This is a genomic window from Rhodanobacter thiooxydans, assembly GCF_021545845.1.
Classification (GTDB): Bacteria; Pseudomonadota; Gammaproteobacteria; order Xanthomonadales; family Rhodanobacteraceae; genus Rhodanobacter.
In genome coordinates this window covers 1,417,536-1,530,987 of record NZ_CP088923.1, presented here as the reverse complement: position 1 = coordinate 1,530,987, position 113,452 = coordinate 1,417,536, and the positions used below count along the sequence as shown (strand labels likewise).

General features: G+C 66.7%; 109 protein-coding genes, 5 tRNA genes and 2 pseudogenes (2 of these 116 only partly in view). 42 read left to right on the top strand and 74 right to left on the bottom strand.

Annotation, left to right across the window (positions count from 1 at the left end; genetic code table 11):
- The 3 genes from pheS to rpmI all read right to left on the bottom strand — a co-directional run.
- Positions 1–972: the 5' portion of a phenylalanine--tRNA ligase subunit alpha gene (pheS, locus tag LRK53_RS06760; RefSeq protein WP_027493823.1), read on the bottom strand. 39 nt of this gene lie to the left of the window's left edge; only the first 972 of its 1,011 coding nucleotides appear in the window; its start codon is at positions 970–972; its stop codon lies off the left edge, out of view.
- Between the two features lie 140 nt (positions 973–1,112).
- The gene (gene rplT / locus LRK53_RS06755; RefSeq protein ID WP_027493824.1) at positions 1,113–1,472 is read right to left on the bottom strand and encodes a 50S ribosomal protein L20; all 360 of its coding nucleotides are present in this window, start codon (positions 1,470–1,472) and stop codon (positions 1,113–1,115) included.
- An 11-nt stretch (positions 1,473–1,483) separates the two neighbouring features.
- Positions 1,484–1,681: a 50S ribosomal protein L35 gene (gene rpmI / locus LRK53_RS06750; RefSeq protein WP_007512063.1), complete on the bottom strand. Its 198-nt coding sequence runs from the start codon at positions 1,679–1,681 to the stop codon at positions 1,484–1,486.
- 329 nt (positions 1,682–2,010) lie between these two features.
- Between rpmI and LRK53_RS06745 the strand changes: the two genes are divergently transcribed.
- Together LRK53_RS06745 and LRK53_RS06740 are read left to right on the top strand one after the other, a co-directional pair.
- A complete protein-coding gene (locus LRK53_RS06745; protein ID WP_235642338.1) occupies positions 2,011–2,535 on the top strand; it encodes a winged helix-turn-helix domain-containing protein in 525 nt (174 codons plus the stop codon).
- Entirely contained in the window at positions 2,486–3,076 is a 591-nt protein-coding gene (locus LRK53_RS06740) for an IS630 family transposase (protein WP_338109854.1), read from the top strand. Before LRK53_RS06745 ends, LRK53_RS06740 begins: the two co-directional genes overlap by 50 nt.
- Before the next feature lie 62 nt (positions 3,077–3,138).
- On the opposite strand, the gene infC is transcribed toward LRK53_RS06740, so the two are convergent.
- Entirely contained in the window at positions 3,139–3,663 is a 525-nt protein-coding gene (gene infC, locus LRK53_RS06735) for a translation initiation factor IF-3 (protein WP_304412458.1), read from the bottom strand.
- Positions 3,664–3,707: 44 nt separating this feature from the next.
- Complete coding sequence (gene thrS, locus LRK53_RS06730) at positions 3,708–5,609, bottom strand: threonine--tRNA ligase (RefSeq protein WP_027493687.1); 1,902 nt, start codon at positions 5,607–5,609, stop codon at positions 3,708–3,710.
- A 251-nt stretch (positions 5,610–5,860) separates the two neighbouring features.
- Between thrS and LRK53_RS06725 the strand changes: the two genes are divergently transcribed.
- A complete protein-coding gene (locus LRK53_RS06725) occupies positions 5,861–6,868 on the top strand; it encodes an NAD-dependent epimerase (protein WP_235642580.1) in 1,008 nt (335 codons plus the stop codon).
- Positions 6,869–6,982: 114 nt separating this feature from the next.
- Here LRK53_RS06725 and LRK53_RS06720 read toward each other — a convergent pair whose 3' ends face one another.
- From LRK53_RS06720 to map, 3 genes are all read right to left on the bottom strand, one after another.
- Positions 6,983–7,432 (bottom strand): CopD family protein, encoded by a 450-nt coding sequence (locus LRK53_RS06720; RefSeq protein WP_235642579.1) that lies wholly within the window; start codon positions 7,430–7,432, stop codon positions 6,983–6,985.
- 60 nt (positions 7,433–7,492) lie between these two features.
- The gene (glnD, locus tag LRK53_RS06715) at positions 7,493–10,126 is read right to left on the bottom strand and encodes a [protein-PII] uridylyltransferase (protein ID WP_027493686.1); all 2,634 of its coding nucleotides are present in this window, start codon (positions 10,124–10,126) and stop codon (positions 7,493–7,495) included.
- A 123-nt stretch (positions 10,127–10,249) separates the two neighbouring features.
- Positions 10,250–11,014 carry a type I methionyl aminopeptidase gene (gene map, locus LRK53_RS06710; protein WP_027493685.1) on the bottom strand — a complete coding sequence of 255 codons (765 nt, stop codon included), beginning with the start codon at positions 11,012–11,014 and terminating at the stop codon, positions 10,250–10,252.
- A gap of 315 nt (positions 11,015–11,329) precedes the next feature.
- Here map and rpsB point away from each other — a divergent pair, with 315 nt between their 5' ends.
- The 16 genes from rpsB to dnaE all read left to right on the top strand — a co-directional run bounded on the left by rpsB (position 11,330) and on the right by dnaE (position 30,231).
- Positions 11,330–12,202 carry a 30S ribosomal protein S2 gene (gene rpsB / locus LRK53_RS06705; RefSeq protein ID WP_027493684.1) on the top strand — a complete coding sequence of 291 codons (873 nt, stop codon included), beginning with the start codon at positions 11,330–11,332 and terminating at the stop codon, positions 12,200–12,202.
- A gap of 100 nt (positions 12,203–12,302) precedes the next feature.
- Positions 12,303–13,184 (top strand): translation elongation factor Ts, encoded by an 882-nt coding sequence (tsf, locus tag LRK53_RS06700; protein ID WP_027493683.1) that lies wholly within the window; start codon positions 12,303–12,305, stop codon positions 13,182–13,184.
- A gap of 212 nt (positions 13,185–13,396) precedes the next feature.
- Positions 13,397–14,119 (top strand): UMP kinase, encoded by a 723-nt coding sequence (gene pyrH / locus LRK53_RS06695; RefSeq protein ID WP_027493682.1) that lies wholly within the window; start codon positions 13,397–13,399, stop codon positions 14,117–14,119.
- Between the two features lie 72 nt (positions 14,120–14,191).
- On the top strand, positions 14,192–14,749 hold the full coding sequence (frr, locus tag LRK53_RS06690) for a ribosome recycling factor (RefSeq protein WP_027493681.1): 558 nt from the start codon (positions 14,192–14,194) through the stop codon (positions 14,747–14,749).
- A 25-nt stretch (positions 14,750–14,774) separates the two neighbouring features.
- A complete protein-coding gene (gene uppS / locus LRK53_RS06685; RefSeq protein WP_027493680.1) occupies positions 14,775–15,515 on the top strand; it encodes a polyprenyl diphosphate synthase in 741 nt (246 codons plus the stop codon).
- Positions 15,516–15,524: 9 nt separating this feature from the next.
- On the top strand, positions 15,525–16,349 hold the full coding sequence (locus tag LRK53_RS06680) for a phosphatidate cytidylyltransferase (RefSeq protein ID WP_027493679.1): 825 nt from the start codon (positions 15,525–15,527) through the stop codon (positions 16,347–16,349).
- Positions 16,346–17,521: a 1-deoxy-D-xylulose-5-phosphate reductoisomerase gene (locus LRK53_RS06675; protein WP_027493678.1), complete on the top strand. Its 1,176-nt coding sequence runs from the start codon at positions 16,346–16,348 to the stop codon at positions 17,519–17,521. Before LRK53_RS06680 ends, LRK53_RS06675 begins: the two co-directional genes overlap by 4 nt.
- Positions 17,522–17,557: 36 nt before the next feature.
- Entirely contained in the window at positions 17,558–18,904 is a 1,347-nt protein-coding gene (rseP, locus tag LRK53_RS06670; protein WP_027493677.1) for an RIP metalloprotease RseP, read from the top strand.
- A gap of 191 nt (positions 18,905–19,095) precedes the next feature.
- Entirely contained in the window at positions 19,096–21,516 is a 2,421-nt protein-coding gene (gene bamA / locus LRK53_RS06665) for an outer membrane protein assembly factor BamA (protein ID WP_027493676.1), read from the top strand.
- Positions 21,517–21,634: 118 nt separating this feature from the next.
- Entirely contained in the window at positions 21,635–22,663 is a 1,029-nt protein-coding gene (gene lpxD, locus LRK53_RS06660; protein WP_235642578.1) for a UDP-3-O-(3-hydroxymyristoyl)glucosamine N-acyltransferase, read from the top strand.
- Positions 22,656–23,129 (top strand): 3-hydroxyacyl-ACP dehydratase FabZ, encoded by a 474-nt coding sequence (gene fabZ / locus LRK53_RS06655; protein WP_027493674.1) that lies wholly within the window; start codon positions 22,656–22,658, stop codon positions 23,127–23,129. The genes lpxD and fabZ overlap by 8 nt, the downstream gene beginning before the upstream one ends.
- Positions 23,126–23,899: an acyl-ACP--UDP-N-acetylglucosamine O-acyltransferase gene (gene lpxA, locus LRK53_RS06650; protein WP_027493673.1), complete on the top strand. Its 774-nt coding sequence runs from the start codon at positions 23,126–23,128 to the stop codon at positions 23,897–23,899. Before fabZ ends, lpxA begins: the two co-directional genes overlap by 4 nt.
- 135 nt (positions 23,900–24,034) lie before the next feature.
- Positions 24,035–25,270 (top strand): lipid-A-disaccharide synthase, encoded by a 1,236-nt coding sequence (lpxB, locus tag LRK53_RS06645; RefSeq protein WP_235642577.1) that lies wholly within the window; start codon positions 24,035–24,037, stop codon positions 25,268–25,270.
- Positions 25,263–25,916, top strand: coding sequence for a ribonuclease HII (gene rnhB, locus LRK53_RS06640; RefSeq protein ID WP_027493671.1), 654 nt, complete (start codon positions 25,263–25,265; stop codon positions 25,914–25,916). Before lpxB ends, rnhB begins: the two co-directional genes overlap by 8 nt.
- Positions 25,917–26,129: 213 nt before the next feature.
- Positions 26,130–26,333 carry a hypothetical protein gene (locus LRK53_RS06635; RefSeq protein WP_027493670.1) on the top strand — a complete coding sequence of 68 codons (204 nt, stop codon included), beginning with the start codon at positions 26,130–26,132 and terminating at the stop codon, positions 26,331–26,333.
- A 202-nt stretch (positions 26,334–26,535) separates the two neighbouring features.
- Positions 26,536–30,231 (top strand): DNA polymerase III subunit alpha, encoded by a 3,696-nt coding sequence (gene dnaE / locus LRK53_RS06630; RefSeq protein WP_027493669.1) that lies wholly within the window; start codon positions 26,536–26,538, stop codon positions 30,229–30,231.
- Between the two features lie 393 nt (positions 30,232–30,624).
- On the opposite strand, the gene LRK53_RS06625 is transcribed toward dnaE, so the two are convergent.
- Positions 30,625–30,999, bottom strand: coding sequence for a YajD family HNH nuclease (locus LRK53_RS06625; RefSeq protein WP_027493668.1), 375 nt, complete (start codon positions 30,997–30,999; stop codon positions 30,625–30,627).
- A gap of 158 nt (positions 31,000–31,157) precedes the next feature.
- Between LRK53_RS06625 and LRK53_RS06620 the strand changes: the two genes are divergently transcribed.
- From LRK53_RS06620 to LRK53_RS06600, 5 genes are all read left to right on the top strand, one after another.
- Entirely contained in the window at positions 31,158–32,114 is a 957-nt protein-coding gene (locus LRK53_RS06620; RefSeq protein ID WP_027493667.1) for an acetyl-CoA carboxylase carboxyltransferase subunit alpha, read from the top strand.
- Between the two features lie 154 nt (positions 32,115–32,268).
- Complete coding sequence (locus LRK53_RS06615; RefSeq protein ID WP_235642576.1) at positions 32,269–33,003, top strand: NYN domain-containing protein; 735 nt, start codon at positions 32,269–32,271, stop codon at positions 33,001–33,003.
- A complete protein-coding gene (gene tilS, locus LRK53_RS06610; protein WP_027493666.1) occupies positions 33,000–34,304 on the top strand; it encodes a tRNA lysidine(34) synthetase TilS in 1,305 nt (434 codons plus the stop codon). The genes LRK53_RS06615 and tilS overlap by 4 nt, the downstream gene beginning before the upstream one ends.
- A 75-nt stretch (positions 34,305–34,379) precedes the next feature.
- Positions 34,380–34,637, top strand: coding sequence for an exodeoxyribonuclease VII small subunit (locus LRK53_RS06605; RefSeq protein WP_027493665.1), 258 nt, complete (start codon positions 34,380–34,382; stop codon positions 34,635–34,637).
- A complete protein-coding gene (locus tag LRK53_RS06600) occupies positions 34,621–35,520 on the top strand; it encodes a polyprenyl synthetase family protein (RefSeq protein WP_027493664.1) in 900 nt (299 codons plus the stop codon). The genes LRK53_RS06605 and LRK53_RS06600 overlap by 17 nt, the downstream gene beginning before the upstream one ends.
- A gap of 61 nt (positions 35,521–35,581) precedes the next feature.
- Here LRK53_RS06600 and LRK53_RS06595 read toward each other — a convergent pair whose 3' ends face one another.
- Positions 35,582–36,019: a DUF4870 domain-containing protein gene (locus LRK53_RS06595; protein WP_037090322.1), complete on the bottom strand. Its 438-nt coding sequence runs from the start codon at positions 36,017–36,019 to the stop codon at positions 35,582–35,584.
- A 430-nt stretch (positions 36,020–36,449) separates the two neighbouring features.
- On the opposite strand from LRK53_RS06595, the gene LRK53_RS06590 reads away from it, so the two are divergent.
- A complete protein-coding gene (locus LRK53_RS06590) occupies positions 36,450–37,361 on the top strand; it encodes an IS110 family RNA-guided transposase (protein WP_235642183.1) in 912 nt (303 codons plus the stop codon).
- 79 nt (positions 37,362–37,440) lie between these two features.
- A pseudogene (locus tag LRK53_RS06585) lies at positions 37,441–37,821 on the top strand (REP-associated tyrosine transposase); the annotation flags it as partial.
- A gap of 156 nt (positions 37,822–37,977) precedes the next feature.
- Here the strand turns inward: LRK53_RS06585 and pmbA are convergent.
- Positions 37,978–39,345 (bottom strand): metalloprotease PmbA, encoded by a 1,368-nt coding sequence (gene pmbA / locus LRK53_RS06580; RefSeq protein WP_027493662.1) that lies wholly within the window; start codon positions 39,343–39,345, stop codon positions 37,978–37,980.
- A gap of 100 nt (positions 39,346–39,445) precedes the next feature.
- Between pmbA and LRK53_RS06575 the strand changes: the two genes are divergently transcribed.
- Both LRK53_RS06575 and yjgA read left to right on the top strand, forming a co-directional pair.
- A complete protein-coding gene (locus tag LRK53_RS06575) occupies positions 39,446–39,697 on the top strand; it encodes a DUF1653 domain-containing protein (RefSeq protein WP_027493661.1) in 252 nt (83 codons plus the stop codon).
- A 28-nt stretch (positions 39,698–39,725) separates the two neighbouring features.
- Positions 39,726–40,283, top strand: a complete 558-nt coding sequence (gene yjgA, locus LRK53_RS06570; protein WP_027493660.1) for a ribosome biogenesis factor YjgA — start codon at positions 39,726–39,728, stop codon at positions 40,281–40,283.
- Positions 40,284–41,008: 725 nt separating this feature from the next.
- Here yjgA and tldD read toward each other — a convergent pair.
- The 3 genes from tldD to LRK53_RS06555 form a co-directional block, all read right to left on the bottom strand.
- Positions 41,009–42,448 (bottom strand): metalloprotease TldD, encoded by a 1,440-nt coding sequence (gene tldD, locus LRK53_RS06565; protein WP_027493659.1) that lies wholly within the window; start codon positions 42,446–42,448, stop codon positions 41,009–41,011.
- A 157-nt stretch (positions 42,449–42,605) separates the two neighbouring features.
- Positions 42,606–42,845 (bottom strand): hypothetical protein, encoded by a 240-nt coding sequence (locus tag LRK53_RS06560; protein WP_185754694.1) that lies wholly within the window; start codon positions 42,843–42,845, stop codon positions 42,606–42,608.
- Positions 42,846–42,847: 2 nt separating this feature from the next.
- On the bottom strand, positions 42,848–45,103 hold the full coding sequence (locus LRK53_RS06555; RefSeq protein WP_027493657.1) for a tetratricopeptide repeat protein: 2,256 nt from the start codon (positions 45,101–45,103) through the stop codon (positions 42,848–42,850).
- 169 nt (positions 45,104–45,272) lie between these two features.
- Between LRK53_RS06555 and LRK53_RS06550 the strand changes: the two genes are divergently transcribed.
- The gene (locus LRK53_RS06550) at positions 45,273–45,923 is read left to right on the top strand and encodes a hypothetical protein (protein WP_235642575.1); all 651 of its coding nucleotides are present in this window, start codon (positions 45,273–45,275) and stop codon (positions 45,921–45,923) included.
- A gap of 67 nt (positions 45,924–45,990) precedes the next feature.
- Here LRK53_RS06550 and LRK53_RS06545 read toward each other — a convergent pair whose 3' ends face one another.
- On the bottom strand, positions 45,991–49,929 hold the full coding sequence (locus tag LRK53_RS06545) for a YhdP family protein (RefSeq protein WP_027493656.1): 3,939 nt from the start codon (positions 49,927–49,929) through the stop codon (positions 45,991–45,993).
- A 36-nt stretch (positions 49,930–49,965) separates the two neighbouring features.
- A complete protein-coding gene (gene rng, locus LRK53_RS06540; RefSeq protein WP_235642574.1) occupies positions 49,966–51,453 on the bottom strand; it encodes a ribonuclease G in 1,488 nt (495 codons plus the stop codon).
- A gap of 158 nt (positions 51,454–51,611) precedes the next feature.
- On the opposite strand from rng, the gene LRK53_RS06535 reads away from it, so the two are divergent.
- Together LRK53_RS06535 and LRK53_RS06530 are read left to right on the top strand one after the other, a co-directional pair.
- Entirely contained in the window at positions 51,612–52,331 is a 720-nt protein-coding gene (locus tag LRK53_RS06535; protein WP_027493655.1) for a Dph6-related ATP pyrophosphatase, read from the top strand.
- On the top strand, positions 52,315–52,836 hold the full coding sequence (locus tag LRK53_RS06530) for a mismatch-specific DNA-glycosylase (RefSeq protein ID WP_027493654.1): 522 nt from the start codon (positions 52,315–52,317) through the stop codon (positions 52,834–52,836). The genes LRK53_RS06535 and LRK53_RS06530 overlap by 17 nt, the downstream gene beginning before the upstream one ends.
- A 136-nt stretch (positions 52,837–52,972) precedes the next feature.
- Here LRK53_RS06530 and LRK53_RS06525 read toward each other — a convergent pair whose 3' ends face one another.
- Complete coding sequence (locus tag LRK53_RS06525; RefSeq protein ID WP_027493653.1) at positions 52,973–54,265, bottom strand: cytochrome c; 1,293 nt, start codon at positions 54,263–54,265, stop codon at positions 52,973–52,975.
- Complete coding sequence (locus LRK53_RS06520) at positions 54,262–55,020, bottom strand: c-type cytochrome (RefSeq protein WP_027493652.1); 759 nt, start codon at positions 55,018–55,020, stop codon at positions 54,262–54,264. Before LRK53_RS06520 ends, LRK53_RS06525 begins: the two co-directional genes overlap by 4 nt.
- 94 nt (positions 55,021–55,114) lie before the next feature.
- Between LRK53_RS06520 and LRK53_RS06515 the strand changes: the two genes are divergently transcribed.
- Both LRK53_RS06515 and LRK53_RS06510 read left to right on the top strand, forming a co-directional pair.
- Entirely contained in the window at positions 55,115–55,738 is a 624-nt protein-coding gene (locus tag LRK53_RS06515) for an amidase family protein (RefSeq protein ID WP_235642573.1), read from the top strand.
- A complete protein-coding gene (locus tag LRK53_RS06510; RefSeq protein WP_235642572.1) occupies positions 55,714–56,385 on the top strand; it encodes an amidase family protein in 672 nt (223 codons plus the stop codon). The genes LRK53_RS06515 and LRK53_RS06510 overlap by 25 nt, the downstream gene beginning before the upstream one ends.
- 58 nt (positions 56,386–56,443) lie before the next feature.
- Here the strand turns inward: LRK53_RS06510 and LRK53_RS06505 are convergent, their stop codons facing one another.
- The 47 genes from LRK53_RS06505 to LRK53_RS06275 all read right to left on the bottom strand — a co-directional run bounded on the left by LRK53_RS06505 (position 56,444) and on the right by LRK53_RS06275 (position 93,162).
- Positions 56,444–57,814 carry a class II 3-deoxy-7-phosphoheptulonate synthase gene (locus LRK53_RS06505; RefSeq protein ID WP_235642571.1) on the bottom strand — a complete coding sequence of 457 codons (1,371 nt, stop codon included), beginning with the start codon at positions 57,812–57,814 and terminating at the stop codon, positions 56,444–56,446.
- A gap of 29 nt (positions 57,815–57,843) precedes the next feature.
- Positions 57,844–58,347 (bottom strand): disulfide bond formation protein B, encoded by a 504-nt coding sequence (locus tag LRK53_RS06500; RefSeq protein ID WP_027493650.1) that lies wholly within the window; start codon positions 58,345–58,347, stop codon positions 57,844–57,846.
- A gap of 177 nt (positions 58,348–58,524) precedes the next feature.
- Positions 58,525–58,908, bottom strand: a complete 384-nt coding sequence (gene rplQ, locus LRK53_RS06495; protein ID WP_027493649.1) for a 50S ribosomal protein L17 — start codon at positions 58,906–58,908, stop codon at positions 58,525–58,527.
- A gap of 299 nt (positions 58,909–59,207) precedes the next feature.
- On the bottom strand, positions 59,208–60,206 hold the full coding sequence (locus LRK53_RS06490; protein WP_235642570.1) for a DNA-directed RNA polymerase subunit alpha: 999 nt from the start codon (positions 60,204–60,206) through the stop codon (positions 59,208–59,210).
- Between the two features lie 17 nt (positions 60,207–60,223).
- Positions 60,224–60,850 (bottom strand): 30S ribosomal protein S4, encoded by a 627-nt coding sequence (gene rpsD, locus LRK53_RS06485; RefSeq protein ID WP_027493647.1) that lies wholly within the window; start codon positions 60,848–60,850, stop codon positions 60,224–60,226.
- A 75-nt stretch (positions 60,851–60,925) separates the two neighbouring features.
- Positions 60,926–61,312, bottom strand: coding sequence for a 30S ribosomal protein S11 (rpsK, locus tag LRK53_RS06480; RefSeq protein WP_007513384.1), 387 nt, complete (start codon positions 61,310–61,312; stop codon positions 60,926–60,928).
- Positions 61,313–61,328: 16 nt separating this feature from the next.
- Positions 61,329–61,685, bottom strand: coding sequence for a 30S ribosomal protein S13 (gene rpsM, locus LRK53_RS06475; protein WP_008435464.1), 357 nt, complete (start codon positions 61,683–61,685; stop codon positions 61,329–61,331).
- A 137-nt stretch (positions 61,686–61,822) separates the two neighbouring features.
- Entirely contained in the window at positions 61,823–63,145 is a 1,323-nt protein-coding gene (secY, locus tag LRK53_RS06470) for a preprotein translocase subunit SecY (protein ID WP_027493646.1), read from the bottom strand.
- Between the two features lie 4 nt (positions 63,146–63,149).
- On the bottom strand, positions 63,150–63,581 hold the full coding sequence (gene rplO, locus LRK53_RS06465) for a 50S ribosomal protein L15 (RefSeq protein ID WP_027493645.1): 432 nt from the start codon (positions 63,579–63,581) through the stop codon (positions 63,150–63,152).
- Between the two features lie 64 nt (positions 63,582–63,645).
- Complete coding sequence (gene rpmD / locus LRK53_RS06460; protein WP_027493644.1) at positions 63,646–63,843, bottom strand: 50S ribosomal protein L30; 198 nt, start codon at positions 63,841–63,843, stop codon at positions 63,646–63,648.
- Positions 63,836–64,345, bottom strand: coding sequence for a 30S ribosomal protein S5 (gene rpsE / locus LRK53_RS06455; RefSeq protein ID WP_027493643.1), 510 nt, complete (start codon positions 64,343–64,345; stop codon positions 63,836–63,838). The genes rpmD and rpsE overlap by 8 nt, the downstream gene beginning before the upstream one ends.
- A gap of 108 nt (positions 64,346–64,453) precedes the next feature.
- Entirely contained in the window at positions 64,454–64,813 is a 360-nt protein-coding gene (rplR, locus tag LRK53_RS06450) for a 50S ribosomal protein L18 (protein ID WP_185754691.1), read from the bottom strand.
- Between the two features lie 97 nt (positions 64,814–64,910).
- On the bottom strand, positions 64,911–65,438 hold the full coding sequence (gene rplF / locus LRK53_RS06445) for a 50S ribosomal protein L6 (protein ID WP_027493641.1): 528 nt from the start codon (positions 65,436–65,438) through the stop codon (positions 64,911–64,913).
- Positions 65,439–65,449: 11 nt separating this feature from the next.
- On the bottom strand, positions 65,450–65,845 hold the full coding sequence (gene rpsH / locus LRK53_RS06440) for a 30S ribosomal protein S8 (RefSeq protein WP_027493640.1): 396 nt from the start codon (positions 65,843–65,845) through the stop codon (positions 65,450–65,452).
- 219 nt (positions 65,846–66,064) lie between these two features.
- Complete coding sequence (gene rpsN, locus LRK53_RS06435) at positions 66,065–66,370, bottom strand: 30S ribosomal protein S14 (RefSeq protein ID WP_027493639.1); 306 nt, start codon at positions 66,368–66,370, stop codon at positions 66,065–66,067.
- A gap of 18 nt (positions 66,371–66,388) precedes the next feature.
- Entirely contained in the window at positions 66,389–66,931 is a 543-nt protein-coding gene (gene rplE, locus LRK53_RS06430) for a 50S ribosomal protein L5 (protein WP_185754695.1), read from the bottom strand.
- Between the two features lie 9 nt (positions 66,932–66,940).
- Positions 66,941–67,255 carry a 50S ribosomal protein L24 gene (gene rplX, locus LRK53_RS06425; RefSeq protein WP_007513361.1) on the bottom strand — a complete coding sequence of 105 codons (315 nt, stop codon included), beginning with the start codon at positions 67,253–67,255 and terminating at the stop codon, positions 66,941–66,943.
- 14 nt (positions 67,256–67,269) lie between these two features.
- Positions 67,270–67,638 (bottom strand): 50S ribosomal protein L14, encoded by a 369-nt coding sequence (rplN, locus tag LRK53_RS06420; protein ID WP_007513359.1) that lies wholly within the window; start codon positions 67,636–67,638, stop codon positions 67,270–67,272.
- A 15-nt stretch (positions 67,639–67,653) separates the two neighbouring features.
- On the bottom strand, positions 67,654–67,914 hold the full coding sequence (rpsQ, locus tag LRK53_RS06415) for a 30S ribosomal protein S17 (RefSeq protein ID WP_027493638.1): 261 nt from the start codon (positions 67,912–67,914) through the stop codon (positions 67,654–67,656).
- Positions 67,915–67,926: 12 nt separating this feature from the next.
- Positions 67,927–68,112, bottom strand: coding sequence for a 50S ribosomal protein L29 (gene rpmC, locus LRK53_RS06410; RefSeq protein ID WP_027493637.1), 186 nt, complete (start codon positions 68,110–68,112; stop codon positions 67,927–67,929).
- Positions 68,112–68,525 carry a 50S ribosomal protein L16 gene (gene rplP, locus LRK53_RS06405; protein WP_027493636.1) on the bottom strand — a complete coding sequence of 138 codons (414 nt, stop codon included), beginning with the start codon at positions 68,523–68,525 and terminating at the stop codon, positions 68,112–68,114. The genes rpmC and rplP overlap by 1 nt, the downstream gene beginning before the upstream one ends.
- 11 nt (positions 68,526–68,536) lie before the next feature.
- Positions 68,537–69,292: a 30S ribosomal protein S3 gene (gene rpsC, locus LRK53_RS06400; RefSeq protein ID WP_027493635.1), complete on the bottom strand. Its 756-nt coding sequence runs from the start codon at positions 69,290–69,292 to the stop codon at positions 68,537–68,539.
- A gap of 16 nt (positions 69,293–69,308) precedes the next feature.
- The gene (rplV, locus tag LRK53_RS06395) at positions 69,309–69,644 is read right to left on the bottom strand and encodes a 50S ribosomal protein L22 (protein ID WP_008435486.1); all 336 of its coding nucleotides are present in this window, start codon (positions 69,642–69,644) and stop codon (positions 69,309–69,311) included.
- Positions 69,644–69,916: a 30S ribosomal protein S19 gene (rpsS, locus tag LRK53_RS06390; RefSeq protein WP_007513347.1), complete on the bottom strand. Its 273-nt coding sequence runs from the start codon at positions 69,914–69,916 to the stop codon at positions 69,644–69,646. Before rpsS ends, rplV begins: the two co-directional genes overlap by 1 nt.
- A 12-nt stretch (positions 69,917–69,928) precedes the next feature.
- Positions 69,929–70,753, bottom strand: coding sequence for a 50S ribosomal protein L2 (gene rplB, locus LRK53_RS06385; protein ID WP_008435487.1), 825 nt, complete (start codon positions 70,751–70,753; stop codon positions 69,929–69,931).
- A 17-nt stretch (positions 70,754–70,770) separates the two neighbouring features.
- A complete protein-coding gene (gene rplW, locus LRK53_RS06380; protein WP_027493634.1) occupies positions 70,771–71,064 on the bottom strand; it encodes a 50S ribosomal protein L23 in 294 nt (97 codons plus the stop codon).
- Positions 71,061–71,663 carry a 50S ribosomal protein L4 gene (gene rplD / locus LRK53_RS06375; RefSeq protein WP_027493633.1) on the bottom strand — a complete coding sequence of 201 codons (603 nt, stop codon included), beginning with the start codon at positions 71,661–71,663 and terminating at the stop codon, positions 71,061–71,063. Before rplD ends, rplW begins: the two co-directional genes overlap by 4 nt.
- 11 nt (positions 71,664–71,674) lie before the next feature.
- Positions 71,675–72,316, bottom strand: a complete 642-nt coding sequence (gene rplC / locus LRK53_RS06370; protein WP_027493632.1) for a 50S ribosomal protein L3 — start codon at positions 72,314–72,316, stop codon at positions 71,675–71,677.
- A gap of 20 nt (positions 72,317–72,336) precedes the next feature.
- Positions 72,337–72,648, bottom strand: a complete 312-nt coding sequence (gene rpsJ / locus LRK53_RS06365; protein WP_007082173.1) for a 30S ribosomal protein S10 — start codon at positions 72,646–72,648, stop codon at positions 72,337–72,339.
- A 520-nt stretch (positions 72,649–73,168) separates the two neighbouring features.
- Positions 73,169–74,359, bottom strand: coding sequence for an elongation factor Tu (gene tuf, locus LRK53_RS06360; RefSeq protein WP_235642569.1), 1,191 nt, complete (start codon positions 74,357–74,359; stop codon positions 73,169–73,171).
- A gap of 121 nt (positions 74,360–74,480) precedes the next feature.
- Entirely contained in the window at positions 74,481–76,610 is a 2,130-nt protein-coding gene (fusA, locus tag LRK53_RS06355) for an elongation factor G (RefSeq protein WP_027491696.1), read from the bottom strand.
- 183 nt (positions 76,611–76,793) lie between these two features.
- Complete coding sequence (gene rpsG / locus LRK53_RS06350; RefSeq protein WP_027491697.1) at positions 76,794–77,261, bottom strand: 30S ribosomal protein S7; 468 nt, start codon at positions 77,259–77,261, stop codon at positions 76,794–76,796.
- A 69-nt stretch (positions 77,262–77,330) separates the two neighbouring features.
- Positions 77,331–77,705 (bottom strand): 30S ribosomal protein S12, encoded by a 375-nt coding sequence (gene rpsL, locus LRK53_RS06345; RefSeq protein ID WP_007083021.1) that lies wholly within the window; start codon positions 77,703–77,705, stop codon positions 77,331–77,333.
- Positions 77,706–77,882: 177 nt separating this feature from the next.
- A complete protein-coding gene (rpoC, locus tag LRK53_RS06340) occupies positions 77,883–82,097 on the bottom strand; it encodes a DNA-directed RNA polymerase subunit beta' (RefSeq protein ID WP_027491698.1) in 4,215 nt (1,404 codons plus the stop codon).
- A 134-nt stretch (positions 82,098–82,231) separates the two neighbouring features.
- Positions 82,232–86,395, bottom strand: coding sequence for a DNA-directed RNA polymerase subunit beta (rpoB, locus tag LRK53_RS06335; RefSeq protein ID WP_235642653.1), 4,164 nt, complete (start codon positions 86,393–86,395; stop codon positions 82,232–82,234).
- A gap of 225 nt (positions 86,396–86,620) precedes the next feature.
- A complete protein-coding gene (gene rplL / locus LRK53_RS06330; RefSeq protein ID WP_007514537.1) occupies positions 86,621–86,992 on the bottom strand; it encodes a 50S ribosomal protein L7/L12 in 372 nt (123 codons plus the stop codon).
- Positions 86,993–87,036: 44 nt separating this feature from the next.
- Positions 87,037–87,570 (bottom strand): 50S ribosomal protein L10, encoded by a 534-nt coding sequence (rplJ, locus tag LRK53_RS06325; RefSeq protein WP_007514535.1) that lies wholly within the window; start codon positions 87,568–87,570, stop codon positions 87,037–87,039.
- 349 nt (positions 87,571–87,919) lie between these two features.
- Positions 87,920–88,627, bottom strand: a complete 708-nt coding sequence (gene rplA, locus LRK53_RS06320) for a 50S ribosomal protein L1 (RefSeq protein ID WP_027491700.1) — start codon at positions 88,625–88,627, stop codon at positions 87,920–87,922.
- 3 nt (positions 88,628–88,630) lie between these two features.
- Complete coding sequence (rplK, locus tag LRK53_RS06315; RefSeq protein WP_027491701.1) at positions 88,631–89,059, bottom strand: 50S ribosomal protein L11; 429 nt, start codon at positions 89,057–89,059, stop codon at positions 88,631–88,633.
- Between the two features lie 477 nt (positions 89,060–89,536).
- Complete coding sequence (gene nusG / locus LRK53_RS06310) at positions 89,537–90,097, bottom strand: transcription termination/antitermination protein NusG (RefSeq protein ID WP_007514530.1); 561 nt, start codon at positions 90,095–90,097, stop codon at positions 89,537–89,539.
- Between the two features lie 7 nt (positions 90,098–90,104).
- Entirely contained in the window at positions 90,105–90,500 is a 396-nt protein-coding gene (gene secE, locus LRK53_RS06305; protein ID WP_027491702.1) for a preprotein translocase subunit SecE, read from the bottom strand.
- Between the two features lie 81 nt (positions 90,501–90,581).
- A tRNA-Trp gene (locus tag LRK53_RS06300) sits at positions 90,582–90,657 on the bottom strand.
- A gap of 101 nt (positions 90,658–90,758) precedes the next feature.
- Complete coding sequence (gene tuf, locus LRK53_RS06295; protein WP_235642568.1) at positions 90,759–91,949, bottom strand: elongation factor Tu; 1,191 nt, start codon at positions 91,947–91,949, stop codon at positions 90,759–90,761.
- A gap of 76 nt (positions 91,950–92,025) precedes the next feature.
- Positions 92,026–92,101, bottom strand: a tRNA-Thr gene (locus tag LRK53_RS06290).
- A 112-nt stretch (positions 92,102–92,213) separates the two neighbouring features.
- A tRNA-Gly gene (locus tag LRK53_RS06285) sits at positions 92,214–92,287 on the bottom strand.
- A 137-nt stretch (positions 92,288–92,424) separates the two neighbouring features.
- Positions 92,425–92,510: transfer RNA gene (locus LRK53_RS06280), tRNA-Tyr, on the bottom strand.
- A gap of 163 nt (positions 92,511–92,673) precedes the next feature.
- Positions 92,674–93,162, bottom strand: a complete 489-nt coding sequence (locus tag LRK53_RS06275) for an acyl-CoA thioesterase (protein ID WP_027493505.1) — start codon at positions 93,160–93,162, stop codon at positions 92,674–92,676.
- A 167-nt stretch (positions 93,163–93,329) separates the two neighbouring features.
- Between LRK53_RS06275 and LRK53_RS06270 the strand changes: the two genes are divergently transcribed.
- Positions 93,330–95,618: a SpoIIE family protein phosphatase gene (locus LRK53_RS06270; protein WP_235642567.1), complete on the top strand. Its 2,289-nt coding sequence runs from the start codon at positions 93,330–93,332 to the stop codon at positions 95,616–95,618.
- Entirely contained in the window at positions 95,612–96,004 is a 393-nt protein-coding gene (locus LRK53_RS06265; protein WP_027493506.1) for an STAS domain-containing protein, read from the top strand. The genes LRK53_RS06270 and LRK53_RS06265 overlap by 7 nt, the downstream gene beginning before the upstream one ends.
- Positions 96,005–96,270: 266 nt before the next feature.
- Here LRK53_RS06265 and ychF read toward each other — a convergent pair whose 3' ends face one another.
- From ychF to LRK53_RS06225, 8 genes are all read right to left on the bottom strand, one after another.
- Complete coding sequence (ychF, locus tag LRK53_RS06260) at positions 96,271–97,359, bottom strand: redox-regulated ATPase YchF (RefSeq protein ID WP_027493507.1); 1,089 nt, start codon at positions 97,357–97,359, stop codon at positions 96,271–96,273.
- Between the two features lie 115 nt (positions 97,360–97,474).
- On the bottom strand, positions 97,475–98,059 hold the full coding sequence (gene pth, locus LRK53_RS06255; protein ID WP_027493508.1) for an aminoacyl-tRNA hydrolase: 585 nt from the start codon (positions 98,057–98,059) through the stop codon (positions 97,475–97,477).
- Positions 98,060–98,113: 54 nt separating this feature from the next.
- The gene (locus LRK53_RS06250) at positions 98,114–98,785 is read right to left on the bottom strand and encodes a 50S ribosomal protein L25/general stress protein Ctc (RefSeq protein ID WP_027493509.1); all 672 of its coding nucleotides are present in this window, start codon (positions 98,783–98,785) and stop codon (positions 98,114–98,116) included.
- A gap of 163 nt (positions 98,786–98,948) precedes the next feature.
- Positions 98,949–99,890, bottom strand: a complete 942-nt coding sequence (locus LRK53_RS06245) for a ribose-phosphate diphosphokinase (RefSeq protein ID WP_185754685.1) — start codon at positions 99,888–99,890, stop codon at positions 98,949–98,951.
- A 50-nt stretch (positions 99,891–99,940) separates the two neighbouring features.
- A tRNA-Gln gene (locus LRK53_RS06240) sits at positions 99,941–100,017 on the bottom strand.
- A gap of 48 nt (positions 100,018–100,065) precedes the next feature.
- The gene (ispE, locus tag LRK53_RS06235) at positions 100,066–101,448 is read right to left on the bottom strand and encodes a 4-(cytidine 5'-diphospho)-2-C-methyl-D-erythritol kinase (protein ID WP_027493511.1); all 1,383 of its coding nucleotides are present in this window, start codon (positions 101,446–101,448) and stop codon (positions 100,066–100,068) included.
- A gap of 51 nt (positions 101,449–101,499) precedes the next feature.
- Entirely contained in the window at positions 101,500–102,111 is a 612-nt protein-coding gene (gene lolB / locus LRK53_RS06230; protein WP_027493512.1) for a lipoprotein insertase outer membrane protein LolB, read from the bottom strand.
- Positions 102,108–103,865: a tetratricopeptide repeat protein gene (locus tag LRK53_RS06225; RefSeq protein ID WP_235642566.1), complete on the bottom strand. Its 1,758-nt coding sequence runs from the start codon at positions 103,863–103,865 to the stop codon at positions 102,108–102,110. The genes lolB and LRK53_RS06225 overlap by 4 nt, the downstream gene beginning before the upstream one ends.
- Positions 103,866–103,949: 84 nt before the next feature.
- Here LRK53_RS06225 and hemA point away from each other — a divergent pair, with 84 nt between their 5' ends.
- The 3 genes from hemA to ppk2 all read left to right on the top strand — a co-directional run bounded on the left by hemA (position 103,950) and on the right by ppk2 (position 107,563).
- Positions 103,950–105,218: a glutamyl-tRNA reductase gene (gene hemA / locus LRK53_RS06220; RefSeq protein WP_027493514.1), complete on the top strand. Its 1,269-nt coding sequence runs from the start codon at positions 103,950–103,952 to the stop codon at positions 105,216–105,218.
- 89 nt (positions 105,219–105,307) lie between these two features.
- Positions 105,308–106,387 carry a peptide chain release factor 1 gene (gene prfA / locus LRK53_RS06215; RefSeq protein WP_027493515.1) on the top strand — a complete coding sequence of 360 codons (1,080 nt, stop codon included), beginning with the start codon at positions 105,308–105,310 and terminating at the stop codon, positions 106,385–106,387.
- A 411-nt stretch (positions 106,388–106,798) separates the two neighbouring features.
- Positions 106,799–107,563, top strand: coding sequence for a polyphosphate kinase 2 (gene ppk2, locus LRK53_RS06210; protein ID WP_027493516.1), 765 nt, complete (start codon positions 106,799–106,801; stop codon positions 107,561–107,563).
- Positions 107,564–107,565: 2 nt separating this feature from the next.
- Here ppk2 and LRK53_RS06205 read toward each other — a convergent pair whose 3' ends face one another.
- Positions 107,566–109,494: a sigma-54-dependent Fis family transcriptional regulator gene (locus LRK53_RS06205; protein WP_235642565.1), complete on the bottom strand. Its 1,929-nt coding sequence runs from the start codon at positions 109,492–109,494 to the stop codon at positions 107,566–107,568.
- Positions 109,495–109,732: 238 nt separating this feature from the next.
- Here LRK53_RS06205 and adh point away from each other — a divergent pair, with 238 nt between their 5' ends.
- From adh to LRK53_RS06185, 4 genes and pseudogenes are all read left to right on the top strand, one after another.
- On the top strand, positions 109,733–111,253 hold the full coding sequence (gene adh, locus LRK53_RS06200; protein ID WP_027493517.1) for an aldehyde dehydrogenase: 1,521 nt from the start codon (positions 109,733–109,735) through the stop codon (positions 111,251–111,253).
- A 276-nt stretch (positions 111,254–111,529) separates the two neighbouring features.
- Positions 111,530–112,126: a porin gene (locus tag LRK53_RS06195; protein ID WP_081666658.1), complete on the top strand. Its 597-nt coding sequence runs from the start codon at positions 111,530–111,532 to the stop codon at positions 112,124–112,126.
- Positions 112,098–112,190, top strand: a pseudogene (locus LRK53_RS19480) (PQQ-binding-like beta-propeller repeat protein); the annotation flags it as partial. The gene LRK53_RS06195 and the pseudogene LRK53_RS19480, both read left to right, overlap by 29 nt.
- 124 nt (positions 112,191–112,314) lie before the next feature.
- Positions 112,315–113,452, top strand: partial view of a TonB-dependent receptor family protein gene (locus tag LRK53_RS06185; protein WP_235642564.1) — the 5' portion only. The gene runs 287 nt beyond the window's last position; 1,138 of the gene's 1,425 nt are visible here — the first part of the coding sequence; it begins with the start codon at positions 112,315–112,317; the stop codon falls past the right edge of the window.

The following is a 113,452-nucleotide window of genomic DNA, read 5'->3' as shown; positions in this document are numbered from 1 at the left end:
GAACGCGCGCAGGTCGGAAACGTCGTAGCGCAGCATCGCGAAGCGCTCCACGCCGAGGCCGAACGCGAAGCCGGTGTAGCGCTCCGGGTCGATGCCGCAGTTCTTCAGCACGTTCGGATGCACCATGCCGCAGCCGAGCACCTCCAGCCAGCGGGTGGAGCCGTCCTCGGCGTCCCAGCGAATGTCCACCTCGGCCGACGGCTCGGTGAACGGGAAGTAGCTGGGGCGGAAGCGCATCTCGAAGTCGCGCTCGAAGAACGCACGGATGAACTCGGCCAGGGTGCCCTTGAGGTCGGCGAAACTCGATGTCTCGTCGACCAGCAGACCCTCGATCTGGTGGAACATCGGCGAGTGGGTCTGGTCCGAGTCGCTGCGGTAGACCTTGCCCGGCGCGATGATGCGGATCGGCGGCTGGCGGCCGGCCATCGCGCGGATCTGCACCGGTGAGGTATGCGTGCGCAGCAGACGGCGGTCGCCGCTGCCTTCGCCAGCAACGTAGAAGGTGTCATGCATGGCGCGCGCCGGGTGATGCGGCGGGAAATTCAGCGCCTCGAAGTTGTGCCAGTCGTCCTCGATCTCCGGGCCGTCGGCACGCTGGTAGCCGAGCCGCGCGAAGATCGATGCAATGCGCTCCAGCGCACGGGTGATCGGATGGATGCCGCCGCGCTCGCCGTCGCGGCCCGGCAGCGAGATGTCGATCGTCTCGGAGGACAGTCGGTGATCGAGCTCGGCCTGCTCCAGGCTCGCCTTGCGCGCCGCCAGCGCGCCGGCGAGGCGTTCCTTGACAAGGTTCACCTCGGCGCCGCGCGCCTTGCGCTCATCCGGCGCCAGCGCGCCCAGTGCCTTCAGCGCGGCGGTGACGATGCCGCTCTTGCCCAGCAGGCCGACGCGCAGCGCATCGAGCGCCTCCAGCGTGTCGGCCCTGTCGATGTCGGCCAGCGCCTGCGCGGCGCGGCTGTCCAGGTCATCCATCGATGCGGTTCCGTATGAAGTGCACAGAAACAAAAACGGGGAGAAGGCTTTGGCCTCCTCCCCGCGAACGTTCGCTCTTTTGAAGAGTGCGGCCATGGATGGCCGCTCCTGATCTTCGCGATCAAGGATGAGCGTACAGACTACGCCGCCAGACTGGCCTTCGCTTTCTCGGCGATCGCGCCAAACGCCTTGATGTCGTGCACGGCGATATCCGCGAGGACCTTGCGGTCGACGGTGATGCCGGCCTTGGAGAGGCCATTGATCAGGCGGCTGTAGGACAGCCCGAACATGCGCGCGGCGGCGTTGATGCGCACGATCCACAGCGCACGGAACTGGCGCTTGCGCTGCTTGCGGCCGATATAGGCGTACTGGCCGGCCTTGACCACGGCCTGGTTGGCAACGCGGAAGACCTTGCGGCGGGCGTTGTAGTAGCCCTTGGCGCGGCCGATGATTTTCTTGTGACGACGACGGGCGGTGACGCCACGCTTTACACGAGCCATGGTCTATCTCCTCACAAGTACGGCAGCATGCGAGCCACGCCCGGGGCGTCGCACGCCTTGAGGTGGTTCGGTGCACGAAGACCACGCTTCTGCTTGGTCGACTTCTTGGTCAGGATGTGCGACTTGAACGCATGGCCGCACTTGATCTTGCCCGACGCGGTCTTGCGAAAACGCTTCGCCGCCGCCCGGTTGGTCTTGATCTTGGGCATGGGATTGCTCCTTGTATGGGGTCCGCCCTGCGCGGGCAGCTCCGGTTTCTGACTGATCTGGCGGTGGCGGCGTCCCGGAGGACCTGGCCACGCTTTCCGTCCTGCCATGATCGGTGCACGACCCTTCCAGGCGGGTCGAACCCGTAATCATACGGGTTCAAAAAGCCAAACACCAGCACGAAGTGCTCACGATGGCCTCCTCTCCCTTCGGGAGAGGATTGAGGTGAGGGTGCGGGGCTTGCCCGCAGCTCATGGAAACGATGCTTCATACCAACTTGCGTTCAATAAACTAGATATACTCTTGCCATCGCCTGGAAGGGAGATGGCAAGTGAAGACACTGATCGGCAACGACAAGGCCACGGTGAAGCGACTGGCGGAGCGACTGAAGCAAGCCGGATCGCATCGCGAGTACCAGCGAATCCAGTGCGTGCTGCTACGGGCCACACTGGGGAGCTCGGCGCAGGAGATTGCCCAGATCCTGGGATGGTCGGCGTCGACCGTCCATACGATCCATTCGCGCTGGGCCAAGGAAGGTGAGGCGATCTTCGCGCTGAACGAGCGTGGCGGCCGCCATCATCAGTACTTGAGCGAGGAAGAGGAGAAGGCACTGCTGGAGCCGTTTGTGCGACAGGCCGAGATGGGTGGGATGTTGCGTGCCTTGGACATCCGGCAGGCATATGCGGCACGGGTCGGCAAACCGGTGGCGCTGTCGACAATCTATCGCCTGTTGGAGCGGCATGGTTGGCGCAAGGTGATTCCACGGCCCCGCCACCCGAAGGCAGACGTTTCGGCCCAAGCGGCATATAAAAAAACTGCGGCGCTGCGTTCGCGCCGAGGTCGCGCGTCAGGCTAGGTGCGGTCGCCCGGTTCGCTTGATGTTCCAGGACGAGGGGCGGTTTGGCCTGCTCGGCTCGCCACGGCGATGTTGGGCGCCCTCACCGACACGTCCTGTCGTGGGGGCGCGGCTGGAACGTCAATACATCTACGCCTTCGCCGCCGTGAGTCCTCACGACGGCGTCCTCGACAGTCTCATCTTGCCGTGGGTCAATGCCGAGGCCATGTCCCTGTTCCTGGCCGAAGTGGCCGGTCGCCATCCTGGCGAGTTCATTCTCATGGTCATGGATCAAGCCGGCTGGCATCAGGCAAACGCCCTGGTCGTTCCCGACTCCATGCGCCTGGTGTTCCTTCCCCCCTATAGCCCCGAGCTCAACCCAGCCGAGCATCTCTGGAAGGCCTTGCGCGAGCAAGACTTCGGCAACGAGGTCTTCAAGAACCTCGATGCCGTCGAAACGACCCTAGCCGGCGGATTGCGCGCACTGGAAGTCGATCACGACCAAACCCAGTCTTTGACCGGCTTCAAGTGGATAACTTCTATATCATTGAACGCAAATTAGTATCAAGCCCTGCGACGCGAAGAGCATCGCCCGCGAGCGGGCTCCTACCAAAGGCGACCGGCTTACTTCTTCTTCGGCCCGATCATCATGACCATCTGGCGCCCTTCCAGCCTTGGGAACGACTCGACCTGGCCGTTGTCGCCGACGTCTTCCTGGATCTTCTTGGCCAGGTTCTGGCCAAGGTCCTGATGGGACATCTCGCGGCCGCGGAAGCGGATGGTGACCTTGACCTTGTCGCCCTCTTCCAGGAAGCGGAGCATGTTGCGCAGCTTGATCTGGTAGTCGCCCACGTCCGTGACCGGACGGAACTTCACTTCCTTGATCTCGACCTGCTTCTGCTTCTTCTTGGCGGCCTGCGCCTTCTTCTGGGCTTCGAACTTGAACTTGCCGTAATCCATGATGCGGCAGACCGGCGGGTCGCCGTTCGGCTGAATCTCGACCAGATCCATGCCTGCTTCCTGCGCCAGGCTGAGCGCCTCGTCACGGCTGAGGATGCCGAGCTGTTCCGAGTCAGCGCCGATCACGCGTACACGCGGCACGCGGATTTCCAGGTTACGACGATTGCCCTTGTTGTCGGTGGTAGCGATACCACGATCCTCCAGAAGAAGTAATGAAACAGACCGCCCGGCGCTCAGCGCCGGATTTCGGTCTCCAGTCGTTCGACGAAGCCGGCCAGCGGCATGCTGCCCAGGTCCTCGCCGGAACGGGTACGTACAGAAACGGCACCCGTTTCCCTCTCACGATCACCGACCACGAGAAGATAAGGCACTTTCTGCAGCGTATGCTCGCGGATTTTATAGCCGACTTTCTCGTTGCGCAAATCCGATTGTACCCGGAAACCTTTGTCGACAAGGGCTTGCGTCACTTCCCGAACGTAATCGGCCTGCGCATCGGTGATATTGATCACCACCGCCTGCACCGGGGCCAGCCAGGCCGGCAGCAGGCCGGCGTGATGTTCGATCAGGATGCCGATGAAGCGCTCCATCGAGCCGACGATGGCCCGGTGCAGCATCACCGGATGCCGCTTCTGCGAGTGCTCGTCCACGTATTCGGCGCCCAGCCGCTCGGGCATCATGAAGTCGACCTGCATGGTACCGACCTGCCAGTCGCGACCGATCGAATCCTTCATGTGGTACTCGATCTTGGGGCCGTAGAACGCGCCCTCGCCCGGCAGTTCGGTCCACTTCACCCCGGCCGCGGACAACGCGCCGCGCAGCGCCGCCTCGGCACGATCCCACACATCATCGTCGCCGATGCGCTTGTCCGGCCGCAGGGCCAGCGCAACATCGATGTCGTTGAAACCGAAGTCGGCATACACCTGCATGGCCTGGCGGTGGAACTCGGTGACTTCCGATTCAATCTGCCCGGGCGTGCAGAAGATGTGGCCATCATCCTGGGTGAACGCACGCACACGCATGATGCCGTGCAGCGCGCCGGACGGCTCGTTGCGGTGGCAGCCGCCGAACTCGCCGTAGCGCAGCGGCAGGTCGCGGTAGCTGCGCAAGCCCTCGTTGAAGATCTGCACGTGGCCGGGGCAGTTCATCGGCTTCAGCGCAAACGTGTGCTTCTCCGATTCGGTGAAGAACATGTTCTCCTTGTAGTTGTCCCAGTGGCCGGACTTCTTCCACAGCGACACGTCCAGCACCATCGGGCAGCGCACTTCCTGGTAGCCGCTCTTCCTGTACACGCCGCGCATGTACTGCTCGACCTGCTGCCAGATCGCCCAGCCGTTCGGGTGCCAGAACACCATGCCCGGGCTCTCTTCCTGCTGGTGGAACAGGTCGAGCTGCTTGCCGATCTTGCGGTGGTCGCGTTTCTCGGCCTCCTCCCGCTGGTACAAGTAGGCCTTCAGGTCCTTGTCGTTGAGCCACGCGGTGCCGTAGATGCGGCTGAGCATCGCGTTGTTCGAATCGCCGCGCCAGTACGCACCGGCCACCTTCATCAGCTTGAACGAATGCAGCTTGCCGGTGTTCGGCACGTGCGGGCCGCGACACAGGTCGGTGAACTCGCCCTGCGAATACAGCGACAGCTCCTGGTCCGCCGGGATGCCCTCGATGATCTCGGCCTTGTAGCTCTCGCCGATGCCGCGGAAGAACGCCACCGCCTCGTCGCGCGACTTCACACTGCGCGTCACCGGCAACTGCTCGGCCACGATCTTGTGCATCTCCGCCTCGATCTTCGGCAGGTCGTCCGGGGTGAACGGGCGCTCGTAGGCGAAGTCGTAATAGAAGCCGTTGTCGATCACCGGGCCGATGGTGACCTGCGCGCCCGGGAACAGCCGCTGCACGGCCTGGCCCATCAGGTGCGCGGTGGAGTGGCGCAGGATCTCCAGCGCCTCGGGGCTCTTCTCGGTGACGATCTGCAGGCTGGCGTCGTGCTCGATCGGGAAGCCGGCGTCGACCAGCTTGCCATCGACCTTGCCGGCCAACGTGGCCTTGGCCAGGCCGGCGCCGATCGAGGCAGCCACGTCCTGCACGGTGACGGGGTGGTCGAACGGCTTCTTGCTGCCGTCGGGTAGCGTGATTTCAATCATGGGGCTTCTCTGGAAAAGCAAAAAAGGGCATGACGCCCTTTCTTTGTCAACGAAGGCGTGGTGGCGGTCAGTGGTGGAAGCAGGTAGTTGCCATGTCGCACACTCGGCCGGCGCGCAGCGCGGGCCACCTCAGATCTCGCGGGTGATGCCGAAACGCTAGTTTAGCCCGGATGGCCTGTCAATCCACGCCCGACGCAACCTGACCGGCCGGGCCCGACGATACAATGCCGTCGATCTTCCGAGGACACTCCATGCGCATCCTGGTCACCGGCACCGCCGGCTTCATCGGCGCCGCCCTGGCGCAGCGCCTGCTGGCGCGTGGCGACGTGGTGCATGGCATCGACAATCACAACGACTACTACGACCCGGCGCTGAAGGAAGCCCGCCTGGCACGCTTCATCGACCACCCGGACTATACCCACCAGCGCGCCGACCTGGCCGACGCCGCGGCAGTGGACCACGCCTTCGCCACGTTCCGGCCGCAACGGGTGGTGAACCTGGCCGCGCAGGCCGGCGTGCGCTATTCGCTGCAGAACCCGCGCGCCTATGTGCGCAGCAACCTGGACGGCTTCCTCAACGTTCTCGAAGGCTGCCGCCACGGCAAGGTCGAGCACCTGGTGTACGCCTCGTCCAGCTCGGTCTACGGCGCCAACCGCAAGCTGCCGTTCGCGGTGGAGGATGCGGTCGATCACCCGGTCAGCCTGTACGCAGCCAGCAAGAAGGCGAACGAGTTGATGGCGCACAGCTACAGCCATCTCTATGGCTTGCCCACCACCGGCCTGCGCTTCTTCACCGTGTACGGGCCGTGGGGCCGGCCGGACATGTCGCCGATGCTGTTCGCCGACCGCATCAGCCGCGGCGAGCCGATCGACGTGTTCAACCACGGCCACCACAGCCGCGACTTCACCTACATCGACGACATCGTCGAGGGCGTGATCCGCACGCTCGACCACCCGGCCGAAGCGGACCCGGCCTACGACGCCGAGCGGCCGAACCCCGGCACCTCGAATGCGCCGTACCGCGTCTACAATCTCGGCAACGACCAGCCGGTGCAGCTGCTGCGCTTCATCGAATTGCTGGAACAGCACTTCGGCCGTACGGTGGGAAAGCGCCTGCTGCCGATGCAGCCCGGCGACGTGCCGGACACCTGGGCCGACGTGTCGGCACTACGCCGCGACGTGGGCTACGCGCCGGATACCTCGATCGAGGACGGCGTGGCCAAGTTCGTGGCGTGGTACCGCGAGTACTTCAACCGCTGAACGCAGGAGCCCGCTGGCGGGCGATGCTTTTGGAGCCGGGATTCGGGATTCGGGATTCGCAACGGCAAAAGCATCGCCCGCGAGCGGGCCCCTACAAGCGATGGGACGCTGGCTTCAGAACGGCTTGGCGAGCACCAGCCAGATCACGGCCAGCAACAGCAGCACCGGCGGCTCGTTGAGCCAGCGTAATGCGCGCGATGACGGCAGTGCGCCGCCCTTCTCGCTGCGCTTGAGCATGCGCCCGGCCCACACGAAATACGCCAGCAGGACGGCGACCAGGGTCAGCTTGGCGTCGATCCAGTGCGTGCCGGCGGTCACGTCGGGCAGGGACTGCGGAAACACCCGCCAGCCCTGCCACAGGATCAGCCCGAACAGGAAGGCGATGCCGAACATGTTGTGGCCGAACTTGTACAGCCGCCGCCCCATCAATTGCAGCCGCGCCAGCACCGCCGGTTCGTGCGCCGCCTCGGCGATGTTCACCAGGATCCGCGGCAGGTAGAACACCGTGGCCATCCAGGCGATGACGAACAGCAGGTGCAGGGACTTGATCAGCAGGTAGGTCATGGTGAAACCGCATAGCCGCTGCAGGGCGCAGCGCCCGCGATGATAACGCGGCGCCCCCGCTCAATTCCGCGCCGGGCCGATCCGTTCCTGCAGGGCCTGCAGCAGGCGTTCCTGCAGCACCTCGTCGAGCGGTGCATCGTGGCAATCGGTGAGCTGGAAGAAATCCTCCACCCGTTCGCCGAAGGTGGCGATGCGTGCATCATGCACGCGCACGCCGATAGCCAGCATCACCTGCGCCACCGCGGCCAGCAGGCCGGGACGATCGGCACCAACCAGCGCCAGCTGGGTGCGGTCGCCGGCGGCGTGGAAACTGATCTGCGGAGCCATCTGGAAATGCTTCTGGTGGCGCGACATGCCGCGCTTGCTCGGCTGCACGCCGGCCGACTGCGCCAGCGCACGCTGCAACCGTTGCTGCAGCTCCTCCGCCCGCGCCGCGCTCACCGGCTGCTGGCTGTCCGCGTCGAGCAACAGCAGGGTGTCCAGCGCCATTCCGGTCGGCGAACTGAGGATGCGCGCCTCCACCACCGAGAAACGCAAGCGATCCAGCACTGCGGTGATGGTGGCGAACAGGCCGTCGCGATCGGGCGTGTAGACGAACAGCTCGGTGCTGCCGCGCACCGACAACGGGTGCACCGCCACCAGCGGCAGCGCGCCGTGCGCCCGCAGGATCGCCGCGGTCTGCCAGGCGATCTGTTCGGGTCGGTGGCGCAGGAAGCTGAGCTGTGGGAAGTCGGCCCAGATCCGCGCCACCTCGGCTTCGGCATGCCCCTCGTTCAGCAGCAGCGCCAGCGCGTACTCGGAGCATTCGCGCACGCGCGCGCCGATATCGCGGGGCAGCTCCACGTCGCTGCGCAAGGCGTAGCGGGTACTGGTGTACAGGTCGGCCAGCAGCCGGTCCTTCCAGCCGTTCCACAATCGCGGACTGGTGCCGATGATGTCGGCGATGGTCAGCAGATACAGCTGGCCGAGCCGCTCGCGACTGCCGACGACTTGCGCAAACCGGTGCACCACCTCCGGGTCGGTGATGTCCTGACGCTGCGCGGTGGTGCTCATCAGCAGGTGCCAGCGCACCAGCCAGGCGACCTGCTCGACGTCGCCCGGCGGCAGGCCCAGCCGGCTGCAGAAGGCGCGCGCATCCTGCTCGCCCAGCACCGAGTGGTCGCCGCCGCGGCCCTTGGCGATGTCATGGAACAGCCCCGCCAGCAGCAGCACTTCCGGCACCGGCAGGCCGGCCCAGATTTCGCAGCCCAGCGGAAATTCGCGCTGCGCCGCCGGGTCGGCAAAGCGCGCCAGGTTGCGCAGCACGCGCAAGGTGTGCTCGTCGACCGTGTAAACGTGGAACAGGTCGTACTGCATGCGCCCGAATACCTTGCCGAACGCGGGCAGGATCGCCGCCAGCAAACCGTGCCGGTTCATCCGCCACAACGCCTCCACCGCCGGCGCGCCGCGGCGCAGCAGCCGCAGGAAGACGGCCAGCACCTCACCGTCGTCGGCCAGCGCATCGCCACGCGCGGCGGTGGCCTGGTGGATGCGACGCATGGTGTCGGCGCTGAAGCCGACCACGCCGGGCTGGTCCATCCGGGCGATGAAGATTTCCACCAGGGCGGCCGGCCGGCGCATGAACAACTGCGGGTCGACCGCCGCCAACCGCTTGCCGTAACGCACGAAATCGGTGCCCACCGGGGCCGCTTCCTCCGGCGGTTCCAGCATCTCCTCGAAGCGTTCGGCCACCTGCACGCCGAGCCGCTCGACCTGGCTGGCGGCGCGGTAATAGCCCTGCATGAACTGCTCGACGCCCAGATTCTTCGCGTGTTCGTCCTCGAAGCCCAGCCGCGCGGCCAGCGCACGTTGATAATCGAACAGCAGGCGCTCCTCGGGGCGCCCGGCCTCCAGGTGCAGCGCATAGCGGTAGCGGCGCAGCACCGCCTCGGATTGCTCCAGCACGGCCTGCTCGGCGGGGTCGAGCAGGCCTTCGGCCACCATGTCGGCCAGGTCGTCCGCATGCGCCAGCCGCCGCCCCATCCAGCGCAGCGAGTCGAGCGTGCGCAGGCCGCCGGGGCCGTCCTTGAGGTTGGGCTCCAGGTTGTAGGCGGTATCGTCGTAGCGGGCGTGCCGCGCATTGCGCTCAGCCAGCCGGGCGGACAGGTAGGCCGGCGCCGGCCACAGCGCCGGATCGTCGACGATGGCCTTGAGCCGCGCATCGAACGCCGCATCGCCGGCCAGCCGGCGCGCATCCAGCAGGCTGGTGAACACGCTGGCGTCCTGCGCGGCCAGCGTGCGGCACTGCGCGGCATCGCGCACCGCGTGGCCGACCTTCAGGCCGACATCCCACAGCGTGGCGAAGAATTGCTCCAGCGCGCGCAAGCGCGCCGGTTCCGGTGCCTGCACCAGCGCCAGCAGGTCCACGTCCGAATACGGAAACAGCAGACCGCGGCCAAAGCCGCCAACGGCGAACAGCGCCGCTCCGGTCACCTCGCCGAGGCAGGCGGTCCACACGTGCGCCACGACGCGCGCCACCGAGTCGCCGCGCCGCCGCGCCAGTGCACTGGCATCGGCGCCGTCGCGGAACGCTGTGGCCAGCACGCGATCGACGTCGCCCAGCAGCTGCCGCAACGCCTGCCGCGCCTCGGCCGAAACGCCCGAGCGCGGCACGGCCGTCGGCAGACGGGGCAAGGGCGGAAGCACGACGCTCATCGGCGGAGCCCGGGACGGTGGAGAAGGATCACCAGTCTGCCACGCCCCCTCGGGCAAATGCCGCACCCTGGCGGCAGCGCCGCCCTTGCGAATCCCGAATCCCTGCTCCCGAATCCCGGCTCTTCAGGCATCCGGCCAGGGCGTGAGGATCTCGAAGCCGTCGTCGGTCACCGCGATGGTGTGTTCCCACTGCGCGGACAGCGAGTGGTCCTTGGTCACCACGGTCCAGCCGTCCGGCAGCTGACGGGTCTGCGGCTTGCCGGCGTTGATCATCGGCTCGATGGTGAAGGTCATGCCCTTCTTCAGTTCGACGCCGATGCCGGGCTTGCCGTAGTGCAGCACCTGCGGCTCGTCGTGGTAGACCTTGCCGATGCCGTGGCCACAGTATTCGCGCACCACCGAGAAGCCGGCCGCCTCGGCATGCTGCTGGATCGCATGGCCGATGTCGCCCAGCGTGGCACCCGGGCGCACCGCCTGGATACCACGCATCATCGCCTCGAACGTGGTGTCGACCAGCCGTTTGGCCAGCACCGAGGGCGTGCCGGCGATGTACATGCGGCTAGTGTCGCCGTGCCAGCCGTCCTTGATCACGGTGACGTCGAGGTTGACGATGTCGCCGTCCTTGAGCACCTTGCCCTCGTTCGGGATGCCGTGACAGATCACGTGATTGACCGAGGTGCACAGGGTCTTGGGGAAGCCGTGGTAGCCGACGTTGGCCGGGATCGCCTTCTGCACGTTGACGATGTGCTCGTACGCGCGCCGGTCCAGTTCCTCGGTGGTGACGCCCGGTTTGATGTACTCCTTGAGCATCGCTAGCACTTCGGCGGCCAGCTTGCCGGCGACGCGCATACCTTCGAGGTCGGCGGGGGATTTGAGGGTAATGGCCATGGATTCCACTCATATGGCGGCAAAAGCTGCGAAAATCCAGCAACTTGCCGCACTGCCGGCGCACCGGCTACAATTTCAGAGTTTTGCAGACCTGACAGGCCGTCTTGACGGCCCGGCCAGCGCAAAGCGAATGGGAATTGTAACCCTCCGCGGTACAACACCCAAACCAACGCCACACACGCATCGGCACCGCCTTCGGGGTGCCGCGCCTCGCCCGCCATAACACTGGGCCAGCCGCGGTCGAAGCCGGGGATGCGTGGAGGTCCCAACCCCCAGGTTCCTTTCCAAGGGAACCGACAATCGGAGCAACACCCCATGGCACAAGTCACCATGCGTCAGATGCTGGAAGCCGGCGTCCATTTCGGTCACCAGACCCGTTACTGGAACCCCAAGATGGCCCCGTACATCTTCGGCGCCCGCGGCAAGATCCACATCATCAACCTCGAAAAGACCCTGCCGCTGTTCACTGACGCGATGAACTTCCTGTCGGGCCTGGCGCAGAAGCGCGGCACCATTTTGTTCGTCGGTACCAAGCGCTCGGCGCGCGAGCCGCTGGCCGAAGAGGCCGCCCGCGCCGGCATGCCGTTTGTCACCTCGCGCTGGCTCGGCGGCATGCTGACCAACTTCCGCACGGTGAAGCAGTCCGTGTCGCGCCTGAAGGAGCTGGAAGCGGCCGAGACCGACGGCTCGTTCGACAAGCTGGTCAAGCACGAAGTGCTGGCCCGCCGCCGCGAGCGCGACAAGCTGCAGGCCTCGTTGGGTGGTATCAAGGACATGAACCGCCTGCCCGACGCGCTGTTCGTGATCGACATCGGCCACGAAGACATCGCCGTGCAGGAAGCCAAGAAGCTCGGCATCCCGGTGATCGCGGTGGTCGACACCAACTACAACCCGGAGCTGGTCGACTACGCCATCCCGGGCAACGACGACGCAATCCGCGCGATCCAGCTGTACGCCCGCGCCGCCGCCGACTCGATCCTCGAAGGCAAGGCCGCCGCGCCGGCCGCCGCCCAGGGCGACGCGAACGACTTCGTCGAGCTGGACGAGGAAGGCAACCCGGTCGCCAAGGTCGACCGCAAGCCGGCCCCGCGCCGCGACGCCGCCCCGCGCAAGAGCGCCCCGCGCCGCGATGGCGGCCGTGACGGTGGCCGCGGCCCGCGCAACGACGGCGCGCCTGCCGCCAAGTAAGCGCGACGACGGCGAGTCACCACCGCCGTCGCCTCCACCCGCGATAACCGCGCGGTGACGCTTGCCGTCACCGCGCAACCAAAGCATTAGAGGACTACCGATGAGCAATATTTCCGCACAACTGGTCAAGGAGCTGCGCGAGCGGTCCGGCGCCGGCATGATGGAATGCAAGAAGGCGCTGGTCGAGAACAACGGCGACATCGAAGCCGCGATGGAATGGCTGCGCAAGTCCGGCCTGGCCAAGGCCGACAAGAAGGCCAGCCGCGTCGCCGCCGAAGGCCGCATCGTGGCTGCCCAGACGAAGGGCAAGGCCGTGCTGGTCGAGATCAACTGCGAGACCGACTTCGTCGCCAAGGACGCCAGCTTCCTGAAGTTCACCGATACCGTCGCCGACGTCGCGCTGAACTCCGGCGCCGCCGACATCGACGCACTGAAGACTGCCGCCTATCCGGGCGCCGCCAACGTGGAGGAAGCCGCCAAGGCGCTGGTCGCCACCATCGGCGAGAAGATCGACGTGCGCCGCGTGGCCCGCGTCGAGACCGACGGCCTCATCGGCAGCTACATCCACGGCGGTCGCATCGGCGTGCTGGTGGCGCTCAAGGGCGGTTCCGAGGAGCTGGCCAAGGGCATCGCGATGCACGTCGCCGCGATGAACCCGACCTACGTCCGCGCCGAGGACGTGCCGGCCGACTTCCTGGCCAAGGAGAAGGAAATCGCACTGGCCGCCATGTCGGACAAGGAAAAGAACAAGCCCGCCGACATCCTGGAGAAGATCGTCTCCGGCAAGGTCCACAAAATCGTCGCCGAGGTCACCCTGCTCGGCCAGCCCTACGTGCTGGATACCAACCTGACGGTGGCCGAGGCGCTGAAGAAGGAAGGCGCCGACGTGGCTTCGGTGGCCCGCCTGGCGGTCGGCGAAGGCATCGAGAAGGTGGAAGAGGATTTCGCCGCCGAGGTGATGAAGCAGGCCGGCCTGAGGTAACCCGTCATCCCTGACGGGAAAACCGGCCATCCAGGGCCGGACTGTTCAGAAAAGCCGTGCTTCAAACAAAGGGCCGCGGGAAACCGCGGCCCTTTTCGTTTTCGGGGCCGGAACCCGGCCGCACGCACTCGTTCCTCACTCCTCTTCGCTCACCCCTCGTTCCCGCTCTCCATTACAATACGGCGGTTTGCCCCACACAATCCGGAGAACCCATGAGCGACCAGCCCAAGTACCACCGCATCCTGCTCAAGCTCTCCGGTGAAGCACTGATGGGCGACGCCGACTACGGCATCGACCCGAAGGTGATCGGCCGGCTCGCCGAGGAGATCATCGAAGTGCGCAAGGCTGGCGTGCAGGTGGGCGTGGTGATCGGCGGCGGCAACATCTTCCGCGGTGCCGGCCTCGCCGCCGCCGGCATGGACCGCGTCACCGGCGACCACATGGGCATGCTGGCCACCGTGATGAACGCGCTGGCGATGGCCGACGCGATCGAGAAGCGCGGCGGCTACGCGCGGGTGATGAGCGCGATCCAGATCCATGACGTGGCCGAGGACTACATCCGCCGCCGCGCGATCCGCCACATCGAGAAGGGTCGCATCGTGCTGTTCGCCGCCGGCACCGGCAACCCGTTCTTCACCACCGATTCGGCCGCTGCGCTGCGCGCGGTGGAGGTCGGCGCCGACCTGCTGCTGAAGGCCACCAAGGTGGACGGCGTGTATACCGCCGACCCGGCCCGCCACGCCGACGCCACCCGCTACGAGCAGCTCACCTACGGCGACGTGATCCAGCGCAACCTGCAGGTGATGGACACCGCCGCCATCGCGCTGTGCCGCGACCACGGCATGCCGCTGCGCATCTACGACATGACCGTGCCGGGCAGCCTGATGCGGATCATGCGCGGCGAGTCGATCGGCACCCTGGTCGACGGCGGCTGACCGCGCCGCAGCAAGCCACACCCGTCGCCACTGCTATAATTGAACGTTGCCAGATCGCCCGGGAAGCGCCACATGCTCAACGACATCAAGAACGATGCCCAGACCCGCATGGGCAAGAGCATCGAATCACTCAAGCACGATCTCACCCGCATCCGCACCGGCCGCGCCAGCACGGCGTTGGTGGACGGCATCAAGGTGTCCTATTACGGCGCCGACATGCCGCTGCCGCAGGTCGCCTCGGTCACCCTGTCCGACGCGCGCACGATCATCATCACGCCGTGGGAAAAGAACATGGTGGCGCCGATCGAGAAGGCGCTGATGGCCTCCGACCTGGGCATCACGCCGACCACCGCCGGCACGGTGATCCGCCTGAACATGCCTGCGCTCACCGAGGAGCGCCGCAGGGAGCTGGCCAAGCACGTGGCCCACGAGGGCGAGAACGCCAAGATCGCCATCCGCAACGTGCGCCGCGACGCCTTGCAGCAGGTCAAGGACCTGCTCAAGGAAAAGCAGATCACCGAGGACGACGATCGCCGCGTCGACGACGAGATCCAGAAACTCACCGATCGCGCGGTGAAGGACGTCGACGTCGTGGTCAAGGCGAAGGAAGAGGAGCTGATGGCGCTTTGACCACGCCATCGCCCGTTCCCATTTCATGACCCAGGCCAAGGCACCCCCGGTCCCACGCCATATCGCCATCGTGATGGATGGCAACGGTCGCTGGGCCAAGGCCCGCCATCGCCCCCGCAGCTTTGGCCACAACGCCGGCCGCAAAGCCGTGCGCGAGGCGATCGAGGCGTGCCTGCGCGAGGGCGTGCAGGCGCTGACGCTGTTCGCCTTCTCCAGTGAGAACTGGCAGCGCCCGCAGGATGAGGTCGGCGCGCTGATGAGCCTGTTCGTGCGCGCGCTGGACAAGGAGGTGGACGAACTGCATGGCCATGGCGTGCGCTTGCGCTTCATCGGCGACCTGGCCGCCTTCGACGAGGCGCTGCGCGAGCGCATGCAGGCTGCGATGGACCGCACCGCCGCCAACGAGCGGCTGCAAGTGAACATCGCGGTGAGCTACGGCGGCCGCTGGGACATCGTGCAGGCCAGCCGCCAGGCTGCCGCCGCGGTGGCGCGCGGTGAGTTGCGCGCGGAGCAGATCGACGAGGCGACGCTCGGCCAGTGGATGTGCCTGGCCGAGCTGCCGCCGCTGGACCTGTTCATCCGCACCGGCGGCGAATGCCGTGTCAGCAACTTCCTGCTATGGCAGGCCGCCTACGCCGAACTGTACTTTACCGATACGTTGTGGCCCGATTTCGACCAGGCCTGCCTGCGTCGGGCCATCGAGGACTATGTCTGCCGGGAACGCCGCTACGGCCGCACCGGCGAACAGGTCACCACCGCTTCCTAGAGGATCTGCATGCTGCTTCAGCGCATTCTCACCGCCCTGGTGCTCGCGCCGCTGGCGATCCTGATCATCCTGCTGCCGCCGACCGGCGTCTTCGCGGGCATCGCCGCGCTGGCGTTCCTGGCTGCGTGGTGGGAGTGGGCGCAACTGAGCGGCCTGCAAAGCCACGCGTGGCGCGCCGCCCTGCTGGTGGTGGCGGCCGCCGTATTCGCCCTGCTGTGGCGGGGCCACGCCACGGCGCTGAGCCCGCTGCTGCTGGCCGCCGGCGTCGCCTGGTGGCTGCTGGCCTGTCTGTGGCTGCGCCACTTCGCGTTCGCCGCGGCACCCACCCGCGAGAACCGCAGCCTGAAACTGCTCGCCGGCGCGCTGGTGATCTTTCCGACCTGGGTCGCCCTGGTCGGCATCCATGCCCGCCTGCCGCACGGCCACTGGTGGACCCTGCTGGCGCTGGTGATCGTGTGGGCGTCCGACATCGGCGCGTATTTCAGCGGCCGTACATTCGGCAAGCGCAAGCTGGCGCCGCAGATCAGCCCCGGCAAGACCTGGGCCGGCGCCTACGGCGCGATGGCGGCCGGCGTGCTGGTGGCCCAGGCCGGCGGCTGGCTGCTCGGTGTGCGCGGCGCCGCGCTGCTGGCACTGGCGCTGCTGGCGGCGCTGACGGTAGCGGCATCGATCGTCGGCGACCTGATCGAGAGCCTGATGAAGCGACACGCGCAGGTAAAGGATTCGGGCACCCTGTTCCCCGGCCACGGCGGCCTGCTGGACCGTCTGGACAGCGTGTTCGCCGCGCTGCCGGTGTTCGCTGCCGGCCTGGCGCTGCTGGAGCTCGGCCTGTGAAGAACGTCGCCGTCCTCGGCGCCACCGGTTCGATCGGCGGCAGCACGCTCGACGTCATCGCGCGCCATCCCGATCGCTTCCGCGCCAGCGTGCTGACCGCGCATCGCCAGGTCGAGGCGCTGGCGGCGTTGTGCGCGCAGCACCGGCCGGATCTGGCGGTGATCGCCGATCCCTCGCTGGAAGCCGAGCTGGCGCGCCGGCTGGCCGCCGGCGGCGTGCGCTGCGAAGTGGCCAGCGGTCATGCCGCGCTGGCGGCGGCTGCCGCCGGCGAACTGTGCGACACCGTGGTCGCGGCGATCGTCGGCGCCGCCGGGCTCGAATCCACCCTGGCCGCTGCGTACGCCGGCAAGCACCTGCTGCTGGCCAACAAGGAATCCATCGTGATGGCCGGTCCGCTGCTGCTGCAAGCGGTCGCCGCCGGCGGCGGCGCGCTGGTGCCGGTCGACTCCGAACACAACGCGATCTTCCAGTGCCTGCCGGGCGGACGCCCCGAGCTGCGCCGCAGCGGCGTGCGCCGGCTGATCCTGACCGCCTCCGGCGGCCCGTTCCGCGGCCGCACGCGCGCGCAACTGGCGGACATCACGCCGGACCAGGCCTGCAAGCATCCGAACTGGGTGATGGGGCGCAAGATCTCGGTCGACTCGGCCACGCTGATGAACAAGGGCCTGGAGGTGATCGAGGCGCACCATTTGTTCGGCGCGCCGGCCGAGGCGATCGACGTGGTGGTGCATCCGCAGAGCCTGGTGCATTCGATGGTGGAATACGTCGACGGCTCGGTACTGGCCCAGCTCGGCAACCCGGACATGCGCACCGCGATCGCCCATGCGCTGGCCTGGCCGGAGCGGGTCGAGTCCGGCGTGCCGTCGCTGGACCTGGCCGCCTGCGCCCCGCTGCAGTTCGAGCCGCCGGACCTGGCCACCTTCCGCTGCCTGGCGCTGGCGTTCCAGGCGTTGCGTGCCGGCGGCGACAGCCCCGCCGTGCTGAATGCCGCCAACGAAGTGGCGGTGGCAGCCTTCCTGGCCGGCACGCTGCCATTTCTGGCGATTGCAGACGTGGTCGAGGCCGTGCTGGCGGAACTGCCGGGGCAAGCCGTGGTCGATGTTGAAACCCTGGGTGAACGCGACCATGCGGCGCGGGAGGCTGCCCGCCGCGTTCTGCGCAATGCTTGCTGATATTCTTGCTTCGATGACTTTTCGCCACGGTATTCGATGACTGCCTTCTTCGGCTCGGTGTTCTGGCTGCTGGTCACGCTCGGCGTACTGGTGACCTTCCACGAATTCGGCCACTACTGGGTCGCGCGCCGCTGTGGGGTCAAGGTGCTGCGCTTCTCGGTCGGTTTCGGCAACGCGATCTGGAAGCGCAACGGCCGTGACGGCACCGAGTACCAGATCGCCGCGATCCCGCTGGGCGGCTATGTGAAGATGCTCGACGCACGCGAGGGCGAGGTCGACCCGGCGCTGCGCGGGCAGGAATTCACCGGCAAGCCGGTGTGGCAGCGCATCGCCATCGTGGCGGCCGGGCCAGGCTTCAACCTGATCTTCACCATCGCCGCGTTCTGGCTGATGTTCATGCTGGGTCGCCCGGACGTGGCTCCGCTGGTGACCGCCACGCCGCAGAGCATCGCCGCCAGCGCCGGCATCCAGCCAGGTGACCGCCTGCTCAGCATCGACGGCCGCGACGTCTCCACCTGGACCGACTCGATGGACGCGCTGGCCAACGCCCTGCTCGGGCGCGCACCGCTGCCGCTCACCGTGCGCGGCGCCGACGGCCACCAGCGCGAACTGGTGCTGCCGCTGGACGAACTGCCCCCGGGGCAGGACGTGGGCCAGTACCTGGGCAAGCTCGGCCTGAAGCTGGCACCACCGCCGGCGGTCGCCGCCACCGTGATGGCCGGCCAGCCGGCTGCATTGGCCGGCATGCGCGGCGGCGACCGCATCGTCAGCGTCAACGGCCAGTCGGCGGACGACTTCGCCGCGTTCGGCAAGCTGGTGCAGACCGCAGCGGCCAAGTCGCCGAGGCTGGCGATCGGCATCGAGCGCCACGGGCAGCCGTTGCGGCTGGACATCACCGCCAAGTGGGAATCGCTCGAAGGCCAGCCGCCGAAGTGGGTGCTGGGCGTCGGCGCGCCGCCGGTCGAAGCGGCCACCGTGAACTACGGCCCGCTGAAGGCAATGGCCGCCTCGCTCGCTACCACCTGGCGCAACACCACGCAGACCTTCAGCATGCTCGGCAAGATGCTTACTGGCGAGGCCTCGACGCGCAACCTGTCCGGCGTGATCGGCATTGCCGAGGTGGCCAATGCGTCGGCCGGCATGGGCCTGCCATGGTTCCTGCAGTTCCTCGCGCTGGTGTCGCTGAGCCTGGCGATCCTCAACCTGCTGCCGATCCCGGTCCTGGATGGCGGGCACCTGCTGTATTATCTCGTCGAATTGATCAAGGGCAGCCCGGTCAGCGAACAGGCGATGATGGTGGGCCAGTACATCGGCCTGGCGTTGCTGTTCACCCTGATGGGGCTGGCGTTCTACAACGATATCCACCGCATGCTGCTGTCGTGATGCCGAGGGTCGGCGGACACAGCATGGCGGCGACACGCAGGTTCGCGGCAGCACGGCGCGGCGATGCGTCCGCCAAAGTAACGCCGCGATGGCATGCGGATCCACCTTCGAGGCAGGGCCTGGCCCTGCCTCATGCATTGATCGGGGCGGCCGTGCCGGCCGCTCCATCGGAATAACCAACGGAATCGACGATGAAGCGTATCGCCGCGCTGATCCTGCTTGCCTCCCTCTCCGCCAATGCGTTCGCGTTCGACCCGTTCGTGGTGTCGGACATCCGCATCGACGGCCTCAGCCGGATCTCGGCCGGTACCGTGTACAACTACCTGCCGATCAACAAAGGCGACCAGCTGACCAACGACGGCGCCCAGCGCGCCATCCGCGCGCTGTATCGCACCAAGTTCTTCAGCGACGTGGAGTTCGAGCGCGAAGGCAGCATCCTGGTGATCAAGGTGGTCGAGCGGCCGTCGATCGCCAAGCTGACCCTGCGCGGCAACAAGGACATCAAGACCGACGACCTGAAGAAGGGCCTGAAGGAGATCGGCCTCACCGAAGGCGAGACCTTCGACCGCCTGGCGCTGGACAACGTGCAGCAGGAGCTGACCCGGCAGTACTACAACCGCGGCAAGTACAACGTCTCGGTCGACCCGCACGTGACCCGGCTGGACCGCAACCGCGTCGCCGTCGAGATCGAGATCCGCGAGGGCAAGGCGGCCAAGATCAAGGAACTCAACATCCTCGGCAACCATGCGTTCACAAACAAGCAGATCCGCAAGAATTTCGAGTCCGACACCACCAACTGGATGTCGTGGTATTCGAAGGACGACCAGTACTCGCGCGAAAAGCTTTCCGGCGACCTGGAGAAGCTGCAGTCCTACTACATGGACCGCGGCTACGCCGACTTCGGCGTTGACTCCACCCAGGTGGCAATTGCGCCGGACAAGCGCGCGATGTACATCGACGCCAGCATCAAGGAAGGCGAGATCTACAAGGTCGCCGACGTCAAGCTGCTCGGCGACCTGATCCTGCCGGAGGCGACCATGCGCCAGCTGGTTTTCGTCAAGTCGGGCGAGACCTTCAACCGCGCCGCGGTCGAAGCCAGCACCAAGGCGATCAAGGCGATCCTGGCCAACATCGGCTACGCCTACGCCAAGGTCACCCCGATCCCGAAGCTGGACAAGGAAAAGCGCACGGTCGACCTGACCCTGTACGTCGAACCCGGCCAGCGCGTGTACGTGCGTCGGGTGGTGTTCCAAGGCAACACGCGCACCGAGGACGACGTGCTGCGCCGCGAGATGCGCCAGCTTGAGGGCACCTGGTACAACCAGGCGGCGGTCGACCGCTCCAAGGTCCGCCTGCAGCGGCTGGGCTATTTCAAGAAGGTCGACATCGACCAGAAGATGGTGCCCGGCACGCAGGACAAGGTGGACGTCACGGTCAAGGTCGAGGAGCAGTCCGCCGGCAGCATGCAGTTCGGCATCGGCTACTCGCAATATTCCGGCATCATCCTGAATGCCTCGGTGTCGCAGAACAACCTGTTCGGCACCGGCGACAGCTTCTCGATCAGCGGCGAGCGCAGCACCTACTACACCCGGCTCGGCCTCAACTACTACAACCCGTACCTGACCGACAGTGGTATCGGCATCGGCTACAGCGCCTCGTACTCGAAAACCGACTACGGCAATACCGACTTCGCGAACTACGCCACCAGCGCCAAGAGCTTCTCCACCTACCTCGGCATCCCGATCAGCGAAACCGACGGCTTGCGCGTGGGCCTGGGCGTCAGCAGCAACAATGTCAACCTGTTCCAGGGCTACAGTCCGGAAGTGCTGCTCGACTACCAGAACGAGATCGGCAACAAGACCATCCACACCTGGACCGGCACGCTGGGCTGGAACCACGACACCCGCAACAGCTACTGGGCACCGACCCGCGGTGGTTTGATCTCCGCCTCGACCGACGTCGCCCTGCCCGGCTCGACCGTGCAGTACTGGAAGCTCAATACCGAGATCAACCACTACTGGCCGATCGGCAAGGGCTTCGTGCTGTACCTCGATGGCCAGGTCGGCTACGGCAAGACCTACGGCGGCAACGGCATCAGCGACGATGCCTTCGCGGCGCTGAAGAGTGCCAGCCTGGCGCAGAACCCCAACCATGTCCTCACCGACATGCGCCAGGACCTGCCGTTCTGGCAGAACTTCTACGCCGGCGGCGTGCGCGACGTGCGCGGCTACCAGGACAACACGCTGGGGCCGCGGGTCTGCATCGACGGCAGCGCTCCGGACGCCAAAGGCACATGCAACAACGGCGCCTACTATTCACAGCCGATCGGCGGCGCGTTCAAGGTGCTCGGCACCGCGCAGGTGTTCCTGCCGCTGCCGTTCCTGAAGGACGTCAACACCGCGCGCGTGTCCTGGTTCATGGACGTCGGCAATGTCTACAAGGACTACAAGAGCTTCGACGCCAGCGAGCTGCGCGCCTCCACCGGCCTGTCGCTGCAATGGCAGGCACCGATCGGCCCGCTGATCATCAGCTTCGCCATGCCGCTGCGCTCGAAGGCCGCCGATCGCAACTACGAGGAGCGCATCCAGTTCACCTTCGGCAGCCAGTTCTGAGCTGACCCGGTCAGGAGTCGAACGAAAGCGCGGCCAGGCCGCGCTTTCTTTTGCCGCCGCGGCGCACCGCAGCCGGGGGCGCCACCCCCTACAATGGCCGCAGGTTCCGGAGCCACCCATGAGCGCAATCAACTACACGGTGACCGAGCTGGCCGAGCGGTTCGGCCTCGGTCTCAGCGGCGACGGCGCACGGCTCATCGACGGCGTCGGCACTCTGGCCGGCGCCGGCCCCGGCCAGCTGAGCTTCCTCTCCAACAGCAAGTACTCGGCCCAGCTGGCCGCCACGCGCGCCGGCGTGGTGGTGCTGCGCGAGGAGAACCTTGCCGACTGTCCCACCGCGGCGCTGCTTGCGCGCGACCCCTACGTCGCCTACGCGAAGATCGCCGTGCTGTTTGAACGGCTGCCAGCCGCACCCGCAGGCGTGCACCCCAGCGCCGTGGTCGCCGCCGGTGCGCAGGTCAGCGCCAGCGCCAGCATCGGCCCGGGCTGCGTGATCGCCGACGGCGCGGTGATCGGCGACGGCGCCGTACTCGGCCCGCACTGCATCATCGGCGAGGGCTGCACAGTGGGTGCGCAATCGCGGCTGGTGGCGCGGGTCACCCTGGTCACCCGGGTCACGCTGGGCCAGCGCGTGCTGGTGCATCCCGGCGCGGTAATCGGCTCGGACGGCTTCGGGCTGGCCTTCGACACCGACCACTGGATCAAGCTGCCGCAGCTCGGCGGCGTGCGCATCGGCGACGACTGCGAGATCGGCGCGAACACCACGATCGACCGCGGCGCGCTGGACGACACCGTGCTGGAAGAAGACGTGCGGCTGGACAACCAGGTCCAGATCGCCCACAACGTGCACGTCGGCGCGCATACCGCGATGGCCGGCTGCGCCGCGGTGGCCGGCAGCGCGAAGATCGGCCGCTACTGCATGATCGCCGGCAACGCCGGTGTGCTCGGCCATCTCGAGCTGGCCGACCGGGTTACCATTACCGCCAAGAGCCTGGTCACGCACTCGATCCGCGAGCCCGGCGAATATTCATCCGGCGTGCCGCTGCAGGACAACCGCCAGTGGCGGAAGAACGCGGCGCGCTTCAAGCACCTGGACGAGTACGCGCGCCGAGTGTCGGCGCTGGAGAAGGACAGCAACAATGAGTGAGCAAGGCGACTTCATGACATTGCCGATCAACGTGGAGCAGATCCTGGAACTGCTGCCGCACCGCTACCCGTTCCTACTGGTGGACCGCGTGGTCGAGATCGTGCCCGACGTCAGCGTGGTCGCACTGAAGAACGTGACCATCAACGAGCCGTTCTTCCAAGGCCACTTCCCCAGCCACCCGGTGATGCCCGGCGTGCTGATCATCGAGGCGATGGCGCAGACCGCCGGCCTGCTGACCCAGCTGAGCCGGCACTTCAAGGGCGACAAGGGCAGCCCGCTGTTCTACCTGGTCAAGGTGGACAACGCGCGCTTCAGCGCGCCGGTGGTGCCCGGCGACCAGTTGCGCTTCGAGGTCAACCAGAAGCGCCTGATGCGCGGCATGGGCCTGTTCGCCGCGCGCAGCCTGGTCGATGGCAAGGAAGTGGCCAGCTGCGAACTGATGTGCGCCGCGAGGGCCGGAAAATGATCCATTCCACTGCGTCGGTCGATCGCTCCGCCGTCATCGGCAGCAACGTCAGCATCGGCGCCTACAGCGTGATCGGCGCCGAAGTCGAGATCGGCGACGGCACGGTGGTCGGCCCGCATGTGGTGATCGAAGGCCCCACCCGGATCGGCCGCGACAACCGCATCACCCAGTTCGCCTCGCTCGGCGTCGCGCCGCAGGACAAGAAGTGGCAGGGCGAGCGCACCGAGCTGGTGATCGGCGACCGCAACCTGATCCGCGAATTCACCACCCTCAATCGCGGCACCGGCCACGGCGGCGGCGTCACCCGCATCGGCGACGACAACTGGGTGCTCGCCTACGTGCATATCGCGCATGACTGCCAGATCGGCAACAACGTGGTGTTCTCCAACTATTCCGCCCTGGCCGGGCACGTCACCATCGGCGACTGGACCATCCTGTCCGGCTATTCCGGCGTGCACCAGTTCTGCAAGGTCGGCGCGCACGCCTTCATCGGCATGGGCTGCCTGGTCGGCCACGACGTGCCGCCGTTCGTGACGATGGCGAACGAGCAGCAGGGCCGCCCGCGCGGCATCAACAGCGAGGGCCTGAAGCGCCGCGGCTTCGACGCCACCCGCATCGCGGCGATCAAGCGCGCCTACCGCACGCTGTACATGGCCGGCCTGTCGTTGCCCGAGGCACGCGAGAAGCTGGCCGAGCAGGCGCGCGAAAGCGACGACGTGCGGGCGATGCTGGATTTCCTCGACCAGAGCGAGCGCGCGCTCGCCCGATAAGCCGGGATTCGGGATTCGGGATTCGGGATTCGGGATTCGGGATTCGGGATTCGGGATTCGGGATTCGGGATTCGGGATTCGGGAAGAGCATTACGCATCCGCCAGGCCCGCGGGCAAGGCACTACACTTGCGCGCATGAGCCACATCGCGCCCAGCGAATCCCGAATCCCGAATCCCGAATCCCCGTTGGTAGCCATCCTCGCCGGCGAGGATTCCGGCGACCAGCTGGGCGCCGACCTGATCGTGGCACTGCGCCAGCGCTACCCGCAGGCGCGTTTCGTCGGCATCGGCGGCGCGCGCATGCAGCGCGAGGGTTTCGACTCCTGGTACGACATCCGCGAGCTGTCGCTGTTCGGCTTCAGCGAGGTGGTCCGCCACCTACCCCGCCTGCTGCGGCTGCGCAAGGCGCTGGTCGCGCGGTTGCTCAAGGAACGGCCGGCCGTGGTGGTCGGCATCGACGCGCCGGACTTCAACCTCGGCGTGGAACAGCGCCTGAAACAGGCCGGCCTGCTCACCGTGCATTACGTCAGTCCGTCGGTCTGGGCCTGGCGCGAGCAGCGCGCCGAGAAGATCGGTCGCAGCGCCAGCCGCGTGCTGTGCCTGTTCCCGATGGAGCCGCCGATCTACGCAAAGCACGGCGTTGACGCCCGCTTCGTCGGCCATCCGCTGGCCGATCGTTTCGCGCTGGTCTCCGACCGCGTCGGCGCGCGCGACACCCTGCAGCTGCCGCAGCAGGCACCGGTGCTGGCGGTGCTACCCGGCAGCCGGCTGTCCGAGGTCGACCGGCTGGGCCGGGTCTTCATCGACGCGGCGCAGCGGGTGGCCGCCGCGTTACCCGGGCTGCGCGTGGTGATCCCGGCCGCCAACCCGCAGGTGCGCGCCCGCCTCGGCGAACTGCTCGCTGGCGGCCCGCACGGCGAAAGTGCACCGCTGCTGCTGGACGGCCACGCGCACGAGGCCATGCTGGCTGCCGACGTGGTGCTACTGGCCTCCGGCACCGCCACGCTGGAGGCGATGCTGGCCAAGCGCCCGATGGTGGTGGGCTACCGCGTGGCGCCGCTGAGTTACCGCATCGCCCGCGCGCTGAAAATGCTGAAGACCGACGTCTACGCGCTGCCGAACATCCTGGCCCGCGCCTGCGGCCTCGGCGATGCCCTGCTGGTGCCCGAGCTGATGCAGGACGACTGCACCGCCGACCGGCTGGCCGCCGCCACGCTCGACCTGTTCAGGGACAGCGAGCGGCGCGGCATGATCGTGGCCGCGTTCGAGCAGTTGCACCAGGCCCTGCGCGGCGGCCTGCAGGGCCACGCGGGGCAGCGCGCGGCGGCCGCGATCGCCGAGCTGATCGACGCGGAGCGCCGCGATGGATAAGCAGCCGGCCCGCGTCCTCTGGCCGGAACCACCAGCCCGGGGCGGGCGGCGGACGGACGCGGGAAGCATCCTCGTCGCCGGCGTCGACGAAGCCGGTCGTGGCCCGCTGGCTGGCCCGCTGGCGGTGGCCGCAGTGATCCTCGACGCTGCCCGCCCGGTCAGCGGGCTGAACGACTCCAAGCAGCTCAGCGAAGCAAAACGCGAGGCGCTGTATCCGCTGATCATCGAGCGTGCGCTGGCGTATTGCATCGTGCTGATCGAGCGCGAGGAGATCGACCGCGTGAACATCTTCCAGGCCACCATGGCCGGCATGAGCCGCGCGCTGGCCGGCCTGATGCCGGTGGCCCACGAGGCGCTGATCGACGGCAACCAGCTGCCGAAGGACCTGCCCTGCCCGGCCCGCGCGATCGTCGGCGGCGATGCGCTGGAGCCGGCGATCAGCGCGGCCTCGATCCTGGCCAAGGTCAGCCGCGACCGCGTGATGGTGGCACTCGATGGCGAGTACCCCGGCTACGGCTTCGCCGCGCACAAGGGCTACTCCACCCCGGCGCACCTGGCCGCGCTGCAGCGGCTCGGACCGTGCGCGCAGCACCGCCGCAGCTTTGCGCCGGTACGCCTGCTGCTGGACCAGGGACAATTGTTCTGACCGCCGCAGCGGCGGCCGATCGCGCCGCCGACGAGACGCTCCGGCATAGGCCATCGGTCTATGCAACTTTCCCTCGATCGGGCGCATCATTGGCATCAGGGAGCGCCACCCGCACGGACGCGTCCGCAGCAGCGGCGCCGTCCAGCCCAGGTCGACCCGGCCACTGCTGCTACAGGTGCCTCGACGCACCATGCAGATCGCAGGAGTCGTGCCATGATGCCTCCGTCCATCCGCCCACCCGCTCCACCGATGCCGGCCAGCATGGCCGTGCCCGAGTCGCTCCAGGCCGCAGCCGACGACGCCGACGAGACGCTGCCGCTGCACGCCGACTACAACCGCCGCCGACTGGTGGTGGACAGCCTGGAGCACTACCTGTTGCCCGCCGGCGAGGATGGCGAACGCTTCCGCGTCCGCTGAACCGCCTCGCTCTTGCGCGGCCCGGGCCGCACCGGCGGCAGCCTCCGCCAGACTGATGCTGCCGTCGGCGACGGCCGCCACGGCAGCTTGACCGGCGGCGCCCGGCGAGGCCGCGCCGCGCTTCGCGCAAACCGCGCACAAGTCAATCTTGCCGCTGGGCAAGGTGGCGGGTAGCCTGCGGAGACTCACCGCACAAGAACGCATGACCGTCCGCTATACCCACCTGCACCTGCACAGCGAATACTCGCTGGTCGACTCGACCATCCGCATCAAGGCGCTGGTTACCGCCTGCGTGCGCGACGGCATCCCGGCGGTGGCGCTGACTGACGACAGCAACATGTTCGCGCTGGTGAAGTTCTACAAGGCCTGCACCGCCGCCGGCATCAAGCCGATCGGCGGCTGCGACCTGTGGATCAGCCCAGCGGACGACCCGCGCCCATGGCGGCTCACCCTGCTGTGCCAGCACCGCGAGGGCTATCTCAATTTGTCGCGGCTGGTCTCGCGCGCGTGGCAGGAAGGCCAGCACGGCGGCCGTGCGCTGGTCGAGGCCGGCTGGCTCAGCGCCGGCGCCAGCAGCGGGCTGATCGCCCTGCTCGGCCGCGAAAGCGAAGTCGGCCGCATCGCGCTGAACCAGGGCGCCGAGGCGGCGCTGGCCAGGCTGCGCCCGCTGGCGCGGCTGTTCCCCGAGCGGTTGTACCTGGAGCTGACCCGCTGCGGCCGCGAGGGCGAGGAAAACTGGAACACCGCCGCACTGGCGCTGGCCGCCGAACTCGGCCTGCCGGTGCTGGCCAGCAACGACGTGCGCTTCCTCACCCAGGACGATTTCGGCGCGCACGAGGCGCGCGTGTGCATCCAGCAGGGCCGCGTGCTGGCCGACCCCAAGCGACCGCGCGAGTACAGCGACCAGCAGTACCTGAAGACGCCCGACGAGATGGCCGCGCTGTTCGCGGACATCCCCGAGGCGCTGGAAAACACCGTCGAGCTGGCGAAACGCTGCACGCTGGAGCTGAAATTCGGCAAGTACTACCTGCCCGACTTCCCGGTACCCGAGGGCCACGACCTCGACAGCCACATCCGCGAGCTGGCACGGCAAGGCCTCAAGGAGCGCCTGGCCAACGCGCCGCTGGCCGCCGACCACACGCTGGCCGACTACCAGGCGCGGCTGGAGCGCGAGCTGGACGTCATCGTCAAGATGGGCTTTCCGGGCTACTTCCTGATCGTGGCGGACTTCATCAACTGGGGCAAACAGAACGGCATTCCGGTCGGGCCCGGCCGCGGTTCCGGCGCCGGCTCGCTGGTGGCCTGGGCGCTGAAGATCACCGACCTCGACCCGCTGCAGTTCAACCTGCTGTTCGAGCGCTTCCTCAACCCCGAACGCGTGTCGATGCCCGACTTCGACATCGACTTCTGCATGGATCGCCGCGACGAGGTGATCGACTACGTCGCGCGCAAGTACGGCCGCGACCGCGTCAGCCAGATCATCACCTACGGCTCGATGGCGGCCAAGGCGGTGCTGCGCGATTCCGGCCGCGTGCTCGGCTTCGGCTACAACCAGGTCGACCGCATCGCCAAGCTGATTCCGGCGCGGCCGCTCGACCTCACGCTGTCGTGCGCGCTGGGCCGCAGCGAGAAGGCGAAGAAGGAGCCCGAGCGTGTCGTCAAGGAATTCTGCGAGCTGTACGAGCAGGACGAGGAAGCACGCGCGCTGATCGACCTGGCGCTGAAGCTGGAGAACCTCACCCGCAACGCTGGCAAGCACGCCGGCGGCGTGGTGATCGCGCCCAGCCCGCTGACCGATTTCGCCCCGCTGTACTGCGAAGCCGGCGGCGGCGGCGTGGTGACCCAGTACGACAAGGACGACGTGGAAGCGGTCGGCCTGGTGAAGTTCGACTTCCTCGGCCTGCGCACGCTGACCATCATCGACTGGGCGGTGAAGGCGATCAACGCACGCCGCGCGAAAGAGCGACCCCATCTGCCCTCCGGGCATCTTGAACCGAGGCCATCCATGGCCTCGGCCCTGCGGGCAGCCGAGGCTGCTCGAGACGGCAATCCTGCCGTCTCGTCCCTGCAGGCAGGGGAAGACAATGCGGAGCAGCCTGCGGCTGCCGCGAGTTCCATGGGCGAGGGGCCGCTGGACATTTCGCAGTTGCCGCTGGACGACGCGCCCACCTACGAACTGCTGAAGAAGGCGCAGACCGTCGCCGTGTTCCAGCTCGAATCCTCCGGCATGCAGCGCATGCTGAAGGACGCCAAACCCGACCGCTTCGAGGACATCATCGCGCTGGTGGCGCTGTACCGCCCCGGCCCGATGGACCTGATCCCCAGCTTCATCGCGCGCAAGCACGGCCGCGAGGAAGTGGACTACCCCGACCCGCGCGTCGAGCCGATCCTGAAAGAGACCTACGGCATCATGGTCTACCAGGAGCAGGTGATGCAGATGGCGCAGATCGTCGGCGGCTACTCGCTCGGCGGCGCCGACCTGCTGCGCCGCGCGATGGGCAAGAAGAAAGTCGAGGAGATGGCCAAGGAGCGCGCCAAGTTCCGCGAGGGCGCGGCGAAGGACGGTCTCTCCGGCGAAAAGGCCGACGCAATCTTCGACCTGATGGAGAAGTTCGCCGGCTACGGTTTCAACAAGTCGCACGCGGCCGCCTACGCGCTGGTCTCCTATCAGACCGCCTGGCTGAAGACGCACTACCCGGCCGAGTTCATGGCCGCCACGATCTCCTCGGACATGGACAACACCGACAAGGTGGTGACCTTCCTCGACGAGTCGCGCGCCATCGGCATCGCCGTGCAGCCACCGGACGTCAACGCGTCCGAGTACATGTTCGTGGCGATCGAACCTCGCACGATCCAGTACGGCCTCGGCGCAATCAAGGGCGTCGGCCAGGGCGCGTGTGAAGCGATCGTGGCCGAGCGCGCGCATGGCCGTTACACCGACCTGGCCGATTTCTGCCGCCGCGTGGATCCCACCAAGCTCAACCGCCGCGTGCTGGAAGCACTGGTCCTGTCTGGCGCGCTGGATGCGCTCGCCGCCAACCGAGCCAGCCTGATGCTGCAGCTGCCCGACGCGATCAAGGCCGCCGAGCAGCACCTGCGCGACCGGCAGTCCGGCCAGAACGACATGTTCGGCGCGGCCATGGGCAACGCTACCCCGGTACTGAAGATCGAGCTGCCCACCGTGCCGGAATGGCCGCTGGAGCAGAAACTGCAGGGCGAGCGCGACACCCTGGGCCATTACCTGTCCGGCCATCCCACCGACCCGTGGAAGGACGAACTGGCACAGTTGTCGACCTGCCCGCTCGGCGAGATCGCCGACCGCTACCAGCCGCCGAAGCCGCGCAAGAACGACCACGACGACAACAACCGTTTCCGCCGCGGCCCCGATACGCCGTGGACTGTCGCCGGCATGGTCACTGCCGTGCGCAAGCGCGGCGACAGCGACGCCTTCGTGCGGCTGGAAGACGGCAGCGGCCTCATCGAGGTGAGCTTCTTCGGCGAGCTGTACCAGCAGATCGCGCCGCTGCTGACCCGCGACGAGATGCTGGTGGTCGACGGCGGCCTGCGCATCGACGAGTTCTCCGGCGGCGGCTTCCAGCTGCGCGCGCGCAGCGCCTGCTCGCTGGCCGACGCCTGCCGCCGCCACGCGCGATTGCTGCAGCTGAAGTTGAACGGCATCGGCCCGGGTTTCGTCGAACAACTGCAGCACGCACTGGCCGGCTACCGCGGCGGCCGCACCAGCGTGACCCTGCATGGCTACCGCAACCGCCACGCCCAGGCCGACTTCGAGCTGGGCGAGGCCTGGCGGGTGGACGCCATCCCCGACCTGCTGCGCGCCGTGCGCGCCCTGCCCGGCGTGAAAGCCGCGCGCCTGCGCATCGTCAAGCAGCACGATTGAAGAGCCGGGATTGAAGAGCCGGAATTCGGGATTCGGGATTTGGGATTCGGGGTTTTGGGTCCGTAAAAGCCGGAGATGGAAATCCGCGTACCCCGACGACGTCATTCCCGCGAAAGCGGGAATCCATTTTGCCCCTGAGCAAACAACCAGATGGACTCCTGCTTTCGCGGGAATGACGAGCAAAGGAACAGCGAAAGTCAGGCTCGCCCTGCTCCATCCCCTGCTCGCAACCCGCAAGCCCGCTTTGCTCCCTCCCCTGCTGCGCAGGGGAGGGTTGGGGTAGGGTCAGCTCTTGATCTCGAAGTCCAAGATCAAAAGCCTCACCCCCTCACCTGAAGGACTCCCTGCGGTCGCTGACCTCCCCCTGCTGCGCAGGGGGAGGAACCGTTCCTGTCACTTCCGGCCCCGCTCCAGCATCGCCTTCAGGTCGGCGAAGGGGTTGCCGGTCGCCGGCGGCGCGTCATCCACCGCCATCACCCCGCCGCGCACGTGGTCGATGTACCGCGCGTGCTCGTTGTCATGGCAATACACGCACAGCAACTCCCAGTTGCTGCCGTCCGGCGGGTTGAAATCGTGGTCGTGGTTGCGGTGGTGCACGGTCAGTTCCTGCAGGTTCGCGCGGGTGAACTCGCGCGCGCAGCGGCCGCACACCCACGGGTACATCTTCAGCGCGCGCTCGCGATAGCCCAGCTCGCGCTGTTCGGCGGCGCGTCGGGCCTCGGCTACGATGCGGTCGAGTTTCGCGTTGTCGATGGGCTTGCTGGGCATGGCGACGATCCGGCAGCGATGTCTGATGGGCGGACGATAGCGCAACCGCCGGCCCGCGGCAGGCAGCTGTCGACTCCGTCACGGCCCATACGGCGGCATTCTCGCGGTTTCCAGCGGAACGGTATACTGGGCCGCTTCCGTGCCATGAAAAGCAACGAATGAACCCCAACTTCCTCGATTTCGAACAACCGATTGCCGAACTGGACGCGAAGATCGAAGAGCTTCGCCATGCCAGCAGCGGCCAGGCGTTCAACATCGACGAGGAAGTCGGCCGCCTGCGCGAGAAGCTCAAGATCAAGACTGCGGAGATCTTCCGCAACCTCAACTCGTGGCAGACCACCCAGCTCTCGCGCCACCCGGCGCGGCCGTACACGCTCGACTACATCGGCGTGATCTGCGAGGAGTTCCACGAGCTGGCCGGCGACCGCATGTACGCGGACGACGCCGCCATCGTGGGCGGCCTGGGCCGCATCAACGGCCGGCCGGTGATGATCATCGGCCACCAGAAGGGGCGCAACACCAAGGACAAGGTGCGCCGCAACTTCGGCATGCCTCGTCCCGAGGGCTACCGCAAGGCGCTGCGCCTGATGAAGATGGCCGAGCGCTTCAGCCTGCCGCTGCTGACCCTGATCGATACTCCCGGCGCCTACCCCGGCGTGGGCGCCGAGGAGCGCGGCCAGAGCGAGGCGATTGCGCGCAACCTGCTGGAGATGGCGGAGCTGAAGGTGCCGATCGTGTGCACGGTGATCGGCGAGGGCGGTTCCGGCGGCGCGCTGGCCATCGGCGTGGGCGACCGCACCAACATGCTGCAGTACTCGACCTATTCGGTGATCTCGCCCGAGGGCTGTGCCTCGATCCTGTGGAAGAGCGCCGATAAGGTGAAGGATGCCGCCGAGGCGCTGGGCATGACCGCACCGCGCCTGCTGGAACTGGGCCTGGTCGACAAGCTGGTGCGCGAGCCGCTGGGCGGCGCCCACCGCAACCCGCGCTCGATGGCGATCCGCCTGAAGGCGGTGCTGCTCAACCAGCTCGACGAACTGCAGGCCATGCCGGTCACCGACCTGCTCGAACAGCGCTACAAGCGCCTGCGCAGTTACGGGGCTTATCAGGAATAACGTGCCGCAACCGTAGGAGCCCGCTTGCGCGGCGATACTCTTCGAATCCCGAATCCCGGCCCTCAAAGCATCACCCGCGAGCGGGCTCCTACGGCAACAACGGGTGCGCGGCCAGGCGTTACCATCCGTCCATCCCTTCCGATGGATCCCCGTCATGGCCCACGACAAGCTCGCCGTACTGATCGACGCCGACAACGCCCGCCCAGCGATCGTCGAAGGCCTGCTCGCCGAGGTGGCGAAGTACGGCACCGCGCACGTCAAGCGCATCTACGGCGACTGGACCAAACCCGACCTCAACGGCTGGAAGGAGGTGCTGCTGCGCCACTCGATCCAGCCGATCCAGCAGTTCCGCTACACCGTCGGCAAGAACGCCACCGACTCGGCGATGATCATCGACGCGATGGATCTGCTCTATGCCGGGCGCTTCGACGGCTTCTGCATCGTCTCCAGCGACAGCGACTTCACCCGGCTCGCCTCGCGCATCCGCGAATCGGGCCAGACCGTGTACGGCTTCGGCGAGAAGAAGACGCCGGAGCCGTTCCGCACGGCCTGCGACAAGTTCATCTACACCGAGGTGCTGGCCGGCACCGCCGAGGCCGAGACCGCGGCCGCGCCGAAACCGCGCTCGGCGAAGGAGCTGCGCGGCGACACGCGCCTGATGAACCTGCTGCGCGGCGCGCTGGAGGCGGCCTCGGACGACACCGGCTGGGCCAGCCTCGGCACCATCGGCAGCATCATCAGCAAGCAGTCGCCCGACTTCGACTCGCGCAACTACGGCTACGCCAAGCTCAGCGGCCTGATCAAGGGCATCGGCCTGTTCGAGACCGAGGAACGCCAGATCGGCAACGGCAAGCATCTCTACGTTCGGCCGCGCGACGGCAAGAAGTGAGCAACCCGCTGCAAGCGCACCTGCAGGCCTCCCTCGCGGCCATGCCGCCGGCCCCGCTGTGCGTTGCCTTCAGCGGCGGCCCGGATTCCACCGCCCTGCTGCACGCGCTGACGCAAATGCCCGAGGCGCGCAGGCGCGGCCTGCGCGCGCTGCACGTCGACCACGGCCTGCACCCCGACAGCGCCGCCTGGGCGGAACATTGCCGGCACTTCTGCGCCGCGCTGGGGCTGCCGTGCGAAGTGTTGCGCGTGCAGGTCGAGCGAGGCGCCGGCATCGGCCTGGAAGCGGCCGCGCGCCACGCGCGCCACGCCGCACTGGCCGCGCAGCTGCGCGACGGCGAATGCCTGCTGCTCGGCCACCACCGCGACGACCAGGTCGAGACCGTGCTGCTGAAACTGCTGCGCGGCGCCGGCCCGGAAGGGCTAGGCGGCATGCGCACGCTGCGCCCGTTCGGCCGCGGCCAGCTGTGGCGGCCGCTGCTGGCGTTGTCGCGGCAGCAGTTGCGCGACTACGTCGAGGCGCAACGGCTGGATGTCATCGACGACCCGTCCAACGCCGACACCTCGCTGGCGCGCAACCGCCTGCGCCACGAGATCCTGCCGCGGCTGGCGCGAGGCTGGCCACAGGCGGCGGATTCGATTCTGCACAGCGCCGCGCTCTGCCACGCTGCTGCCGACGCGCTGCGCTTGCAATGGCTGGCCGCGTTCGACGCCCTGCACCACCCGGCCAGCCGCAGCCTAAACGCCGCCGGCTGGCTGGCGCTGCTGCCGGCGCTGCGCCAGCCGCTGCTCGATCACTGGCTGCACCGGCAAGGCCTGCCCGCACCCAGCACCGCCCAGCGCCGGCAGATCGAGCGTCAGTGCGGCGCGCGTGCGGGCCAGTTGCCGTGCATCCGCTGGGCCGGCGCCGAACTGCATATCTGGAAGGACCGGCTGTGGGCCTTGCCACCGCCGGCTGGCGCCATCGACGCCGGCTGGCAGGCGCCCTGGCGCGGCGAACCGCTGGCGCTGCCCGATGGCGGCGAGCTCGCGCTGACACGCGAAGGCGCCTGCCTCGCCGAGCCGCTGCTGGTACGCCTGCGCCGCGGCGGCGAACGCATCAAGCCCGCGGGCGACGCGCATACGCGCGAGCTGCGCGACCTGTTCCAGCAGTCGCAGCTGCCGCCGTGGCAGCGCCACGCCTGCCCGCTGTTGTACGCCGGCGACGAACTGGTCGCGGTGGCCGACCGCTGGGCCAGCGCCCGGGGCGCGGCGATTTTCCGCCAGGCCGGCGCGCTGCCGCGCTGGCGCGCGGGGCGCTGATCCAGGTCACGCCCATCGCGTTCCGCAGCCCGCGCAGATTGATTCCGGACGGCTGCTGCGCTAGCGTTGCCGGCCATGGCCAAGACCGTTCCCGCCCCCGGCAAGACCCCACCCGTCGCCGATTTCGAACACTCCCTCGACGAGCTGGAACAACTGGTCGCGAAGATGGAAACCGGCGAAATGAGCCTGGACGAATCGCTGGCCTCGTTCGAGCGCGGCATCGGCCTGTTCCGCCATTGCCAGCAGTCGCTGGAGCAGGCCGAACTGCGCGTGCGCTTGCTGCTCGACCCCGAAGCCCCCGACAGCGCCGAACCGTTTGAACCCGAACTCTGAGCTGGGTCCCGCGCTGCAGTCGCTGATCGGGCGCACCGAACAGGCACTCGACCGCCACCTGCCGCCAGCCGGGCAATCCCCCACCGAACTGCATCGCGCGATGCGCTACGCCGTGCTTGGTGGCGGCAAGCGGCTGCGCCCGCTGCTGGTCTACGCCACCGCGCACGCCCTGGGCGAAGACGGGCCGCAACTGGATGCCGCTGCCTGCGCGGTGGAGCTGATCCACGCCTATTCGCTGGTGCACGACGACCTGCCGGCGATGGACGACGACGCGCTGCGCCGCGGCCGCCCGACCTGCCATGTCGTGTTCGGCGAGGCGATGGCGATCCTCGCCGGCGACGCGCTGCAGGCGCTGGCATTCGAGATCCTCGCCGACCATGCCGGTGACAGCGCTGACGCAGCCACCGGCATCGCCATGCTGCGCGCGCTGGGCCGCGCCTGCGGCGCCGAGGGCATGGCCGGCGGCCAGGCACTGGACCTGGCGGCGGTCGGCCAGGCGCTCACGCTGGGCGAACTGGAGCACATGCACGCCTGCAAGACCGGCGCGCTGATCCGCGCCTCGGTGCACCTCGGCGCGCTCGCCGCCGGCACCGGCGACAGTACGCTGCACGCGCTGGACCGCTACGCCCACGCGGTCGGCCTGGCCTTCCAGGTACGCGACGACATCCTCGACGTGGAAGGCGAATCGGCGGTGATCGGCAAGACCGCCGGCAAGGACGCCGCCGCCGCCAAGCCCACCTTCCCCTCGATCATCGGCCTCGACGCCTCGCGCGCGCGGCTGGCCGAACTCACCGACACCGCGCTGGCCGCGGTCGCGCCGCTGGGCAATCGTGCGGCGCTGCTGGAAGAACTGGCGCGGTACGCCGCCCACCGCCGCTACTGAACGCACCGCGCGCAACAAAAAGGCAGCCGCAAGGCTGCCTTTTTGCCGGACTGCGCTTACGCTACTTGATCAGCCGCAGGGTGAACGGGTAGCGGTAAAGCGTGCCCTCGTTCGCCTTGATCGCAGCGATGATGGTAAACACCAGCCACGCGACGCCGATGATCACCCACAGCGGAATCGCAATGATCAGGCCGATGCCCAGGGTCATCACGGACAGCAGTGCCAGCACCACGAACGCGATCGCCACGGTAATGTTGAAGTTCAGCGCCTCCTTGCCCTGGTCGGCGACAAACGGCATGGTGTCCTTCTTGACCAGCCAGATCACCAGCGGGCCGATGAAACAGCCCCAACCGCCGCCAAAGGCCCCGGTGAGGATGGCGCCGGCCAGCGCCGACAGGTGCGCGAACATCGCCCACTGGCGCTCCTCGGCGGAAGGAGCCCCAGCCATCGGCGGCTCGCTCGGCGGGGGCGGGATGACGGATTCGGGTGGAACGCTCATGCGCATCTCCTTCTTCGTCGAAGCTCACCGGCCGCTTGCCGGTCGTGCCGGTGCTAACAAGGCTCGCTCCGCTTTGCGGCAAGAACCTGTCACCCCGCCCAGCGTCTGTAGGAGCGCACCCTGCGCGCGATGCTCTCCGTCACGTGGGCGAAAAGGCATCGCGCACAGGGTGCGCTTGTATGTTTGGTCCCGGCAAGCGAGAAAGAGCTTGCCGGGGTGGAGGGACCAGGTTCGCATCTGGCCAAAGGCACAGACGGTAGGAGACTTCGTCCCGCCCCTCACCACCAGCGCCAATAAGGAATCTATCGGCCTTTGGGACCGACGATTTGTGGCAAGCCAGCGCAGGTGAGTTCCCGGCAAGCGCCCTGAAAGCTACCCGGGAGAACCCCTCATGGCAATGCATGTTGAAGCTCGATTGATTGGCGCCGATGTGGCCAAGGCGGAGCTGGTGATTCGCCAGTCCTGGTCGTCGGATGTGGTGAAGTTGAGCAATGAACGCAAGGCGATCGACCGCTACCTCAAGACGCTGGCCGGCCCCGTGTGCCTGGCGGTGGAAGCGACCAACGTCTTTCACGTCCTGCTGGTCGAGCGGGCTCACGCGTTGGGGCATTCGATCTACGTGATTGATGGCCTGCGGCTGAAGCGCTACCGCGAAAGCATCGGCGGACGAGCCAAGACCGATGCGTCGGACGCCGCCTTGCTATTGCGCTACCTCACGCATGAAAAGAGCGATCTGCGGGCGTGGACCCCGCCGCCAGCGGGCTATGCCACGGTCCAGCGTCTACTGCGCCGTCGCGCCGTGCTGGTTCAGGCACAAACGACCTTGCGTCAGAGCCTGCAATGCCTGCCGGAGCTAAAGACCTCCACGCGCGCCATGCTGGCCAAGATGGCCCACCTGCAGCACCTCATCGACCAACGCGTGCAGAAGGCACTGCTGCATCAAGGCTGGAACGCCGACGCACGACGCTGTGAGGGGATCGAGGGGATCGGCCCCGTCACCGCCGCCGCCCTGACCCTGATCTTCCACCGCGGCGCCTTCAAGAGCGCCGATGCCTACATCGCCTTCATCGGCATGGACGTCCGTGTCCGCGAGTCAGGCACCTTCAGCGGACGACGCAAGCTGACCAAGAAAGGGGACCCGGAACTGCGCCGGTTGCTTTACATGGCCGCCATGACCGCTTGTCGATCGTCCACCTGGAAACCCTTCTACGAGCGTGCCATGGCACGTGGCTTGACCCGCATCCAGGCGCTGGTCGCGCTCGGACGCAAACTCGCACGTATCGCCTTCGCGCTGCTCAAAAACCAGTCCAACTACCGCGCCAAGGCGCATCAGATGGCTTGACCAACAACATAGAATCTCCTACACGGATACGCGCAAGGCGCCGCTGGATCGGGCGGGATCGGGCGGCGATGGTCCCCGAATGACGAATCCTCCGGGTCACCGGGCATTGCGCAAGGGGCGTGTCTCCCTGCCTGGGCAGGTTTATCTGCTGACGGCCACGACGGCCGGGCGCATGCCCTGGTTTCGCAACCCGGACCTCGCCCGCACGATGTGCCAGTTGACGATCGACCCTGGCACCTGGGGCGATGCGCACCTGCTTTGCTGGGTACTGATGCCCGACCATTGGCACGGCCTGATCCAGCTCGGTGAAAGCGACAGCCTTTCCATCGCGACGAACCGCTTCAAGGCTCTCTCAGCCAAGCGGCTGGCCGATCTTCGGCCTGGACGCATGTTGTGGAGCCGCGGTTTCCACGACCATGCGCTGCGCCGGGAAGAGGACATCATCGCCGTGGCGCGATACATCGTCGCCAACCCCGTGCGTGCCGGGCTGGTGCGTCGGGCGCTGGATTACCCGTACTGGAACTGCGTCTGGCTGGAGCGCACCCTGCGCGCGATGCTCTCCGTCACGTGGGCGAAAAAGCATCGCGCACAGGGTGCGCTCATACGGAAATCGCGCCTACTCGCCCGCCACGGTCATGCGGTCGAGCAGGATCGAGCCGGTCAGGACGTGCGAGCGTGGGTCGACGTCGGTACCCACCGCGACGATGCCGGCGAACATCTCGCGCAGGTTCGCCGCGATGGTGATGCCTTCCACCGGGTAGGCGATGCGGCCGTTCTCGACCCAGAAACCCGACGCGCCGCGCGAATAGTCGCCGGTGACCACGGACACCCCCTGCCCCATCACCTCGGTCACCAGCAGGCCGTTGCCCAGGCGCTGCAGCATGCCGGCGAAATCGCTACGCTCGCCGTCGGCCGCGCCCGGCTCCACGATCAGGTTGTGCACGCCACCGGCGTTGCCGGTCGACTGCAGGCCCAGCTTGCGCGCCGAGTAGCTGCCCAGCACGTAGCGCGCCAGCACGCCGCCCTCGACCAGCGCGCTGTCGACGGTGGCCACACCCTCGGCGTCGAAGTTGCCCGAGCCCTGCCCGCGCGGCAGATGCGGCCGCTCGTCGATGTTCAGCCACGCCGGCATGACCGGCTTGCCGGCGTGGTCGAGCAGGAAGCTGGCGCGGCGGTACAGCGCGCCACCGCTGACCGCGCCGAGCAGGTGGCCGACCAGCCCGCGCGCCAGCTCCGGCGCGAACAGCACCCGGCACTGCCGCGTGGACAGGCCGCGCGCGCCCAGCCGCGCCAGCGTGCGTTCGGCGGCCTTGTCGCCGAGCGCCTGCGCGCTGATGAAATCGCCGGCGGCACGCACACTGTCGTACCAGTAGTCGCGCTGCATGCCGTCCTCGTCGCCGGCGATCAGCGCCAGCGACAGCGCATGCCGCGTGCCGCGCTCGCGCCCGACGAAGCCGTGCGAATTCGCGTACACCGACAGCCCCTGTCCGGCCTGCACGCTGGCGCCATCGGAATTGCTGATGCCGGCGTGCGCACGGCCGGCGTCCTCGATGGCGATGCCCAGCTCGATCGCCTGCGCGGTGTCGATGTCCCACGGATGCCACAGATCGAGATCGGGGAATGACATTGCCATGCGCGTCGCGTCGGCCAGCCCCGCGGCCGGGTCTTCCTCGGTGTAGCGGGCGATCGCGCAGGCCTGGTCCAGTGTGGCCTGGATCGAATCGGGGTGGAGGTCGGCGGTGCTGGCCGAACCCTTGCGCTGGCCGAAGTACACGGTCAGGCCGAAACCGCGGTCGCGGGTGTGCTCCACCGTCTCCACCTCGCCCAGGCGCACGTTCACGCTCAAGCCGGTGTCGATGCTCGCCGCCACCTCGGCCTGGCTGGCGCCGGCGATGCGGGCGCGGCGGATCACGTCCTCGGCCAGCTCGGCCAGGCGGTCAAGCTCGTGCAGGCTGCGGTCCTGGCTGATGGCAACTTCGCTCACGATGGGGTTTTCCTGGGATATAGGCGGGTAGAATAAGCGGTCCGCGACCGCTGCCCCGAAACGTGGGGGCGCGGCGGCCAAATGCAAAGCGGAGAACGCCATGCAACCTACCGCCGGCATCTATCGTCACTACAAGGGCCAGCGCTACCGCGTGCTGGGTACTGCCCGCCACAGCGAGACGATGGAACCACTGGTGGTCTACCAGGCGCTCTACGGCGACCATGGACTGTGGGTGCGTCCCGCCGCGATGTTCAACGAGACCATCGAACTGGACGGCGAACCAATCGCCCGTTTTGCACTGGAACAGGCCGACGGCGAACAGGCCGGGCCGACCAGCAGCGCCCCCGTCTGATTCGAGCCCTTCTTCCGGAACCACGACCTTGAGCCCGAGCCGCAGCCGCAACCAGCACGAACTCGACGACACCGATTACGGCCCCAGTCGCAGCCAACAGCGCCGCGAGGCACTGGCCGTGCTCGAACTGGCCGCCCAGCTGATCGAACTGCCGCCGACCCGACTGGCGAAACTCGATCTGCCCGACGACGTGCGCGACGAGATCGCCAACGTACGGCGCATCCCCTCGCACATCGCGCGCAAGCGCCAGCTCGCCTTCCTCGCCAAGATCATGCGCCGCCACGACGACGAAGCGTTTGCCGCAGTGCGCGCCGAACTCGGCGAGAACCGCGACAAGCAGCGCCAGGAAACCGCCGCCATGCACCGCATCGAGGCGCTGCGCGAGCGCCTGCTCGGCGACGACGGCGACACCGCGTTGTCCGCCCTGCTCGCCGAACACCCCGGCACCGACCGCCAGCACCTGCGCTCGCTGGTACGCCAGGCCCGCATCGAGAAGGACACGCCGAACAAGCCACCGCGGGCATATCGGGAGATTTTTCAGCTGCTGAAGGATCTGGCGCAGTCGGGCGATTCGGCCGAAGGCTGACGCGCGGTACCTGTGGGAGCGCGGCTTGTGCGCGATGCTTTTTTCCTTAGGCCCCCCAAGCAGAAAGAATGGGCACAGCGCGTGGCGCAAGGCCGCGGTAGAACCGCAGGCCATCGTGGACCGCACCATTAATAAAAGTAATCGCGACCGTTGGTGACACATCCCATCAAAATGCCCCGCCCTTGCTCTTTGGCTCTCGCAACCACGCAGCGGTTGCGCGCCGAATGCGGGCCAGGATGGCCCGCTGCTCTACCTGGGGCCCCTCTGCAGCGGCGAGTCGGGGTCGACAGGCCGCGTAGCGCGACGTTGCCAGGGATGGCAACGCCTTTTCGCATGGGCAGGCGACGGCATGGATGCCGGAGTTGAGGCAACGCAGGAGCGGCTGTCCGAACCCGCTCGAAAAGCCCGGCCCCGGCTCACGGACTTGCCGCCCATTCATGGGCGGCAAGCGCCAAGCGGAGTGGCTTCTCTTGGAGCCACGTTTCTCTGGCCACACAGAGAAAGGTGGCTCGGCTGCCGTGGCAGACGAAAGCTTTTCGCCCGTGGGGCGACAACAACAAGTGTGATTCCGGCCTTCGCCGGAATGACGAGCGGGGGACTGGGGTGGCCTTCGCCGGAATGACGACCGGGGCCTGGGTCGCCTTCGCCGGAATGGCGACTGAGAGGTCGGTGTGGTCCTCGCAGGGTGGAGTGCGAGGACCCTGGACCTAATCGTGGAGCGAAGCTTACGAGGCGGTGCCACCTACCGTCATCGAGTCGATCTTCAACGTGGGCTGGCCCACGCCGACCGGCACACTCTGCCCGTCCTTGCCGCACACGCCCACACCTTCATCCAGCGCCAGATCGTTGCCGATCATCGACACGCGATTGAGCACGTCGGGGCCGCTGCCGATCAATGTGGCGCCCTTCACCGGCCGGGTGATCCTGCCATCCTCGATCAGGTACGCCTCGCTGGCGGAGAAGGTGAACTTGCCGTTGGTGATGTCGACCTGGCCACCGCCGAAGTTCGGTGCATACAGGCCCTTCTTCACCGAGCGGATGATCTCGGCCGGGTCGTGCTGGCCAGCGCGCATGTAGGTGTTGGTCATGCGCGGCATCGGCAGCGCGGTGAAGGATTCGCGGCGGCCGTTGCCGGTGGGCGCCATGCCCATCAGGCGGGCGTTCAACTTGTCCTGCATGTAGCCCTTGAGGATGCCGTCCTCGATCAGCGTGGTGCACTCGGTGGGGGTGCCTTCGTCGTCGATGCTGAGTGAGCCGCGGCGGCCGGCCAGAGTGCCGTCGTCGACGATGGTGACGCCCTTCGCCGCCACGCGCTGGCCAATGCGGCCGGAGAACGCGGAGCTGCCCTTGCGGTTGAAGTCGCCTTCCAGGCCGTGGCCGATCGCCTCGTGCAGCAGCACGCCGGGCCAGCCGGGGCCGAGCACGACGGTCATCTGGCCGGCGGGTGCATCGACCGAATCCAGGTTCACCAGTGCCTGGCGCACCGCCTCGTCGGCGAAGCGCAGCGCGCGGCCGTTCTCGATCAGCTCGCGGTAGCCGTAGCGGCCACCGCCGCCGGAATAACCCTGCTCGCGGCGACCGTTGGCTTCGGCGATCACCTGCACGTTGATGCGCACCAGCGGACGCACGTCGGCGGCGAGCGTACCGTCGGAGGCCGCGATCAGCACGGTGTCGATGGTGGCGGCCAGGCTGACGATGACCTGTTTGATGCGCGGGTCGCGCGAGCGCGCGTACGCATCCACCTCACGCAGCAGCGCGATCTTGTCGGGGTTGGGCAGGCTCTCGACCGGGTCGATCGCCGGGTACAGCGCGCGCGCACCATGCAGCGCCAGCGGCTGGCCGGCGCCCTGGCCGTCGCGGGCGATCGCGCGCGCGGCCTTCGACGCTTCCAGCAGCTGCGGCAGCACGATCTCGTCGGAATAGGCGAAGCCGGTCTTCTCGCCGGAGATCGCACGCACGCCCACGCCCTGCTCGATCGAGTGGCTGCCGTCCTTGACGATGCCCTCCTCCAGCGTCCACGACTCGCTGCGCGAATGCTGGAAGTACAGGTCGGCGGCGTCGATTGCCGGGCCCATCAGCTGGCCGAACACGCGGTCGAGGTCGCCGGTGGCGAGGCCGCCGGGAGCCAGCAGCTTGCTTTCGGCGAGGGTGATCAGGGAATCCATGCAGAAACCAATGCAATGCGGTGAACCTGTAATGGTGGCATACCGCCCGGTTTCAACGCATGGTATTGCCGCGCACCGCCAAGGCCCGGCAACGGGGCCGGGTCTTCAGGAACTTCAAGTTGGCGAACGGACACGAGCCGCGGGCTCGTCCCGGCGATCAGTTCTGCTTTGGCGGGTTCACCACAATGACGAGGCAGAGGGGGGAGTTGCGCTCGACACCGATGCTCCTGATGTCGGCAAGGTCGAAACGATAGACCGTCGGCTCGTCTCTGCCTCTGGACCCGGAGGCTCCCCGCCCGGATTCGCGGGCCTCACGTCGCCGCGGTGCGGCGGCCTGCTTGCCAGTGGCGGGGGTACTGGCGGCACGTATTTGTTCGCGATTGAGCTTGGTTGCCATGATCATCCTCCTGCTGGATGCCCCGCACTCGAAGGCGGGGCGGGTGGCTCCGTGCCCCGGGACGTGCCCGCCGACGGCGGCGGTGACCACAGGCCCAGGCGACGGAAGGTGTAGTTGCTGGAGATCTGGGTTTCGGCGATGCCGGCGGCGCGCGCGGCCTGCAACCGCTGGCGGGCCGCAGCGGGATCGTCCAGCAAGGCAAAGGTTTCCGCATTGAACAGGGCTACTTCGCCGGGCTGGCCGCCCAGCGCCTCGGCGCGCACGGCCAGCTGGCGAGCTTCGGCCGGGTCGCCCAGAATCGCCCGGTACAGGCCGAGCAAGGCGACAGCCTGGGCGTCATCGGGCTTGGCCCGCAGGTAGCGTTCGGCGCGCGAGGCAGCGGCATCGAACGCCTTGCGTGTGTCGGCAGGGTTCGACGCCGGGTCCGCCCGCAAGGCCTCTCCCAGGTTGCCCCAAGCCCTGAAATCGTCGGGGGTCAGCGTCGTGGCCTGGCGCCGCAGCGCCACCGCGGCGGCATAGTCGCCATGCTGGTACCTGAGCTCGCCGAGGTTGGTCAGCGTGTCCGCCGCCGGACTGATCTCGATGGCGCGCTCCAGCGCCTGCGCCGCGGCCACGTTGTTGCCCGCCCCCATGTAGAGAGCACCCAGCGTGCCCCACCGGTCCGCGTTCTTCGGGTCCAGCTCGACGGCGCGGCGATACGAGGCCACGGCCTGGGGAATCTTGCCGTCGAGGTACTGCTGGTAACCGATCGAGGCATAGATGTAGGCGTCGTCGGGACGCAGTTTCAGCGCCAGCTGGAATTCCGCCAGGGCAAGGTCGCCGTGCCCTTGCGCCGCGTAGACACTGGCCATGCCCACGTGCGCGTACATGGCCTGGTCCGGCGCCTGTACGCTCTTGCGATAGTGCTGCAGCGCGCGTTCGGGATCACCGGCGACGCGGTACAAGTCGCCCAGCGCCTGGTCCACCTCCGGCGCGCCCGGATCCATCTGCTCGGCCTGCTGGCAGGCCGCCTTGGCGTTGTCCAGCGCAGTCGGGCTGCGCTGGCTCTGGAAGCGCCGGGTCTCGGCGTGGCAGATGCCCGCCTGTGCCCTGGCGAACCCGCTGTCCTGCTTCAGGGCCTGGCCGAAGTGCACGATCGCCTGGTCGGCGGCATCCGGCTGATCGGGGTGCCGCAGCAGTTGCATGCCCTGCAGGTAAGTGTCGAAGGCCGCCTCGCTGCGGGTGGCGGCCAGGCGTTTCGATAGCGCGCTATCCTCGCCCGGGATCGCGCCCAACAATGCATGCACCACCTCTTCGGCGATGTCGCTCTGGGTGTCGAAGACGTCGGCAAGCTCGCGGTCGTAGGTGTGGCTCCACAGAGTGAAACCGGTGCCGGTGTCGGTCAGCCGCGCGGTGATGCGCAGGCGCGCGCCTTCGCGGCGCACGCTGGCGCTGAGGATCGAGGCCACGCCCAGCCGGGTACCCAGCGCCCTGGCGTCGGCAACATCCTTGCTGGTGGCAGGCGACACCGAGGCGACCACCTTCAGGCCTTTCACGCCGGCCAGCGCGTCGCGCATTTCCTCGGCCAGCCCTTCGGCGAAATAGTCGTCGCTACGGCTGCCGCTGAGGTTGACGAACGGCAGCACCGCCACCGAAGCCGCGACCGACCCGGGTGGTGGTGCGTGCCGCTGGATCAGCAGCCATGCCGCCAATCCCGCCAGCAAGGCGATGGCGCCCAGTGCCGACCAGTGTCCCAGACTCGCGCGGACAGGTGCGACCGGCTCCTCGACGCTCCACACCGGCAGCGTTGCTTGCGGCGCCACGGGGGCCCGTGCTGGCGCAAGTTCGACGGCTGCCTCGGCCGGTGGCGGCACGACGGCGGCTGGCGTTTCGCCGCCCTCCTCAGACGCCACTGCCACGGCGGCGCCCGTGATGTCCTCCAGTTGCCCGATGAAGCTGTAGCCCAGGGCATGCCGTGTCTGGATGTAGCGCGGCTGCTGGGGATCCTCGTCCAGCGCATGGCGCAGCTGGGCGATGACGCGGGTCAGCACGCCCGGCGTGACGTGGCGGTGGCCCCAGACCCGGTCGAGCAGGTCGTCGCGGCCGATCAGTTCGCCGGGGCGCTGCAGCAGCGCCAGCAGCACTGCGTAGGCTTTCGGCTCCACCGGCTGCGGAACGCCGGCCCGCAACAGGGTGTGCGCGGCCGGATCGACCACGATGTCGCCGAAGCGATAAGGCGCAGCCCCCCCGTTGCGCGCGCCCGATTCCGTCCGCTCCATGGGAAAGCCCTCAGAACCCGTTCGACGAACAGGTTCTCAGACGATCACACAAACCTCAGCGTTCGCTCATGCAAGCCCAGCCTTTCCATCATGACTCAAAACGCCGTGGGGTGGAGCCTCTCCACCGCGCCGCAAGTCGTGGCGCATCAACCCGTCCGGAGGCCACACCATGAACGCCCAGCTTGCCACCCTTGCTCCGCTGCCCGCCGCCCTGCAGTCACCCGCCTGGGCCAGCCTGCACCACCCGACCCGCCGTCGCCACCTGGGCGATTTCCTGATCGGGGCCGAGGCCCTGGCTCATTTCAACCAGTTGCTGGCCCGGCTGCGGCATTTCCCGCTGGACCCTGACCAGTTGGCCACGGCCTCGCGCGAGCTGGCCGGCCAGCCCTCGCCGACCCGCCCCGCAAGCATCCAGCAACGGCTGCAGCTGGCTGGCACCGTCGAACAGATGCTCAGCGACGCCACCTGGCAGCCGCTCGGCGAGGTGATCGCCCCGGCCCGTGTGGTGGTGGACTACGTGCACGGCCAACACGCGCTGATCCCTGGCAGCCTGCCGCCGGTCAGGCAACTGGACGACGCCATCCTGGTCGATGCCGCCTGGCCGCATCTGGCCGGCGAGGTGGACAGCTACCTCGACTTTTGCCGCCTGCGTGCGATCGAAGCGGAGTTGCGCGGCTGCGCGGTCGGCCAGTTCCGCTTCGACCGCGCCGACTGGCTGCAGGCCCGCCGCGCGGAAGCCGGGCTGATCGCCCATGGCCGCCGGGTCGGCGAGAGCAGTTACCTGCCAACCCCGGCCGGCCGCAGCTTCCGCGTGTACTGAACTGCCATGCGCCCGCGCCATGTGCCACGCGACACCAGCGGCCAGGCGGACGCGCGGGACGTCGTCTTTACGGCGACGAGGTCGCGGCGGCTGGATGCGCTTCGGGCAACGGTGCGACCACCGTCGGCGCCGGCTTGGCGCCGGGCAACAGCGGCGGCGTGGCCGGCGCCGGGGCCGTGCTGCCGCGCTTCTCGACCAGGATGATCACCGGGTTGTCCCAGCTGCCGGTGATGCGGTAGCGCGCGCTGGCGGCCTGGTTGAGGCCGCGGCCGAGGATGCCCTGCACGGCGAAGCCGGCCGCCGCGCCGACCGGGCCGCCGACCACCGCGCCGACCAGCGGCAGGCTGTTGCCGACGCGCGGCACCACCACCATCTGCTGGTCGTAGTCGCGCGCGCGCAGGCCGGTGCGGCCGTTGACGCTGATGCTGGCGGCCGGGCCGATGATCGACAGGTTGTCGGTGACGGCGTTGCCGTTGGCCAGCCTGAAGTCACCGCTGATCGAGTCGAACGCCAGACCCTTGCCGAACACGTCGCCGAAATCCAGGGTGAGCCGGCGCGGCAGCTCGGTCAGCGAGACCAGCCCGAGCAGTCGCCCCACGCCGGGTGACGCCGCCTCGGGGATGCGGCCGTCGTTGACCTGGATGCTGAGGGTGCCGTCCATGGTGGCCAGCGACAACCCGCTGGGCGCGCCGGGCCAGCTGGCGTCGAGCTGGTCGCGCGTCTTGCCGCCGTTGACCAGCCCGTCGAAACCGAGCGCGCCGAGCATCGCGCCGAGATCCTCGGCGGCGAAGCTGATCTTCATCTGCGTGCGGCTGTTGCTGGCGTTGCCGTTCCAGTCGCCGCTGCCGGTGATCTGCACGCGGCTGGACAGTGCGCGCAACTGCTCGATGTGCATGCCTTCGGCGGTCGGCCAAGTTTCCAGGCGCGCCTCGCCGAGCCTGGCGTCGCCCATGCGCAGGTCGCCCACCCACCCGTGGAACGGCGGCAGCGCGGCCGGGTTGATCCCGGTGTTGGCCGGGTCGGAAGCCGGCAGCGGCGGTGTCGCAGCGGCCGGCGGCGCGGCGCCGGCAACGGATTGGGGTGGATGGCTGGCGGCTTCGGTGCCGGGGTCCTTCGGCCAGTACAGCCGCTTCAGCCGCGCGGTGACGCCGCGCTTGTCCAGCTCCCTGGTCGGCACGCTGTAGTTGCCGAGCATCGCCGGGCCGTCCACGTCCACGCTGAGCTGGTCCGGCTGCGGCGTGGCGTGCAGTTTCAGCGCCCCCAGATCGCGGCCGAACCACTCGGCCCGGTCGGTGCTGACGTCGAGACTCTCCAGCCCCGGCCCGCCGCCGCTGCCGGTCGCCACGTACTGCACCCAGCCGGTGACGTCGAGCCGGCCGGCATGGCCGCGGATGCGCAGGTCGCGCGGCGGCAGCTCGGTGGGCATCTGGTTGCCGAACGCGAGGCTGCCGGCCAGCGGGCGCTGCCCGTCGGCCAGGCGCAGGTAGCCGCGCATGGCCTCGCCCAGGCCGAGGCGCAGCTCGCTGCCTTCGATCGGCAGGTTCATCGACAGGTGCAGCGGCAGGCGGGCCTCAGCCGGTTTGTGCAGCGGCGCGGGCAGCTCCAGCGCGATACCGTCCAGCGCCGAGTCGACACTGAGGGTTTGCGCCAGTGCATCGCGGCCCGGCACGTGCGCAATGGCGAAGCCGACGTCGAACGTGCTGCGGCCGTTACCCAGCTTGCCGATCCAGTTCAGCGACGGGTAATCCTGCACCAGTTCGGCCAGCCGGTAGCTGCCGCGCAACTGCGCCGACAGCACGGTAACCGGGTCGCTGTTGGCTCCGGCAACCGCCAGCTGCAGGGTCGACGGCTGGCCGCGGAAGCCGGCATCCAGCGGGCCGGCGCGCATGCCGTGCAGGTCGAAACTGAGCGGGCCATTGAGCTTGTCCAGCTGGAGTTTCCATTCCGGCGCGCTGAGGTCGGCGTCCTTCAGCCGCGCCACGCCGTCCAGCCGCGGCTCGCCGAGGCCCTCGCGCAGCGGCAGCGCCAGATGGAAGCCGAACGTGCCGCTGCCGCCCAGCTTCAGCTTGGCCAGGGTGTCGGCTTCGCGATTGCCGATCGGGCTCCTGCGCACGAACTCCATCAGACTGGCGCCGCTGCCATTGCCCTGCACGTTGAGGTCGAGCAGAGCCTCGCCGAAGTCCGGAATCAGCGCGACCGCACGCTCCGCCTTCACGCCCAGCGCGTGGCCGTCGTCGGCTTCCACCAGCATGCCGTTGTCGATGAAGTTGGCCACCGCGCTGACGCCTTCGGCGCGCGGCCAGCTCTTGCCGTAGTCGAGGGTGAGGTCGCTGATCACCGCGCGCGCCTCGAAGCGGCCCTCGTTGTGCCGGAACGGCCAATCGTGCAGGTCGCCGCGCAACAGCACGTCGGCCTGGTCGAGGCGACCGGCCACCAGGGCGCGGTCGAGCCAGGCGACGGTGCCGGGCGACATCGAGTCGATCGGCCAGAACAGCTTGGCGGCAGCCACGTCGGCATGTGCCAGCTTCGCGTACAGCTCCATGAACGGGGCGCCGCCCTGCGCCGGCAGCACCAGTTCGCCGCGGGCCTGGCCGGCATAGCCGGCGCCGGTAAAATCCAGCGCGTCGACGCCGATATGCCAGTCGCCGTCCTGCGGCCAGAACGCCAGCGTGCCGGCCAGGTTCGACAGCACGAACGGCTGGCGGAAGGTGTGCGGGAAGGCCAGCGTGGTGGCTTGGGCGGGCAGCTCCAGCGACAGCGCTTCGGCGTCGCCGCGCAGCTTGCCGCGCAGGCTGCTCACCCCCGGCAGCTTGCCGACCGGATCGATGCCCAGACTGCTGAACGTCAGCTCGACCGAACGCAGGCCCTGCGCCTGGTTCCAGTGCAGCGCGAGCTGGTCCAGCACGCCGCGCGGGTGGCCGCTGCCCAGCCACTGCGCCAGCGCTGGCGACAGCGCCGGCTTCAGCGCCAGCCACGGCAGCAGCGGCGCCAGCTGCAGCTTGCGCGCAGCGAGGTCCGCGCTGGCGTTGTCGCTGCCGGGCTGGTGCAGGTTCAGCGCCAGCGCGCTGCCGTCGTCGCCGGCCCAACGCACGTCGTAGCCGTCGTCGACGCGACTCACGCCGGCCAGCCCGTGCAGCGAGGCCACGCTGGCCTTGCCGCCGGCGGGCGCGGTCACCGCCAGCGTGTCCAGGTCGAAGCGGGTCAGGCTGCGGCTGACCTGGCCGTTGCGCCAGTCGAGCCAGGCGCGCAACTGGCCACGCCCGTGCTCGATCGTGTAGCCGCCCAGGTCGACGCCCTCCAGCAGCGGATTCAGGTCGGCACCGTCCACGCTGACCCACACCTGGCCCGCACTGCCGTCGTCGCGGAAGCGACCGGTCGTGCGCAGCGCGGCGTTCACCCCGTCGCGCCGCAGCACGCCGCCGAAGCGGATCTGGCTACCCTGGTGGCTCAGCCGCAGCTGTTTCGACAGCAGCGTGTAGTGCTCGCCCAGGGTGGCGTCGGTGACCACCACGCGCAGATCCTCCAGCCACAGATCGGCCGACAGTCGGCCTGCCGACAGCGGCTGCCGTGCGCTGCCGCCGGCCATGCCGATGCCGTTGACGTGCCAGCCGCTGGCGTCGCGCAGCAGGTCCAGTTGCAGGCCACGCACGTGCAGGTTGAGCAGGTGCCGCGACGGCAGCAGCCAGCCGCCGAAATCGAACTGCAGCTTGGCCTCGGGCAGCTGCAACGCAGTACCGCTCTCGCCGGCGGCCGCGCCGACGCTCACCCCGTGCATCACGAACACCGGGCCGGAGCCGGTCCAGCGCCCTTCCATCGAGACGAAGCTGACCGGCCGCTGCAGCCGCGCGCCGAGCTGCGCGGCGACCCAGTCCGGGTGCCGCGCCAGCAGCGGCAGCAGCAGTTGGGCCAGCGCCGCCGTCACGGCAAGCAGGATCACCAGCACCCCGGCGACCCAGCCTGACGCGCGGACAAAACGGTGCAGCCGGCGCTGCCACAACGCATTCACGCGCGACGGCCCCACATCGATGGGCAGTCGCCGGATCTACAGCAAGACGACATCGAACTGTTCCTGCGAATAATGCTCTTCGGCCTGGAAGCGTATGCTCTTGGAGATGAACTCTTCCAGTTCGGCCACCGCGCCGGATTCCTCTTCCAGGATGCGGTTGACCACCGCCGGGTTGGCCATCACCAGCAGCTTCCGCGCGTTGAACTGGCGCACCGCCCGGGTGATCTCGCGGAAGATCTCGTAGGTCACCGTCTCGGCGGTCTTCTGCACGCCGCGGCCGTTGCAGGCCGGGCACGGCTCGCACAGCTGGCGGGCCAGGCTCTCGGTGGTGCGCTTGCGGGTCATCTCGACCAGGCCCAGCGCCGACATCGGGTACACCGTGGTCTTGGCGTGGTCGCGCGCCAGCCCCTTGCTGAGCATGCGCAGCACCTGCCGCTTGTGCTCCTCGTCGCTCATGTCGATGAAGTCGATGATGACGATGCCGCCCAGGTTGCGCAGGCGCAGCTGGCGCGCCGCCGCCTGCGCGGCCTCCAGGTTGGTGCGGTAGACCGTCTCCTCCAGGTTGCGCGAGCCGAGGTAGGCGCCGGTGTTGACGTCGATGGTGGTCATCGCCTCGGTCTGGTCGACGATCAGGTAGCCGCCGGACTTCAGCGGCACTTCCTTCTTCAGCGCGCGCTGCATCTCGTCCTCGACGCCGTACAGGTCGAAGATCGGCCGCTCGCCGTCGTAATGCTCGATGCGGTCGTCCAGGTTCGGCATGAACTTGTGCACGAAATGGGTCACCTTCTCGAAGGTGTCGCGCGAATCCACCCGCACCTTCTCGATGTCCTCGTTGAGCATGTCGCGCAGGCTGCGCAGCGGCAGCGACAGCTCCTCGTACACGCGCTCGCCGACCTTCGCCTTCGCGATGTTCTCCTGCACCACCCGCCACACCTTGCCGAGATAGGTCACGTCGAACGCCAGCGACTCCGCACTCTGGCCCTCGGCATTGGTGCGCACGATGTAGCCCAGCCGGCTGTTGCCGGACGCGTCGTCGCCGATCAGCGGGGTCAGCACCTCGCGCAGGCGCTGGCGCTCGGCCTCGTCCTCGATCCGCGCGGAGATGCCCAGGGTGCGCGCGTACGGCAGCAGCACCAGGTAGCGCGAGGGGATGGACAGGTGCGCCGACAGCCGCGCACCCTTGGTGCTGATCGGGTCCTTCACCACCTGCACCACGATCTCCTGGCCTTCGTGCACCAGCTCGCTGATCGACGGCAGGTGGCCGTTGCCGTTCGTTTCGGCGCCATCGGCCGGCGTCGGACGCACGATGTCCGAGGCATGCAGGAACGCCGCGCGCTCCAGCCCGATCTCCACGAACACCGCCTGCATGCCCGGCATCACCCGCTGCACGCGGCCCTTGTAGATGTTGCCCACGTAGCCGCGCCGCGACGCCCGCTCGACGTGCACCTCCTGCAGCATGCCGTTCTCGACCACCCCGACCCGCGTCTCGCGCGGGGTCACGTTGATCAGGATTTCTTCGCTCACCGCGTACTCCCCCGGGACAGGTGATCTTTATAGCGGTGCGGCCACGGACTGTCGATGAACGGCGACATGGAATCCACACGCCAGCGCCGGATGACGCAAAATGGGCACCGGCGCGCGACACGGCTCGCCGCCCCACGAACCATCCCGGAACCGAACGCATGACGACACCCACGCCGACGCCCACCCTGCTGGCCTGGAGTGGCGGCAAGGACTGCCTGCTGGCCCTGCAGCGGCTGCTGGCCGATCCGCAGTGGCAGGTGGTCGGCCTGCTTACCACGGTCAACCGCAACTACCAGCGCGTGGCCATGCACGGCACCCCGCGCGCGGTGCTGCAGGCGCAGGCCGCCGCGCTGGGCCTGCCGCTGCTGGAGGTGATGCTGGACTGGCCGGGCAGCAACGAGGCCTACGAGGCGGCCCATGCGCAGGCGCTGGTCGAGGCGCGCAGGCGCTGGCCGGGCATTCGCCACTGCGCGTTCGGCGACCTGTTCCTGGAGGACGTGCGCGACTACCGTGTGCGCCAGCTCGGCCGCGAGAACTGGCGCGCGGTGTTCCCGCTGTGGGGCGAGGACACCGCCGCACTGGCGCGGCGCTTCGTCGGCGAAGGCCACCGCGCAGTGCTGTGCTGCGTGGACACCCAGCAGCTGGGCGCGGAGTTCTGCGGCCGCCACTACGACGCCGCCCTGCTCGATACGCTGCCGGTCGGCGTCGACCCCTGCGGCGAGCGCGGCGAGTTCCACACGCTGAGTTACGCCGGACCGCTGTTCCGCCGACCGCTGGCGCTGCGCCGCGGCGAATCGGTGCTGCGCGACGGGCGCTTCCAGTTCACCGATTTCCTGCTGGACGACAGCCGGCTCGACAGCGATGCCGCGGCGGACTGAGCGCCACGTCCTGCCCGACCTGCTGCAACCCGGGCTGGCACTGGTGTTCTGCGGCACCGCCGCGGGCAGGCGCTCGGCCGCCGAGCGTGCCTACTACGCGCATCCCGGCAATTTGTTCTGGCGCGCTCTGCACGCATCCGGCCTCACGCCACGCCTGCTCGTGCCGGCGGAGTTTCCGCTGTTGCCGCAGTTCGGCATCGGCCTCACCGACCTGGCCAAACGCCACAGCGGCAACGACGACGAGCTGCCGCCCGATGCGTTCGATGCGCCCGCCCTGTTCGCCCGGATCGAACGCCACGCTCCGCGCCTGCTCGCCTTCACCAGCAAGAACGCGGCACGCAGCGCACTCGGCCATGCCGTCGGCTACGGCCTGCAGGACGAAACCCTCGGCAGCACGCGGCTGTTCGTGCTGCCCTCGCCGTCCGGGCAGGCGCGCGGGCATTGGGACCTGGCGCCATGGCTGGCACTGGCTGAGCTGTTCCACGCTGCCCGGGCGGGCATGTAGGAGCGCGCTTGCGCGCGATGCTCTTGCCCTTATCGCCTTCAAAACGAAAAGCTGTAGAGGCAAGAGCAACAGCATCGCGCACGACCGAAGGAAGTCCCTCGCGGACAAGGTGCGCTCCTGCACGTGAAGGCCTGAGTCAGTCGATCGGCGTGTGCCGGTACTTGCTGACCGCTTCGGCGCGCACGATCGAGGCCTTGTTCGACCAGGTGCGGCGGATGTAGGTGACCACCGCCGCCACCTCGCCATCGCTCAGCTGCTGCGCGAACGGCGGCATCGAGTACGGCCGCTGGTTTGCCGCGGTGACCGGCGCGAAGCCGCCGAGCAGGACCATGCGGGTGGCGTTGATGCCGCTCGGCTCGGTCACCGAGGAGTTGCCATTCAGCGGCGGATAGACCCCGGCCACGCCTTCGCCGCGCTTGCCGTGGCAGTCGGCGCAGTGCTTTGCGTAAACCTTCTCGCCCTGGGTGGAGAGCGTCCTGGCGTCGAACGGCGGGCCCGGCTCCGCCACCGGCGCCCGCGGTGGCAATGACTGCAGGTAGCTGGCGATCGCGCGCAGGTCGGCATCGCTGATGTGCTGGGTGCTGCCCGATACCACCGCAGCCATCGGCCCGAAGGCGACGCCCTTCGCTGACTGGCCGGTCTTCAGCAGGTCCACGATGTCCTGCGCGCTCCAGCCTTCCAGACCGCCGTTCTTGCGGGTGCTCAGGTCGGGCGCGTACCAGTTCTGCATCGGAATCTGGCCACCGGTGAGGTGCACGTCCTGCGGCGTGCCGCCGAGCGTGTCGCGCGCGGCATGGCATTCGTTGCAATGGCCCAGCCCCTGCACCAGGTAGGCGCCGCGGTTCCACTCGGCCGACTGCGCCGGGTCGGGCTTGAACTCGCCTTCGCGGAAGTACAGCGCGCGCCAGGCCTTCAGGCTGTTGCGCACGCTGTACGGGAACGCCAGCGTGGGCGCCACTGCCGGCTGGTGCACCGGTGCCAGCGACTGCAGATAAGCGAAGATCGCCAGCGCATCGTCATGGCTGACCTTGGTGTAGGAGGTATAGGAGAACACGGGATACAGCAACTCGCCGTGGCGGCCCTTGCCGCTGTGCAGCGCCTGCCAGAAATCCTCGAAGCTCCAGTCGCCCAGGCCGGTCGCGCGATCGGGCGTGATGTTCGGTACCGGGATATTGCCGAACGGCGTGGCCAGCGCGCGACCGCCGGCGTAGCGCGCACCGCCCTGGGCAGTGTGGCAGTCGGCGCAGTCGCCGACCGTGGCGAGGTATTCGCCCTTCGCGATCAGCGCCGGATCGCGCAGGCTGGCCGCTGCAACCTTGCTCGCGGCCGGCGGGGTCGGCTGGCTGCCGCTGCCGGCGAACAGCATCCAGGCCAGTGCCAGCACGCCCAGCAGCACGATGGATGGCAGCAGCCAGCGCAACCACTTCATGACGGGTCTCCCGTCGCGCCCAGCACGCCACAGCTCAGCGGCGGCTTCACCGAACCGGCCGGCTGCGGGTGCGTGTCGGCCGGCAGCTCGCGGCTGGCCAGCGCGGCGGCCACCGCGGTGATGTCCGACTCAGCCAGCCGACTTGCCACCTCGGCCATGCAGTCCGGTGCCACGGTGGCGCGGGTGTGCGTGCGCCACGAACCCAGCTGTGCGCTGAGGTAGTCGTACGGCAGGCCGACCAGGCCCGGCGTGGACGGCTCCACCCCGGTCAGCTGGCTGCCGTGGCAGCTGCTGCAGGCGGGAATCCGGCGGGCCGGATCGCCCTTGCCGATCAGTTCCTCGCCGCGCTCGAGCGTGGCAGCGGACACCGGCGGCAGCGGCGAGCGGCTGTACGGCACCTGCTGCGCCGCGAAATACTCGGCAATCTCGCGCATGTACGCGGGCGGCAACTGGCGCACGGTGTATTCCATCGGCGCGTACTTGCGCAGGCCGTTCTGGAAATCCTGCAGCTGGCGCGCAAGGTAGCCCGCGGGCTTGCCGGCGAGGCGCGGGAAATAGCCGCTGCCGGGGCGACCTTCGCCATGCACGCCGTGGCAGGTGGTGCAGGCGGCGATGCGCTGCTGCAAGGTATCGGGAATCGGCGGCGTCTCGGCCGTGTCGGCGGAACGGGCAGGAGCGCCAAAGCACAGGATGACCGCCAGCAGGGCCACGGTGGCGAGGAGCTTGGCTGAAGAGGAACGGGCATTCGTCGTCATCCGGGGATTGTACTCTGGCAACTCCGCGCCCCGTCCGGCGCCGCGCTGAGCTTGGCCCGCGCGACCGCATGCCGTACTCGCTACCGGGGTCATAGTGAAACATCCAGCCGTCCATCTCGTCGCCTTGGCCGCCATGCTGCTCGCCGGTCCGGCAGCGGCTGCCGAGACTGCCCCGCCGGAGATCGCCTGCGCCTCGGTCGCACAGCTGCAGCAGCGCATGGATGCCGGCACGCTGGACAGCCGGGGGCTGGCGCAAGCGTTGCTCGAGCGCATCCGGCAGCTCGACCAATCCGGCCCGAGCCTGCATGCGGTGAGCGAGACCAATCCCGACGCGCTGCAGCTGGCCGGCGAACTCGATGCAAAACGCACGAAGGCCCGCAGCCCGCTGTACGGCATCCCGGTGCTGTTGAAGGACAACATCGATACCGGCGACCGCATGCTGACCACCGCCGGCTCGCTGGCGCTCACCGACGCGCCGGCGCCGCGCGTCGCCGGCCTGGTCGAGCGGCTGCGCAAGGTCGGCGCGCTGATCCTTGGCAAGACCAACCTGAGCGAATGGGCCAACTTCCGCTCCAACCATGCCAGCAGCGGCTGGAGCGGACGCGGCGGACAGACCAAGAACCCCTACGTGCTCGACCGCAACCCCTGCGGTTCCAGCGCCGGCTCGCCGGCGCCGAGCCGAACGCCAACCGCGTGCTCGACGAGTCCATCGTGCTGATGAAGGCGCAGGGCGCGATCATCGTCGACCCGGTCACGCTGCCGCACCTGGCCGAGCTCGGCAAGCCGGAGCTCACCGTGCTGCTGTACGACTTCAAGCACGACATCAACGTCTACCTGGCCGGTCGCCGCGGCCTGAGAGTGAAGACGCTGGCCGACCTGATCGCGTTCAACCAGGCGCATGCCGCCACCGAGATGCGCTGGTTCGGCCAGGAACTGTTCGAGCAGGCCGAACAGAAGGGGCCGCTCAGCGACAAGACATACACCGATGCGCTGGCCGAGGCGAAGCGTTTGGCCGGGCCGGAAGGCATCGACGCCGCGCTGAAGACGCAACACCTGGACGCGCTGCTGGCGCCGTCGTGGGGCCCGGCCTTCATGACCGATCCAGTGCTCGGCGACCACATCGTCAGCGGCGACCCCACCGTGGGCGGCGCCTCGCAGCCGGCGGCGGTGGCCGGCTATCCCTCGATCACCGTGCCGGCCGGGTTTGCGCACGGCCTGCCGGTCGGCATCGTGCTGTTCGGCACGAAGTGGAGCGAGCCCACGCTGATCGCGATCGCCTACGGCTTCGAGCAGCATGCGAAAGCCTGGCAGCCGCCGCAGTTCCTCGACACCGTGGGTGGCAAGCCGGCAACCTCCATGCGCTGAGCATGTCGCGATAAAAAGGCGGCCGGTGGCCACCTTTCCCGAACGCACTGCTGGCGCGTCAACCCTGCCCGTTGACCGATTTGCGCACGATCAGCATCGCCAGCTCCAGCGATTGCTCGTAGTTCAAGCGCGGATCGACCATCGACTTGTAGGCGCGGTCGAGGTCGCTCTCGGACAGGTCGCGGGCGCCGCCCATGCACTCGGTGACGTCCTCGCCGGTCAGCTCCAGATGCACGCCGCCGAGCCGGGTGCCGGCTGCCGCGTGGATGTCGAACGCCTGGTCGAGCTCACCGCGGATATTGTCGAAGCGGCGGGTCTTGTGGCCGTTCGAGGTGCTCTCGGTGTTGCCGTGCATCGGGTCGGCCACCCACAGCACGCGCCGGCCCTCGCGCTTCACCGCGGCCAGCAGCGGCGGCAGCGCGGCGGCGATCTTCGCGTTGCCCATGCGGTGGATCAGGGTCAGCCGGCCGGGCTCGTCGTCCGGGTTCAAGGCGTCGATCAGCGGCAGCAGTTGCTCCGCCGTCACCGAAGGGCCGACCTTCACCGCCACCGGGTTGCGGATGCCGCGGAAATACTCCACGTGCGCGCCGTCCAGCGCGGCGGTGCGCATGCCGATCCACGGAAAGTGGGTGGACAGGTTGAACCAGCCGGGGTGGCGCGGCACCTGGCGGGTCAGCGCCTGCTCGTAACGCAGCAGCAGCGCCTCGTGCGAGGTGAAGAAATCCACCTTGGAGAAGCCGGCGATCGAGCCAGCCAGGGTTTCCATGAAGCGCAGCGAGTCGCCGATGGCGGTTACCATCTGGCGGTATTCGGCAGCCAGCGGCGAATGCTCGACCCAGGCCAGATCCCAGTATTCCGGGTGATGCAGGTCGGCGAAACCACCGTCGATCAGCGCACGCACGAAGTTCATGGTCAGCGCCGAGCGCGCATGCGCCTGGATCAGCCGCTGCGGATCGGGCCGGCGTGCAGCGGTGGTGAACTCTGGGCTGTTGACCACGTCGCCGCGGAAGCTCGGCAGGGTCACGCCATCGCGCGTCTCGGTGTCGGCCGAACGCGGCTTGGCATACTGCCCCGCGAAACGGCCCACCCGCAGCACCGGCTTCTTCAGGCCGTGCACCAGCACCAGGCTCATCTGCAGCAGCACCTTCAGCCGGTTCGAGATCACCGGACTGGTGCAGTCGGCGAAGCTCTCGGCACAGTCGCCGCCCTGCAACAGGAAACGCCTGCCCTCCTGCGCCTCGGCCAGCGCCTGCTTCAGCGCCAGCACCTCCCACGAGGTCACCAGTGGCGGCAACTGGGCCAGTTGCGCGCCGGCGGCAGCCAGTTCCGCTGCATCGTCGTAATGCGGCTGCTGCAGCGCCACGCGCTGCTGCCACGAATCGGGGGCCCAGCCGGCGGCGGGGTGAAAATCGGATACAGGGGGATTCATCGCGCGACCCTGGATGGCAACGGGAGCCCTCATCTTGCGGCCAGCCGGCGCCGCGCCGCCACGACCGCCAGCACGGCCAGCGCGACGTACCAGAGCAGGGTCCAGGCCGGCATCGGCAGGCCGAGAACCGGTTCGACCTTGGCACACTCGCCTGAACCGGTGAAGACCAGCTTCAACATCTTCGAGAAGGGGAACGCATCCAGCAGGTAGCCGAGGCCGGGACCGCAGGAGGGCACCTGGTCGGCCGGCAGGCTTTGCAGCCACAGATGGCGACCGGCGGTGACGATGCCGCCGACCGCACCAACCAGCACCAACCCCGCATAGGCCCAGCGGCCGTTGCCGCGCGGTGCGTGCAGGGCGCCCAGCAGGAAGAACAGAGCCATGACCAGGAACGCGATGCGCTGGAAGATGCACAGCGGGCATGGCGTGAGGCCCAGCCCGTATTCGGCGTACAGCGCAAAGCCGAGCAGAGCCGCGCAGATCAGGAAGCCGACGAGGAAACTGACGCGGTACGACCAGCGAAGTGGATTCATGGCGGATTGTTGCGTTGCGGAACCCGAGACATTACCGCTTCCCGGGGATGCTGTCAGCAGGCGCGAGGCACCTGGCGAAAATTTGCGGATCGGCAAGGCCCATATACGCGAAAACCCGGCGGATCGCCCCGCCGGGTTTCGTGTCTGGATGTCGGCATGTCGCGTCCGACGACCGTCTTACTCGGCCTCAACCGCCTCGCCCTGCGGGCGACCGACCAGCTCGACGTACGCCATCGGCGCGTTGTCACCGTCGCGGAAACCGCACTTCAGGATGCGCAGGTAGCCGCCAGGGCGTTCCTTGTAGCGCGGACCCAGCTCGACGAACAGCTTGCCCACCGCCTCCTTGTCGCGCAGGCGCGAGAAGGCCAGGCGGCGATTGGCCACGCCGTCGGTCTTGGCCAGCGTGATCAGCGGCTCGGCCACGCGGCGAAGTTCCTTCGCCTTCGGTAGGGTGGTGCGGATCAGCTCGTGCTTGAACAGCGACGAAGCCATGTTCTTGAACATCGCCTCGCGGTGACTGCTGGTCCGGTTGAACTTGCGTCCGGATTTCATGTGGCGCATGACGAAACTCTCTCTGGTCTGTTGTTATGAAAAGCCGGCGCTTGTGTCCGGTTTTCCGCGGTTGCCCGCTGTTCCAAGCCCTTTCAAAACGGGCTCTCGTGAGACGTGCGGCCATGGATGGCCGTCTGATGCTTCGGCGGCCAAGGGACCGCTTGAAAGGCCAATCCGGCCTTCCGTCGGGCAGTCAAGGCGACTGCTCCAAATTCGCAGCCCGGGGCTGCGAGCCCGGCGGAACGGCCAGATGGCGTCCGCCAGTTCGTGACTGCGACGACGATCGGAAGATCGCCGCCGCAACAACATCAACCCAGCTGCATGCCGTGCGACAAGCCCGGCGGCGGCCAGTTCTCGAGCTTCATGCCCAGCGCGAGGCCACGACCGCCCAGCACGTCTTTGATCTCAGTCAGCGACTTCTTGCCCAGGTTCGGCGTCTTCAGCAGCTCGACCTCAGTCTTCTGCACCAGGTCGCCGATGTAGTAGATGCTCTCGGCCTTCAGGCAGTCCGCCGAACGCACGGTGAGCTCCAGATCGTCGATCGGACGCAGCAACAGCGGATCGAAACCGCTCTTTTCCGCCTTGTCGGTGGCGCTCTCGCGACGCGAGAAGTCGCCGAACACCGACAGCTGGTCGTTGATGATCTCGGCGGCCTTGCGCACCGCGTCCTCGGCACCGATGGTACCGTTGGTCTCGATGTCCAGCACCAGCTTGTCGAGGTTGGTGCGCTGCTCGACGCGGGCGGCGTCCACTTCGTAGGCCACGCGCAGCACCGGCGCGAACGACGCGTCCAGCTGCAGGCGACCGATCGGACGTGCCTCGTCATCCGGATGCTGACGCGTGCTGGCCGGCTGGTAGCCGACGCCGCGACGCACCTTCAGGCGCATGTTGAGGGCGATGTCCTTGGTCAGGTGGCAGATCACGTGCTCGGGATTGATGATCTCCACCGAGTGGTCGACGACGATGTCGCCGGCCGTGACCACGCCCTTGCCCTTCTTGGACAGGGTCAGGGTGACCTCGTCGCCGCTGTGCTGACGGATCGCCACGTCCTTGAGGTTCAGCAGGACTTCGATCACGTCCTCCTGCAGGCCTTCCAGGGTGGTGTACTCGTGCAGCACGCCATCGATTTCCACCTCGACGATGGCGCTGCCGGGGATCGAGGAGAGCAGCACGCGACGCAGCGCGTTGCCCAGGGTGTGGCCAAAGCCACGCTCGAGCGGCTCGACCACCACCTTGGCACGGTTGGCCCCGAGCTGTTCGACGCTGAGGCCACGCGGCCGCAGCACGCTAGTTGACGAAACTGCCATGCAGAGCTCCGGTAAAATTACTTCGAGTAAAGCTCGACGATCAGGGCTTCATTGATGTCGGTCGGCAGATCGCCACGATCCGGCACCGACTTGAACGTACCTTCGAACTTCTTGCTGTCGACTTCGACCCAACCCGGACGCAGGTCCATGGTGTCGAACACGGTCGCCGCTTCCTGCACGCGCAGCTGGCTGCGGGCGCGCTCGGTCAGCGCGATCGCGTCACCCGGACGTACCTGGTATGAAGGGATATTCACCTTCTTGCCGTTCACCAGGATCGCCTTGTGGGCAACCAGCTGGCGGGCCTGGGCGCGGGTGACCGCGAAGCCCATGCGGTAGACGACGTTGTCCAGGCGGCTCTCGAGCAGGCGCAGCAGGTTTTCGCCGGTGTTGCCCTTGAGGGTGGTCGCCTTGGTGTAGTAGTTGCCGAACTGGCGCTCGAGCACACCGTAGATGCGCTTGACCTTCTGTTTTTCACGCAGCTGCACGGCGTAGTCGGACATGCGCATGCGCTTGTTCGCGCCATGCTGACCGGGCTTGTTTTCCAGCTTGCACTTGGAATCCAGCGCACGCGCCGGACTCTTCAGGCTGAGATCTGCACCCTCACGACGGGCGAGTTTGCAGGTAGCTCCACGATAACGTGCCATGGGTAATCTCTTTTTAAATAGTCCGGCCAAGGAAGGCCGGTTCTTGATTCTTGCGATCAAGGATGATCGCAAGAATCACACTCGACGCTTCTTGGGGGGACGGCAGCCGTTGTGCGGAATCGGCGTGACATCGATGATGTTGAGCACCTTGTAGCCCAACGCGTTCAGCGAACGCACCGCCGACTCGCGACCCGGGCCAGGGCCCTTGATGCGCACTTCGACCGTCTTCACGCCGTAGTCGCCGGCGGCACGACCGGCCTTTTCGGCGGCGACCTGGGCGGCGAACGGGGTCGACTTGCGCGAACCGCGGAAACCCGCGCCGCCGGCGGTCGCCCACGACAGGGCATTGCCCTGGCGATCGGTGATGGTGACGATGGTGTTGTTGAAGGAGGCCTGCACGTGGGCCACGGCATCCGTGACAACGCGCTTGATCTTCTTCTTGGTCTTGACAGGCTTGGCCATGTTCGGAATCCGTTACTTACTTCTTGATGGCGCGACGCGGGCCCTTGCGGGTGCGTGCGTTGGTACGCGTGCGCTGGCCGCGCACCGGCAGGCCGCGACGATGACGCAGGCCGCGATAGCAGCCCAGGTCCATCAGGCGCTTGATGGCCATGCCCACTTCGCGGCGCAGATCGCCCTCGACGGTGTATTTGGCGATTTCGTGGCGAAGCTTCTCCACCTCGCCCTCACTCAGGGACTTGATCTGGGTGGTGGGAACCACGCCAGCGTCCACGCAGACCTTCTTGGCCCGGCTGCGGCCGATGCCGTAAATGCTCTGCAGACCGACCCAGACGTGTTTCTGGACCGGCAAATTGACACCCGCGATGCGCGCCATGATGTACTTTCTCCGATGCGTTTCTTGCGCGGTAAACGCGCAATTTTAACCCGAATTTCCCTGACTGGAAAGCCCTGCGGCACCCGCGAGCGCCGCCAGCCTCCGACTTCGACCCACTCCGTTCGCCCCAGCAGCCACTAGTTGCGGCGGAGATTGGCCTTCTTGAGCAAGCTTTCGTACTGGTGACTGACCAGATGCGCCTGCACCTGGGCCGTGAAATCCATCACCACCACCACCACGATCAGCAGCGACGTGCCACCGAAATAGAACGGTACGTGCCAGGCGCTCTGCATGAACGACGGCACCAGGCAGACCAGCACCAGGTACAGCGCACCGACACCGGTCAGACGCGTCATGACCGCGTCGATGTAGCTGGCCGTGGCCTTGCCCGGACGGATACCCGGGATCAGCGCGCCCGACCGCTTGAGATTGTCGGCGGTCTCGTCCGCGTTGAACACGATCGCCGTGTAGAAGAATGCAAAGCCGATCACCAGCACCGAAAAAACGGTTTCGTACAGCGGATTGCCGGGGCTCAGCGCCTGCGTCAGATCCTGCAGCCAGCGCGTCTGCTGGCCGGTGGTGAACCAGCTCACCGCGGTCGCCGGGAACATCAGCAGACTCGAGGCGAAGATCGGCGGGATCACGCCCGACATGTTGATCTTCAGCGGCAGGTTCGAGCTCTGGTTCATGTAGGCCTTCTGCCCACCGGAGCGCCGCGCGTAGTTCACTGTGATGCGCCGCTGGGCGCGCTCCATGAACACCACGAACGCGGTCACCGCCAAGGCCAGCGCAAACACCATCAGCAGCTTGATCAGCGACAGCTCGCCATTGCCGGCCATGCCCAGGGTATGCACCACCGCCCCCGGCAGGCCGGCGACGATGCCGGCGAAGATCAGCAGCGAGATGCCGTTGCCGATACCGCGTTCGGTCATCTGCTCGCCCAGCCACATCAGGAACATGGTGCCGGCGGTGAGCCCGACCACGGACGAGAAGATGAAGCCGAAGCCCGGCGTGTAGACCACCGGCGCGCCGCCGGCCGCCACCTGCCCCTGCAATGCCACCGCGATGCCGAACGACTGGAACGCCGCCAAAGCCACCGTGGCATAGCGCGTATACATCGTCATCTTGCGCTTGCCGGCTTCGCCTTCCTTGCGCAGGCTCTGCAGGCTCGGCACCACTGCGCCCATCATCTGGAACACGATCGACGCCGAGATGTACGGGATCACGCCCAACGCGAACACCGAGAAGCGCTCCAGCGCGCCGCCCGAGAACATGTTGAACATGTCCATCAGGCCGTTGCCGTTGACCAGGTTGGTCATCGCCTCCGGATTGACGCCCGGAACCGGAATGAACGAACCGAGCCGGAACACCACCAGCGCACCGACCACGAAGAAGATGCGCTGACGAAGCTCCGTCAGCTTGCCGAGCTTGCCGAGCGCATTGCCCTTGGCTGCTGCCACCTGATTACTCCACGCTGCCGCCGGCAGCCTCGATGGCTGCCTTGGCACCGGCGGTAGCCAGCAGACCGGACAACTTCACCGCGCGGCCGATTTCGCCCTTGAGCACCACCTTGACCTTCTTCGCACGGCTGTTGATCAGGCCAGCCTGATGCAGCGCCACCACGTCGATCACGTCGCCCTTGAGGTGGCCCAGCTGATACAGGAACACTTCCTGGCTCTCGGCCTGCTTCTTCGAGCGGAAGCCGATCTTCGGCATCCGGCGATTCAGCGGCATCTGGCCGCCTTCGAAGCCGTACTTGTGGGTGCCGCCCGCGCGGGCGTGCTGACCCTTGTGGCCGCGGCCGGCGGTCTTGCCCAGGCCCGAACCGATGCCGCGACCGACGCGCAGGCGCGTCTTGCGCGAACCGGCCGCCGGCTTGATGTCATTCAGACGCATGATGGTCATCCTCTAATCAGGCATCCTGCCTGAGAACCCGGCCGTCCATGGCCGGACAATTCAATTAATCTTCGACCCGGACCAGGTAGTAGACCGTGTTGATCAGGCCGCGGACCTGCGGGCTGTCCTTCAACTCACGGACATCGTTGGTCTTGTTCAGGCCCAGCGCCTTCACGCTCAGGCGATGGCGCGCCTGCACGCCGCGCAGGCCCTTGACCAGGCGTACACGGACGGTCGCGGCGGTTTCGTTCTTCTTAGCCATTGCCCAGCACCTCTTCCAGGGTCTTGCCACGCTTGGCGGCGATCTTCTTGGGCGAGGCAACCGCCTGCAGGCCCCTGATGGTGGCACGCACCAGGTTGATCGGATTGCGCGAGCCGACCGCCTTGGCCAGCACGTTCTTCACGCCGACCACTTCCAGCACCGCGCGCATGGCGCCACCGGCAATCACGCCGGTACCCTCGGAAGCCGGCTGCATGTAGACGCGGGCCGCACCATGGTTCGCCTTCACGGCATACCACAGGGTGCCGTTGTTCAGTTCTATGTTCACCATCTGGCGACGGGCACGCTCCATCGCCTTGGAAATGGCCACCGGCACTTCGCGCGCCTTGCCATAGCCGAAGCCGACCTTGCCCTCGCCGTCACCGACCACGGTCAGCGCGGTAAAGCTCATCTGGCGGCCGCCCTTGACGGTCTTGGCCACACGGTTGACGGCAATCAGCTTTTCCAGCAGGCCGTCGGAATTTTCGCGATCGGTAGAAGACATGTTCTTTTCCATGTGCCCGGCGGACCGGGACTTTGCTTGCGGCTGCGCCGCTTGGAGTTGTAGGTGACGCTGTGGAAATCAGGGCATGCCCTGACCCGGGTGTCTCGCTCAGAACTGCAGACCGGCCTCGCGAGCCGCGTCGGCCAGCGCCTTGATGCGACCGTGGTAGCGGAAACCGGAGCGGTCGAACGCGACGGACTCGATACCCGCCGCCTTCGCGCGTTCGGCGACGGCCTTGCCCACCGCGGCGGCGGCGGCCAGGTTCTTGGTGCCCTTCAGACCCTCGGCCACCGACTTCTGCACGGTGGAGGCAGCCGCCACCACGTTCTTGCCGGAGGCGTCGAACACCTGCGCGTAGATGTGCTGGCCGGTACGGTGCACCGACAGGCGGGCCACCGCTAACTTGCGGATATGAGCACGCGTGGACTTGGCACGGCGCAGGCGGTTTTCGTTCTTGTTCATCGTCATGGTTCCTTGAAAGCGGATCGGCTTGGGATAACTGTCATCTGCTCTTGGTGAAGAGTCCGGCCATGGATGGCCGGTCCTTCGCGCAGGGACAGCGCACTTAAGCCTTCTTGGCTTCCTTCAGGGTGATCTTCTCGCCGGCATAGCGCACGCCCTTGCCCTTGTAGGGCTCCGGCGGACGGAAGCCGCGAATCTTCGCCGCCACCTGGCCCACCGCCTGCTTGTCCGAACCCTTGATCAGGATCTCGGTCTGCGACGGGGTCTCGATACTGATGCCTTCTGGCGCATCGAACACCACCGGATGGGAGAAGCCCAGGCTGAGGTTCAGCGACTTGCCCTGCATCGAGGCGCGGTAACCGACGCCGACCAGCTCGAGTTTGCGCTCGTAGCCACCGGAAACACCGGTGACCATGTTGGACAGCAGCGCACGTGCGGTACCGCCGAACTTGTCGTCGGCGCCTTCCACGAGGCTGATGTTCGCCACGCCATTGTCCACGGCGATGGTGACGCCCGGCAGGTGATGCACGGACAGCGAGCCCTTCGGGCCCTTCACCGAGACACTGTCGGCGCCGACCGTCATCTCGACGCCCTTGGGCAGGGAAATGGGTTGTTTGGCAACACGTGACATCGACAGACTCCTTATGCCACTTGGCCAATGACTTCGCCGCCCAGACCCTTGGCACGGGCCTGCGCATCGGTCAGCAGACCGGCGGAAGTCGAGATGATCGAGATGCCCAGGCCGCCCAGGACCTTCGGCAGCTCATCCTTGCCGCGATACACGCGCAGGCCGGAGCGGCTGACACGGGAAATGCGCTCGATGGCCGGCTGGCCCTCGAAATACTTGAGCTTGATCTCGAGCACCGGCTTGCCTTCCTCGGCGGAAGTCTTGGCGTCGAGGATGTAGCCCTCGTTCTTGAGAAGATTGGCGATCGCCAACTTCAGCTTCGACGACGGCATACGCACGGTCGGCTTGCCCATGGCCTGGGCATTGCGGACGCGCGTGAACAGATCGGCGATGGGATCAGTCATGCTCATGAAAACATCCTTCAGAGTGCACCGATATCCGATAAAACCGGAAATCAATCGAATTGTGAGCCGGCATCGACGCCAGCCTGCCTTGCGCAGACCGCCGACTATAACAGCCTTTTCAGGTTTTGGCGAATAGCGATGCGGTAGTCGCATCCACCGACTGCACGTTCGTGCAACCGGGTGAGCCGACGACGGAATCTCTCCGTCGACCAGCCCTGCAGTGGGTTACCAGCTGGCCTTGCGCAGACCGGGCACGTCGCCGCGCATGGTCGCTTCACGCAGCTTGTTGCGGCCGAGGCCGAACTTCGTGTAGACGGCGCGCGGGCGCCCGGTCAACGCGCAGCGGGTACGCTGCCGCACCGGGCTGGCGTCGCGCGGCAGCTTCTGCAGCTTGGACTGGGCGGCCATCTTCTCGTCGTACGAGGCGGTGGTGCTCAGCACGATCGTCTTCAGTTCGGCGCGCTTGACAGCGAACTTCTGGGCGAGCTTGGTCCGCTTGATGTCGCGGTTGACCATCGAGGTCTTTGCCATGGATATCTCTCGCGTGTATCAGTTGCGGAACGGGAAGCTGAACGCAGCCAGCAGGGCCTTTGCCTCTTCGTCGGTCTTCGCGGTGGTGGTGATGGAGATGTCCATGCCACGCAGCGCATCGACCTGGTCGAAGTCGATCTCAGGAAAAATGATCTGTTCCTTGATGCCAAAATTGTAGTTGCCGCGGCCGTCGAAGGCCTTGCCCGAGACACCACGGAAGTCGCGCACGCGCGGCAGCGAGATGTTGATCAGGCGGTCGAGGAACTCGAACATCTGCGCGCGGCGCAGGGTGACCTTGCAGCCGATCGGCCAGCCGTCGCGGATCTTGAACGAGGCCACGGAAACGCGCGCCTTGGTCGTGATCGGCTTCTGGCCGGAGATCTTGGCCATGTCGGCCACGGCGTTCTCGAGCACCTTCTTGTTGCCCGCAGCCTCGCCGACGCCCATGTTCAGCGTGATCTTGGTGATGCGCGGAACCTGCATCACGTTCTGGTAGCCGAACTGCTTGGTGAGCTTCGGCACTACCTGCTCTTTGTAGAAATTTTCAAGGCGGGTCATGATCGTGATTCCTTACGCGTCCACCACCTCGCCAGACGAACGGAACACGCGGACCTTGCGCCCATCTGCGAGCGTCTTGGTGCCGACGCGTTCACCCTTGTTCGTGGCGGGGTTGAACAGCTGCACATTGGAGAGATGGATCGAGGCTTCACGCTCGACGATGCCGCCAGCCTGGTTGGCCTGGGGGTTCGGCTTGGTGTGGCGCTTGACCAGATTCACGTTGGAGACGAACACGCGGTCGCCTGCAACACGCAGCACATCGCCGCGCTGACCCTTGTTCTTGCCGGTGATCACCAGGACCTGATCACCCTTGCGGATACGGTTCATTGTGTTGACTCCGCTCAGAGCACTTCGGGCGCAAGCGAGACGATCTTCATGAACTTCTCGCTGCGCAGCTCGCGGGTGACCGGCCCGAAAATACGGGTGCCGATCGGCTCGAGCTTGTTGTTGAGGAGGACCGCTGCATTGCCGTCGAAACGGATCAGCGAGCCATCGGGACGACGCACGCCCTTGGCGGTACGCACCACCACGGCGTTGTACACCTCGCCCTTCTTCACCTTGCCGCGGGGGATGGCATCCTTCACGGTGACCTTGATCACGTCGCCGATCGCGGCGTAACGGCGCTTGGAGCCGCCGAGCACCTTGATGCACATCAGTTCCTTCGCACCGCTGTTGTCCGCCGCGGAAAGCGTGCTTTGCATCTGGATCATGTCTGCATGCCTCCCTTAGCCGTTGGCGCGCGTGACGATCTCGACCACGCGGTGATGTTTGGTCTTGGACAGCGGGCGGCATTCGGCGATGCGCACGATATCACCCTCGTTTGCGCCCAGGTCGTCCTGCGCATGCAGCTTGGTCGAGCGGCGGATGGTCTTGCCGAGCAGCCAATGCTGCTCCTGCCGCTCGACCAGCACGGTGACCGTCTTGTCCATCTTGTTGCTGGTGACGCGACCCTCGAGGGTACGCGCCTGTTTCTGATTGTCGCTCATGTCGGCCGTCCCTTACTTCTTGCCGCCGAGCACGAACTTCGTGCGGGCGATGTCACGCCGAACGCGGCGGAGCTGGTGCGGCTGAGTGAGCTGGCCGGAACCCTTTTGCATGCGCAGGTTGAACTGCTCCTTGCGCAGGTCCAGCAGATGCTGCTGCAGCTCTTCGGCCGACTGGTTGTTGATATCTTTGATGGCCATCACATCACCGCCCGGGTCACGAACTGGGTCTGCACCGAGAGCTTGGCAGCCGCCAGGCGGAACGCCTCGCGCGCCGTCGACTCGTCGACGCCCTCGATTTCATAGAGCATGCGACCGGGCTGGACCGGGGCGACCCAGAACTCGACGTTGCCCTTGCCCGCGCCCATGCGGACTTCGATCGGCTTCTTGGTGATCGGCTTGTCCGGGAATACGCGGATCCACAGCTTGCCGCCACGCTTGACGAAGCGGGTGATGCAACGACGGGCCGCCTCGATCTGCCGCGCGGTGAGTGCGCCGTGCGTAGTCGCCTTCAGGCCGTACTCGCCGAAGCTGACGAGGTTGGAACACTGGGCCAGACCGTCGTTGCGGCCCTTGAACTGTTTGCGGTATTTGGTTCGCTTGGGTTGCAACATGGCAACTCTCCTTACTTCGCCGACCGTTCGCGACGGCCTTCGCCGTCACGACGCGGTTCACGATCACGACGGCCTTCGCCACCCTCGCGGCGCGAGGGCGCCGGCGACTCGTCTTTCGACTCCTGACCGATCTGGGACAGGTCGAAGATCTCGCCCTTGTTGACCCACACCTTGATGCCGATGATGCCGTAGGTGGTACTCGCCTCGGCAAAGCCGTAGTCAATGTCGGCGCGCAGCGTGTGCAGCGGCACGCGGCCCTCGCGGGCCCACTCGGAGCGGGCGATCTCGGCGCCGTTCAGGCGGCCGGATACGTTAATCTTGATGCCCAGCGCACCCAGGCGCATCGCGTTGCCGACCGAGCGCTTCATCGCGCGGCGGAACATGATGCGGCGCTCCAGCTGCTGTGCGATCGACTCGGCCACCAGCTGTGCGTCCAGCTCGGGCTTGCGCACTTCATTGACGTTGATGTGCGTCGGCACGCCCATCATGTCGCTGACTTCCTTGCGCAGCTTCTCGATGTCCTCGCCCTTCTTGCCGATCACCACGCCCGGACGGGCGGTGTGAATCGTCACGCGCGCGGTCTTGGCCGGGCGCTCGATCTGGATCTTCGAGATGCCGGCGGCAGCCAGCTTCTTCTTCAGCATGTCGCGGACCTTGATGTCGGCCACGAGATACTTGGCGTAATCGCCCTTGTTGGCGAACCACTTCGAGTTCCAGTCCTTGGCAATGCCGAGGCGGATACCGGTGGGATGAACTTTGTGACCCATCGTCTTGTGTCCCCGGTCAGTTACCAACAACCACAGTGATGTGGCTGGTGCGCTTGAGAATGCGCGAACCGCGGCCTTTGGCGCGGGCATACATGCGCTTCATCGCCGGACCTTCATCGACGAAGATGCTGGCCACCTTCAGCTCGTCGACATCCGCGCCGAGATTGTTCTCGGCGTTGGCGACGGCCGACAGCAGCACCTTGCGGACAAGGTGAGCGGCCTTCTTGTTGGTGTAGTTGAGCACGTCGCTGGCCCGGCCCACGGGAAGACCGCGGACCAGATCAGCCACCAGGCGTGCCTTTTGCGCCGAGATGCGGGCGCCGCGCAGGATCGCTTTGGCTTCAGTGCTCATCACTTGCCCTTCTTGTCGCCGACATGGCCCTTGAACGTACGGGTCACCGCGAACTCGCCGAGCTTGTGCCCGACCATGTTCTCGTTGATCAGGACGGGCACGTGCTGACGGCCGTTGTGGATGGCGATGGTCAAGCCGACCATTTCCGGCAGGATCATCGAGCGGCGCGACCAGGTCTTGATCGGGCGCTTGTTGTGGGCGGAAACCGCAGCTTCCACCTTCTTCGCGAGGTGAAGGTCGACGAACGGACCTTTCTTCAGAGAACGCGGCATGTCGGCTTCCTGTTACTTGGTACGACGACGCACGATGAACTGCTGCGTGCGCTTGTTGTTGCGGGTCTTGTAACCCTTGGCCGGCGTGCCCCACGGGCTGACCGGATGACGACCGCCAGAAGTCTTGCCTTCACCACCACCGTGCGGATGGTCGACCGGGTTCATCACCACGCCGCGAACGGTCGGGCGAATGCCCACCCAGCGCTTGGCGCCGGCCTTGCCCAGCTTCTTCAGGCTGTGCTCGCCGTTGCCGACTTCGCCGATGGTGGCGCGGCAATCGACCGAGACGCGGCGCATCTCGCCGGAGCGCAGGCGCAGCGTGGCGTAGCCGGACTCGCGGGCAACCAGCTGCACCGAGGCGCCGGCGCTGCGGGCGATCTGCGCACCCTTGCCGGGGCGCAGCTCGATGCAGTGGATCGTGCTGCCCATCGGGATGTTGCGCAGCTGCAGGCAATTGCCGGCCTTGATCGGCGCGTCGCGGCCGGACACCAGGCGATCGTCTACCTGCACGCCCTTCGGTGCGATGATGTAGCGGCGCTCGCCATCGGCGTAGCACAGCAGCGCGATGTGCGCGGTACGGTTCGGATCGTACTCGATGCGCTCGACGCGGGCGGCGATGCCTTCCTTGTCGCGCTTGAAGTCGATGATGCGGTAGTGCTGCTTGTGACCGCCGCCGCGATGACGCGTGGTGATGCGACCGTGGTGGTTGCGACCGCCGGTCTTGGACTGCGATTCGGTCAACGCCGCGTACGGCGCGCCCTTGTGCAGGCCTTCCGTGCGGACGCTCACCGCGTCACGGCGGCCCGGCGAGGTCGGCTTGTGGTTGATTAGTGCCATCTCACAGAACTCCTGGCTCAGGCCTTGGCGGACACGTCGATGGTCTGGCCATCGGCAAGACGCACATAGGCCTTGCGCTTGCCCTGGCGGCTGCCAGCGCGGAAACGGAAGGACTTGACCTTGCCCTTGGTGTTGACGAGGTTCACCCGCTCGACCTTGACGTCGAACATTTTCTCCACGGCATCGCGGACATCAGCCTTGGTTGCGGTCGGGGCGACCACGAATACGTACTGGTTGTGCTCGCCAAGGCGCGCCGACTTCTCGGAAATGTGCGGTGCGCGCAGCGTGTCGAGAATGCGTTCGTTGTTCATGCCAGCCACTCCTCGACCTTCTTCACGGCGTCGACCGTCATCACCACGTGGTCGGAACCGACCAGGCTGACGGGGTTCAGCGCCATCACGTCCAGCACATGGATATACGGAATGTTGCGCGCGGCCAGGAACAACGCCTCGGAGGCGTCCTCCGATACCAGCAACACGCGGCCGGAAACCTCCAGCTCGGCCAGCTTGGCCACCATCGCGGAGGTCTTCGGCGTATCGACACCGAAGTTCTCGACGATCTTCAGGCGACCCTGGCGGGCCAGCTCGGAGAAGATCGAGCGGATCGCGACGCGGTAGGCCTTGCGGTTGACCTTCTGCTCGTAGCTGCGCGGCTTGGCGGCGAACGTGACACCACCGCCGACGAAAATCGGCGCACGGTAGTCACCGTGACGGGCGCCGCCGCCCTTCTGCTTCTTGAACTTCTTGGTGGTGCCGGACATCTCGCCGCGCGACAGCTGCGCCTTGGTACCGGCGCGACCGGCCGCCTGGTAGGCAACCACCACCTGGTGAACCAGGGCCTTCTTGTACTCGCCGCCGAACACTTCGTCCGACACGCTGAGCGGCTTGGCGCCAATGACATTCAATTCCATGGCGACTCTCCTCAACCCTTGGTCGTCGGACGAATGATGACGTCGCCGCCGGTTGCACCCGGCACCGCGCCCTTCACGGCGATCAGATGACGCTCGGCGTCGACCTTGACCACTTCCAGGCCCTGCGCCGAGCGGCGCACGGCACCCATGTGACCGGCCATCTTCTTGCCCGGAAACACGCGACCCGGCGTCTGGCGCTGGCCGATGGAGCCCGGCGCGCGATGCGACAGCGAGTTGCCGTGGGTGGCGTCACCCATCTTGAAGTTCCAGCGCTTGATTGTGCCCTGGAAGCCCTTTCCCTTCGACACGCCGGCGACATCGACGATCTGGCCGACGGAGAACACGTCGTCCGCCTTGATCTCGGTGCCCACGCTGTACTTGCCGAGATCCTCGGCAGCCACGCGGAACTCCCACAGGCCGCGACCCGGCTCAACCTTGGCCTTCGCGTAATGGCCCTTCAGCGGCTGCGTCAGCAGGTTCGCGCGCTTGCTGCCCGCGGAAACCTGGACGGCGCTGTAGCCATCGTTCTCATCCGTCTTCAGCTGGGTCACGCGGTTCGGCGTCGCTTCAATCAGCGTCACCGGAATCGAGCGGCCATCCTCAGTGAAGAGTCGGCTCATGCCGCATTTGCGGCCAACCAATCCGATACTCATCTTCGTATCCTGTCTGTCGCTCAGCCGAGCTTGATCTGAACATCGACGCCAGCGGCGAGATCAAGCTTCATGAGCGCGTCCACGGTCTTGTCGTTCGGGTCGACGATGTCGAGCACGCGCTTGTGAGTACGGGTCTCGTACTGGTCGCGTGCATCCTTGTCGACGTGCGGCGACGTCAGAATGGTGTAACGCTCGATCTTGGTCGGGAGCGGGATCGGGCCGAGTACCGTGGCACCCGTGCGCTTTGCCGTCTCGACGATCTCGCTGGCCGAGCGGTCGATCAGCCGGTGATCGTACGCCTTCAGCCGAATCCGAATCTTCTGGTTCGCCATAACCGTGTCCTGTTGTCGAAAGAACGCTCTGTAAATAACGAGGAGGCTTCTCGCCACCGCGCACTACCCTTTGCCACTACCACCTGGGGCCGCCAACCCGCCGCTGCCCCTTTGAAAAACACCAGGCGAGCCGCAATCCGCTCGCCTGGCACAATCGGAATCTCGCGCAAAACGACGTGTCACCGGGCTGATCCCGCGATCACGTCGACTTGCGAAGGCCGTTCCCCGGCCGGCGAACTCGAAGCACATCCTGCGCCTCATTTCGCGGTTGGTCGTCCAGAAACTGATCTGTCCGACAAGTGAGCTGCGAAGTATACCGGTAAATCTTGAATTAGTGAAGGGGTGCGCAATCGCCGTAACTTGCTCCCCTTCCTGGCGTGATCCGACCTTCCGGTCGGATCAACGGCGGGAGTTATCCCGGCAGCGTATGGTTCCGTTCGCCCCGTGACCTTTACTTCAGCCATCCTCCCTGATGGCAAAGATCAAACCGGCATCCATGCCGGACTTCTCACAAGAGCTATTACTTGATGACCTTGGCCACCACGCCGGCGCCGACAGTGCGGCCGCCTTCGCGGATGGCGAAACGCAGGCCTTCGTCCATCGCGATCGGGTGGATCAGGCTCACCACCATCTTCACGTTGTCGCCCGGCATCACCATTTCCACGCCTTCCGGCAGCGTCACCGCACCGGTCACGTCGGTCGTGCGGAAGTAGAACTGCGGACGGTAGCCCTTGAAGAACGGCGTATGACGGCCACCCTCGTCCTTCGACAGCACATATACCTCCGCCTCGAAGTCGGTGTGCGGGGTGATCGTGCCCGGCTTGGCCAGCACCTGGCCACGCTCCACGTCGTCACGCTTCAGACCGCGCAGCAGCAGACCGGCGTTATCACCCGCCTGACCCTGGTCCAGCAGCTTGCGGAACATCTCCACGCCGGTGACGGTCGTCTTCTGCGTGTCGCGGATGCCGACCACTTCGATTTCGTCGCCCACCTTGATCACGCCGCGCTCGATACGACCGGTCACCACGGTACCGCGGCCCGAGATCGAGAACACGTCTTCCACCGGCATCAGGAACGGCTTGTCGATCGCACGCACCGGCTCCGGGATGTAGCTGTCCAGCGCGTCCACCAGCTTGATGATCGCCGGCACGCCGATCTCGCTCTGATCACCTTCCAGCGCCTTCAGCGCCGAACCGTGGATGATCGGCGTGTCGTCGCCCGGGAAGTCGTACTTGCTCAGCAGCTCGCGCACTTCCATCTCGACCAGCTCGAGCAACTCGGCGTCGTCGACCATGTCCGCCTTGTTCAGGAACACCACGATGTACGGCACGCCCACCTGGCGCGACAGCAGGATGTGCTCGCGCGTCTGCGGCATCGGACCGTCCGCCGCCGAGCACACCAGGATCGCGCCGTCCATCTGCGCCGCACCCGTGATCATGTTCTTCACGTAGTCCGCATGGCCCGGGCAGTCCACGTGCGCGTAGTGCCGCTTCGGCGACTCGTATTCCACGTGTGCCGTCGAGATCGTGATGCCGCGCGCCTTCTCTTCCGGCGCCGCGTCGATCGCGCTGTAATCCTTGAACTCGCCACCGAAGCGCTCCGCACCGACCTTCGTCAGCGCCGCCGTCAGCGTCGTCTTGCCGTGATCCACGTGACCAATCGTGCCGACGTTCACGTGCGGCTTGGTGCGTTCGAATTTACCCTTTGCCATGACTCAGACCTCTGAGAGAACTTATTTGATGATGCGCCACGAATGGCCGCTTCTTTTGAAAGTGCGGCCATGAATGGCCGCTTCCTGATCCTTGTCGTTGCGATCAGGAAGATCGAGCAAGTCACGCCTTCTTCATGACCTGCTCGGCGATGTTGCTCGGCGCCTCGGCGTAGTGGTCGAACTCCATTGTGAAAGTGGCGCGACCCTGGGTCAGCGAACGGATCGTGGTCGCGTAACCGAACATCTCGCCCAGCGGCACGAACGCGTCGATGGTCTTGCCTGACGGCGTATCTTCCTGGCCACGCAGGATGCCGCGGCGACGGCTCATGTCGCCCATCACGTCACCCACGTAGTCCTCCGGCGTCACCACCTCGACCTTCATGATCGGTTCGAGCAGCACCGGCGAAGCCTTGGCGAAGCCCTGCTTGAACGCCATCGAGGCGGCCAGCTTGAACGCCATTTCGGACGAGTCGACGTCGTGGTAGGAGCCGAACACCAGCTTCACCTTGACGCCCACCACCGGGAAGCCCGCCAGCGGACCGCTGGTGATGGTTTCGCGCAGGCCCTTTTCGACCGAGGGGATGAACTCCTTCGGGATCACGCCGCCGGTGATGTCGTTGATGAACAGGAAGTCGTCCTTGATCATCGAAGCAAGCTTCTCGTCGGCGCGGTCGGCGTCGCTGATCGGCGACATCTCGATCACCACGTGGCCGTACTGGCCCTTGCCGCCGGACTGCTTGGCGTGCTTGTAGTCGGACTTCACATCGCTGCTGCGGATCGTCTCGCGGTAGGCCACCTGCGGCTTGCCGACATTGGCCTCGACGTTGAACTCGCGCCGCATGCGATCGACCAGGATGTCCAGGTGCAGCTCACCCATGCCCGAGATGATGGTCTGACCCGACTCCTCGTCCGTACGCACGCGGAACGACGGATCCTCAGCGGCCAGACGGCCGAGCGCGATGCCCATCTTTTCCTGGTCGGACTTGGTCTTCGGCTCGACCGCCATCGAGATCACCGGCTCCGGGAACGTCATGCGCTCCAGAGTGATGATGTGATCCTGCGCGCACAGCGTGTCACCCGTCGTCACGTCCTTCAGGCCGACCGCAGCGGCGATGTCGCCCGCGCGGACTTCCTTCAGCTCCTGACGATCGTTCGCGTGCATCTGCAGGATGCGACCGATGCGCTCTTTCTTCGACTTCACCGGGTTGTAGACGGCATCGCCGGCATTCAGCACGCCCGAGTAGACGCGGAAGAAGGTCAGCGAACCGACGAACGGATCCGTCATGATCTTGAACGCAAGCGCGGAGAACGGCACGGCGTCGTCCGCCTTGCGGGTCGCCTCGTGCTCGTTCTCGTCCATGCCGGCCACCGGCGGACGGTCGACCGGCGACGGCAGCAGGTACACCACCGCGTCCAGCATCGCCTGCACGCCCTTGTTCTTGAACGCAGTGCCGCAGTAGACCGGGATGATTTCGCTAGCCAGCGTGCGCTGGCGCAGGCCTGCGATAATCTCGTCCTCGCTGAGGGAACCCTCCTCGAGGTACTTGTTCATCAGCTCTTCGGTGGCTTCGGCCGCAGACTCGACCATGAAGCTGTGCGCCTCGTCAGCCTTGTCCTTGAGGTTCGCCGGAATGTCCTGGTAGTCGAACTTCATGCCCTGGGACGCCATGTCCCAGGTGATCGACTTCATCTTCAGCAGGTCGACCACGCCCTCGAAGCCGTCCTCGGCACCGATCGGCACCACCATCGGCACCGGGTGCGCGCCCAGACGCGACTTCAGTTGACCCACCACCTTGTCGAAGTTGGCGCCGGTGCGGTCCATCTTGTTGACGAACGCGAGGCGCGGCACCTTGTACTTGTTGGCCTGGCGCCATACGGTCTCCGACTGCGGCTGCACGCCGCCGACCGCGCACAACACGAACACCGCGCCGTCGAGCACGCGCAGCGAACGCTCCACCTCGATGGTGAAGTCCACGTGTCCCGGGGTGTCGATGATGTTGAAGCGGTGCTGCTCCATCGAACCATCCATGCCCTTCCAGAACGCCGTGGTGGCGGCGGAAGTGATGGTGATGCCGCGCTCCTGCTCCTGCTCCATCCAGTCCATCGTGGCCGCACCGTCGTGCACCTCGCCAATCTTGTGCGAGACGCCGGTGTAGAACAGGATGCGCTCCGTGGTCGTAGTCTTGCCCGCATCGATGTGGGCCATGATGCCGAAGTTGCGGTAGCGCTCGATAGGAGTGGTGCGTGCCATGGATGTATACCTTTGCCGGGCTACCCTGCCCTGATTAGCGCGACCATCCGGGCCGCGTTCCGTTTGAGAATCCGCCCGATATGGCGGAATGCCCTTGCCGCCATCTGGTGTGGCCCGGGCCGAGTTCCGCCAAGTGTGGCGGAATGCCCTTGGCCGTCAGGACGACGGCCAAGGCAACGCCGCTTACCAGCGGTAGTGCGAGAAGGCCTTGTTGGCCTCGGCCATGCGATGCGTTTCCTCGCGCTTCTTGGCGGCGCCGCCGCGGCTTTCCGAAGCCTCCAGCAACTCGGCAGCCAGCTTGCGCGGCATCGAGGTCTCGCCGCGCTTGCGGGCGGCATCGATGACCCAGCGCATGGCCAGCGCCATGCGGCGACCCGGGCGCACCTCGACCGGTACCTGGTAGGTGGCGCCGCCGACGCGGCGGGATTTCACCTCGACCGCCGGAGCAATATTGTTCAGCGCCTTCTCGACCAGGGCTACCGGCTCGGCGTTCTTCTCGCCGATTTGCTGCAGCGCGCCGTAGACGATGCTTTCGGCGACCGACTTCTTGCCGCTCTTCATCACCATGTTGATGAAGCGGGCGATCAGTTGGCTGCCGTGCTTGGGATCGGGCAAAACCAGACGGGCGGGATGTGAACCTTTACGCGACATGTTTGTTGTCCGTTATTTTGGCGGACATTCCTGCCCGCTTGAAAAGCGGCCAGCAAAGGCCGCATGACATTATTTCTTCGGGCGCTTGGCGCCGTACTTCGAGCGCGACTGGCGGCGCTTGGTGACGCCGGCGCAGTCGAGGCTGCCACGCACCGTGTGATAACGCACACCCGGCAGGTCCTTGACGCGACCGCCGCGGATCAGCACCACCGAGTGCTCCTGCAGGTTGTGGCCTTCGCCACCGATGTAGCTGATGACCTCGAAACCGTTGGTCAGGCGCACCTTGGCAACCTTGCGCAGGGCCGAGTTCGGCTTCTTCGGAGTGGTCGTGTAAACGCGCGTGCAGACGCCGCGACGCTGCGGGCTGCTCTGCAGGGCGGGCGACCCACTCTTGTAGGTCTTCGGGCTGCGGTTTTTGCGCACCAACTGGTTGACTGTCGTCATGCGAAGCTGTTCCTGAAAACATAAAGGCAGCCCGAATAAGCTCGGTCTGCCAAGAAGCGGGAATTTAACATGAGCGGCCCACTCTAGGCAAGCCAATGCTCAGTCGTCCTGGACCCGAACACGAGGTGCGTCCGTGCACCTCATTTCGTATGTCAGCGAGCAACACCCCGTACAGGTTTACTCGACACCGTTTGCACCGCCGGCTGGAGCCTCCGCAAACGAGACTGCAGGCGTGGAACCAGAAAGGGTTTCCAGCTCCGTGGCGGTCAAACCGCCCTGGCGACGACGCGATGCGTGGTACGCCAGACCCGTGCCTGCCGGAATAAGACGGCCGACAATAACATTTTCCTTCAGGCCACGCAAGGTGTCGCGCGTGCCACGAACCGCCGCCTCGGTCAGAACGCGGGTGGTCTCCTGGAACGAGGCCGCCGAGATGAACGATTCGGTCGCCAGCGACGCCTTGGTGATGCCCAGCAGCACCGACTGGTATTCCGCGGGACGCTCACCCTTGGCGAGCGCACGCTCGTTCTCGCCGTTGATCCGCACGCGCTCGACCTGCTCGCCGCGCAGATAATGGCTTTCGCCCGGCTCGACGATCTCGACCTTGCGCAGCATCTGGCGAATGATCGCCTCGATGTGCTTGTCGTTGATCTTCACGCCCTGCAGGCGGTACACGTCCTGGATTTCCTTGACCAAGTACGTAGCCAGCGGCTCCACGCCGAGCAGGCGCAGGATGTCATGCGGACTCGGCTCGCCGTCGACGACGGTTTCGCCCTTCTCCACGTGCTCGCCCTCGAACACGATGACCTGGCGCCACTTTGGAATCAGCTCCTCGTGCTCGTTGCCGTCGACGTCCTTGATGATCAGACGCTGCTTGCCCTTGGTGTCCTTGCCGAAGCTGATGATGCCGGAGCGCTCGGCGAGGATCGCCGGTTCCTTCGGCTTGCGTGCCTCGAACAGGTCGGCGACACGCGGCAGACCACCGGTGATGTCGCGGGTCTTGGAGGTTTCCTGCGGGATACGCGCGACCACGTCGCCCACGCCCACTTCGGCACCGTTCTGGATCGACACGATCGCACCGGCCGGCAGGAAATACTGCGCGGCGATGTCGGTACCCGGCAGCTTGAGCTCCCGGCCCTTGGCGTCTTCCAGGCGCACGATCGGACGCAGGTCCTTCGCCTGCGCGCCACGACGCTTCGGATCGGTGACCACCGCCGACTCCAGGCCGGTCAGCTCGTCGGTCTGGCTCTGCACGGTGACGCCATCGAGGAAATCGATGAAGCGCACCACACCGGCCACCTCGGTGACGATCGGATGGGTATGCGGATCCCAGTTCGCCACGGTCTGGCCCGGCTTGACCGGCGCGCCGTCCTTGACCGCGATGACGGCGCCGTACGGCACCTTGTAACGCTCGCGCTCGCGGCCGCTGGCGTCGATCACGCTCAGCTCGCCCGAACGCGACACCGCCACCAGGTGGCCCTGCTTGTGCTGCACCGATTTCAGGTTGTTGAACTTCAGCGAGCCGGTGGTCTTCACCGTCACGTTGTCCACCGCCGCCGCACGCGAAGCCGCGCCGCCGATGTGGAACGTACGCATGGTCAGCTGGGTGCCCGGTTCGCCGATCGACTGCGCGGCGACCACGCCCACGGCCTCGCCCATGTTGACCAGGTGGCCACGGGCCAGATCGCGGCCGTAGCACAGCTTGCACACGCCGTGGACGGCTTCGCAGGTGATCGGCGAACGCACCTTGATGATCTGCACGCCGGCCTTGTCGAGCTTCTCGACCAGGGCTTCGTTGAGCAGCGTGTCGCGGGTGACGATCGGGCGGTCGTCGTCGCCGGGGGCGTAGACATCCTCGACCACCACACGGCCGAGCACGCGGTCACGCAACGGCTCGACCACATCGCCGCCTTCGACGATCGGCTGCATGGTGACGCCGTCCTCGGTGCCGCAGTCGTCCATGGTGACGACCACGTCCTGCGCCACGTCGACCAGGCGGCGGGTCAGGTAACCGGAGTTGGCGGTCTTCAGCGCGGTATCCGCCAGGCCCTTGCGGGCGCCGTGGGTCGAGTTGAAGTACTGCAGCACGTTCAGGCCTTCGCGGAAGTTGGCCTTGATCGGCGTCTCGATGATCGAGCCGTCCGGACGCGCCATCAGGCCGCGCATGCCGGCCAGCTGGCGGATCTGCGCCACCGAGCCACGCGCGCCGGAGTCGGCCATGATGTACAGCGAGTTCATCGACTTCTGGCTGACCATCTTGCCTTCGGCATCGACCACCTTCTCGGTGCCGATGCCGTCGATCATCGCCTTGGCTACCTGCTCGCTGGTGCGCGACCAGATGTCGACCACCTTGTTGTAGCGCTCGCCGGCGGTGACCAGACCCGACTGGTATTGCTGCTGGATCTCGACGACCTCCTTCTCGGCCTCGTCGAGGATGGTCTTCTTCTCGTTCGGGATCAGCATGTCGTCGATGCCGATCGAGATGCCCGCGCGCGTGGCGAACCGGTAGCCGGTGTACATCAGCTTGTCGGCGAACACCACAGTTTCCTTCAGGCCCAGCAGGCGATAGCTGGAGTTGATCAGCCGTGAGATGTTCTTCTTGGTCAGCTCGGTGTTGGCCAGCTCGAACGGCAGGCCCTCCGGCAGGATCTCGGCGAGCAGCGCACGGCCCACGGTGGTCTCGACCAGCCGGGTTTCGCTGCTGCGCGTACCGTCTTCGGCAATGTGCACCAGCTTCAGGCGCACCTTGACCTTGGCATGCAGCTCGACCGCACGGTTGTCGTAGGCGCGGCGCGCTTCCGAGACGCCGGAGAACACCATGCCCGTGCCCTTGGCGTTGATCAGCTCGCGGGTCATGTAGTACAGGCCCAGCACCACGTCCTGGGTCGGCACGATGATCGGCTCGCCGTTGGCGGGCGACAGGATGTTGTTGGACGACATCATCAGCGTGCGCGCTTCCAGCTGCGCCTCGATCGACAACGGCACGTGCACGGCCATCTGGTCGCCGTCGAAGTCCGCGTTGAACGCGGTGCAGACCAGCGGGTGCAGCTGGATCGCCTTGCCTTCGATCAGCTTCGGCTCGAACGCCTGGATGCCGAGGCGGTGCAGGGTCGGCGCGCGGTTCAGCAGCACCGGATGTTCGCGGATCACCTCTTCGAGGATGTCCCACACCTGGCCTTCCTCGCGCTCGACCAGCTTCTTCGCCGCCTTGATGGTGGTGGCTTCGCCACGTGCCTGCAGCTTGGCGAAGATGAACGGCTTGAACAGCTCCAGCGCCATCTTCTTGGGCAGGCCACACTGGTGCAGGCGCAGCGTCGGGCCGACCACGATCACCGAACGGCCGGAGTAGTCCACACGCTTGCCGAGCAGGTTCTGGCGGAAGCGGCCCTGCTTGCCCTTGATCATGTCGGCCAGCGACTTCAGCGCGCGCTTGTTGGTGCCGGTGATGGCACGGCCGCGGCGGCCGTTGTCGAGCAGCGCGTCGACCGATTCCTGCAGCATGCGCTTCTCGTTGCGCACGATGATGTCGGGCGCATTGAGTTCGAGCAGCCGCTTGAGGCGGTTGTTGCGGTTGATGACGCGACGGTACAGGTCATTCAGGTCGGAGGTGGCGAAGCGACCACCGTCCAGCGGCACCAGCGGACGCAGGTCCGGCGGCAGCACGGGCAGCACGGTCAGCACCATCCACTCCGGCTTGTTGCCGGACTCCAGGAACGCCTCGATCAGCTTGACGCGCTTGGTGAGGCGCTTGAGCTTGGTCTCGGAATTGGTGGAGGCGATCTCTTCCTTCAGGCGGATGACTTCGCCCGGCAGATCAAGCGACTTCAGCAGGTGAAACACCGCCTCGGCACCCATCCGCGCGTCGAACTCGTCGCCGTGCTCCTCGGTCGCTTCCAGATACTGATCCTCGCTGAGCAGCTGGCCGCGCTCCAGCGCGGTCATGCCCGGATCGATCACCACGAAGGCCTCGAAGTACAGGATGCGCTCGATGTCGCGCAGGGTCATGTCCAGCATCAGGCCGATGCGCGAGGGCAGCGATTTCAGGAACCAGATGTGCGCGGTCGGGCTGGCCAGCTCGATGTGGCCCATGCGCTCGCGGCGCACCTTGGCCAGGGTCACTTCCGTGCCGCACTTCTCGCACACCACGCCGCGGTGCTTCATGCGCTTGTACTTGCCGCACAGGCACTCGTAGTCCTTCACCGGGCCGAAGATGGCGGCGCAGAACAGACCGTCGCGCTCGGGCTTGAAGGTGCGGTAGTTGATCGTCTCCGGTTTCTTCACTTCGCCGTACGACCACGAGCGGATCAGCTCCGGCGAGGCGAGCGCGATCTTGATCGCGTCGAAATCCGGCGTCGTGCGCTGCTGGTTGAAGAGGTTGAGCAAGTCTTTCATTTGAATCTCCGAAAGATCGGGAATAGGGAATGGAGAATCGGGAATGGGAAGAGCGGGGAATGAAGGTTCGGGGTCGCGGCGATGTTTCGTGCCTTCGCGACTCCCTGTTCCCTATTCCCTACTCCCTTGCCAAATCACTTGACCTCTTCCAGATCGATGTCGATGGCGAGCGAGCGGATTTCCTTCACCAGCACGTTGAAGGACTCCGGCATGCCCGCGGACATTTCGTGGTTGCCGTCGACGATGTTCTTGTACATCTGGTTGCGGCCCTGCACGTCGTCGGACTTCACCGTCAGCATTTCCTGCAGGGTGTAGGCCGCGCCGTAGGCTTCCAGCGCCCACACTTCCATCTCGCCGAAGCGCTGGCCGCCGAACTGCGCCTTGCCGCCCAGCGGCTGCTGGGTGACCAGCGAGTACGGGCCGGTGGAGCGCGCGTGCATCTTGTCGTCGACCAGGTGGTTGAGCTTCAGGTAATGCATGTAGCCCACGGTGACCGGGCGGTCGAATGCCTCGCCGGTGCGGCCGTCGTACAGCATGGTCTGACCGGATTCCGGCAGATCAGCCAGCTTCAGCATCGCCTTGATCTCAGTCTCTTCCGCACCGTCGAACACCGGCGTCGCCATCGGCACGCCTTCCTGCAGGTTGGTGGCGAGCGCGAAGATCTCCTTGTCGGTGAGCGACTTCAGATCGACGTGCTGCACGGCACCGGCGACGTGGCTGTTGTAGATCTGGTCGAGGAACTTGCGGATCTCGGCCACCTTCTCCTGCGCCTCGATCATCTTCTGGATCTTCTTGCCCAGGCCCTTGGCGGCCCAGCCCAGATGCACCTCGAGAATCTGCCCGATGTTCATGCGCGACGGCACGCCCAGCGGGTTCAGGCAGATATCCACCGCCTCGCCGTTGGCCATGTACGGCATGTCCTCCACCGGCACCACGTTGGACACCACGCCCTTGTTGCCGTGGCGGCCGGCCATCTTGTCGCCCGGCTGGATGCGACGCTTCACGGCCAGGAACACCTTGACCATCTTCAGCACGCCCGGCGCGAGGTCGTCGCCCTGGGTGATCTTGCCCTGCTTCTCCTTGAAGCGCTTGTCGAACTCTTCCTTGTGGCGCTTGATCTGCTCGGCGGCACGCTCGAGGAACTCGGTGACCTCCTCGTCCTTGACGTTGACCTTGAACCAGTCGTCCTTCTTCAGGCCGTCGAGATACGCGTCGGTGATCTCGGCGCCGCGCTTCAGGCCGCCCGGACCGCTCATCGCGGACTTGCCGACCAGCTGGGTGCGCATGCGGCTGTAGATCGCGACTTCGAGGATGCGGAACTGGTCGTCCAGATCCTTGCGCACCCGCTTGACCTCGGTTTCCTCGATCTGCTTGGCGCGCTTGTCCTTCTCGATGCCGTCGCGGGTGAACACCTGCACGTCGATCACGGTGCCGTCCATGCCCGGGGGCACGCGCAGCGAGCTGTCCTTCACGTCGGACGCCTTCTCGCCGAAGATCGCGCGCAGCAGCTTCTCTTCCGGTGTCAGCTGGCTCTCGCCCTTGGGCGTGACCTTGCCGACCATGATGTCGCCGGCCTTCACCTCGGCACCGATGTACACGATGCCGGATTCGTCGAGGCGCGCCAGCGCCTGCTCACCCACGTTCGGGATGTCGGCGGTGATTTCCTCGGCGCCCAGCTTGGTGTCGCGCGCGATGCAGGACAGCTCCTCGATGTGGATCGAGGTGTAGCGGTCCTCCTGCACGACGCGCTCGGAGAGCAGGATCGAGTCTTCGAAGTTGTAGCCGTTCCACGGCATGAAGGCGATCAGCATGTTCTGGCCGAGCGCGAGCTCGCCCAGGTCGGTCGACGAACCGTCGGCCAGCGTGTCGCCCTTCGCCACCACGTCGCCGACGTTCACCAGCGGGCGCTGGTTGAGGTTGGTGTTCTGGTTGGAGCGGGTGTACTTGGTCAACGTGTAGATATCGACGCCGGCGTCGTTGCCGCCGACCTCCTCCTCGTTCACGCGCACCACGATGCGCGCCGCGTCGACCTGGTCGATCACCCCGCCGCGCTTGGCGGAGACGATGACGCCCGAGTCGCGCGCCACCGCGCGCTCGATGCCGGTACCGACCAGCGGGGTCTGCGAGCGCAGCGTCGGCACGGCCTGGCGCTGCATGTTCGCGCCCATCAGCGCGCGGTTCGCGTCGTCATGCTCCAGGAACGGCACCAGCGCCGCGGCGACCGACACGGTCTGCATCGGCGAGACGTCCATGTAGTCGACCTCGGCGGCCGGGCGCAGCTCGGACTCGCCACGGAAACGGCAGGACACGAAGTCCTCCAGGAACGCGCCGTGCTTGTCCAGCGGCGAGTTCGCCTGGGCGATCACGTGGTCGCCTTCCTCGATCGCCGACAGGTAGTCGACCTTGTCGGTGACCTTGCTGTTGGCGACCTTGCGGTACGGCGTCTCGAGGAAGCCGTAGGCGTTGGTGCGGGCATACACGGCCAGCGAGTTGATCAGGCCGATGTTCGGGCCTTCCGGCGTCTCGATGGTGCAGACGCGGCCGTAGTGGGTCGGATGCACGTCGCGCACTTCGAAGCCGGCGCGCTCGCGGGTCAGGCCACCCGGCCCCAGCGCGGAGACGCGGCGCTTGTGCGTCACTTCCGACAGCGGGTTGTTCTGGTCCATGAACTGCGACAGCTGCGAGGAGCCGAAGAACTCCTTCACCGCCGCCGCGACCGGCTTGGCGTTGATCAGGTCCTGCGGGGTCAGGCCATCGGCCTCGGCCAGCGACAGGCGCTCGCGCACGGCGCGTTCCACGCGCACCAGACCGATGCGGAAGGTGTTCTCGGCCATTTCGCCGACCGAACGCACGCGACGGTTGCCCAGATGGTCGATGTCGTCGACGGTGCCATGGCCGTTCTTGATGTCGATCAGCACCTTCAGCACGTCGAGGATGTCGGACGACTCGCCCTGCTCCTTGACCAGCCGCTGCGACTCCTCTTCCTTGCGCTCGCTGAAGTACTTGTGGTCGTACAGCACGCCCGGGCCGAGGATTTCCTTGCGGCCCACGCGGCGGTTGAACTTCATCCGGCCGACCGCCGACAGGTCGTAGCGGTCGAAGGTGAAGAACAGGTTGAAGAACAGGTTCTGCGCAGCGTCCTTGGTCGGCGGCTCGCCCGGGCGCATCATGCGGTAAATCTCCACCAGCGCCTCCAGCGGCGTCTTGGTGTTGTCGATGCGCAGGGTGTGCGAGATGTAGGCGCCGCGGTCGAGATCGTTGACGTACAGCGTCGGCACGACTTCGATGCCGGCCTTGCGGAAGTTCTCCATCTGCTCGGCAGTGATCTCGTCGTTCGCCGAGGCCAGCAGTTCGCCGGTCTTGGCGTCGACGATGTCGGTGGCCACGATGCGGCCGACCGGGTAGTCGTCCGGCACTTCCAGCGCGGTGATGTTCTCGGCCGCCAGCTGGCGCACGTGGCGTGCGGTGATGCGCTTGCCGGCTTCCACCAGCACCTTGCCACCGATCGCCAGGTCGAAGGAGAGCGTCTCGCCGCGCAGGCGCTCGGCGACCAGCTCCAGCGTGGTGCCGCCCTTGTTGCCCAGGTGGAACACGTTGTGCTCGAAGAAGATGCCCAGCATCTCCTCGTTGTTGTAGCCGAGCGCGCGCAGCAGCACCGTCACCGGCAGCTTGCGGCGACGGTCGATGCGGGTGAACAGCGCGTCCTTCGGGTCGAACTCGAAGTCCAGCCAGGAGCCGCGGTAGGGGATCACGCGGGCCGAGAACAAGAGCTTGCCCGAGCTGTGCGTCTTGCCGCGATCGTGGTCGAAGAACACCCCCGGCGAACGATGCAGCTGCGAGACGATCACGCGCTCGGTGCCGTTGATGATGAAGGTGCCGGTGTCGGTCATGAGCGGGATCTCGCCCATGTAGACCTCCTGCTCCTTGATGTACTTGACCACCTTCTTCGAGGCCGGGCTGTCCTTGTCGTAGATCACCAGGCGCACGGTGGTGCGCAGCGGCGCACCGAAGGTCATGCCGCGGTTGCGGCACTCGCGCTCGTCGAACGCCGGCTCGCCCAGGCGGTAGTCCACGTACTCCAGTGCGGCATTGCCCGAGTAGCTGGAGATCGGGAACACCGACTTCAACGCGGCATGCAAACCCTTGTCGCCGCGCTGTTTCGGCGCGACGTGCTCCTGCAGGAATTCCCGGTAGGAATCAGTCTGGATGGTCAGCAGGTTCGGCACGCCCAGCACGGGCGGACGCTTGCCAAAGTCCTTGCGGATGCGTTTCTTCTCGGTAAACGAGTAGGCCATGATCGGTAGCGCCTCGGTTCGCAGTGGCGCCGGTGGTGCACACACCGGCTGAATGGGATTTCAGGGAATCGAGAATAGGGAATCGTCAATCGGCAGGATCTAACCGGATTTCCGATTCCCTATTCTCCATTCCCCATCTCGTTTCATTTAAAGCAGGCAAAGCCCGGGGGCTCGCGCCCCCAGGCTTGCTTGACGCTAGATCAAACTGATGGCGCGCAAGGGCGCCGATTACTTCAGTTCGACCGTGGCGCCGGCAGCTTCGAGGTCCTTCTTGAACTTCTCGGCATCTTCCTTCGACACGGCTTCCTTCAGGACGCCGCCGGCCTCGGTGAGGTCCTTGGCTTCCTTCAGGCCCAGGCCGGTGATCGCGCGGACAGCCTTGATCACGTCGACCTTCTTGGCGCCGGCGGTCTTCAGGATGACGTCGAACTCGGTCTGTGCTTCGGCAGCCGGGCCGGCAGCGGCCGGGCCGGCGGCAACCATCACCGGGGCGGCGGCGGTCACGCCGAACTTCTCTTCGATGGCCTTCACCAGGTCCATCACTTCCATCAGCGACTTGGCGGCGACGGCTTCAACGATCTGTTCGTTGGTCAGGGACATTGCATTTACCTCTGGAAATGGATTCGATTTGATAGACGATGAACTTAGGCGGGTTCGGCTTCAGCCGGGGCTTCGGCGGCAACTTCGCCGCCCCCCTGCTTGTCGGCCACGGCCTTGACGACGCGGGCGAACATGGTGGCCGGTTCGGCCAGCACGCGGGCCAGCATGGCCAGCGCCTGTTCGCGGGTCGGCAGCGAGGCCAGCACGTCGACATGCGCGGCCGGCAGCAGCTTGCCTTCCACCGAGACGAGCTTCGCCTTCAGCTTGTCGTTGTCCTTGGCGAACTCCTTGATCAGGCGCCCGGCAGCACCGGGTTCCTCCGTCGAGAATGCGTACAGCAGTGGACCGACCAGGGCGTCCTTGACGACCTCGAACTCGGTACCAGCCACGGCGCGCGATGCCAGCGTGTTCTTGACAACCCGCAAGTACACACCGGATTCGCGGGCCTTCTTGCGCATCGCGGTCATCTGGGCGACCGTGGTGCCTGCATACTCGGCAGCGACCAGGGAGTGAGCCTTCGCGGCAACTTCTGCCAGTTCGGCGACTACTTCTTGCTTCTGAGACAGATTGAGAGCCATTGCACTCCTCCAAATGAACTCCGCTCACGGCTCCTGCCGCTTGCGGTCCTGGGCGACGCCATCCATGACGTCGGGGGCACCTGGGTACCCCGGGTGTTGGCCTTTCCAGAACACATCGAACGATTCCAGAAGGGGCAGCACCATCTGCGCAGGCTGGATTTGCGAGAAACCCGATTAAGCGATCCCGCTGGCGGCGACGGCGATTCCCTGCCTTGTGCGAGCTCCCTGCCCGTCGTCGTCGCGCGCTGAACGCGCCTGCGGTCTTTGACAGCGGCCCCGGCCGCCGAAACGGCCGGGACTGCCCTCAAAAACTGCCCGCACCGGCAACCGCCGGTGCGGGACTTGATACTTACTTGGCGGCCAAAGCCAGCGACGAGGTGTCGACGGCCACGCCGACGCCCATGGTGCTGGACAACGCCACTTTCTGCAGGAACTGGCCCTTCGCGGTGGCCGGCTTGGCCTTCAGCAGGTCGGCGATCAGCGCGTTGAGGTTGTCCGCGAGCTGCTCGGCCTCGAAGTTGGCCTTGCCGATGGTGGCGTGGATGATGCCCGCCTTGTCGTTGCGGAACTTCACCTGGCCGGCCTTGGCGTTCTTCACCGCGGTGGCGACGTCGGCGGTGACCGAGCCGTCCTTCGGGTTCGGCATCAGGCCGCGCGGGCCGAGCAGCTGGCCCAGCTTGCCGACCACGCGCATCGCGTCCGGGGTGGCGATCACGCGACCGAAGTCGAGATCACCGCCCTGCATGCGCTCGGCCAGGTCGTCCATGCCGACGGCGTCGGCACCGGCGGCCTTGGCCGCCTCCGCCTTCTCGCCCGGCGGGCAGAACACAGCCACCTTGACGGTCTTGCCGGTGCCGTGCGGCAGCAGCGAGGAGCCGCGCACGCCCTGGTCCGACTTTTTCGCGTCGATGCCCAGACGCACGGCCACGTCCACCGACTCGGCAAACTTCGCCTTGGCGTTGGCCTTGACGATCTTCAGCGCCTCGTCCAAGGCATAGAACTTGCCCGGCTGCACCGCGGCCTGGGCCGCCTTCATACGCTTCGTGAGCTTTGCCATGTCTTAACCCTCCACCACAAGGCCCATGCTACGGGCGCTACCGGCAATGGTGCGCACCGCGGCGTCGAGGTCGGCAGCCGTCAGGTCCGGCTCCTTCTGCTTCGCAATGTCTTCCAGCTGCTTGCGGGTGACCTTGCCGACCTTGTCGGTGTTCGGCTTCTGCGAACCCTTGGCGACGCCGGTGGCCTTCTTCAGAAGGATGGTGGCGGGCGGGGTCTTGGTGATGAAGGTGAAGCTGCGGTCGGAGTACGCCGTGATGATGGTCGGGATCGGCAGACCCGGCTCCAGCTTCTGCGTGGCGGCATTGAACGCCTTGCAGAACTCCATGATGTTCAGGCCGCGCTGGCCGAGGGCGGGGCCCACCGGCGGCGACGGATTGGCCTGACCGGCCTTGACCTGCAGTTTGATGTAACCGACGACTTTCTTTGCCATGGGATTTTCCTCGCGAGTCCGGGCGCCTTGCGGCTCCTCGCTGCTCACCGTTCCGTGGATGGAAGGAAGATCTGCCTCGTGCAGATCCGAAACGCGGACACGCCGGGTCAAAAAGACCCCGCGTGAACCGCGCAGTATAGAGATTTACCTGGTCATCAGCAAGCCCCGTGCCAAGGTCGCCGAATCGGGAGCCGGGCTGCCCCGGCCAGGGACGGTCCGATCAGAGCTTGTGAAGAAAACCACTTCCTGTGGTTTTCTTCAGTCGCGAGTCCGGTACACGCCCGGACTCGCTCACATGAAACAGTCACTTACGTGACTGTTTCATGTCCGGCCATCGGGCAACCGCTCCTGCGTTGCCTCAACTCGGGCATCGGGCAACTGCTCCTGCGTTGCCTCAACTCGGGCATCCATGCCCTCGCCATGCCCTCGCCATGCCCTCGCCGTGGCCGGCCTGAGAGGTTGAAAAATCACAACCTCTCAGGCCTTCTCGACCTGGCCGAACTCCAGCTCCACCGGGGTCGAGCGGCCGAAGATCAGCACCGCCACGCGCAGGCGGCTCTTCTCGTAGTTGACTTCCTCGACCACGCCGTTGAAGTCGTTGAACGGCCCCTCGGTGACGCGCACCATCTCGCCCGGCTCGAACAGCACCTTGGGACGGGGCTTCTCGACGCCCTCGCGCACCCGGCTGAGGATGGCGTCGGCCTCGCTGTCCTTGATCGGCAGCGGGCGGTCGGCGGTGCCGCCGATGAACCCCATGACCTTCGGGGTTTCCTTGATCAGGTGCCAGCATTCGTCGTCGATCCGGGGCGACTTGCCCTCGGTATTCGTCTCGATCTGCACCAGCACGTAACCCGGGAAGAACTTGCGATCGCTGCGTCGCTTCTGGCCGCCGCGCATCTCGATCACTTCCTCGGTCGGCACCAGCACCTCGCCGAATTTCTCTTCCATCGCGGCGCGCTTGATGCGCTCCTCGAGGGAACGCTTCACCTGGTTCTCGAAGCCCGAATAGGCGTGCACCACGTACCAGCGCTTGCTCATGCTCACCTCAGCTACCCAGCTTCAGCAGCCAGTCGAGAATGACCGACTTCAGGATCAGGTCGATAAGACCCAGCAGTAGCGACAGCACGATCACCACCAGGATGATGATGCCGGTCGTCTTGATCGTCTCGTCGCGGGTCGGCCAGACCACCTTGCGCATCTCGAACTGCGACTCGGCGATGAAGTTCCGCACCCGTCGGCCCAGCGCGGTGAATGCGGCAATCGCCGCCGCCACCACGAACGCGGCCAGCACGCCCAGCAGGCGTACCGACGATGAAATGCTGCCATCCCGGCCGAACCAGGAGTAGGCAAAGATGCCGGCAGCCAGCACCAGGCCCGCCAGTACCAGCTTGCCGATGTCGGCGGCGTTCGTGCCCTTGGGCTGCTCTGCCTTGGTATTCATGCACTAGCGACTCGGTGTCAGCAGCATGGCGCGCCTTGCGGCCGACCTTGCCATCGCCACCCGTCTCGATCCTCGGGGAAGTGGCACGCCAGGAGGGACTTGAACCCCCAACCTGCGGTTTTGGAGACCGCTGCTCTGCCAATTGAGCTACTGGCGTAGAACGGGATTCGGGATTCGAGATTCGGGATTCGTAAAAAGCGGAACGGCGTGAAGCCTACCCTTCCGAATCCCGAATCTCGAATCCCGAATCCCACGATATTACTTGATGACCTTGGCCACCACGCCGGCGCCAACAGTGCGGCCGCCTTCGCGGATGGCGAAACGCAGCCCTTCGTCCATCGCGATCGGGTGGATCAGGCTCACCACCATCTTCACGTTGTCGCCCGGCATCACCATTTCCACGCCTTCCGGCAGCGTCACCGCACCGGTCACGTCGGTCGTGCGGAAGTAGAACTGCGGACGGTAGCCCTTGAAGAACGGCGTATGACGGCCACCCTCGTCCTTCGACAGCACATATACCTCCGCCTCGAAGTCGGTGTGCGGGGTGATCGTGCCCGGCTTGGCCAGCACCTGGCCGCGCTCCACGTCGTCACGCTTCAGACCGCGCAGCAGCAGACCCGCGTTGTCGCCCGCCTGGCCCTGGTCCAGCAGCTTGCGGAACATCTCCACGCCCGTCACCGTGGTCTTCTGCGTGTCGCGGATGCCGACCACTTCGATTTCGTCGCCCACCTTGATCACGCCGCGCTCGATACGACCGGTCACCACCGTACCGCGGCCCGAGATCGAGAACACGTCTTCCACCGGCATCAGGAACGGCTTGTCGATCGCACGCACCGGCTCCGGGATGTAGCTGTCCAGCGCGTCCACCAGCTGGATGATCGCCGGCACGCCGATCTCGCTCTGATCACCTTCCAGCGCCTTCAGCGCCGAACCGTGGATGATCGGCGTGTCGTCGCCCGGGAAGTCGTACTTGCTCAGCAGCTCGCGCACTTCCATCTCGACCAGCTCGAGCAACTCGGCGTCGTCGACCATGTCCGCCTTGTTCAGGAACACCACGATGTACGGCACGCCCACCTGGCGCGACAGCAGGATGTGCTCGCGCGTCTGCGGCATCGGGCCATCGGCGGCCGAGCACACCAGGATCGCGCCGTCCATCTGCGCCGCACCCGTGATCATGTTCTTCACATAGTCCGCATGGCCCGGGCAGTCCACATGCGCGTAATGGCGCTTCGGCGACTCGTATTCCACGTGTGCCGTCGAGATCGTGATGCCGCGCGCCTTCTCTTCCGGCGCCGCGTCGATCGCGCTGTAATCCTTGAACTCGCCACCGAAGCGCTCCGCGCCGACCTTCGTCAGCGCCGCCGTCAGCGTCGTCTTGCCGTGATCCACGTGACCAATCGTGCCGACGTTCACGTGCGGCTTGGTGCGTTCGAATTTACCCTTTGCCATAGCGCGCTAAACCCCGATGGAGTCAATGAATTGAAGAAACCTGCCCGTTCCGGGCCGGCCATGATGGCCGAATGGATGGTGCTCATGACAGGAATCGAACCTGTGACCTCTTCCTTACCAAGGAAGTGCTCTACCGACTGAGCTACATGAGCGGAGATTTCAGCCATCTTCCATGATGGCAAACCACAGACCGGCATCCTGCCGGACTCTTCGAAAAAGCTTCGACCCTTGTTCCGGTCGGCCTGCGTGACAAGGGCAGCGCAATGGAGCGGAAGGCGGGAATCGAACCCGCGTAATCAGTTTGGAAAACTGATGTTCTACCATTGAACTACTCCCGCCCTGCGCGGAACGCCTGCCGAACATCCTGTCCCTTCCCTCGCGGGTCGCGCCGCTCTCGCGTCGCGTATCGGAGCGCTCCTGCGACTCCGGTGAAACCCGCCATCGGTCAAAGCGGCCATCCGATGTCAACTTGCTCTGGTGGAGGGAGGTGGATTCGAACCACCGAAGGCGTAAGCCAGCAGATTTACAGTCTGCCCCCGTTGGCCGCTTGGGTATCCCTCCAGAATCTTTGCGTGTCGCGGAACCGGCAGATCTGCAATCTGCCTTCGTTGGCAGTCTGGAGATTCCGCCAACAAAGAACGCGTATTGTGTGGATCGAACCCCGGACTGTCAACACCTTGCAGCAGCGATGACGCACCAGCAGCCCACCCTTCCGCGGGTAACATCAGTCCGGCGCAGCCGCACGCAGGTCGACCAGCCGTTCCATGCCCTTGGACAGTTCCAGCAGCTGTCTTGCCTGCTCCTGCAGCCGTCGCTCGTTGTCGTTGCGCGGCTCCCAATGCGGCACCGGGGTGGGTTTGCCGTCTGGGCTGTCCAGCGCCACGAAGACCATCACGCAACTGGTCGCCAGGCGCTGCTCATCCTTGCGTAGGTCGCGCGCCAGCACGTCGACGGCCATGTGCATGCTGCTGGTGCCGGTACGGATCAGGCGCGCCCGCACGGTGACCAGGTCGCCGATCAGGATCGGCGCCACGAACTGGATTCCGCTGACCGAGGCGGTGACGCAGTACGCCCCGCTCCAGGCCACCGCGCAGGCATAGCCGGCCTGGTCGATCCATTTCATCGCCATGCCGCCGTGCACCTTGCCGCCGAAGTTGACGTCGGTGGGTTGGGCGAGAAAGCGGAAGCTCACTTCGTGCTGCTGTCCGGGCATGGCTGGCGACCTCATCGCGGGTCCTAAAGCGGGATTATGCCTGACCGTGTGCACTTTCCCGCGTCCGGATACGGCTTGTCGGCTTGCAGCCCACCTGGCTTCATGGCTAGATGAGCCAGGGGAAACGGGGAGATCCGGCGGTGGCCTTGCGCAGTATTGCATCACGGATGGCGCTATGGGTTCTGGTCGGCTCCGCCGTGGTACTGGCCGCCACCGGTGCCTTGCTGCTCGGCCTGACCCGTGCGCAGATCCTCGAACACACCCACCGCGAAGCGGCCTCCCTGGCAGCCGACGCCGGCAACCAGATTCAGGCCCGGATCGACCGTGTCGCGGTTTCGGCACGCATGCTTGCCGCGATCATCGGCAGCCGCCGCGACGACGCCGAACCGCTGCTGCGCGACACGCTGGCCGCCGACCTGGACATGGACGGGCTGGCCGCAGCGTTCCGGCCCTCGGCGGATCCGGCCGCACCCCCGCCGTACTCGCCCTTCGTGCGCCGGCTGGACCACGGCAGCCTGGCTGACCGCGACCTCTCGCGCGACGCCAACCCCTACTGGAACAGCAACTGGTTCCTCGGCGGGCTCGGCTGCAGCAACGGCTGCTGGCAGCGGCCGTTCTTTTCGCAATCCCGCCGCCGCCAGCTGATCAACTACTCCGTAGCCATCCGTCGCGACGGGCATCCCGTCGGGGTGATCAACGCCGACGTCACGCTCGACTGGCTGCACCGGATACTCGGTGGCCTGGCCAAGCCCGCCGGCGCCTACGCCTTCGTGCTGGACAGCGACGGCAACTTCCTGGCCCACGACAACCCCACCATGGTCGGCCAGCGCGGCATGCCGGCGCTGCTCGGGGTGCTGGCCAGCGACCGCGCCGAGTCGACGCGCCTGCCGAAGGCGCAGAACCCGCGCGCGAACGGGCCGGTCTGGGTCTATTCCGCCCCGATCGAAGGTACCCGCTGGCGATTCGGCCTGGTGATTCCCGAGCAGCACATCTACGCCGGGGTAAGACACATCTTCCTGCTGAGCCTCGCGCTGGGCTTGTTGGCGCTGCTGGGCGTCGCGCTGATCACGCTGCTGACCATTCGCCGCACGATGGCGCCACTGAAGGTACTGGTCGACCGCGTCGAGCACGTCGCCCGCGGCGAGCTGGATTTCGAACTGCCGCCGGCCCGCCGTCCCGACGAGGTCGGTCGCCTCACCCAGTCCTTCGACCAGATGCGGCGCGAACTGGCCCTGCACCTCGAAGACCTCGCACGGGTGGCACGCGAAAAACAGCGCCTGGCCAGCGAACTGGAGATCGCGCACCAGATCCAGCTCGGGCTGCTGCCGAGCAAGCACTACCTCGATGCCGTCTGCGCCCAGTTCGAGCTGCACGCGGCGCTGCGTCCGGCGCGGGCGGTGGGCGGCGACCTGTACAGTTATTTCATGCTCGATCCGCAGCGCTTCTTCGTGATGGTCGGCGATGTTTCCGACAAGGGCATCCCGGCGGCCCTGTTCATGGCGCAGACGATCACCCTGGCCAAGGTGCTGGCGCCGCGCGCGCAGACCCCGCGGAGCCTGCTGCAACTGCTCAACCTCGAACTTTGCCGCGGCAACGACAGCTGCATGTTCGCGACCCTGCTGTGCGGCCTGCTCGATACCGGCAGCGGCAGCCTGCTGCTGGCCAGCGCCGGCCATGAGCCGCCGATCCTGTGCGGCCGCGGCGCGCCGCAGCTGCTGGAGTTCCCCACGGGTGCGGTGCTCGGGCTGTATGAGGACTCCGACTACCACGAGCACCGCCTGCGCCTGCACCAGGGCGAAACGCTGCTGATGTACACCGACGGCATCACCGAGGCCAGCAACCGCGAGCAGCGGATGTACGGCATCGAACGCACCGTGGAAAGCCTCGCCATGGTGCCGCCGGCGGCGCCGACTGCCGACTACATCGAACGGCTGCTGGGCGACGTGGATCGCTTCGTGGCGGACGCCGCGCAAACCGACGACATCACCGTGCTGGCGCTGACCTGGCACGGCGCCACACCGCCGGCTGCCCGGATCAGCATCGGCACCCAACTGGTGGACGTGTTCGGCGCGCTCGACCGCTGCGAGAACCTGCTGGAGGACGCCGAGGTGCCCGCCAGCCTGCGCAGCGACATGCGGCTGGTGCTGGAGGAGTTGATGGTCAACACCGTCGAGTACGGCTACCCCGACGGCCGCCCGGGCCAGATCCGCCTGCTGCTGCAGCCGCAGCCGGAGGCGGTCGTGGTCGAGCTGATCGACGACGGCATCGCCTTCGACCCGCTGCAGTCCGCCGCGCCGGACCTCACCGGCGACCTTGCCGACCGCGAGCAGCTCGGCGGGCTCGGCATCCACCTCGCGCGTACCATGGCCAGCGAAATGCGCTATACACGGGACGCCGACGGCAACCACCTGCTGCTTCGCTTCGCCTACCCAAACCTGGACGAATCTTCATCATGACGCTCAGCCTGCACCATGAATTCCCCGCCACCGATCGCGTCGTCGTGTACGTCGGCGGCCGCCTGGACGCCATGAGCTTCGGCGAATTCGATGAAGCCATGCTGGTCCTGCTGCCCCGGCTCGATGAAGGCGGCACCGTGGTGGTCGACCTGGCCGGGCTGGAGTACGTGAGCAGCGCCGGCCTGCGCAGCCTGGCCAGGATTCGCAAGAGCATGCGCGCGCGCAACGGCCACACCCTACTGCTGAACCCGCAGCCGCAGGTACGCAAGGTGTTCGACATCGTCAAGGCGGTGCCGGTGAACGAGGTCTTCACCAGCACGCAGGAACTCGACGCCTACCTGGACCGCATGCAACGGCAGGTCATCGAGGGCAACGGCGACGCCTGAGAGGTGGTGATTTTTTCAACCTCTCAGGCCGGCCACGGCGAGGGCATGGCGAGGGCATGGCGAGGGCATGGATGCCCGAGTTGAGGCAACGCAGGAGCAGTTGCCCGATGCCCGAGTTGAGGCAACGCAGGAGCAGTTGCCCGCTGGCCGGACATGAAACAGTCACGCCAGTGACTGTTTCATGTGAGCGAGTCCGGGCATGTACCGGATTCGCGATCAAAGAAAGCCACAGGATGTGGTTTTCTTCACAAGCTCTGAGCGACGCGTCAGACGTTGAACAGGAAGTGCAGCACGTCGCCGTCCTTGACGATGTAGTCCTTGCCTTCCTTGCGCAGCCGACCGGCCGCCGCCGCGCCGGCTTCGCCCTTGTACTGGATGAAGTCGTCGTAGCCGACCGTCTCGGCGCGGATGAAGCCGCGCTCGAAATCGGTGTGGATCACCCCGGCGGCCTGCGGCGCGGTGGCGCCGCGCTTCACCTGCCACGCGCGCACTTCCTTCACGCCGGCGGTGAAATAGGTCTGCAGGTCGAGCAGCTTGTAGCCGGCGCGGATCACCCGGTTCAGGCCTGGCTCGTCCAGGCCCATGTCCTTCAGGAACTCGTCGCGGTCGGCCTCGTCGAGTTGGGCCAGCTCCTCCTCGATCGCCGCGCACACCGGCACCACCTCGGCGCCCTCGCTCACCGCGCGTTCGCGCACGGCGTCCAGCAGCGGGTTGTTCTCGAAGCCGTCGTCGGCGACGTTGGCGATGTACATCAGCGGCTTCAGGGTGAGCAGGAACAGGTCGCGCACCAGCGCCTTCTCCTCCTCGTCCAGCCCGACGCTGCGCGCGGAGCGACCTTCGTTGAGCGCAGCGGCCAGCTTCTGCAGCACCGGCTTGCGCGCCAGCGCCTCCTTGTCGTTCGCCTTGGCCGCGCGCTCGGCGCGGTTCAGCGCCTTGTCCACCGACTCCAGGTCGGCCAGCGCCAGTTCGGTGTCGATCGTCTCGATGTCGGCGATCGGATCGACCTTGCCGGCGACGTGGATCACGTCACCCTCGAAGCAGCGCACCACGTGGGCGATCGCGTCCACCTCGCGGATGTGCGCCAGGAACTTGTTGCCCAGGCCCTCGCCCTTCGACGCGCCGGCGACCAGGCCGGCGATGTCGACGAACTCCACCGCGGTCGGCACCACTTTCTGCGGGTTGACGATGGTGGCCAGCGCATTCAGCCGCGGATCCGGCACCGGCACCACGCCGACGTTCGGTTCGATCGTACAGAACGGGAAGTTCGCCGCGGCGATGCCCGCCTTGGTCAGCGCGTTGAACAGGGTGGACTTGCCGACGTTGGGCAAGCCGACGATGCCGCATTTGATGCCCATGGATAACTCCGAGGTAGGTGCTGTTCCGGGCGTCATTCCCGCGAAAAGCGGGAATCCATTGAGCTGTTGCATGCCCGAGCAAAATGGGTTCCCGCTTGCGCGGGAATGACGGCCGCTACGTTCCAGACGCTGTATGTAGTTGTTGCATCGCCTTGTCGAACTGGCCGTCCACGGCCAGCGGTAGCACGTCCAGCGCGCGGCCGATGCCGTCGAGGATCGCGTCCTCGTCCGCGGCCGAGGGCCGGCCCAGCACCCACGGCGTGACCTGGTCGCGCTGGCCAGGGTGACCGATGCCCACGCGCAGCCGATGGAACCTGCCGTGACCGAGGTGGCCGATGATGTCGCGCAGGCCGTTCTGGCCGCCGTGGCCGCCGTCGAATTTCAGGCGCACGGTGCCGGGCGGCAGGTCCAGGTCGTCGTGCGCGACCAGACACTGCTCCGGCTCGATCTTGTAATAGCGCAGCGCCGAGACCACGGCGATGCCGCTCTTGTTCATGAAGGTGGCCGGCTTGAGCAGCCATACCGGTTCGCCGCCGAGGCGCACGCGGCAGGCTTCGCCGTGCAGCTTGCCGTCGAAGGCAAAGCGCTCGCTCTGCGCGCTGGCGAGGGCATCAACTAGCCAGAACCCGGCGTTGTGCCGGGTTCGGAAGTATTCGGTGCTGGGGTTGCCCAGCCCGACGATGAGTCGCAAACCAGCCATGCGGACAAGCAGCAGTGACGGCCCGCGCTCCAGACGAGCGCGGGCCGACGCGGCTTACTTCTTGTCGTCCTTCTTGGCCGGCGCGGCGGCGGCCGGAGCCGCAGCCGGCGCAGCAGCCTCGGCGGCCGGCGCTTCCTCGGCTTCTTCCAGCACCGTGTTGGCCGTGACCACCGCGATGTCGTGGCCTTCGCCGCCGTGCAAGGCGACCAGCTCGACGTTCTTCGGCAGCTTCAGCTGCGACAGGTGGATGATGTCGCCCGGCTTCAGCTCGGCCAGGTCCAGCTCGATGGCTTCCGGCAGATCCTTCGGCAGGCAGGTGATTTCCACTTCGGTCAGGTTGTGCGAGATCACCACACCGGAGGTCTTCGCTGCCGCGGACTTTTCCTTGTTCAGGAAGTGCAGCGGCACGTTGACGCGGATCGCGGCATTCTCGTCCACGCGCAGGAAGTCCATGTGCATCATCAGCTGCTTGAACGGGTGCTTCTGCCAGTCGCGCACCAGCACCTTCTGCACCTTGCCGTCGACGTTCAGGTCGAGCACCGAGGAGAAGAACCACTCGTTCTTGGCGGCGAGCAGGATGGTGTTGTGCTCGATCTGGATGCTCTCGGGAGCCTGACCGGCGCCGTACACGACGGCCGGCACGAAGCTCGCACGACGCAGGCGGCGGCTCGCACCTTTCCCCTCGTCCTTGCGGCTTTGCGCCTTGATTTCATGAGTCTTGGACATTTCGTTGCTACCTTGGTTGGTGTTGGCCGCCTCGCGACGGCCGGGTAACTCCCCCGCGACCAGGGAAGTTGGTGTTTCGGGATTAGGATTCGAGATGGAGATTCGTCAGTGCCAACGCCGGCACTTTTGCGAATCCCCAATCCCGAATCCCGAATCCCGGCTCTCAATCCACATACAGCGAGCTCACCGACTCGCCGAAGGCGATGCGGCGAATGGTTTCGGCCAGCAGCTCGGCGACCGAGAGCTGGCGGATCTTGGCGCAGGCCTGCACTTCCGGACGCAGCGGCAAGGTGTTGGTGACCACCAGCTGGTCGAGGCTCGAATTCTCCAGGTTGCTGATCGCCGGGCCCGACAGCACCGGGTGCACGCAGTAGGCCACCACCTTGCGCGCGCCGCGGTCCTTCAGCGCGGCGGCCGCCGCGCACAGCGTGCCGGCGGTATCGACGATGTCGTCGACCATCACGCAGGTCTTGCCGTCCACGTCGCCGATGATGTTCATCACGGTGGACACGTTGGCGCGCGGGCGGCGCTTGTCGATGATCGCCAGGTCGGCGTCGTCCAGCCGCTTGGCGATCGCGCGCGCACGCACCACGCCGCCCACGTCCGGGCTGACCACGATCAGGTCGTCCATGCTGTGGCTGCGCCAGATGTCGGCCAGCAGCACCGGTGAGGCGTACACGTTGTCGACCGGGATATCGAAGAAGCCCTGGATCTGGTCGGCGTGCAGGTCGACCGTCAGCACCCGGTCGACGCCGGCGGCGCCGATCATGCTGGCAGCCAGCTTGGCGGTAATCGGCACCCGCGCCGAGCGTGGCCGGCGATCCTGCCGGGCGTAGCCGAAGTACGGGATCACCGCGGTGACGCTGGCCGCCGAGGCGCGCTTGAGCGCATCGGTCAGTGCCAGCAGCTCGAACAGGTTGACCGCGCTGGGCGCGCCGGTCGGCTGGATCACGAACACTTCCTGCTTTCGGACGTTCTCCTCGATCTCGATCTGCACCTCGCCGTCACTGAACGTGCCGACCAGCGCCTTGCCCAGCGGCACGCCCAGGCGATGGGCGACGTCCTCGGCGAGCGCGCGATGGGCGTTCCCGGTAAACAGCATCATCGGAGTGGACGTGTCCACGTGGTTACCTCGAAACAAAAGCCATCATGAAATGGCTGGGGCGGCAGGATTCGAACCTGCGAATGCGGGAATCAAAATCCCGTGCCTTAACCAGCTTGGCGACGCCCCAGTGGTATGTGTGTATTGCCGAACCTGATCCGTCTCCAGCCGCCAACCGTCACGCCGCATGCCGGTGGCGCGCCGCGGCCTCGTGCAGGGGCGACACCTCGACACCCGTGGCCAGATGCGCCGTGAACGTCGCCGGGCACTGCCGCGCCACCGCCTGCGCCCGCTCCAGCGAGCGCAGCTCCAGGAACACGCAACCGCCGCTGCCGGAAAGCCGCGCCTGGCCGAAACCGCCCAGCCAGTCCAGCGCCGCGGCCACCCGCGGGTGTCGCGCGCGCACTACTGGCGTGAAGGCGTTTTCCGTCGTTTCGCCGGAAACAAAGGATGAAATTGTCGCCGGCGGGGCATTTCGTGTCAATTCAGGCGCTTGAAACAGCGCCGCGGTCGGCACCGGCTCGTGCGGGTCGAGCACCACGTAATGGCGTGTCGGCAAGGCCAGCGGGATGAGCCGCTCACCGACGCCTTCGGCCCAGGCCGAGCGGCCGCGCACGAATACCGGCACGTCGGCGCCGAGCCGGCACCCCAGCTCCGCCAGCACCCCCTCGTCCAAGCCCAGTCGCCACAACTGGTTCAACGCCACCAGCACGGTCGCCGCGTCGGAGCTGCCGCCGCCCAAGCCGCCGCCCATCGGGATGCGCTTGTCCACGGCGATGTCGACGCCCAGCGGCGTGCCGGTGCGTTCCCGCAGCAACTGTGCCGCCCGCATCACCAGGTCGGCGGCTTCGGGGACACCTGCCACCTCGCGCGTGCGCCGGACCACACCGTCGTCGCGCACGCGCAGGCGTACCTCGTCGCCCCAGTCGAGCAGGCGGAACACCGTCTGCAGCTCGTGATAGCCGTCCGCCCGCCGCCCGGTGATGCGCAGGAACAGGTTCAGCTTGGCCGGCGCCGGCCACACCGTCCACTCACCGGGCGCCGGCGGTGCCAGCGGCCGGCTCATGAATACCCGCAGCTCGTCGGGGAAGCCGTTCTCGCGATCGCGCTCACGCGCAAACGCAAACGCCGGATCGTCCTTGTCGACCACGGCAAAACCGTGTTTGGCGTAGAACGGCGCGTTCCACGGCACCTCGGCCAGGGTGCCTAGGCCCACCCACCGGTAACCGGCCTCGCGCGCCCAGGCGCAGGCATGCTCGAGCAGGGCCGCACCGATGCCGCGCCGGCCGTACGCCGGCAGCACGTCGATCTCGGCAATGCCAATCGCGCCATCGGACAGTTCCGTGTCCAGCCAGACGAAGCCGACCGGCTCGCCGGTGCCATCCCGCGCCACCCAGACCAGGCCGCGGCCAATTGCCTGGCCCAGCAGTTCCGACGGGATCGCCATGGCCGAGTAGCTGGGCCACACCGGATGGCCGCGAAACAGCTGCACCGCCTGGCGCTCGATCGCGCACAGCGCCTCGACCTGGTTCGGCTCGGCGCGTTCGATCGGGAAAGGCATGCTCGGGTTCCGGTGCTGCGGCGACGCCAGCGGGGCGCCAAGCCTAACCCATCAGCGGAACTGCCAGGACTCGATCGACAGTTTCACCTTGAACGGCGGCTTGCCGGCGAACACCTTGGTCGGCAACGGCGGCTGGCGCGCCTCGTCCCACTCGCGGTAGTCGACCGTCCAGCCGTCCTGCTGCAGCAGCGAGGGCAACCGGTTCTCGCCAAAGCTCAGCTCGGCCGGGCCGCTGTCCGCGCGCAGGCCGAGCACCCAGGCGCGCAGATCGCGCAGCGGCACTTCCCAGCCGAGCGCCTTGTGCATCAGCGCCTCCGCATCGGGGCCACGCAGTGGACCATGCTCCACGCCTTCCAGCAGCGCACCGTCCGGGCCGCCGCTGAGGCGGAAATTCATGCCGCTGATCGCCGGCCCGCGCAGCACGAACTCGTACTGCGCGCCGTCCTGGGTCCAGCTGAAGCTGCCGCTGCCGCCGTCCTTGCCGTTGGAAACGCCAAGCCGGCCCTGCAACTCCCAGTGATCGGCCCGCGCCAGCGCATGCTCGCGCGCGAATTGCGCGTCGAACAAGGCGGCGTCGCCCTTCACGCGCACCGCCGGCGGCACGCAGGCAGCAAGCAGCAGCGGCAGGGCGACGGCGACGAGAAGACGCAGCCAGCGCCTCATGGATGCAGCCGCTTCAGGGTTTCCTGCAGGGCGGCGTTGCGCGGATCGAGCTTGCGCACCTCGTCGAAGACCCGCTGCGCGTCCTGCCGGTGACCCTGCTGCCACAGCACCTCGCCCAGGTGCACGCCGACGTCGGCATCCTTGCGGGCCAGCCAGGCGCCACGCAGGGCCTGCGCGGCCTGCTCCAGGTTGCCCTTGCGGTACTGCAGCCAACCCCAGGAATCGGCGATCGCCGGGTCGTCCGGCTTGGCGGCGCGCGCGGCGCTGATCAGCCGCTCGGCCTCGGGCAGGTCGCGGTTCGCGTCGGCCAGGGTGTAGCCCAGCGCGTTGCTGGCGTCGACATCGCCCGGCTTGATCTTCAGCAGGCGCTGGAAATCGCTCACCGCCTGGTCGATCTGGCCGCCCTCGGCATAGGCCAGGCCGCGGCCGTACAGCAGCCCCGGGTCGTCCGGCACCACCTGCAGCGCATGGCTGAACGCCGCCTCGGCCTTGGCGTAGTTCTGTTCGCGCAGGTACAGCTCGGCATCCGCCTGCCAGGCCTGCCGCAGCTGCTCGGGCTGGTCGAGGTAGGCCAGCTGCAGCTGGCCCAGCAATTCATGCGCCTCGGCGAGCTTGCCTTGCGTGTGCAGGATCATGGCGCTGCGCAGGTCGGCGTCGAACGCATGCTCGTCGGCGTCGCCGACCTGGTCGTACCAGGCCAGCGCCTCGGCCTCGCGATGCTGCATCTCGGCCAGTTGGCCGAGCAGGTACGCGCTGCTTTCGCGGATGTCCGGCGGTGCGTTCTGCAGTTCCCGGTACAACGCGGTCAGCGCCTTGCCACCCTTCTCGTGCGCCGCCAGACCGGCGCGCATCGCATAGGTGTCGGCGTTCTGCGGGCCGCGCGCCAGCAAGCGGCCGGCGCCGGCGTAGTCGCCGGCCTGGCCGAGCATGCCGGCATAGGCCAGGCGTAACTGGATGCTCTGCGGTTCCTTCGCCAGCGCTTTCTGCAGCAGGGCACGGGCGCCGTCACGGTCGCCGTCCTTGAACTTCATCTGCGCCGCCCAGGCGTAGGTCTCGGCGCTCCTGAACCGCTGCATCGCGGCGTCGGCGATCTGCACCGCATAGGCGTGCCGGCCAAGGCGGTCGCCCAGCTCGCTCATCGCCAGCCAGGCGTGCGCGTCGGCGGGCAGGCGCGGCGGCGTGGCCAGCGCCTCCAGCAGGCGGGCCGCCTGGGCCTGGTCGCGGGCGCCCACCAGCACGCGGCCAAACTGGCGCCAGGCGTCCTTGTCACCGGTGTCGATCAAACGTTCCAGCTGCTGCCGCGCCTCGGCGGTATCGCCACGGTCCAGCGCCAGCTGGGCGCGTGCCTGTGCCAGCGCGGCCGGCGCGGCGCCCAGCACCTGCCAGCGCTGCAGCGCGCGTTCGGCGGCGGCGCCGTCATGCACGGCGATCGCCAGCCCGGCGGCGCGCTCGGCCACCTTGGGGTCGTTGCTCAGGGCCATCGCCTTGTCGTAATGCGCGGAGGCCGTCTTCAGGTCGGTGCGGGTCAGCGCCATCTCGCCGGCCAGCAGCTGCGCCAGCGCGTCGTGGTCGGCGTCCGGCGTGGCCACCGTCAGGTGCGCCAGCGGTTGCGGCGTGGCGATTGTCTTCGAGGCGGAACGCAGTGGCACGCCGGTACAGCCGACCAGGCCCAGCAGCAACGCCGCTGCTGCCGTAAAATGCCGCAGTTGCTTGAACTTGCCCGCACCGCTGCCCACACTACCGTCCATCCACATGCCTGCTCTAGTCACCACCTGGCGACGTCCCGCCAAGCTTAGCCTACGCCGCCGGATTCCTGCCGCCGAGATGTTCCGACCACCATGCCGTTGATCGCCCTCGGGCTCAATCACCTCACCGCGCCGGTCAGCCTGCGCGAGCAGGTGGCGTTCGACACGGACGCCACCGGCGAGGCCCTGCACGAGCTCACCCGCGAGCCCGGCGTGGAGGAGGCGATGATCCTGTCCACCTGCAACCGCACCGAGCTGTACGTGGGCGTCGCGGCGGGCGCGGAGGACATCCCGCAGGCATGGCTGAATCGTCATCACCATCTGACTCCCGGCAAGCTGGACGAGTTCCTGTACCGGCACGACGAGGACCAGGCGGTGCGGCACATGTTCCGCGTCGCCACCGGGCTGGACTCGATGGTGCTGGGCGAGCCGCAGATCCTCGGCCAGGTAAAGGACGCCTACCAGCTGGCGCGCGAGGCGCAGGCGCTGAAGGCGCCGATGGACCGCCTGCTGCAGCACACTTTCGCGGTGGCCAAGCGGGTGCGCACGGACACCCGCATCGGCGCGCACACGGTCTCGGTCGCGTTCACCGCGGTGCGCCTGGCCGAGCAGGTGTTCGCCGACCTGAAGCAGGCGTGCGTGCTGCTGATCGGCGCCGGCGACACCATCGAACTGGCCGCGCGGCACCTGGCCGAGAAGCAGGCGCGCCGGCTGATCGTGGCCAACCGCACGCCGGAGACCGCGCAGGAGCTGGCCGGCCGCCACGGCGGCTACGCGATCGCGCTGGCCGACCTGCCGCAGCACCTGGCCGAAGCCGACATCGTGATTTCCTCCACCGCCGCGCGGCAGCCGATCGTGACCCGCGCGATGGTCGAGCAGGCGATGGCCGCGCGCAAGCGCAAGCCGATGTTCATGGTCGACATCGCGGTGCCGCGCGACATCGAGGCCGACGTGGGCGAGTTGCCCGACGTGTACCTCTACGGCATCGACGACCTGCGCCAGGTGATCGACGACAACCTGCGCTCGCGCGCCGCCGCTGCACACGAGGCCGAAGCGATCATCGACCTGCAGGTGGAGCGTTACATGGCCTGGCGCCGTACGTTGACCCTGCGCAACCCGGCCATCGACATGCGCCAGCACGCCGAGGTCTACCGCGACGAGGTGCTGGGCAAGGCCCGCGCGATGCTGGCCCACGGCAAGTCGCCGGACGAGGCGCTGGCCTTCCTCGCCAACACGCTGACCAACAAGCTGCTGCACCACCCCAGCGCGCGCCTGCGCGAGGCCGCGCTGGCCGGCGACCTGGACCTGTTGCATGCCGCCGGGCGGCTGTACGGGCTGGACGACGACGCCGGGGCACCGTAGGCGCACCCTGTGCGCGAATGCTTTTCACCGGTCCCCGTCAAATAGCCATCGCGCACAGGGTGCGCTCCTACACAAGCGAACGCCCACGCATGACTCCATCGATCCGCCGCAAGCTCGAGGCCCTGGCCGAGCGCCACGAGGAAATCGGGCTGCTGCTCTCGCAGCCGGAAGTGCTGGCCGACAACACGCGCTTCCGCGAGCTGTCGCAGGAGTACGCCCAGCTCGAACCGGTCGCCGCCTCGCTGCGCGAGCACGACCGGGCCGAGCGCGAACTGGCGGAAACCCGCGCGATGCTGGACGACCCCGAACTGCGCGAGATGGCGGCCGACGACGTGCACCGGCTGGAGCGGCGCCTGCACGACCTCGACGACGAACTGCAGCTCGTGCTGCTGCCGAAGGACCCGCGCGACGAGGCCAACCTGTACCTCGAAGTGCGCGCCGGCACCGGCGGCGACGAAGCGGCGATCTTCGCCGGCGACCTGCTGCGCATGTACCTGCGCTACGCCGAAAGCCGCCGCTGGTGCGTCGAGATCCTCAGCGAGCACGAGGGCGAGCACGGCGGCTACAAGGAAGTCGTAGCGCGCATCGAAGGCAAGGGCGCGTACTCGCGACTGAAGTTCGAATCCGGCACGCACCGCGTGCAGCGCGTGCCGGAAACCGAGTCGCAGGGGCGCATCCACACCTCGGCCGCGACCGTGGCGATCCTGCCCGAGCTGGACGAGATCGACGAGATCGAGATCAACCCGGCCGACCTCAAGGTCGACACCTTCCGCGCCTCCGGCGCCGGCGGCCAGCACGTCAACAAGACCGACTCGGCGATCCGCATCACCCACCTGCCCACCGGCACCGTGGTGGAGTGCCAGGACGAACGCAGCCAGCACAAGAACCGCGCCCGTGCGATGAGCCTGCTGAAGGCGCGCCTGCTCGACGAGGCGCAGAGCAAGCAGAGCGCGGCGCAGGCGCAGGAGCGCCGCTTGCAGGTCGGCTCCGGCGACCGCAGCCAGCGCATCCGCACCTACAACTACCCGCAAGGCCGGATCACCGACCACCGCATCAACCTCACCCTGTACCGCCTGCCCGAGATCATGCAGGGCGACCTGGGCGAACTGATCGACACGCTCACCCGCGAACACCAGGCCGATTTGCTGCAGGCGCTCGGCGGAACCTGAAAGCAGTACCAGCGGCAGGCAGCTCCGGCCCTTGCGCCCTCCCCTGCTTGTGGGGGAGGGCTGGGGTGGGGTCGCTCTTCATCGAGTCAGAATCAACCCTCCCAGCCTCCCCCTGCAAGCAGGGGGAGGGGCCAAAACCGCCGCACTCGCCCCTGGCAAGAGCAGATCTGCTCCCTCCCCTGCTTGCAGGGGAGGGCTGGGGTGGGGTTCGCTCTTGATCTTCAACGCCTGAACCTCGCCGTCACGGCGGTCTGAATTACCCTGCAGCCACCCCTCCCTGTCGTCATTCCGGCGAAGGCCGGAATCGCTCTTGCGGTGTACGAGAGGCAGATGCGATGACCAGCTTCGCTGTTGAAAAACTCCTCCGGCCTTCGCCGGAATGACGAAAAAAAACGGTTCTTCGAGGCGTACATGAGCAAGCACTACCGCAAGGCGATCGAGGCACTGCAGCTCGACCTGATCCGGCTGCAACGCGGCCTGCGCAGCAGCGGCAAGCGCTTGCTGGTGATCTTCGAAGGCCGCGACACCGCCGGCAAGGGCGGCACCATCAAGGCGATCACCGAAAGCCTGGACACGCGCGGCTACCGCGTCGCCGCCTTGCCGAAGCCGAGCGAGGCCGAGACCACCCAGTGGTACTTCCAGCGCTACGTCGCCCACCTGCCCAGCGCCGGCGAGTTCGTGCTGTTCGACCGCAGCTGGTACAACCGCGCCGTGGTGGAACCGGCGATGGGCTTCTGCAGCAGCACGCAATACGAGGCCTTCCTCAATGCCGTGCCGGCATTCGAGAAGCTGCTGACCGACGACGGCATCATCCTCATCAAGTACTGGCTGGCGGTGGACCAGGTCGAGCAGGAAAAGCGCTTCGCCGAACGCGCCGACGACCCGCTGAAGCGCTGGAAGCTGTCGCCGGTGGACCTGGTCGCGCGGCAGAAATATGCCGAGATGGGCCGGCTGCGCGACGTGATGATCGAACGCACGCACGCCAGGCATGCACCGTGGTTCGTGGTCGATTTCAACGACCAGAAGCGCGGCCGGCTCAACCTGATCCACCACCTGCTGCAGCAGGTGCCGCTGCACGAGGAAGCCGTGCCCGCGGTGAAACTGCCCAAGCTCAAGGGCAAGCCGAAGACCGAGCAGGTCACCGACAGGGCGCTGTGGGTACCGGCAGCCGAATGACCTCAGGGTTCGCGGACGGGATCCGGCAACGGGTTCGCTTTCACGGCATCCTGCGGGATCAGCCTCCGGTAAATCGTGCTGCGACTGACACCCAGTTTGCGCGCTGCCGCCGCGACGTTACCGTCGCAGGCTGAAATGGCCAAGTCGATCGCCTGCTGCCCGATCGCATGGAGGTCACCGGACAAATCGGTAGCCATCGGTGCCGTCGTCGATGGTGGCTTTTTCATGTCGGCCGGCAAGTCGTCGATGGTGAGCGTCGAACCGACCTCGCCCAGAGCCATGAAGCTGCGCAGCAAGCCGACCAGCTGGCGCTGGTTGCCCGGCCACGACATCGAGGCAAGATCTTTTACAAGAGTGGGATGCAGGTGCATCGGGATCTGCTCTGCGCCCAGCGCATGCCAGAGCTGGCGAATCACCGCAGCAATCTCCGGATGCTCCCGCAGCGCCGGCAGGCGCAAGGTCGACTGTGCGATGCGGTAATAGAGATCGGCGCGGAATTCGCCGCGCTCTACGGCGGTGGCGAGGTCGCGGTGCGTGGCGGCGACCACGGTGATGTCGATGGCATGGGCGCGGCTGCCGCCGAGAGGCGTGACCTCACGTTCCTGCAATACGCGCAGCAGGCGGCTCTGCGTACCCAGCGGCATGTCGCCCAGTTCATCCAGGAACAGGATGCCACCATCGGCGCTACGCAGCAGGCCGGGAGCACCGTCGCGCCGCGCGCCGGTGAACGCGCCGGGCATGTAGCCGAACAATTCGGATTCGATCAGGTTTTCCGGCAACGCCGCGCAGTTCACCGCGACGAATGGCATCCCGGCACGCTGGCTGCGCTTGTGCAACTCGCGCGCTACCACTTCCTTGCCGGTGCCGGTTTCGCCCTGCAGCAGCAGCGGAATGTCGGCATTGAGCAGGCGCACGCTGCGGTCGATCTCGGCGTCCAGCGCCGCGGAAAAGACCGCTACGGGAGCGCGTGCCGGCCGGGCTCGTGCATTGCGCGGCACGCGCGGGGCGATGCTGTTGTAGCTCAGCGCGTCACGCCAGGCATGCAGCATCTCGCCATTCTGGCAGCGCATGTCGGCGAGGCTGCCCGGCCGCGGCAGCGCCGAGGCGAACAATTCGTCGTAGCGACGCTTGCCCAGTTCGCTCCAGTCGACGCCAAGCAGGCGCAAGGCATGGCGGTTCGCGGCCACTAACCGATGTGCCTCGAACACCAGCATGCCTTCGCGCGCGGTGCCGAGCAGGTCGGGATCGGGCTGGATGCGCACGATGTCGGTGCGGTCGAAATGACCTTCGAACAGGCGGTGCTCGATCTGTTCCACTGCCAACTGCACCATTCCCAGCGCGTGCAGGTGGTGCACCGAGGATTCGCCGGAGAGATCGAGCACGCCGACCACGTTGCCGTGAGGGTCGAAGATCGGCGAGGCCGAGCAGCTCAGCACGCGATGCGGCGCGTAGTAATGCTCCCCGCCATGCACCTCGACCGCGCAACGTTCGATCAGTGCCGTGCCGATCGCATTGGTGCCGGTGGCCGACTCGTTCCACGGCGATCCGGGGCGCAAGGCCACCCGTGCCGCCTTGTCCAGGAAGTCCGTATTACCGAGGGCATCGAGGATGAAACCATCCGGTGCCGTGAGTATCACGATGCTGCCGGCCTGGTTGGCGCTGGCATACAGTGTTTCAAGTTCCGGCCGGCACATCCGGCGCAACGCTTCGTACCGTTCCTGCATCTCGCTCAGGGCATGTCGCTCGACCGGCGCGACATCGGGACATGCATTCGCCACCAGGCCCTGCTGCCGGCAGCGATGCCACGAGGCAAGGATGTTGTCGGGCACCAGTCCACGCGGTTCCAAACCACCGTCGAAGAAGCTGCGGCGGGCCGTGTTGATCGATTCGACCAAAGCCGGATGGCGCACGTGGAACCTCATGTGTTGCATTTTGCGACATCGTCAGAAACGGATGTCTCGATAGAAGACACAAGGCCGCCCAAAGTGCAACAACGGCGCCTCCATACCGATGTTGCGTTGCGGCGGATGAAATAAATCTGTCAAGACTTTCGGCGTAACACGGCGCCATGGTCAATTGCGCCGGTGCAGCAAAATCATCTTCATGCAGACCGTGGCACGGCTCCTGCTCTGACGTCATTACCTTTCCACCGACGCAGAGCAAGCCACTATGACCAAGCTCGAACAGCAACATCTCGCCGTGCAGGTTCCCTTTAAACAGCGCTATGGCAACTTCATCGGCGGCAAGTGGACGGCACCGGCCAATGGCAAGTACTTCGAGAACGTCACGCCGATCACCGGCCGTCCGTTCTGCGAGATTCCGCGCTCGGACAAGGATGACATCGAGGCGGCGCTGGATGCCGCACACGCTGCCAAGGACGCGTGGGGCAAGACCTCGGTGGCCGAGCGCGCGCTGATTCTCAACCGGATCGCCGATCGAATGGAGCAGAACATCGACCTGCTCGCCCACGCCGAGACCTGGGACAACGGCAAGCCGATCCGCGAAACCATCAACGCCGACGTGCCCCTGGCGATCGACCACTTCCGCTATTTCGCCGGCTGCATCCGCGCGCAGGAAGGCTCGATCGGCGAGATCGACCATGACACCGTGGCTTACCAGTTTCACGAACCGCTGGGCGTGGTCGGGCAGATCATCCCGTGGAACTTCCCGCTGCTGATGGCCTGCTGGAAGCTGGCGCCGGCGCTGGCTGCTGGCAACTGCGTGGTGCTCAAGCCGGCCGAGCAGACCCCGGTCAGCATTTTGGTGTGGGCAGAGCTGATCGGCGACCTGCTGCCGCCCGGCGTGCTCAACATCGTCAACGGTTTCGGCCTGGAGGCCGGCAAGCCGCTGGCATCGAGCCCGCGCATCGCCAAGATCGCGTTCACCGGCGAAACCACCACCGGCCGGCTGATCAGCCAGTACGCCAGCCAGAACCTGATCCCGGCAACGCTGGAGCTGGGCGGCAAATCGCCGAACATCTTCTTCGCCGATGTCGCCGATGCCGACGACGATTTCTTCGACAAGGCGATCGAAGGCTTCGTGCTGTTCGCCTTCAACCAGGGCGAGGTGTGCACCTGCCCGAGTCGCGCACTGATCCAGGAGTCGATCTACGACAAGTTCATGGAACGTGCGCTCAAACGCGTCGCCGCGATCGTCCAGGGCAATCCGCTCGATCCGAAGACCATGCTCGGTGCGCAGGCCTCTGGCGAACAAATGGAGAAGATCCTGTCGTACTTCGACATTGGTCGACAGGAAGGCGCCAAGGTGCTGATTGGCGGCGAGCGCAACACCTTGGGCGGCGAGCTGAAGGAAGGCTACTACGTGAAACCGACGGTGTTGTTCGGTCACAACAAGATGCGCGTATTCCAGGAAGAGATTTTCGGTCCGGTGGTTTCCGTGACGACCTTCAAGACCGATGAGGAGGCGTTGGCCATTGCCAACGACACGCTGTACGGGCTGGGCGCCGGCGTGTGGACGCGCGATGGCACCCGCGCTTACCGCTTCGGGCGCAGCATCCAGGCTGGCCGCGTGTGGACCAACTGCTACCACGCCTATCCGGCGCATGCGGCATTCGGCGGTTACAAGCAGTCGGGCATCGGCCGCGAGAATCACAAGATGATGCTCGATCACTACCAGCAGACCAAGAACCTGCTGGTCAGCTACTCGCCGAAGAAACTCGGCTTTTTCTGAGTCGACCGATAGCGAATGGCCGTCTGGCCGTCCGCTGTCTAACCATCGCCACGGATGAAGAACGGGCACGGATGCCCACCATTCCATAGCGACTTCACCGGGAAAAACCCGTACGCGAATTGTCTGCGGCAATCGCGCAGGATCGGCTTGGCCTCTGATTGGCTGACCGAAGCGCAACCACACGTGCCAACAACAGCGGCGTGTCGATCGAAGCCAAGACGTCGCAATTCATCAATCATCAATGGGGAGAGGCATGATGAAAAAACACACAAAGCAATGAGGACACGACGACGTGTCGGAGTAGCGCAGGCCAGCCTGTCGGCGGGGATCGTGTTGCTGGGTCTGGCGGCATGTCCGTTGACGGCCGGTGCCACCGAGATCAGTGGCGACAGCTGGAAGGTGGACATCAGTGGCTACGTCAATGCCTTCTATACGACGGTGAGCTGTTCGGGCGCCGCCGTGGGCGGCACCGCCCTGGCCTCGCAGGGGCTGGGCTGCGGCGGGCAGCAAAACCGCACGACGATCGGCAACGGCTTGCTGCCGGATGCCCTGATCAGCAAGTTCAGCACCAGCCAGGAAGGCATTGACGTCACCGCCCAGGTCGGCCTGATGGTGCACACGGCGACCTTCGATGCCCTGGCGGCAAACAACGGCATCGACGTCCGCCAGGCGTACTTCACCCTGGGCACACCGGATTTTGGCGCCGTCAAGCTTGGCCGTGACTACGGCATCTTCGGCTCCAATGCGATCCTGACCGACATGACGTTGCTGGGCGTGGGGGCACCCGTACAGGCCACGCAACGCGGTCGCGTGGCGTTGGGCCACATCGGCGCCGGTTACAGCTATCTGGGCAATTACGGCCAGATCGGCTAGCGCAGACGGTCATCTCTACGCATTCGATGCCAAGACGGGCAAGGTGCTGTGGAAGAGTGCGCAGCTGAGCTCCGGCGTGGAAGGTGTCCCCAGTACCTGGAAGGTCAATGGCAAGCAGTACGTGGGTGTGTATGCGGGCTGGGGCGGCGCCACACCGATCTGGGGTGGCGACATGGCCAACGACCCGCGTGTGGCCAACATCCCGGTGGGTGGTCACCCGTGCGCCGGTCGATGTCGACCCGCGCCAGGCGACGTCGGTTGCCAGCCTCTACAACACGCGCAAGAGCATTCGCCAGAACCAGCTCGGCGCGATCTACGAACAGCAGACGGACAACGGCGACCAATGGCGGCTGATGGGCTATTACGGCCGGCGCAGCATCGTGCAGCACCTGTCGATTCCTCCCGGGGCACAAAAAAACCCGCTGCAGTCGGGTGGCGTGATCTCGCCTGATACCGGCTATGGCGGTGCCGACCTGCGCTGGACCCATCGTGGCCTGCTCGCCGACCGAAGCTATGAACTCGTCGTGGGTGCCAGCGGCGACTACCAGCGCCAGCATCGTACCGGCTACGAGAACTTCATCGGCAGCACACCGGGTGTCCGCGGCCAGCTGCGCCGGAACGAACACGACAACGTCAACGACGTGGCCGAATACGCGCAGTGGTATTGGTACATGGCCCAGCACTGGTCGCTGCTGCTGGGCCTGCGGCATGACCGGGTGCGCTTCTCCGAACACGATTTCTACATCACCGCAAGCAACCCGAACGACAGCGGCCACGTCACCTACAGCGCCACCACGCCAGTGCTAGGGCTGCAATTCCACCCGAACGACAACCTGCGGCTTTACGTGAGCTACGGCAGGGGATTCGAAACGCCAAGCTACAACGAGCTGGGCTATCGCAGTGACGGCCGAGCCGGCCTGGCCTTCAACCTGCGTCCGGCACGCAGTCGCAATCTGGAACTGGGCGCGAAGTGGCAGCTGGACCACGGACTGGAATTCGATGCGGCGGCTTTCCGCGCCGACACCAGCAACGAGCTGGCGGTCGCGACCAATCAGAACGGCCGCGCCACCTACAGCAATGTCGGCAAGGCGCGCCGGCAGGGCGTGGAGCTGTCGCTGGCCGGTGAACTGGATAATTCGTGGCGGATCAAAGCAGGCCTTACCCATCTGCAGGCACGCTTCCGCAGCGACTTTCTCACCTGTACCGGCACTCCCTGTTCCACAGCCACCACAGCAGTACCCACCGGCTCGCGCATCCCCGGCGTGCCCGACAACTATGCTTCACTGCGAATCGAGCATGGCGACGAGCTGGGCTGGCGCGAAGGCG

Coding starts and splice junctions, on each gene's coding strand:
- rplT (WP_027493824.1), bottom strand. CDS start 1,472: ATGGCTCGTGTAAAGCGTGGCGTCACCGCCCGTCGTCGTCACAAGAAA.
- rpmI (WP_007512063.1), bottom strand. CDS start 1,681: ATGCCCAAGATCAAGACCAACCGGGCGGCGGCGAAGCGTTTTCGCAAG.
- thrS (WP_027493687.1), bottom strand. CDS start 5,609: ATGATTGAAATCACGCTACCCGACGGCAGCAAGAAGCCGTTCGACCAC.
- LRK53_RS06725 (WP_235642580.1), top strand. CDS start 5,861: ATGCGCATCCTGGTCACCGGCACCGCCGGCTTCATCGGCGCCGCCCTG.
- LRK53_RS06720 (WP_235642579.1), bottom strand. CDS start 7,432: ATGACCTACCTGCTGATCAAGTCCCTGCACCTGCTGTTCGTCATCGCC.
- glnD (WP_027493686.1), bottom strand. CDS start 10,126: ATGAGCGTCGTGCTTCCGCCCTTGCCCCGTCTGCCGACGGCCGTGCCG.
- map (WP_027493685.1), bottom strand. CDS start 11,014: ATGGCCATTACCCTCAAATCCCCCGCCGACCTCGAAGGTATGCGCGTC.
- rpsB (WP_027493684.1), top strand. CDS start 11,330: ATGGCACAAGTCACCATGCGTCAGATGCTGGAAGCCGGCGTCCATTTC.
- tsf (WP_027493683.1), top strand. CDS start 12,303: ATGAGCAATATTTCCGCACAACTGGTCAAGGAGCTGCGCGAGCGGTCC.
- pyrH (WP_027493682.1), top strand. CDS start 13,397: ATGAGCGACCAGCCCAAGTACCACCGCATCCTGCTCAAGCTCTCCGGT.
- frr (WP_027493681.1), top strand. CDS start 14,192: ATGCTCAACGACATCAAGAACGATGCCCAGACCCGCATGGGCAAGAGC.
- uppS (WP_027493680.1), top strand. CDS start 14,775: ATGACCCAGGCCAAGGCACCCCCGGTCCCACGCCATATCGCCATCGTG.
- LRK53_RS06680 (WP_027493679.1), top strand. CDS start 15,525: ATGCTGCTTCAGCGCATTCTCACCGCCCTGGTGCTCGCGCCGCTGGCG.
- rseP (WP_027493677.1), top strand. CDS start 17,558: ATGACTGCCTTCTTCGGCTCGGTGTTCTGGCTGCTGGTCACGCTCGGC.
- bamA (WP_027493676.1), top strand. CDS start 19,096: ATGAAGCGTATCGCCGCGCTGATCCTGCTTGCCTCCCTCTCCGCCAAT.
- lpxD (WP_235642578.1), top strand. CDS start 21,635: ATGAGCGCAATCAACTACACGGTGACCGAGCTGGCCGAGCGGTTCGGC.
- fabZ (WP_027493674.1), top strand. CDS start 22,656: ATGAGTGAGCAAGGCGACTTCATGACATTGCCGATCAACGTGGAGCAG.
- lpxA (WP_027493673.1), top strand. CDS start 23,126: ATGATCCATTCCACTGCGTCGGTCGATCGCTCCGCCGTCATCGGCAGC.
- lpxB (WP_235642577.1), top strand. CDS start 24,035: ATGAGCCACATCGCGCCCAGCGAATCCCGAATCCCGAATCCCGAATCC.
- rnhB (WP_027493671.1), top strand. CDS start 25,263: ATGGATAAGCAGCCGGCCCGCGTCCTCTGGCCGGAACCACCAGCCCGG.
- LRK53_RS06635 (WP_027493670.1), top strand. CDS start 26,130: ATGATGCCTCCGTCCATCCGCCCACCCGCTCCACCGATGCCGGCCAGC.
- dnaE (WP_027493669.1), top strand. CDS start 26,536: ATGACCGTCCGCTATACCCACCTGCACCTGCACAGCGAATACTCGCTG.
- LRK53_RS06625 (WP_027493668.1), bottom strand. CDS start 30,999: ATGCCCAGCAAGCCCATCGACAACGCGAAACTCGACCGCATCGTAGCC.
- LRK53_RS06620 (WP_027493667.1), top strand. CDS start 31,158: ATGAACCCCAACTTCCTCGATTTCGAACAACCGATTGCCGAACTGGAC.
- LRK53_RS06615 (WP_235642576.1), top strand. CDS start 32,269: ATGGCCCACGACAAGCTCGCCGTACTGATCGACGCCGACAACGCCCGC.
- LRK53_RS06605 (WP_027493665.1), top strand. CDS start 34,380: ATGGCCAAGACCGTTCCCGCCCCCGGCAAGACCCCACCCGTCGCCGAT.
- LRK53_RS06595 (WP_037090322.1), bottom strand. CDS start 36,019: ATGAGCGTTCCACCCGAATCCGTCATCCCGCCCCCGCCGAGCGAGCCG.
- LRK53_RS06575 (WP_027493661.1), top strand. CDS start 39,446: ATGCAACCTACCGCCGGCATCTATCGTCACTACAAGGGCCAGCGCTAC.
- tldD (WP_027493659.1), bottom strand. CDS start 42,448: ATGGATTCCCTGATCACCCTCGCCGAAAGCAAGCTGCTGGCTCCCGGC.
- LRK53_RS06560 (WP_185754694.1), bottom strand. CDS start 42,845: ATGGCAACCAAGCTCAATCGCGAACAAATACGTGCCGCCAGTACCCCC.
- LRK53_RS06555 (WP_027493657.1), bottom strand. CDS start 45,103: ATGGAGCGGACGGAATCGGGCGCGCGCAACGGGGGGGCTGCGCCTTAT.
- LRK53_RS06550 (WP_235642575.1), top strand. CDS start 45,273: ATGAACGCCCAGCTTGCCACCCTTGCTCCGCTGCCCGCCGCCCTGCAG.
- LRK53_RS06535 (WP_027493655.1), top strand. CDS start 51,612: ATGACGACACCCACGCCGACGCCCACCCTGCTGGCCTGGAGTGGCGGC.
- LRK53_RS06530 (WP_027493654.1), top strand. CDS start 52,315: ATGCCGCGGCGGACTGAGCGCCACGTCCTGCCCGACCTGCTGCAACCC.
- LRK53_RS06525 (WP_027493653.1), bottom strand. CDS start 54,265: ATGAAGTGGTTGCGCTGGCTGCTGCCATCCATCGTGCTGCTGGGCGTG.
- LRK53_RS06520 (WP_027493652.1), bottom strand. CDS start 55,020: ATGACGACGAATGCCCGTTCCTCTTCAGCCAAGCTCCTCGCCACCGTG.
- LRK53_RS06505 (WP_235642571.1), bottom strand. CDS start 57,814: ATGAATCCCCCTGTATCCGATTTTCACCCCGCCGCCGGCTGGGCCCCC.
- LRK53_RS06500 (WP_027493650.1), bottom strand. CDS start 58,347: ATGAATCCACTTCGCTGGTCGTACCGCGTCAGTTTCCTCGTCGGCTTC.
- rplQ (WP_027493649.1), bottom strand. CDS start 58,908: ATGCGCCACATGAAATCCGGACGCAAGTTCAACCGGACCAGCAGTCAC.
- LRK53_RS06490 (WP_235642570.1), bottom strand. CDS start 60,206: ATGGCAGTTTCGTCAACTAGCGTGCTGCGGCCGCGTGGCCTCAGCGTC.
- rpsD (WP_027493647.1), bottom strand. CDS start 60,850: ATGGCACGTTATCGTGGAGCTACCTGCAAACTCGCCCGTCGTGAGGGT.
- rpsK (WP_007513384.1), bottom strand. CDS start 61,312: ATGGCCAAGCCTGTCAAGACCAAGAAGAAGATCAAGCGCGTTGTCACG.
- rpsM (WP_008435464.1), bottom strand. CDS start 61,685: ATGGCGCGCATCGCGGGTGTCAATTTGCCGGTCCAGAAACACGTCTGG.
- rplO (WP_027493645.1), bottom strand. CDS start 63,581: ATGCGTCTGAATGACATCAAGCCGGCGGCCGGTTCGCGCAAGACGCGC.
- rpmD (WP_027493644.1), bottom strand. CDS start 63,843: ATGGCTAAGAAGAACGAAACCGCCGCGACCGTCCGTGTACGCCTGGTC.
- rpsE (WP_027493643.1), bottom strand. CDS start 64,345: ATGTCTTCTACCGATCGCGAAAATTCCGACGGCCTGCTGGAAAAGCTG.
- rplR (WP_185754691.1), bottom strand. CDS start 64,813: ATGACGATGAACAAGAACGAAAACCGCCTGCGCCGTGCCAAGTCCACG.
- rplF (WP_027493641.1), bottom strand. CDS start 65,438: ATGTCACGTGTTGCCAAACAACCCATTTCCCTGCCCAAGGGCGTCGAG.
- rpsH (WP_027493640.1), bottom strand. CDS start 65,845: ATGAGCATGACTGATCCCATCGCCGATCTGTTCACGCGCGTCCGCAAT.
- rpsN (WP_027493639.1), bottom strand. CDS start 66,370: ATGGCAAAGACCTCGATGGTCAACCGCGACATCAAGCGGACCAAGCTC.
- rplX (WP_007513361.1), bottom strand. CDS start 67,255: ATGAACCGTATCCGCAAGGGTGATCAGGTCCTGGTGATCACCGGCAAG.
- rplN (WP_007513359.1), bottom strand. CDS start 67,638: ATGATCCAGATGCAAAGCACGCTTTCCGCGGCGGACAACAGCGGTGCG.
- rpsQ (WP_027493638.1), bottom strand. CDS start 67,914: ATGAGCGACAATCAGAAACAGGCGCGTACCCTCGAGGGTCGCGTCACC.
- rpmC (WP_027493637.1), bottom strand. CDS start 68,112: ATGGCCATCAAAGATATCAACAACCAGTCGGCCGAAGAGCTGCAGCAG.
- rplP (WP_027493636.1), bottom strand. CDS start 68,525: ATGTTGCAACCCAAGCGAACCAAATACCGCAAACAGTTCAAGGGCCGC.
- rpsC (WP_027493635.1), bottom strand. CDS start 69,292: ATGGGTCACAAAGTTCATCCCACCGGTATCCGCCTCGGCATTGCCAAG.
- rplV (WP_008435486.1), bottom strand. CDS start 69,644: ATGAGCACTGAAGCCAAAGCGATCCTGCGCGGCGCCCGCATCTCGGCG.
- rpsS (WP_007513347.1), bottom strand. CDS start 69,916: ATGCCGCGTTCTCTGAAGAAAGGTCCGTTCGTCGACCTTCACCTCGCG.
- rplB (WP_008435487.1), bottom strand. CDS start 70,753: ATGGCACTAATCAACCACAAGCCGACCTCGCCGGGCCGCCGTGACGCG.
- rplW (WP_027493634.1), bottom strand. CDS start 71,064: ATGAACAACGAACGCATTCTCGACACGCTGCGCGCACCGCACATTTCC.
- rplD (WP_027493633.1), bottom strand. CDS start 71,663: ATGGAATTGAATGTCATTGGCGCCAAGCCGCTCAGCGTGTCGGACGAA.
- rplC (WP_027493632.1), bottom strand. CDS start 72,316: ATGAGTATCGGATTGGTTGGCCGCAAATGCGGCATGAGCCGACTCTTC.
- rpsJ (WP_007082173.1), bottom strand. CDS start 72,648: ATGGCGAACCAGAAGATTCGGATTCGGCTGAAGGCGTACGATCACCGG.
- tuf (WP_235642569.1), bottom strand. CDS start 74,359: ATGGCAAAGGGTAAATTCGAACGCACCAAGCCGCACGTGAACGTCGGC.
- fusA (WP_027491696.1), bottom strand. CDS start 76,610: ATGGCACGCACCACTCCTATCGAGCGCTACCGCAACTTCGGCATCATG.
- rpsG (WP_027491697.1), bottom strand. CDS start 77,261: ATGTCGCGTAAAGGTTCACATCCCGCCCGTCTGGTTTTGCCCGATCCC.
- rpsL (WP_007083021.1), bottom strand. CDS start 77,705: ATGACGACAGTCAACCAGTTGGTGCGCAAAAACCGCAGCCCGAAGACC.
- rpoC (WP_027491698.1), bottom strand. CDS start 82,097: ATGAAAGACTTGCTCAACCTCTTCAACCAGCAGCGCACGACGCCGGAT.
- rplL (WP_007514537.1), bottom strand. CDS start 86,992: ATGTCCCTGACCAACGAACAGATCGTTGAAGCCGTCGCCGCCAAGTCG.
- rplJ (WP_007514535.1), bottom strand. CDS start 87,570: ATGGCTCTCAATCTGTCTCAGAAGCAAGAAGTAGTCGCCGAACTGGCA.
- rplA (WP_027491700.1), bottom strand. CDS start 88,627: ATGGCAAAGCTCACGAAGCGTATGAAGGCGGCCCAGGCCGCGGTGCAG.
- rplK (WP_027491701.1), bottom strand. CDS start 89,059: ATGGCAAAGAAAGTCGTCGGTTACATCAAACTGCAGGTCAAGGCCGGT.
- nusG (WP_007514530.1), bottom strand. CDS start 90,097: ATGAGCAAGCGCTGGTACGTGGTGCACGCCTATTCGGGCTTCGAGAAC.
- secE (WP_027491702.1), bottom strand. CDS start 90,500: ATGAATACCAAGGCAGAGCAGCCCAAGGGCACGAACGCCGCCGACATC.
- tuf (WP_235642568.1), bottom strand. CDS start 91,949: ATGGCAAAGGGTAAATTCGAACGCACCAAGCCGCACGTGAACGTCGGC.
- LRK53_RS06275 (WP_027493505.1), bottom strand. CDS start 93,162: ATGCCCGGACAGCAGCACGAAGTGAGCTTCCGCTTTCTCGCCCAACCC.
- LRK53_RS06270 (WP_235642567.1), top strand. CDS start 93,330: ATGGCGCTATGGGTTCTGGTCGGCTCCGCCGTGGTACTGGCCGCCACC.
- ychF (WP_027493507.1), bottom strand. CDS start 97,359: ATGGGCATCAAATGCGGCATCGTCGGCTTGCCCAACGTCGGCAAGTCC.
- pth (WP_027493508.1), bottom strand. CDS start 98,059: ATGGCTGGTTTGCGACTCATCGTCGGGCTGGGCAACCCCAGCACCGAA.
- LRK53_RS06250 (WP_027493509.1), bottom strand. CDS start 98,785: ATGTCCAAGACTCATGAAATCAAGGCGCAAAGCCGCAAGGACGAGGGG.
- LRK53_RS06245 (WP_185754685.1), bottom strand. CDS start 99,890: ATGATGCTGTTTACCGGGAACGCCCATCGCGCGCTCGCCGAGGACGTC.
- ispE (WP_027493511.1), bottom strand. CDS start 101,448: ATGCCTTTCCCGATCGAACGCGCCGAGCCGAACCAGGTCGAGGCGCTG.
- lolB (WP_027493512.1), bottom strand. CDS start 102,111: ATGAGGCGCTGGCTGCGTCTTCTCGTCGCCGTCGCCCTGCCGCTGCTG.
- LRK53_RS06225 (WP_235642566.1), bottom strand. CDS start 103,865: ATGTGGATGGACGGTAGTGTGGGCAGCGGTGCGGGCAAGTTCAAGCAA.
- hemA (WP_027493514.1), top strand. CDS start 103,950: ATGCCGTTGATCGCCCTCGGGCTCAATCACCTCACCGCGCCGGTCAGC.
- prfA (WP_027493515.1), top strand. CDS start 105,308: ATGACTCCATCGATCCGCCGCAAGCTCGAGGCCCTGGCCGAGCGCCAC.
- ppk2 (WP_027493516.1), top strand. CDS start 106,799: ATGAGCAAGCACTACCGCAAGGCGATCGAGGCACTGCAGCTCGACCTG.
- LRK53_RS06205 (WP_235642565.1), bottom strand. CDS start 109,494: ATGCAACACATGAGGTTCCACGTGCGCCATCCGGCTTTGGTCGAATCG.
- adh (WP_027493517.1), top strand. CDS start 109,733: ATGACCAAGCTCGAACAGCAACATCTCGCCGTGCAGGTTCCCTTTAAA.
- LRK53_RS06195 (WP_081666658.1), top strand. CDS start 111,530: ATGAGGACACGACGACGTGTCGGAGTAGCGCAGGCCAGCCTGTCGGCG.